The sequence below is a fragment of the Frigoribacterium sp. Leaf186 genome, assembly GCF_001423905.1.
GTDB lineage: Bacteria > Actinomycetota > Actinomycetes > Actinomycetales > Microbacteriaceae > Frigoribacterium.
This window is the reverse complement of sequence record NZ_LMPQ01000010.1, coordinates 845,332-957,572: the sequence shown is the minus strand read 5'-3', so window position 1 is coordinate 957,572 and position 112,241 is coordinate 845,332. Positions and strand designations below refer to the sequence as shown.

General features: G+C 72.6%; 104 protein-coding genes and 1 pseudogene (1 of these 105 running past the window's edge). 51 read left to right on the top strand and 54 right to left on the bottom strand.

Going from position 1 to position 112,241, the window contains the following annotated elements; translation table 11 throughout:
* Window positions 1-54, bottom strand: the beginning of a protein-coding gene (locus tag ASG05_RS16395) for a YtxH domain-containing protein (RefSeq protein ID WP_157490193.1). It extends 357 nt beyond the left edge of the window; only the first 54 of its 411 coding nucleotides appear in the window; it begins with the start codon at window positions 52-54; its stop codon lies off the left edge, out of view.
* 87 nt (window positions 55-141) lie between these two features.
* Window positions 142-1,530: a glycosyltransferase 87 family protein gene (locus ASG05_RS11250; protein ID WP_162240654.1), complete on the bottom strand. Its 1,389-nt coding sequence runs from the start codon at window positions 1,528-1,530 to the stop codon at window positions 142-144.
* 172 nt (window positions 1,531-1,702) lie between these two features.
* On the opposite strand from ASG05_RS11250, the gene ASG05_RS11245 reads away from it, so the two are divergent.
* Window positions 1,703-2,245, top strand: coding sequence for a MarR family transcriptional regulator (locus tag ASG05_RS11245; RefSeq protein WP_235491470.1), 543 nt, complete (start codon window positions 1,703-1,705; stop codon window positions 2,243-2,245).
* A 63-nt stretch (window positions 2,246-2,308) separates the two neighbouring features.
* Here ASG05_RS11245 and ASG05_RS11240 read toward each other — a convergent pair whose 3' ends face one another.
* From ASG05_RS11240 to ASG05_RS11215, 6 genes are read right to left on the bottom strand one after another with little or no spacing between them, the layout of a single operon-like run.
* Entirely contained in the window at window positions 2,309-3,283 is a 975-nt protein-coding gene (locus ASG05_RS11240) for a prenyltransferase (RefSeq protein ID WP_056260558.1), read from the bottom strand.
* Entirely contained in the window at window positions 3,280-3,711 is a 432-nt protein-coding gene (locus ASG05_RS11235; protein WP_082486657.1) for a hypothetical protein, read from the bottom strand. The genes ASG05_RS11240 and ASG05_RS11235 overlap by 4 nt, the downstream gene beginning before the upstream one ends.
* Window positions 3,708-4,097, bottom strand: coding sequence for a lycopene cyclase domain-containing protein (locus tag ASG05_RS11230; RefSeq protein WP_056260556.1), 390 nt, complete (start codon window positions 4,095-4,097; stop codon window positions 3,708-3,710). Before ASG05_RS11230 ends, ASG05_RS11235 begins: the two co-directional genes overlap by 4 nt.
* Window positions 4,097-5,800, bottom strand: a complete 1,704-nt coding sequence (gene crtI, locus ASG05_RS11225; RefSeq protein WP_082486656.1) for a phytoene desaturase family protein — start codon at window positions 5,798-5,800, stop codon at window positions 4,097-4,099. The genes ASG05_RS11230 and crtI overlap by 1 nt, the downstream gene beginning before the upstream one ends.
* Window positions 5,797-6,678: a phytoene/squalene synthase family protein gene (locus ASG05_RS11220; protein ID WP_056260553.1), complete on the bottom strand. Its 882-nt coding sequence runs from the start codon at window positions 6,676-6,678 to the stop codon at window positions 5,797-5,799. Before ASG05_RS11220 ends, crtI begins: the two co-directional genes overlap by 4 nt.
* Entirely contained in the window at window positions 6,675-7,745 is a 1,071-nt protein-coding gene (locus ASG05_RS11215; protein WP_082486655.1) for a polyprenyl synthetase family protein, read from the bottom strand. The genes ASG05_RS11220 and ASG05_RS11215 overlap by 4 nt, the downstream gene beginning before the upstream one ends.
* 75 nt (window positions 7,746-7,820) lie before the next feature.
* On the opposite strand from ASG05_RS11215, the gene idi reads away from it, so the two are divergent.
* On the top strand, window positions 7,821-8,336 hold the full coding sequence (idi, locus tag ASG05_RS11210) for an isopentenyl-diphosphate Delta-isomerase (RefSeq protein WP_056260913.1): 516 nt from the start codon (window positions 7,821-7,823) through the stop codon (window positions 8,334-8,336).
* A 131-nt stretch (window positions 8,337-8,467) separates the two neighbouring features.
* Window positions 8,468-8,665, top strand: coding sequence for a hypothetical protein (locus tag ASG05_RS11205; RefSeq protein ID WP_157490191.1), 198 nt, complete (start codon window positions 8,468-8,470; stop codon window positions 8,663-8,665).
* Between the two features lie 40 nt (window positions 8,666-8,705).
* On the opposite strand, the gene ASG05_RS11200 is transcribed toward ASG05_RS11205, so the two are convergent.
* Window positions 8,706-9,848 carry an acyl-CoA desaturase gene (locus ASG05_RS11200; protein ID WP_056260550.1) on the bottom strand — a complete coding sequence of 381 codons (1,143 nt, stop codon included), beginning with the start codon at window positions 9,846-9,848 and terminating at the stop codon, window positions 8,706-8,708.
* Window positions 9,849-10,005: 157 nt separating this feature from the next.
* Here ASG05_RS11200 and ASG05_RS11195 point away from each other — a divergent pair, with 157 nt between their 5' ends.
* Genes ASG05_RS11195 through ASG05_RS11185 form a run of 3 tightly spaced genes read left to right on the top strand, consistent with a single transcriptional unit; the run spans window position 10,006 to window position 11,664 of the window.
* The gene (locus ASG05_RS11195; RefSeq protein ID WP_056260547.1) at window positions 10,006-10,689 is read left to right on the top strand and encodes a hypothetical protein; all 684 of its coding nucleotides are present in this window, start codon (window positions 10,006-10,008) and stop codon (window positions 10,687-10,689) included.
* A 34-nt stretch (window positions 10,690-10,723) separates the two neighbouring features.
* Window positions 10,724-11,422 (top strand): DUF308 domain-containing protein, encoded by a 699-nt coding sequence (locus ASG05_RS11190; RefSeq protein WP_235491469.1) that lies wholly within the window; start codon window positions 10,724-10,726, stop codon window positions 11,420-11,422.
* Window positions 11,419-11,664: a hypothetical protein gene (locus ASG05_RS11185; protein WP_056260544.1), complete on the top strand. Its 246-nt coding sequence runs from the start codon at window positions 11,419-11,421 to the stop codon at window positions 11,662-11,664. Before ASG05_RS11190 ends, ASG05_RS11185 begins: the two co-directional genes overlap by 4 nt.
* Before the next feature lie 60 nt (window positions 11,665-11,724).
* Here ASG05_RS11185 and purB read toward each other — a convergent pair whose 3' ends face one another.
* The 3 genes from purB to ASG05_RS11170 are packed head-to-tail and all read right to left on the bottom strand — an operon-like array spanning window position 11,725 to window position 14,014.
* Complete coding sequence (gene purB, locus ASG05_RS11180) at window positions 11,725-13,107, bottom strand: adenylosuccinate lyase (protein WP_056260543.1); 1,383 nt, start codon at window positions 13,105-13,107, stop codon at window positions 11,725-11,727.
* Window positions 13,104-13,556, bottom strand: coding sequence for a low molecular weight protein-tyrosine-phosphatase (locus ASG05_RS11175; RefSeq protein ID WP_200936836.1), 453 nt, complete (start codon window positions 13,554-13,556; stop codon window positions 13,104-13,106). Before ASG05_RS11175 ends, purB begins: the two co-directional genes overlap by 4 nt.
* 50 nt (window positions 13,557-13,606) lie before the next feature.
* Entirely contained in the window at window positions 13,607-14,014 is a 408-nt protein-coding gene (locus ASG05_RS11170; protein WP_056260541.1) for a phage holin family protein, read from the bottom strand.
* A 107-nt stretch (window positions 14,015-14,121) separates the two neighbouring features.
* Between ASG05_RS11170 and ASG05_RS11165 the strand changes: the two genes are divergently transcribed.
* The 5 genes from ASG05_RS11165 (at window position 14,122) to ASG05_RS11145 (ending at window position 19,835) form a co-directional block, all read left to right on the top strand.
* Complete coding sequence (locus tag ASG05_RS11165) at window positions 14,122-15,192, top strand: histidinol-phosphate transaminase (RefSeq protein WP_082486654.1); 1,071 nt, start codon at window positions 14,122-14,124, stop codon at window positions 15,190-15,192.
* A gap of 30 nt (window positions 15,193-15,222) precedes the next feature.
* Entirely contained in the window at window positions 15,223-16,383 is a 1,161-nt protein-coding gene (locus ASG05_RS11160) for a thiamine pyrophosphate-dependent dehydrogenase E1 component subunit alpha (RefSeq protein ID WP_056260539.1), read from the top strand.
* Window positions 16,380-17,408, top strand: coding sequence for an alpha-ketoacid dehydrogenase subunit beta (locus tag ASG05_RS11155; protein WP_056260537.1), 1,029 nt, complete (start codon window positions 16,380-16,382; stop codon window positions 17,406-17,408). The genes ASG05_RS11160 and ASG05_RS11155 overlap by 4 nt, the downstream gene beginning before the upstream one ends.
* 10 nt (window positions 17,409-17,418) lie before the next feature.
* Window positions 17,419-18,945 (top strand): dihydrolipoamide acetyltransferase family protein, encoded by a 1,527-nt coding sequence (locus tag ASG05_RS11150; RefSeq protein ID WP_056260535.1) that lies wholly within the window; start codon window positions 17,419-17,421, stop codon window positions 18,943-18,945.
* Between the two features lie 158 nt (window positions 18,946-19,103).
* Complete coding sequence (locus ASG05_RS11145; RefSeq protein WP_056260532.1) at window positions 19,104-19,835, top strand: GntR family transcriptional regulator; 732 nt, start codon at window positions 19,104-19,106, stop codon at window positions 19,833-19,835.
* A 129-nt stretch (window positions 19,836-19,964) separates the two neighbouring features.
* Here the strand turns inward: ASG05_RS11145 and ASG05_RS11140 are convergent, their stop codons facing one another.
* Together ASG05_RS11140 and ASG05_RS11135 are read right to left on the bottom strand one after the other, a co-directional pair.
* Window positions 19,965-20,423 carry a PTS glucose transporter subunit IIA gene (locus ASG05_RS11140; protein WP_056260530.1) on the bottom strand — a complete coding sequence of 153 codons (459 nt, stop codon included), beginning with the start codon at window positions 20,421-20,423 and terminating at the stop codon, window positions 19,965-19,967.
* On the bottom strand, window positions 20,420-20,653 hold the full coding sequence (locus tag ASG05_RS11135; RefSeq protein ID WP_054145886.1) for a glucose PTS transporter subunit EIIB: 234 nt from the start codon (window positions 20,651-20,653) through the stop codon (window positions 20,420-20,422). The genes ASG05_RS11140 and ASG05_RS11135 overlap by 4 nt, the downstream gene beginning before the upstream one ends.
* 212 nt (window positions 20,654-20,865) lie before the next feature.
* Here ASG05_RS11135 and ASG05_RS11130 point away from each other — a divergent pair, with 212 nt between their 5' ends.
* From ASG05_RS11130 to ASG05_RS11085, 10 genes and pseudogenes are all read left to right on the top strand, one after another.
* Window positions 20,866-22,125 (top strand): PTS transporter subunit EIIC, encoded by a 1,260-nt coding sequence (locus ASG05_RS11130; RefSeq protein ID WP_056260528.1) that lies wholly within the window; start codon window positions 20,866-20,868, stop codon window positions 22,123-22,125.
* A gap of 190 nt (window positions 22,126-22,315) precedes the next feature.
* Window positions 22,316-23,332 carry a metal ABC transporter solute-binding protein, Zn/Mn family gene (locus tag ASG05_RS11125; RefSeq protein WP_056260906.1) on the top strand — a complete coding sequence of 339 codons (1,017 nt, stop codon included), beginning with the start codon at window positions 22,316-22,318 and terminating at the stop codon, window positions 23,330-23,332.
* Entirely contained in the window at window positions 23,329-24,210 is an 882-nt protein-coding gene (locus tag ASG05_RS11120) for a metal ABC transporter ATP-binding protein (protein ID WP_369814052.1), read from the top strand. The genes ASG05_RS11125 and ASG05_RS11120 overlap by 4 nt, the downstream gene beginning before the upstream one ends.
* Window positions 24,207-25,097 carry a metal ABC transporter permease gene (locus tag ASG05_RS11115; RefSeq protein WP_056260525.1) on the top strand — a complete coding sequence of 297 codons (891 nt, stop codon included), beginning with the start codon at window positions 24,207-24,209 and terminating at the stop codon, window positions 25,095-25,097. The genes ASG05_RS11120 and ASG05_RS11115 overlap by 4 nt, the downstream gene beginning before the upstream one ends.
* Before the next feature lie 90 nt (window positions 25,098-25,187).
* On the top strand, window positions 25,188-25,601 hold the full coding sequence (locus ASG05_RS11110) for a Fur family transcriptional regulator (protein ID WP_056260522.1): 414 nt from the start codon (window positions 25,188-25,190) through the stop codon (window positions 25,599-25,601).
* Between the two features lie 238 nt (window positions 25,602-25,839).
* Window positions 25,840-26,076: a 50S ribosomal protein L28 gene (rpmB, locus tag ASG05_RS11105; protein ID WP_043595945.1), complete on the top strand. Its 237-nt coding sequence runs from the start codon at window positions 25,840-25,842 to the stop codon at window positions 26,074-26,076.
* Window positions 26,076-26,243, top strand: coding sequence for a 50S ribosomal protein L33 (rpmG, locus tag ASG05_RS11100; protein WP_043595944.1), 168 nt, complete (start codon window positions 26,076-26,078; stop codon window positions 26,241-26,243). Before rpmB ends, rpmG begins: the two co-directional genes overlap by 1 nt.
* Before the next feature lie 2 nt (window positions 26,244-26,245).
* The gene (gene rpsN / locus ASG05_RS11095) at window positions 26,246-26,551 is read left to right on the top strand and encodes a 30S ribosomal protein S14 (protein ID WP_043595941.1); all 306 of its coding nucleotides are present in this window, start codon (window positions 26,246-26,248) and stop codon (window positions 26,549-26,551) included.
* 105 nt (window positions 26,552-26,656) lie between these two features.
* Window positions 26,657-26,930, top strand: a pseudogene (locus ASG05_RS15960) (HU family DNA-binding protein); the annotation flags it as partial.
* Window positions 26,931-27,081: 151 nt separating this feature from the next.
* Window positions 27,082-29,067 (top strand): cytochrome c oxidase assembly protein, encoded by a 1,986-nt coding sequence (locus tag ASG05_RS11085; RefSeq protein WP_056260518.1) that lies wholly within the window; start codon window positions 27,082-27,084, stop codon window positions 29,065-29,067.
* 140 nt (window positions 29,068-29,207) lie between these two features.
* On the opposite strand, the gene ASG05_RS11080 is transcribed toward ASG05_RS11085, so the two are convergent.
* A complete protein-coding gene (locus tag ASG05_RS11080; RefSeq protein ID WP_056260516.1) occupies window positions 29,208-30,242 on the bottom strand; it encodes an LLM class flavin-dependent oxidoreductase in 1,035 nt (344 codons plus the stop codon).
* A gap of 290 nt (window positions 30,243-30,532) precedes the next feature.
* Here ASG05_RS11080 and ASG05_RS17015 point away from each other — a divergent pair, with 290 nt between their 5' ends.
* Window positions 30,533-36,298 carry a GH92 family glycosyl hydrolase gene (locus ASG05_RS17015; protein WP_056260514.1) on the top strand — a complete coding sequence of 1,922 codons (5,766 nt, stop codon included), beginning with the start codon at window positions 30,533-30,535 and terminating at the stop codon, window positions 36,296-36,298.
* A gap of 192 nt (window positions 36,299-36,490) precedes the next feature.
* Here the strand turns inward: ASG05_RS17015 and ASG05_RS11070 are convergent, their stop codons facing one another.
* Complete coding sequence (locus ASG05_RS11070) at window positions 36,491-37,531, bottom strand: LacI family DNA-binding transcriptional regulator (RefSeq protein WP_200936808.1); 1,041 nt, start codon at window positions 37,529-37,531, stop codon at window positions 36,491-36,493.
* A gap of 239 nt (window positions 37,532-37,770) precedes the next feature.
* Window positions 37,771-38,397 (bottom strand): HD domain-containing protein, encoded by a 627-nt coding sequence (locus tag ASG05_RS11065; RefSeq protein WP_056260511.1) that lies wholly within the window; start codon window positions 38,395-38,397, stop codon window positions 37,771-37,773.
* A gap of 248 nt (window positions 38,398-38,645) precedes the next feature.
* On the opposite strand from ASG05_RS11065, the gene ASG05_RS11060 reads away from it, so the two are divergent.
* Window positions 38,646-39,653: a GlxA family transcriptional regulator gene (locus ASG05_RS11060; protein ID WP_056260509.1), complete on the top strand. Its 1,008-nt coding sequence runs from the start codon at window positions 38,646-38,648 to the stop codon at window positions 39,651-39,653.
* Between the two features lie 132 nt (window positions 39,654-39,785).
* On the opposite strand, the gene ASG05_RS11055 is transcribed toward ASG05_RS11060, so the two are convergent.
* Window positions 39,786-40,799, bottom strand: coding sequence for a hypothetical protein (locus tag ASG05_RS11055; protein WP_157490190.1), 1,014 nt, complete (start codon window positions 40,797-40,799; stop codon window positions 39,786-39,788).
* 102 nt (window positions 40,800-40,901) lie between these two features.
* Here ASG05_RS11055 and ASG05_RS11050 point away from each other — a divergent pair, with 102 nt between their 5' ends.
* Window positions 40,902-42,251 (top strand): ATP-dependent RecD-like DNA helicase, encoded by a 1,350-nt coding sequence (locus tag ASG05_RS11050; protein WP_200936806.1) that lies wholly within the window; start codon window positions 40,902-40,904, stop codon window positions 42,249-42,251.
* Here the strand turns inward: ASG05_RS11050 and ASG05_RS11045 are convergent.
* Together ASG05_RS11045 and ASG05_RS15950 are read right to left on the bottom strand one after the other, a co-directional pair.
* Window positions 42,248-42,892: a heme oxygenase (biliverdin-producing) gene (locus ASG05_RS11045; RefSeq protein ID WP_056260900.1), complete on the bottom strand. Its 645-nt coding sequence runs from the start codon at window positions 42,890-42,892 to the stop codon at window positions 42,248-42,250. The two genes, ASG05_RS11050 and ASG05_RS11045, sit on opposite strands and share 4 nt — an antisense overlap.
* A gap of 386 nt (window positions 42,893-43,278) precedes the next feature.
* Complete coding sequence (locus tag ASG05_RS15950; protein ID WP_157490189.1) at window positions 43,279-43,731, bottom strand: DUF4383 domain-containing protein; 453 nt, start codon at window positions 43,729-43,731, stop codon at window positions 43,279-43,281.
* Between the two features lie 37 nt (window positions 43,732-43,768).
* Between ASG05_RS15950 and ASG05_RS11035 the strand changes: the two genes are divergently transcribed.
* The gene (locus ASG05_RS11035; protein WP_369814051.1) at window positions 43,769-44,854 is read left to right on the top strand and encodes a diacylglycerol kinase family protein; all 1,086 of its coding nucleotides are present in this window, start codon (window positions 43,769-43,771) and stop codon (window positions 44,852-44,854) included.
* Between the two features lie 61 nt (window positions 44,855-44,915).
* On the opposite strand, the gene ASG05_RS11030 is transcribed toward ASG05_RS11035, so the two are convergent.
* Window positions 44,916-45,875: a helix-turn-helix domain-containing protein gene (locus tag ASG05_RS11030; RefSeq protein ID WP_056260502.1), complete on the bottom strand. Its 960-nt coding sequence runs from the start codon at window positions 45,873-45,875 to the stop codon at window positions 44,916-44,918.
* Between the two features lie 118 nt (window positions 45,876-45,993).
* Here ASG05_RS11030 and ASG05_RS11025 point away from each other — a divergent pair, with 118 nt between their 5' ends.
* Window positions 45,994-46,476: a glutathione peroxidase gene (locus ASG05_RS11025; RefSeq protein WP_056260500.1), complete on the top strand. Its 483-nt coding sequence runs from the start codon at window positions 45,994-45,996 to the stop codon at window positions 46,474-46,476.
* 17 nt (window positions 46,477-46,493) lie between these two features.
* On the opposite strand, the gene ASG05_RS11020 is transcribed toward ASG05_RS11025, so the two are convergent.
* Both ASG05_RS11020 and ASG05_RS11015 read right to left on the bottom strand, forming a co-directional pair.
* Complete coding sequence (locus ASG05_RS11020; protein WP_056260498.1) at window positions 46,494-47,972, bottom strand: signal peptidase I; 1,479 nt, start codon at window positions 47,970-47,972, stop codon at window positions 46,494-46,496.
* Window positions 47,973-48,093: 121 nt separating this feature from the next.
* Window positions 48,094-48,693 carry a hypothetical protein gene (locus ASG05_RS11015; RefSeq protein ID WP_056260891.1) on the bottom strand — a complete coding sequence of 200 codons (600 nt, stop codon included), beginning with the start codon at window positions 48,691-48,693 and terminating at the stop codon, window positions 48,094-48,096.
* A 287-nt stretch (window positions 48,694-48,980) separates the two neighbouring features.
* On the opposite strand from ASG05_RS11015, the gene ASG05_RS11010 reads away from it, so the two are divergent.
* A complete protein-coding gene (locus ASG05_RS11010; RefSeq protein WP_056260496.1) occupies window positions 48,981-49,595 on the top strand; it encodes a MarR family winged helix-turn-helix transcriptional regulator in 615 nt (204 codons plus the stop codon).
* Window positions 49,596-49,655: 60 nt separating this feature from the next.
* Here ASG05_RS11010 and ASG05_RS11005 read toward each other — a convergent pair whose 3' ends face one another.
* From ASG05_RS11005 to ASG05_RS16615, 3 genes are read right to left on the bottom strand one after another with little or no spacing between them, the layout of a single operon-like run.
* On the bottom strand, window positions 49,656-50,495 hold the full coding sequence (locus ASG05_RS11005; protein WP_235491468.1) for a hypothetical protein: 840 nt from the start codon (window positions 50,493-50,495) through the stop codon (window positions 49,656-49,658).
* 2 nt (window positions 50,496-50,497) lie between these two features.
* Window positions 50,498-51,613 carry a DNA adenine methylase gene (locus ASG05_RS11000; RefSeq protein ID WP_235491467.1) on the bottom strand — a complete coding sequence of 372 codons (1,116 nt, stop codon included), beginning with the start codon at window positions 51,611-51,613 and terminating at the stop codon, window positions 50,498-50,500.
* 19 nt (window positions 51,614-51,632) lie between these two features.
* Complete coding sequence (locus ASG05_RS16615; protein ID WP_162240653.1) at window positions 51,633-53,084, bottom strand: protein kinase; 1,452 nt, start codon at window positions 53,082-53,084, stop codon at window positions 51,633-51,635.
* 131 nt (window positions 53,085-53,215) lie between these two features.
* On the opposite strand from ASG05_RS16615, the gene ASG05_RS10990 reads away from it, so the two are divergent.
* Entirely contained in the window at window positions 53,216-53,926 is a 711-nt protein-coding gene (locus tag ASG05_RS10990; protein WP_157490187.1) for an NADPH-dependent F420 reductase, read from the top strand.
* 90 nt (window positions 53,927-54,016) lie between these two features.
* Here ASG05_RS10990 and ASG05_RS10985 read toward each other — a convergent pair whose 3' ends face one another.
* Entirely contained in the window at window positions 54,017-54,442 is a 426-nt protein-coding gene (locus tag ASG05_RS10985) for a DUF4307 domain-containing protein (RefSeq protein ID WP_056260492.1), read from the bottom strand.
* A gap of 169 nt (window positions 54,443-54,611) precedes the next feature.
* Window positions 54,612-54,782, bottom strand: a complete 171-nt coding sequence (locus tag ASG05_RS16390) for a hypothetical protein (RefSeq protein ID WP_157490186.1) — start codon at window positions 54,780-54,782, stop codon at window positions 54,612-54,614.
* A 346-nt stretch (window positions 54,783-55,128) separates the two neighbouring features.
* Here ASG05_RS16390 and ASG05_RS10980 point away from each other — a divergent pair, with 346 nt between their 5' ends.
* Window positions 55,129-55,929 carry a GDSL-type esterase/lipase family protein gene (locus tag ASG05_RS10980; RefSeq protein ID WP_056260490.1) on the top strand — a complete coding sequence of 267 codons (801 nt, stop codon included), beginning with the start codon at window positions 55,129-55,131 and terminating at the stop codon, window positions 55,927-55,929.
* 24 nt (window positions 55,930-55,953) lie between these two features.
* On the opposite strand, the gene ASG05_RS10975 is transcribed toward ASG05_RS10980, so the two are convergent.
* On the bottom strand, window positions 55,954-56,781 hold the full coding sequence (locus ASG05_RS10975; RefSeq protein WP_056260487.1) for a septum formation family protein: 828 nt from the start codon (window positions 56,779-56,781) through the stop codon (window positions 55,954-55,956).
* A gap of 180 nt (window positions 56,782-56,961) precedes the next feature.
* On the opposite strand from ASG05_RS10975, the gene ASG05_RS10970 reads away from it, so the two are divergent.
* From ASG05_RS10970 to ASG05_RS10950, 5 genes are all read left to right on the top strand, one after another.
* A complete protein-coding gene (locus ASG05_RS10970) occupies window positions 56,962-57,234 on the top strand; it encodes a hypothetical protein (protein ID WP_056260486.1) in 273 nt (90 codons plus the stop codon).
* A gap of 229 nt (window positions 57,235-57,463) precedes the next feature.
* Complete coding sequence (locus ASG05_RS10965) at window positions 57,464-58,945, top strand: hypothetical protein (RefSeq protein ID WP_056260484.1); 1,482 nt, start codon at window positions 57,464-57,466, stop codon at window positions 58,943-58,945.
* 242 nt (window positions 58,946-59,187) lie between these two features.
* Window positions 59,188-60,105: a sugar phosphate isomerase/epimerase gene (locus tag ASG05_RS10960; RefSeq protein ID WP_056260482.1), complete on the top strand. Its 918-nt coding sequence runs from the start codon at window positions 59,188-59,190 to the stop codon at window positions 60,103-60,105.
* Window positions 60,106-60,169: 64 nt separating this feature from the next.
* Window positions 60,170-61,174 carry an inositol 2-dehydrogenase gene (gene iolG, locus ASG05_RS10955; RefSeq protein ID WP_056260479.1) on the top strand — a complete coding sequence of 335 codons (1,005 nt, stop codon included), beginning with the start codon at window positions 60,170-60,172 and terminating at the stop codon, window positions 61,172-61,174.
* Window positions 61,175-61,181: 7 nt separating this feature from the next.
* Window positions 61,182-61,955 (top strand): TIM barrel protein, encoded by a 774-nt coding sequence (locus ASG05_RS10950; protein ID WP_056260478.1) that lies wholly within the window; start codon window positions 61,182-61,184, stop codon window positions 61,953-61,955.
* 90 nt (window positions 61,956-62,045) lie between these two features.
* On the opposite strand, the gene ASG05_RS10945 is transcribed toward ASG05_RS10950, so the two are convergent.
* Entirely contained in the window at window positions 62,046-63,230 is a 1,185-nt protein-coding gene (locus tag ASG05_RS10945; RefSeq protein ID WP_056260475.1) for a Gfo/Idh/MocA family protein, read from the bottom strand.
* 168 nt (window positions 63,231-63,398) lie between these two features.
* On the opposite strand from ASG05_RS10945, the gene ASG05_RS10940 reads away from it, so the two are divergent.
* The 4 genes from ASG05_RS10940 (at window position 63,399) to ASG05_RS10925 (ending at window position 67,206) form a co-directional block, all read left to right on the top strand.
* The gene (locus ASG05_RS10940) at window positions 63,399-64,367 is read left to right on the top strand and encodes a sugar ABC transporter substrate-binding protein (RefSeq protein ID WP_056260474.1); all 969 of its coding nucleotides are present in this window, start codon (window positions 63,399-63,401) and stop codon (window positions 64,365-64,367) included.
* Between the two features lie 67 nt (window positions 64,368-64,434).
* Window positions 64,435-65,478 (top strand): ABC transporter permease, encoded by a 1,044-nt coding sequence (locus ASG05_RS10935; protein WP_056260471.1) that lies wholly within the window; start codon window positions 64,435-64,437, stop codon window positions 65,476-65,478.
* Window positions 65,475-66,380: an ATP-binding cassette domain-containing protein gene (locus ASG05_RS10930; protein ID WP_082486648.1), complete on the top strand. Its 906-nt coding sequence runs from the start codon at window positions 65,475-65,477 to the stop codon at window positions 66,378-66,380. The genes ASG05_RS10935 and ASG05_RS10930 overlap by 4 nt, the downstream gene beginning before the upstream one ends.
* A 64-nt stretch (window positions 66,381-66,444) precedes the next feature.
* Window positions 66,445-67,206: a GntR family transcriptional regulator gene (locus tag ASG05_RS10925; RefSeq protein WP_056260469.1), complete on the top strand. Its 762-nt coding sequence runs from the start codon at window positions 66,445-66,447 to the stop codon at window positions 67,204-67,206.
* Window positions 67,207-67,278: 72 nt separating this feature from the next.
* Here ASG05_RS10925 and iolD read toward each other — a convergent pair whose 3' ends face one another.
* The 8 genes from iolD to ASG05_RS10885 all read right to left on the bottom strand — a co-directional run bounded on the left by iolD (window position 67,279) and on the right by ASG05_RS10885 (window position 78,014).
* The gene (gene iolD, locus ASG05_RS10920; RefSeq protein WP_056260467.1) at window positions 67,279-69,156 is read right to left on the bottom strand and encodes a 3D-(3,5/4)-trihydroxycyclohexane-1,2-dione acylhydrolase (decyclizing); all 1,878 of its coding nucleotides are present in this window, start codon (window positions 69,154-69,156) and stop codon (window positions 67,279-67,281) included.
* 127 nt (window positions 69,157-69,283) lie between these two features.
* On the bottom strand, window positions 69,284-70,186 hold the full coding sequence (iolB, locus tag ASG05_RS10915; RefSeq protein ID WP_056260465.1) for a 5-deoxy-glucuronate isomerase: 903 nt from the start codon (window positions 70,184-70,186) through the stop codon (window positions 69,284-69,286).
* A 41-nt stretch (window positions 70,187-70,227) separates the two neighbouring features.
* Entirely contained in the window at window positions 70,228-71,751 is a 1,524-nt protein-coding gene (locus ASG05_RS10910; RefSeq protein ID WP_056260463.1) for a CoA-acylating methylmalonate-semialdehyde dehydrogenase, read from the bottom strand.
* A 25-nt stretch (window positions 71,752-71,776) separates the two neighbouring features.
* Complete coding sequence (locus tag ASG05_RS10905) at window positions 71,777-72,691, bottom strand: hypothetical protein (RefSeq protein WP_056260461.1); 915 nt, start codon at window positions 72,689-72,691, stop codon at window positions 71,777-71,779.
* The gene (gene iolC, locus ASG05_RS10900) at window positions 72,678-73,661 is read right to left on the bottom strand and encodes a 5-dehydro-2-deoxygluconokinase (protein WP_056260460.1); all 984 of its coding nucleotides are present in this window, start codon (window positions 73,659-73,661) and stop codon (window positions 72,678-72,680) included. The genes ASG05_RS10905 and iolC overlap by 14 nt, the downstream gene beginning before the upstream one ends.
* Before the next feature lie 123 nt (window positions 73,662-73,784).
* Window positions 73,785-75,686 (bottom strand): ABC transporter ATP-binding protein, encoded by a 1,902-nt coding sequence (locus ASG05_RS10895; protein ID WP_056260458.1) that lies wholly within the window; start codon window positions 75,684-75,686, stop codon window positions 73,785-73,787.
* 39 nt (window positions 75,687-75,725) lie between these two features.
* Window positions 75,726-76,832, bottom strand: coding sequence for a VanZ family protein (locus ASG05_RS10890; protein ID WP_056260456.1), 1,107 nt, complete (start codon window positions 76,830-76,832; stop codon window positions 75,726-75,728).
* A 138-nt stretch (window positions 76,833-76,970) separates the two neighbouring features.
* Entirely contained in the window at window positions 76,971-78,014 is a 1,044-nt protein-coding gene (locus ASG05_RS10885; protein WP_056260454.1) for an NAD(P)-dependent alcohol dehydrogenase, read from the bottom strand.
* A gap of 177 nt (window positions 78,015-78,191) precedes the next feature.
* Here ASG05_RS10885 and ASG05_RS10880 point away from each other — a divergent pair, with 177 nt between their 5' ends.
* On the top strand, window positions 78,192-78,872 hold the full coding sequence (locus ASG05_RS10880) for a hypothetical protein (protein WP_082486726.1): 681 nt from the start codon (window positions 78,192-78,194) through the stop codon (window positions 78,870-78,872).
* 160 nt (window positions 78,873-79,032) lie between these two features.
* Window positions 79,033-80,157 (top strand): adenosine deaminase, encoded by a 1,125-nt coding sequence (locus ASG05_RS10875; protein WP_082486725.1) that lies wholly within the window; start codon window positions 79,033-79,035, stop codon window positions 80,155-80,157.
* Window positions 80,158-80,478: 321 nt separating this feature from the next.
* Here the strand turns inward: ASG05_RS10875 and ASG05_RS10870 are convergent, their stop codons facing one another.
* Entirely contained in the window at window positions 80,479-81,339 is an 861-nt protein-coding gene (locus ASG05_RS10870) for a M23 family metallopeptidase (RefSeq protein ID WP_056260450.1), read from the bottom strand.
* Between the two features lie 607 nt (window positions 81,340-81,946).
* Between ASG05_RS10870 and ASG05_RS10865 the strand changes: the two genes are divergently transcribed.
* The gene (locus tag ASG05_RS10865) at window positions 81,947-82,333 is read left to right on the top strand and encodes a PLD nuclease N-terminal domain-containing protein (protein WP_235491466.1); all 387 of its coding nucleotides are present in this window, start codon (window positions 81,947-81,949) and stop codon (window positions 82,331-82,333) included.
* A 169-nt stretch (window positions 82,334-82,502) separates the two neighbouring features.
* Here ASG05_RS10865 and ASG05_RS10860 read toward each other — a convergent pair whose 3' ends face one another.
* The 4 genes from ASG05_RS10860 to ASG05_RS10845 form a co-directional block, all read right to left on the bottom strand.
* A complete protein-coding gene (locus ASG05_RS10860; protein ID WP_056260448.1) occupies window positions 82,503-84,224 on the bottom strand; it encodes a glycoside hydrolase family 13 protein in 1,722 nt (573 codons plus the stop codon).
* Window positions 84,225-84,300: 76 nt separating this feature from the next.
* Window positions 84,301-85,227: a carbohydrate ABC transporter permease gene (locus tag ASG05_RS10855; RefSeq protein WP_056260447.1), complete on the bottom strand. Its 927-nt coding sequence runs from the start codon at window positions 85,225-85,227 to the stop codon at window positions 84,301-84,303.
* Window positions 85,227-86,168, bottom strand: coding sequence for a carbohydrate ABC transporter permease (locus tag ASG05_RS10850; RefSeq protein WP_056260877.1), 942 nt, complete (start codon window positions 86,166-86,168; stop codon window positions 85,227-85,229). The genes ASG05_RS10855 and ASG05_RS10850 overlap by 1 nt, the downstream gene beginning before the upstream one ends.
* Window positions 86,169-86,206: 38 nt before the next feature.
* The gene (locus ASG05_RS10845) at window positions 86,207-87,493 is read right to left on the bottom strand and encodes an ABC transporter substrate-binding protein (protein WP_235491465.1); all 1,287 of its coding nucleotides are present in this window, start codon (window positions 87,491-87,493) and stop codon (window positions 86,207-86,209) included.
* Between the two features lie 163 nt (window positions 87,494-87,656).
* On the opposite strand from ASG05_RS10845, the gene ASG05_RS10840 reads away from it, so the two are divergent.
* Entirely contained in the window at window positions 87,657-88,916 is a 1,260-nt protein-coding gene (locus tag ASG05_RS10840) for an ROK family protein (protein ID WP_056260445.1), read from the top strand.
* A gap of 191 nt (window positions 88,917-89,107) precedes the next feature.
* On the top strand, window positions 89,108-89,764 hold the full coding sequence (locus tag ASG05_RS10835; protein WP_056260444.1) for a galactosyltransferase-related protein: 657 nt from the start codon (window positions 89,108-89,110) through the stop codon (window positions 89,762-89,764).
* A 15-nt stretch (window positions 89,765-89,779) separates the two neighbouring features.
* On the opposite strand, the gene ASG05_RS10830 is transcribed toward ASG05_RS10835, so the two are convergent.
* Window positions 89,780-90,388, bottom strand: a complete 609-nt coding sequence (locus tag ASG05_RS10830) for a TetR/AcrR family transcriptional regulator (RefSeq protein WP_056260443.1) — start codon at window positions 90,386-90,388, stop codon at window positions 89,780-89,782.
* Between the two features lie 78 nt (window positions 90,389-90,466).
* Between ASG05_RS10830 and ASG05_RS10825 the strand changes: the two genes are divergently transcribed.
* Window positions 90,467-91,264, top strand: coding sequence for an SDR family NAD(P)-dependent oxidoreductase (locus ASG05_RS10825; RefSeq protein WP_056260442.1), 798 nt, complete (start codon window positions 90,467-90,469; stop codon window positions 91,262-91,264).
* 45 nt (window positions 91,265-91,309) lie between these two features.
* Here the strand turns inward: ASG05_RS10825 and ASG05_RS10820 are convergent, their stop codons facing one another.
* Both ASG05_RS10820 and ASG05_RS10815 read right to left on the bottom strand, forming a co-directional pair.
* Window positions 91,310-92,818, bottom strand: a complete 1,509-nt coding sequence (locus tag ASG05_RS10820) for a glycosyltransferase (RefSeq protein WP_056260873.1) — start codon at window positions 92,816-92,818, stop codon at window positions 91,310-91,312.
* Window positions 92,815-95,217 (bottom strand): glycosyltransferase, encoded by a 2,403-nt coding sequence (locus ASG05_RS10815; protein WP_056260441.1) that lies wholly within the window; start codon window positions 95,215-95,217, stop codon window positions 92,815-92,817. The genes ASG05_RS10820 and ASG05_RS10815 overlap by 4 nt, the downstream gene beginning before the upstream one ends.
* 370 nt (window positions 95,218-95,587) lie before the next feature.
* Here ASG05_RS10815 and ASG05_RS10810 point away from each other — a divergent pair, with 370 nt between their 5' ends.
* Window positions 95,588-96,808, top strand: coding sequence for a polysaccharide pyruvyl transferase family protein (locus ASG05_RS10810; protein ID WP_056260440.1), 1,221 nt, complete (start codon window positions 95,588-95,590; stop codon window positions 96,806-96,808).
* Window positions 96,809-97,230: 422 nt separating this feature from the next.
* Here the strand turns inward: ASG05_RS10810 and ASG05_RS10805 are convergent, their stop codons facing one another.
* The 4 genes from ASG05_RS10805 to ASG05_RS10790 all read right to left on the bottom strand — a co-directional run bounded on the left by ASG05_RS10805 (window position 97,231) and on the right by ASG05_RS10790 (window position 100,039).
* Complete coding sequence (locus ASG05_RS10805) at window positions 97,231-98,190, bottom strand: helix-turn-helix transcriptional regulator (RefSeq protein ID WP_082486644.1); 960 nt, start codon at window positions 98,188-98,190, stop codon at window positions 97,231-97,233.
* Window positions 98,191-98,275: 85 nt separating this feature from the next.
* Window positions 98,276-98,728 (bottom strand): hypothetical protein, encoded by a 453-nt coding sequence (locus ASG05_RS10800; protein ID WP_056260438.1) that lies wholly within the window; start codon window positions 98,726-98,728, stop codon window positions 98,276-98,278.
* Window positions 98,729-98,948: 220 nt separating this feature from the next.
* Window positions 98,949-99,503, bottom strand: coding sequence for a TetR/AcrR family transcriptional regulator (locus ASG05_RS10795; RefSeq protein WP_056260437.1), 555 nt, complete (start codon window positions 99,501-99,503; stop codon window positions 98,949-98,951).
* Between the two features lie 2 nt (window positions 99,504-99,505).
* Entirely contained in the window at window positions 99,506-100,039 is a 534-nt protein-coding gene (locus ASG05_RS10790; protein WP_056260870.1) for a sugar O-acetyltransferase, read from the bottom strand.
* 157 nt (window positions 100,040-100,196) lie between these two features.
* Between ASG05_RS10790 and ASG05_RS10785 the strand changes: the two genes are divergently transcribed.
* The 4 genes from ASG05_RS10785 to ASG05_RS10770 all read left to right on the top strand — a co-directional run bounded on the left by ASG05_RS10785 (window position 100,197) and on the right by ASG05_RS10770 (window position 105,795).
* A complete protein-coding gene (locus ASG05_RS10785; RefSeq protein WP_056260436.1) occupies window positions 100,197-101,414 on the top strand; it encodes an MFS transporter in 1,218 nt (405 codons plus the stop codon).
* A 16-nt stretch (window positions 101,415-101,430) separates the two neighbouring features.
* Window positions 101,431-102,810 carry an MFS transporter gene (locus ASG05_RS10780; protein WP_056260435.1) on the top strand — a complete coding sequence of 460 codons (1,380 nt, stop codon included), beginning with the start codon at window positions 101,431-101,433 and terminating at the stop codon, window positions 102,808-102,810.
* Window positions 102,811-102,930: 120 nt separating this feature from the next.
* A complete protein-coding gene (locus tag ASG05_RS10775; RefSeq protein WP_056260434.1) occupies window positions 102,931-103,404 on the top strand; it encodes a BLUF domain-containing protein in 474 nt (157 codons plus the stop codon).
* A gap of 78 nt (window positions 103,405-103,482) precedes the next feature.
* A complete protein-coding gene (locus ASG05_RS10770; RefSeq protein ID WP_056260433.1) occupies window positions 103,483-105,795 on the top strand; it encodes an alpha-galactosidase in 2,313 nt (770 codons plus the stop codon).
* 181 nt (window positions 105,796-105,976) lie between these two features.
* Here ASG05_RS10770 and ASG05_RS10765 read toward each other — a convergent pair whose 3' ends face one another.
* The gene (locus ASG05_RS10765; protein WP_056260432.1) at window positions 105,977-107,206 is read right to left on the bottom strand and encodes an ROK family transcriptional regulator; all 1,230 of its coding nucleotides are present in this window, start codon (window positions 107,204-107,206) and stop codon (window positions 105,977-105,979) included.
* Window positions 107,207-107,351: 145 nt separating this feature from the next.
* Here ASG05_RS10765 and ASG05_RS10760 point away from each other — a divergent pair, with 145 nt between their 5' ends.
* On the top strand, window positions 107,352-107,594 hold the full coding sequence (locus tag ASG05_RS10760) for a hypothetical protein (protein ID WP_157490185.1): 243 nt from the start codon (window positions 107,352-107,354) through the stop codon (window positions 107,592-107,594).
* A gap of 93 nt (window positions 107,595-107,687) precedes the next feature.
* Here the strand turns inward: ASG05_RS10760 and ASG05_RS10755 are convergent, their stop codons facing one another.
* From ASG05_RS10755 to ASG05_RS10745, 3 genes are all read right to left on the bottom strand, one after another.
* Entirely contained in the window at window positions 107,688-107,963 is a 276-nt protein-coding gene (locus ASG05_RS10755; protein ID WP_056260430.1) for a zinc-ribbon domain-containing protein, read from the bottom strand.
* Between the two features lie 437 nt (window positions 107,964-108,400).
* Window positions 108,401-110,848 carry a cation-translocating P-type ATPase gene (locus ASG05_RS10750; RefSeq protein WP_082486643.1) on the bottom strand — a complete coding sequence of 816 codons (2,448 nt, stop codon included), beginning with the start codon at window positions 110,846-110,848 and terminating at the stop codon, window positions 108,401-108,403.
* Window positions 110,845-111,072, bottom strand: coding sequence for a heavy-metal-associated domain-containing protein (locus ASG05_RS10745; protein ID WP_056260429.1), 228 nt, complete (start codon window positions 111,070-111,072; stop codon window positions 110,845-110,847). Before ASG05_RS10745 ends, ASG05_RS10750 begins: the two co-directional genes overlap by 4 nt.
* 174 nt (window positions 111,073-111,246) lie before the next feature.
* Between ASG05_RS10745 and ASG05_RS10740 the strand changes: the two genes are divergently transcribed.
* Entirely contained in the window at window positions 111,247-112,083 is an 837-nt protein-coding gene (locus ASG05_RS10740) for an alpha/beta fold hydrolase (RefSeq protein ID WP_056260428.1), read from the top strand.
* The last annotated feature ends 158 nt before the right edge of the window (window positions 112,084-112,241 follow it).

Sequence of the window (112,241 nt, the reverse complement as noted above, 5' to 3'; positions counted from 1 at the left end):
TCCGAGGACGTACCCGACGGCCGCTCCTGCGACGAAGAGGATCTTGCCTTTCATGAGTGCTCCTTGGTTCGTGGTGGCAGGTAGGCCTCCCACGGTGGCACGACCGGGCCCGCGCGGCCCAGATTGGGCCACCCCGCGGGGTCAGGAGGCGCGGGTCGCCACGACGGGGACGCGCACCTCGACCGCGCCCTCGCGCACCGTCGCCACCGCCAGCCGCACCAGGCGCACCGTGCACCAGCAGAACAGCGCCACGAGCAGGGCGTTGCGGGCGCCGAGGACGATCACGGCCACGGGGTTCAGCTCGATCAGGGGCCGGTAGAGGATCGGGAAGACCAGGGTCGTGAGCCCCGCGGCCCAGGCCGTCAGCACGGCCGGCGTGCGGAACGCCTCGGGCCGGGACGCGTACCCGACGGCGACGATCGGGACGATCCAGAGCAGGTACTGCGGCGAGCCCACTTTGTTGAAGACGACGAACGCGAGGGTGAGGGTCAGGGCGCCGAGCAGCACCGTGCCGAACTCGTCGCCGCGAGCGGGGGCCGGGGCGAGGCCGACGGTGGCGGTCGACCGAGCCGACCCGCGCCTCCTCGTGTCGCCCCACCGTGGGAGGCCGAAGGTGGCCACCGCAAGCACGCCGGCCAGCAGCACGAGCACGGCGAGCATGACCTGGGTGCTGTCGTTGATCATCCAGGTGTCGCCGGGGCCCATGACCTCGCGCGTGGCGAGCGCCACGTTCTGGTAGATCGAGGCGCCGGGCACGCGCAGCATGGCCATCCAGAGCCAGGGCGTCGCGAGGGTCGACTCGAGCTGCAGGGCCCTGCCCGACTGCATCGAGACGAAGCTCGTGATGTCGTCGACGCCGCGACCGAGCAGCACGCACGAGACCACGACCATCGTCACGAGCACGCCGGCCCGCAGGACGACGGCCCGGTGCCGCGACCCGACGACGACCGCGGCGATCACCGCCGCCGGCCAGACCTTGATCCAGGTCGCGGTGGCCAACAGCAGCCCGGCCACGCGCGGACGCGTCGACAACAGCATGAGGGCGGCGACGACCAGGGGAGCGCTGAAGCCCTCGAGCCGCAAGAACGCGACGGGGCTGAGCACGAGCGTCACGAGCAGCCACCACCACGCCGCCCGGTTGTCGACCGCACGACGGCCGCGGTCGGTCAACAGCCACAGCGCGACGGCGTCGAGGGCGGTCAGCAGCGTGAGCCAGACGAACTGGTAGTGCTGCTCGCCGAAGACGTTCGGCAGCACCACGGGCACGATGGCGCCGGCCGGGTAGACCCACGAGAAGTCGAGCACGGGCCAGACGCCCTCGTGCAGCGCCTCGGTCGCCCAGAGCCGGTACAGGGGCAGGTCTCCGCTCACGCCCCCGCCGATCATCAGGGGGGTCAGGGCGAGGAAGACCGCCGCGTGCACCGAGGCGAAGCCGTAGAGCAGGCCACGCGGGTGGGCCTGCACCCGCGCCCAGGTTCGGCGCAGCCGCGTCGGGAGGGGCGCAGGCGCGACGGCGCTCGAGGTGGTCACGCCACGAATGTAGGGCCGCGGCCTTTCTTTTGTCTTGACGGCAGGTGAATCCGACGGAAGATCCCTCTCGAGGCGGAGGCCGGGGCGGTGTACGGTGCCGACCATGGACCGACGACGTTCCGCAGACGGGGGCGAGGTCACCCCGCCGACCGATGACACGGGTGTGCCGTTCGTGGCAGACGAGCGAAGCGGGGCGCAGGCTGCCCGCGAGGCGCCCGGCGACCAGGGCGGCGTCGACCTCCGCGCCACCGACCTCGGCAGCGTCGACGACGATCTGGCTCTCGACCGGGGCCGGCCGATCGGCTTCTGGCTGAAGCTCGTCGACGGGCTCGTCGACCGACGGTTCGACGAGGTGCTCGACGAGCACGGCGTCACCCGTCGACAATGGCAGTTGCTCAACCTGCTCGAGCGCGGGCCGGCGACGCGGGCCACCCTCGACACGGCCGTCGCCCCCTTCCTCGAGCCGGCGTCGGGCGAGTCGAGCGCCGACCACCTGTCCGAGCTCGTCGAGAGCGGATGGGTGAGCCTCGCCACCGACGGCATCGGAGACGGGCGCTACGCCCTGACCGAGCGGGGCGGCCTCGCCCACCGCAAGCTGGTCGACGTCGTCGAGGGCATCCGCGACGAGGCCGTGCAGGGTGCCGAACCGGGCGCCTACGCGACCACCGTGAGGTTCCTCCGCACGGCGGCGCTCAACCTCGGCTGGCGGCCCTGACGCCCGGTGCCGCGTCCGGCGCCGGTGCGGCGTGCGGTGCCGGCGAGCCCGGGAGGCGCGGCGTCAGGCGCGCAGGAACACCCACCAGATCATGAGCATCGTCACGACGAACCCGCTGACGAAGTTCAGCGCCAAGAAGCGTCGCCACCCCCGGTTGACCTCTTCGGCCCGGTCGTCGGTGACGTTCCACCAGGGCGCGCAGCTGATCGCGTAGGGCAGGGTCAAGAGGGCCGCCAACGGGCCGGGCCACTCGGTGAAGGTCAGCAGCACGCCGGCCAGCAGGTAGGCGACGACCGACAGGCGGACGGTCGCCCGTGCGCCGATCTCGGTCGCGATCGACGAGATGCCGCCTTCTCGGTCGGCCAGGACGTCCTGCACGGCGCCGAACGCGTGGCTCGCGACGCCCCACAGGAAGAACGCGCCGAGCAGGGCCCACAGCTCGGGCGTGAACGACGCCCCCGCGAGCACGAGACCGTAGACGGCGGGGCTGACGAAGTGCGTGCTCGACGTGATCGAGTCGACGAAGGGACGCTCCTTGAAGCGCAGGCCGGGTGCCGAGTAGGCGATCACGGCGAAGACGCTGACGGCCAGCACCAGCCAGCTCAGCGGACTGCCGACCGCCACCAGGAACACCAGGAACGGCACGTTCGTGATCACGGCGGCGCGCAACGTCGTGCGGTGCAGGCTGCGGTCTAGCAACGCGCCCTCGACGCCGCCCTTGCGCGGGTTGTGCAGGTCGCTCTCGTAGTCGAACACGTCGTTGATGCCGTACATCGCGAGGTTGTAGGGGACCAAGAAGTAGAGGGCACCGACGACCAGCACGAGCCAGTCCACCGGGCCGAGGCCGGCATCGCCGCTCAGGATGACGGCGACCGAGCCCGTCGGGGTCACCTGAGCGGGGTCTTGGAACTGGGCGAGACCGTCGGTCGTCGTGGGCGCGAGCAACGAGGTCAACACGTACGCCGCCGCGAACGGGAACGCCGTGTTGATCCAGCTCAGGGGCCGGGACGAGACGAACAGGGCCTTGAGCGTGTTCACGAGCGCGCCTCCTTCGCCGTCTGCTTCGTCGGCGTCGACGCCGCCGGCGCGCGGGGCGCCTCGGGCGCGCGAGGTGTCTTCGGCCCGCCGAGCAGCACCCACACCGACGGCAGCAGCACGAGGGCGGCGACCGCGTAGGCGAAGTCCTCGAGCGGGGCGATGCCCACGAAGACGCCGCTGATGCGGGCGGCGTCGTAGCCGACCAGCCCGATGCCGATCATGACGTTGTCGAACACCGCGGTCATGACGAGCAGCACCCCGGTCGCGATGCCCGCGCCCAGCACGACCTCGCGACGCCGACGCGTCGTCGCCGCGGACGACGAGGAGGCGCGCGCGGCCCGGCCACGGACCGCCGCGGTCACCAGCGCCAGCACCCCGACCACGGCGACGATCGCGAGGAACACCGCGTTCACGGCCCAGTAGGTCACGATGCCGCCCCGTCCGTCGAGCGTGCCGCGGGCGGACCGCCGGCGACCGCCGGTGACGCCGCACGGCGGTCGAGCACGGCCACCGCGAGCATCCGGGCCGCGGCCAGCAGGTTCATCGTCAGGTAGCAGAGCAGCGTGAGGAAGAACACCTCTTCGAGCGGCAGCTCGGTCGCCACCAGCACACCGGTCATGAACGAGGTCTCGCCGCGGAAGAAGATGCCGAGGTCGATGCCGACGACGTCCCAGATGAGGAAGAACACGACGCCGACCAGCAGCGTCACCGCCGCCCGGGGCACGTCGCGCCAGAAGAACAAGTGGAACCTGCGGTCGAGCATCACCATGCCGAACAGCGAGACGAGCAGCGCCGCGAGGTAGACGAAGCCCATCAGCCGGCGGCGGGCTCGGGGAGCGGTTCGGTGCTCGTGTCGCCTCGGAGGTTCTTGAGCAGCACCTCGGCGCTGATCAGGCACATGGGCAGGCCGATGCCCGGGCGCACCGAGCCGCCGGCGTAGAACAGCGAGTCGACGCGCCTCGAGACGTTGCCCGTGCGGAACAGCGCGCTCTGGGCGAGGGTGTGGGCCGGCCCGAGCATGCTGCCGCTCCAGGCGTTGACGTCGTCGACGAAGTCGCGCGGGCCCCGGGTGCGTCGCACGACGATGCGGTCGGCGAGGTCGGGCACGTGCGCCCACTCGGCGATCTGGGCGATGACGCCGTCGGCGAGACGCTCGATCATCGGGTCGCCGTCACCGTCGACGTCGCCCGAGCCCAGGGACGGGTCGGCAGGCAGCGGCACGAGCACGAAGAGGTTCGTGTGACCGGCCGGGGCCGTCGACGGGTCGACCGTGCTGGGCTTGCAGACGTAGAGCGACGGCGGGTCGGGGATGCGCTTCTCGGCGCCGAAGATGCGCTCGAAGTTCTCGTGCCAGTCGCGGGCGAAGAGCAGCGTGTGGTGCTCGAGCTCGGGGATCTCGCCCTCGACGCCCAGGTACATGAGCAGGGCGCTCGGCCCGGGGTTCTTCGTCGACCAGTACTTCTCGTCGTAGGTGCGCAGCTCACGCGGCAGCAGCGTCGTCTCGGTGTGGTGCAGGTCGGCGGCGCTCACGACGAGGTCGGCGTCGGCCCGGTGGGTCGCCCCCTCGGCGTCGGTCCAGTCGACCCCGGTCGCCTCGGCCGTGGCCTTCGACCCGCGGGGCAGTGCCGCGCCCTCGGCGCCGAGCGGCTGCGTGACGACGGCGGTCACCGTGGCACCGGTGACGATCGTGACGCCCGCCTCGACGGCCACGTCGCGGATGGCCTCGATCACCGAGATCAGGCCGCCCCGGGGGTACAGCACGCCGTCGTCGAGGTCGAGGGTGCTCATCAGGTGGTACATGCTCGGGGTGTCGAACGGCGACGAGCCGAGGAACACCGCGGGGTAGCCGAGGATCTGCCGGAGGCGCGGGTCGGTCACCGTCCGCGAGGCGAACGAGTCGAGGTTCGTCAGCAGCAGGCGCGCGAGCTTGGGCATCCGGACGAGCACGTCGCCGCGCAGCAGGGGCGAGAGGCTGCCGAAGCTCGTGTAGAGGAATCTCCGCTTGGCGATCTCGTAGGTGTCGCGGGCCGAGCGCAGGTACCGACGCATGCGCTCGCCGCTGCCGGGCTCGACGCGGTCGAAGAGCTCGACGTTCTGCTCGAGGCCGCGCGGCACGTCGATCGGTGCGCTGGCCGCGGGGTCGCCCGGCGTCGGCTCGAACAGCACGCGGTAGCCCGGGTCGAGTTCGACGAGGTCGAGCCGCTCGGCGGCCGAGGTGCCCATGAGGCGGAAGAAGTGGTCGAACACCTCGGGCATCAGGTACCAGCTCGGCCCGAGGTCGAAGCGGAAGCCCTCGTGCGACCACGACCCGGCGCGGCCGCCGACCTCGTCGTTCTTCTCGAGCAGGGTGACCTCGTGGCCCTCTCGGGCCAGCAGGGCGGCGGACGCGAGACCGCTGATGCCGCCGCCGACCACGACGACGCGACGGCCGTGCCGCGTGACGCTGAGGCCGTGCGAGACGTCGGGCGCTCCCGTGGCGGCACCCGTCGCGCCGCGGTCGACCGACTCGCGGCTCATGAGCGGGCCTCGGGCAGGCGCGTCACGCGACCGGCGGCGGCACCGGCCGCGATGCGCACCTTGACGGGGTTCGGCACGCGCACGCGCGCCCGGACCAGCGAGGAGGCGGGGGTCGCCTCGAGGCGCCGGTTCAGCTCGGCGAACAGGCCGTGGGCCAGGGCCACCGCGCGACGCGAACTCGTCGGCAGCACGGGGATGATCTCGCCGCTCACGCGGAGGTCGTCGTCGATGTCTCGCACCAGTCTCGTCTTGGTCTGCTCGTCGAACGAGGTCACGTCGACCCCGGGGAAGTAACTGCGGCCGAGCTGCTCGAAGTCGGCCGCGAGGTCGCGGAGGAAGTTCACCTTCTGGAACGCCGCACCCAGCCGGCGGGCGCCCTCCTCGAGCTCGGCCACGGTGCTCGGGGGGAACGCGTGGCCGTGCAGGAACGCCTTGAGGCACATCAGGCCGACGACCTCGGCCGAGCCGTACACGTAGGCGTCGAACGAGGCCTGGTCGTGCTCGCGGGCACTGAGGTCGGCCCGCATCGAGGCGAAGAACGGGGCGGTCAGCTCGGCTCCGAACCCGGTCGCCCGGGCGGTGCGGGCGAAGGCGTGGACGACGAGGTTCGGGCTGAAGCCCTCGACCAGGGCCCGCTCGGTCTCGGCCTCGAACCCGTCGAGCAGCCGCCCGGCGGCCTCGACGCCGAGACCCGCCTCGGTCGCGGGCCCGTCGACGATCTCGTCGGCCACGCGCACGAGCGCGTAGACGTTCTCGACGTGCTGACGCACGTCGCCGCCCAGCAGGCGCGAGGCCAGCCCGAACGAGGTGGAGTAGCGGCGGATGACGCCGCCCGCGGTCGCGTCGGCGACGGAGTCGTAGAGCGACAGGCCGGTCATCGCACCCTCTCGAGGACGTCCTGCACGACCGGCGTCAGCGCGTCGCGCAGCGCCTCGGACACCTCGGGTCGCTCGAGCACGTCCAACGCCCGGCGGGCGTGCTGCTCGACGAGGCCCTCGGCGAAGGCCCGGGCGCCGCTGACCTCGAGCCGACCCCGCACGTGCTCGGCCTCGGCCTCGCTGAGGTCGGCCTTGCCGATGAAGGGCTGGATCGAGAACCACTCGTCGGTGGTGGCGGCGTGGGCGACGAGCACGGTGCGCTTGCCCTCGCGCAGGTCGCCCCGCGTGGTCTTGCCGGTGGCCTCTTCGGTGCCGAAGACCCCGAGCAGGTCGTCGACGACCTGGTAGGCGACCCCGACCTCGCGACCGAAGTCGCCGACGGCCGTGACGACCGCCTCGCCGGCACCGGCCAGCACCGCGCCGGCCTGCAGGGGCGCCTCGAACGAGTAGACGGCGGTCTTGGCGCGCTCCATGTCGAGGATCTCGTCGACCGTGGGCAGGTCGGCGGACAGCGAGAACTCGACGTCGACCAGCTCACCACCGGCGCTGACGAAGATCGCCTCGTCGAGCAGGTCGAGCAGCCGGGTGCGGACGTGGTCGGCGCACCCGATGCCGAGCAGCACGCGACTGGCGCCCGTGAGCGCCAGGTCGCCGGCGATGACGGCGGCCGACATGCCCCGGTGCTCGGCCGCGGGCGTCGGGATGCCGGCCGTCGTGGCGGTGTCGCGGTAGCTGCCCGAGACGTTCGGGATGCCGCGTCGCGAGAAGTCGCGGTCGATGACGTCGTCGTGGACGATCAGGGCGGTGTGCAGCAGTTCGAAGGCCGCACCGACCCGGGCGACGGCCTCGTCGTCGTCACCCCCGAGGGCGTCGTACGCCGTGAAGACCATGCGGGGCCGGAACCGCTTGCCCCCGGCGCTGTTGCGCTCGAGCACCGACCAGAGGTCGACGTACCGCCACCCCACCGACTCGGCGCGGCGCTTGGCCAGCGCGAAGAAGTCGTCGAGGACGGCGTCGACACGATCGTGTCTCGCCCGCGTGCCTGCGTGCAGGTGATCACCGTCCACCAGGGCAGACTACCTCTCATGACCCGAGAGACCCCGACGACCCGTCCCCAGCCGACCTCCGGGGGCGACGGCGGCATGCACGACGAGCTCGTCGTGCTGCTGGCCGACGACGGCACGCCCGTCGGAACGACCGCCAAGGCGACCGTGCACACGGCGACGACGCCGCTGCACCTGGCCTTCAGCTGCCACGTCACCGACGACCTCGGCCGCGTCCTCGTCACCCGTCGCGCCCTCTCGAAGAAGACCTGGCCCGGCGTCTGGACCAACTCGTTCTGCGGCCACCCCGCCCCCGGCGAGACGCCGGCCGAGGCCCTGATGCGCCGAGCCCACCAAGAGCTCGGCATGGAGGTCCGCGACGTCGAGGTGATCCTGCCGGAGTTCCGCTACCTCGCGACCGACGCGTCCGGAGTCGTCGAGAACGAGATCTGCCCCGTCTTCACGGCCCGTGCCGTGGGCCTGCCCGACCCGTCGCCCGACGAGGTCGCCGAGTGGGCCTGGGTCGAGCCCGACGAGCTGCGCGACGCCGTCGCGGCAGCCCCCTTCGCGTTCTCGCCCTGGTTGGGCTGGCAGCTGGCCGCCTGGCCCGCCTGAGGGTGACCGACCCTCGAACCTAGCCCTCGTCGGAAGGGCTGACAAGCCCCTCGCGTGCGCCCCCGACCGCTCGTATCGTGTCGGTCGAGGCACCGGGCGCGACGTCCGGCCGACGACTGCGGGAGGCGATCGTGGAGTCCCATTACGAGAGCGACGAGACGACGTCGCCCCTCGCCATCCATCCCTACCCGAAGCAGCAGTCCCGACCTGCCGGCGGCGACGACCGCCGGGCGGCGGACCAGGAGGCGCGGGCCACGTCCGTCGGCGTGCGTCCCGTCCGCTACGAGGACTTCTTCGAGGACGACGAAGGCGCGAGCCGGTCCGCCTGACCCGGCCCGCGCCTCCTGCGCTCGTCCCGCCGCGCGTCGCCTAGCGCGGGCGCAGCGCGTATGCCGCGGGGCAGTCGAACGGGTCGCGAGCCGAGAGGCCGACGCGGTTGAGGTAGCGGATGACGATCGCGTACGACTTGCCGATCGTGGCCTCGGTGTAGGGGATGCCGTGCTCGGCGCAGTGCGCCTTGACGAGGGCGCTGGCCGCCCGCAGGTTCGGGCGCGCCATGCTCGGGAAGAGGTGGTGCTCGATCTGGTAGTTGAGCCCGCCCATGAAGGCCGTCGAGTGACGCCCGACGATGTTGCGCGAGGTGAGCACCTGCTTGCTGAGGAAGTCGACCTTGGCCCCCTCGGGGATGATCGGCATGCCCTTGTGGTTGGGCGCGAACGACGACCCCATGTAGAGCCCGAAGACGGCCATCTGCACCCCGATGAACGCGAAGGCCATGCCCACCGGCAGGAACCAGAACACGACGCCGAAGTAGGCGACGAGACGCACGGCGATCAGCGTGATCTCGAGCGCGCGGCCCTCGACCTTCTCGCGACCGAGCAGCGTGCGGAACGACGTGACGTGGAGGTTGACGCCCTCGCCGAGCAGCAGGGGGAAGAAGAAGTACCCCTGACGGCGGGTGATGAAGCCGAGCACGCCGCGGGCCTTCGCCGCGTCCTCTTCGAGGAACGAGATCGTGTCGAACGCGATGTCGGGGTCTTTGCCCTTGGTGTTCGGGTTGGCGTGGTGACGGCTGTGCTTGGTCATCCACCACGCGTAGCTGATGCCGACGACGCCCGCCGCCAGCACGCGGCCGACCTTGTCGTTGCGCGTGCCCGACTCGAACACCTGGCGGTGCGAGGCCTCGTGGGTGAGGAACGCGAACTGCGTGAGGATGATGCCGAGCGCACCGGCGATCAGCAGCTGGAACCAGCTCGAGCCCAACAGGACGAACCCGGTGGCCGCGCCGCCGAGGCAGGCCACGAGGACGACGAAGACGGTGACGTAGAAGCCGGTCCGGCGCTTGAGCAGCCCGGCCTCGCGCACGGACTTGAGCAGGCTCGAGTAGGTGCTCGTCGGCTTGCCGACCTGGCCGGCGACGGTGGGACGGAACCCGGCCGGCGCGGCACCCGCGGGGGCGTGGACGATCAGGGGACGTGAGGTTCGAGGGGTCGTGGGGACGGTGGCGGTCATCGGGGCTCCCGCGGCTGGTCGACTTCTCAGCCGGGTGGAGGGACCGGAGGCGGCCCACAGATGCTGCGACGTTAACGGCGCGGGCTGGGAAGAGGTCGGGAGATCGCCTCGCCCGGCTGAGTTTGCCGGACCGACATGTCACACGTAACCTACGAGGGTGACAGCCAGCTTCGTCGAACGCCTGAGCGGGGTCGTGCACGACCTCGAGCAGGTGCCCTACCGCACGGGCGAGCGCAACGCCCGGCAGGGCTTCGGCCTGCGCGAGAGCGCGATCGAGGCCGCCGCGTCGGACGCCCCGCCCCGGTCGATCGAGATCACGGGGCTCGAGCTGGTGGTCGAGATCTGGCCCGACGCCAAGGACGGCCACGGGTCGTGGGTCACGGGCGGCACGGTGGTGGGCACCGGGCCCCGGCCGGCCTCCGTCGTCGCCGGCTACGTCGACCTGCTGTTCATGAGCACCGAGGGGGTGCGTCGCACGTACTACCGCCTGCTGACCGTCGACGACCCGGATCCCGACGTCGCGACGGTCCGACTCGTCGAGTGCGTGAAAGAGGTGGGCCACGACTGGCGGTCCACCTGGGCCGACGCGTCGACGGCCTACACGCGGGTGAGCAGGCTGCCGACGGGCGTGCTGATCGCGGCCGAGCTCGACACGGCCGAGGGGCTCGCCTTCACCCGGCGCGTGATGGACGGCGTGCTGACCGGGCTGGCGCTCGAGTCCGAGGGCGTGCTCCGCGTCTCGCCCTACGGCATGGCCCGCCAGCTCACGACGCTCTCGGGCCGTGGGTGGCCGTTGACCTTCGGCACCGCCCGCCGCCTGGCGTTCAGGAGCGCGCGGTAAACTCTGCGGGTCCCCCACCCGTGAAAGAGGTCTCGTGTCGCCTGCGCACCACGACTCCGGCGCGAACGCCCCCGTGGCGTCGACCGACCCCTCGATCCGAGGCGTCGACGCGTCATCGTCGGCGTACTGGCCCGTCCCCGTGCTGCGCGCCGTGCCCGCCCTCGCGGCCGCCGCGGCGATCACGTTCAACCCCGACCACTCGCCCCAGGTGGGCCTCGTCGCGTTCGGTTCGGCGGCCGTCGTCGGCGGGGTCGTCCTCGCCGTGGGGTCGGCCCTGCGCCTCGCCGACCGTTCCAGCCGCACGATCGCCGTCCTGCAGGGCGTCGTCGGCGCCGTCATCGGCGCCCTCTGCCTCGTCTTCTCGCACGGGCAGCTGCCCGTGCTCGTCGCCTTCGTCACGGCCTGGGCCGTCCTGACCGGCGTCCTCGAACTGCTCACCGGCCTGCGTCGACGCCGCCGCTCGCCGTTGGCTCGCGACTGGACGACCGTGGGCGTGCTGACGCTCGCCCTCGCCGTAGTCTTCCTGGTGGTCCCGCCCGACTACAGCCAGCAGCTCGGCGGCATCGAGCAGATCGAGGGCGAACTGACGTCCTCGACCGTGCTCGTCGGCATCCTGGGCGCGTACGGCGCCCTCGTCGGCGTGTTCCTCGTGATCGCCGGACTCTCGCTCAAATGGCAGACCGGGCACCCGTCCGCTGCCGACACCCCTGACGACAAGGCACGCACGTCATGACCCACCCCACCTGGCGCGATCGCTTCCGTCCCGCCGAGTTCCTCGGCCTGTCGGCGGTCTTCGCCGCCTTCGTCGGCCTCGTCGTGCTGATGACGACCCGCGACCTGCAACTCGCGCTGATCTTCGCCTGCGTCGGCTTCATCGTCGCGCTCGTCGTGATCGCGATGCTCGCCCTCGCCGCGAAGCCGAACGACGACGAGCGACACGAGATCGACGACGCCGACAAGCCCCGCGGTCACTGACGCGAGCGGTCCGGCACCTGAGCGGGCCGATCTCGCCGGCCGACCCGCGCCTCCTCGGCGTCAGGCCAGGCGGTCGACCAGCTGCGAGGCGATGCCCGTGTAGGTCGCCGGGGTCAGCGCCACGAGGCGCGCCTTGGCGTCGTCCGAGACGTCGAGGCCCTCGACGAACGCGACGAGCTCGGCCTGGCCGACGCGCTTGCCGCGGGTCAGCTCCTTGAGCATCGCGTACGGGTCCGAGATCGCCGACCGGCCGGCGACGACCTCGGCGCGCACCACGGTCTGGATCGCCTCGGCGAGGACCTCCCAGTTGGCGTCGAGGTCGGCCTCGAGAGCCACGGTGCCCACGGCGATCTCGCCGAGGCCGCGACGCAGGTTGTCGAGGGCGAGCATCGAGTGACCGAACGCGACGCCGATGTTGCGCTGGGCCGACGAGTCGGTCAGGTCGCGCTGCTGGCGGCTGGTGACGAGGGTCGAGGCGAGCGAGTCGAACAGCGCCGACGAGATCTCGAGGTTGGCCTCGGCGTTCTCGAAGCGGATCGGGTTGATCTTGTGGGGCATCGTCGACGACCCGGTCGCCCCGGCCTGCGGGATCTGGGTGAAGTAGCCCATCGAGATGTACGACCACACGTCGGTGGCGAGGTTGTGCAGGACGCGGTTCGCGTGCGAGACGCGCGAGTAGAGCTCGGCCTGCCAGTCGTGCGACTCGATCTGGGTCGTCAGCGGGTTGAAGGTCAGGCCGAGCGCGTCCTCGACGAACGACCGGGCCGTCTCGGGCCAGTCGAGCGCGGGGTCGGCGACGACGTGCGCCGAGAAGGTGCCGGTCGCGCCGCTGAACTTGCCGAGGAACTCGGTGCCGACGATCTGGGCACGGAGGCGCTGGAGGCGGTGGGCGAAGACGGCGAACTCCTTGCCGACGGTGGTCGGGGTCGCCGGCTGGCCGTGGGTGTGCGCGAGCATCGGGACGTCGCGGGCGTCGGTGGCCCACGTCGTCAGGGCGGCCAGGACGGCGTCGAAGGCCGGCAGCCAGACGTCGACGAGGGCCGCCCGGACGGTGACCGCGTACGAGAGGTTGTTGACGTCCTCGCTCGTGCAGGCGAAGTGGGTCAGCTCGGCGATGCCGTCGAGCCCGAGTTCGGCGAGGCGGGCCCGCACGAAGTACTCGACCGCCTTGACGTCGTGGCGCGTCGTCGCCTCGAAGCCGGCGAGCTCGTCGATCGCCGGCTGGCCGAAGTCGGTCACGACGGCCCGCAGCGCACGCTTCTGCTCGTCGTCGAGCGGGGTCGAGCCGAAGGCGCCCCGGTCGGTCTGGGCGATGAGCCACTCGACCTCGACGTGCACCCGCGCCCGGTTCAGCCCCGCCTCGCTGAGGTGGTCGCCGAGCGATCCGACCGACGTGCGGTAGCGGCCGTCGAGCGGGCTGAGGGGCTGAGGAGGCAACGTCATGACTGTCCCTTGCGGAGTGCGGGTTCGATCTGGCGGAAGAGGGCCGTGCAGGCGCGCTCGACCATGTCGAGCACCTCGTCGAAGAGTCCTGCGTCGGAGTAGTACGGGTCGGGGACGTCGAGACCGCCACCGGCCGGCGCCGCGTCGGGGGCGAAGGTGAGCAGCAGCTGCACCTTCGAACGGTCGGCGTCGTCGCCTGCCCAGGCCCGGAGGATGCGTTCTTGGCCGCGATCGAACGCCACCACGAGGTCGTAGCGGGCGAAGTCGTCGGCCTCGAACTGCTTCGCCCGGTGCCGCGAACCATCGTAGCCGCGACGCTCGAGGGCCTCGACGGTGCGCGGGTCCGCCCCCTCGCCGACGTGCCAGTCGCCCGTGCCCGCACTGGTGACCTCGACGCGGTCGCCGAGCCCGGCGTCGTCGGCGAGGGACCGCAACACGGTCTCGGCCATGGGCGAGCGACAGATGTTGCCCGTGCAGACGAAGCAGATGCGGAACCGGTTCACCGCTCCCGGTCACCCCGCCCGACGACGGGGCGGACGACGACGCCGATGGCCCAGGCGAAGACGGCGAGCACGACGGCGCCGAGCACGCCCCACCAGAAGCCGTCGACCGTCAGCCCGAAGCCGAACAGGCCCGAGATCCAGGCCACGATCAGCAGCAGCAGCCCGTTGACGACGAGCGCGATCAGTCCGAGCGTCAGGATGTACAAGGGGAACGCCACCACGCGGATCGCCGTGCCGACCACGCCGTTGACGACCCCGAACACGAAGGCGATCAGCAAGAAGGTCAGGATCGTCTCGACGGTCCCCCCGTCGCCGTACGGCGTCACCCTCACCCCCGACACGAGCAGCGTGGTGAGCCACAGGGCCACCGCGTTGATGAGCAGCCTGACGACGAATCGGGTCATGCCCCCATCATGCCGACCTCTCGTCCACAGGCGGTAGTGCGCGAGCGGATCCCCGAGGAGGCGCGGTGCCCTGACGCGACGCGGGCCCCGCCCCATAGGCTGGCCGCGTGACCACTCGTGTACGACTCCGCCCCGAGATCGCCGCCCTGCCGCCCTACCGGCAGGGCAAGCAGGCGTCGCCCGACGCCTTCAAGCTGTCGTCGAACGAGAACCCGTTCGAACCGTTGCCCTCGGTGGTCGAGGCCGTCCGCGGTGCCGTGTCGCTCAACCGCTACCCCGACGCCTCGGCGACCGCCCTGCGGACGGCCCTCGCCACGCGCTTCGGCGTCACCGTCGACGAGGTGCACGTCGGCGCGGGCTCGGTCTCGTTGCTCGCCCAGTTCGTGCTCGCCGCGGCCTCGGTCGGCGACGAGGTCGTCTACGCCTGGCGGTCGTTCGAGGCGTACCCGGGGCTCGTCACGGTGGCCGGCGCGACCAGCGTGCAGGTGCCGCTACGGGCCGACGGCGGTCACGACCTCGAGGCCATGGCCGCCGCGGTGACCGACCGCACCCGCGTCTTGATCGTCTGCTCGCCGAACAACCCGACGGGCACGACGGTGTCGACGGCCGAGTTCGAGACGTTCATGGCCGCCGTGCCCGACGACGTGCTCGTCCTGCTCGACGAGGCCTACGCCGAGTTCGTCACCGACAGCACGGCCGTCGACGGCGAGACGCTCACCGAGCTGCACCCGAACCTCGTCCTGCTGCGCACGTTCTCGAAGGCCTACGGGCTGGCCGCACTGCGCGTCGGGTACGCGATCGGCGCCTCCTACCTGCTCGACGCCGCCCGGTCGACGGCCATCCCGCTCGCGGTGACCGAGCAGGGCGCGGCCGCGGCGCTGGCGTCGCTCGAGCACGCCGACGAGCTGCTCGCCCGCGTCGACCGCATCGTGCTGCTGCGCGACCAGGTGCGCCGTGCCCTGCTCGACCAGGGCTGGTCGGTGCCCGAGGCGCAGGGCAACTTCGTCTGGCTCGCCACGGGCGAGCACACGGCGGCCGCCGCGCAGGTCTTCGCCGACCACGGGGTCGTCGTGCGACCGTTCGCGGGCGAGGGCGTGCGGGTCACGATCGGTGAACCGTCGTCGGTCGACAAGCTGCTGCACGCGGCCCAGCAGGTCGTCGACCTCACATCCCGGTGACGGCATATGCCGCGGAATAGATTGGACGCCATGTCCCCCTCCGAAGCGAACGACGCGCCCGCGCCCGTCCAGCTGTTGTCGCCGTCGGGCGAGGTGGTCGAGTCCGCCGCGGCAGACGAGTTCCGCCCGTTCGTCGACGCGCTCGGCGACGACGACCTCCGCACCCTGCACCGCGACATGGTGCTGACCCGACGGTTCGACCGCGAGGCCGCGGCGCTCGCCCGCCAGGGCCAGCTCGCCCTCTGGGTGCCCAGCCACGGCCAAGAGGGTGCGCAGGTGGGCCTCGCCCACGCCACCCGCCCCCAGGACCACCTCTTCCCGTCGTACCGCGAGCACGCCGTCGCCCTGTCGCGCGGCATCGACCCGGTCGACATCCTGCGCCTGCTGCGCGGGCACACGCACGGCGGCTGGAACCCCGCCGAGCACCAGAACTTCCACGTCTACACGCTGGTCATCGGTTCGCAGACTCTGCACGCGACCGGTTACGCGATGGGCCTCACCCTCGACGGCAAGAGCGGCACGGGCGACCCCGAGGTCGACGAGGCCGTCGTGACCTTCTTCGGCGACGGCGCCACGAGCCAGGGCGACGTCAGCGAGGCCCTCGTCTTCGCCGCGAGCTTCCAGACGCCCGAGCTGTTCTTCTTGCAGAACAACCAGTGGGCGATCAGCGTGCCCGTCTCACGCCAGTCGCGCACGCCGCTGGTCGCCCGGGCCGGCGGCTTCGGCATCCCCGGCACGCAGGTCGACGGCAACGACGTGCTCGCGAGCTACGCCGTCAGCCGACGCGACCTCGAGGCCGCCCGCGCCGGGGGCGGCCCCCGCTTCATCGAGGCGCTGACCTACCGCGTCGGCGCCCACACGTCGTCCGACGACCCGACCAAGTACCGCACCGACGACGAGCTGCAGTCGTGGATCGCACGCGACCCGATCACGCGGTTCGAGGCCTTCCTGCGCGGTCGGGGCGAGGGCGACGGCTTCTTCGCCGACCTCGAGGCCGAGGGCGACGACCTCGGGGCCGACGTGCGTCGACGCACCGTCACCCTGCCGAACCCCGACCCGGGCCTGATCTTCGACCACGTGTACTCCGAGCCGCACCCGCTGATGGTCGAGCAGAAGCAGTGGCTGGCGACCTACGAGCAGAGCTTCGGCAGCGCGGGCGACACCGTGACCACCGACGAGGGGGCATCATGACCGACACCGTCGAGTCCGCGACGAGCGCGGACGAACCGACCCGCGCCTCCGTGCAGACCATGCCGCTCGGCAAGGCGATCAACGCCGGCCTCCGCAAGGCGCTGGCCGACGACCCCCGCGTGCTGCTGATGGGTGAAGACATCGGCACGCTCGGTGGCGTCTTCCGCGTGACCGAGGGGCTGCAGGCCGAGTTCGGCGAGAAGCGCGTCATCGACACCCCGCTCGCCGAGTCGGGCATCGTCGGCACCGCCATCGGACTCGCCATGGGCGGGTTCCGCCCGGTCTGCGAGATCCAGTTCGACGGCTTCATCTACCCCGGCTTCGACCAGATCACCTCGCAGCTCGCGAAGCTGACGAACCGGCACGAGGGTGCCCTCACGATGCCCGTCGTGATCCGGGTGCCCTACGGCGGGCACATCGGCGCCGTCGAGCACCACCAGGAGAGCCCCGAGGCGTACTTCGCCCACACGGCGGGCCTGCGCGTCGTCAGCCCCAGCACGCCGCACGACGCGTACTGGATGATCCAAGAGGCCATCGCCTCGAACGACCCCGTGATGTTCTTCGAGCCCAAGAGCCGGTACTGGCCCAAGGGCGAGGTCGACCTGAGCGACCCGCAGGCCCCGCTGCACGCCAGCCGCGTCGTCCGCACGGGCACCGAGGTGACCCTGCTGGGTCACGGCGCCATGGTCAGCGTGCTGCTGCAGGCGGCCGAGATCGCGGCGGCCGAGGGCGTCTCGGCCGAGGTCGTCGACCTGCGGTCGCTCTCGCCCGTCGACTACGGGCCCATCCTCGAGTCGGTCCGCAAGACCGGTCGGCTCGTGGTCGCCCAAGAGGCACCGGGGTTCGTCAGCGTCGGCAGCGAGATCGCCGCGACCGTCGCCGAGAAGGCGTTCTACTCGCTCGAGGCGCCCGTGCTGCGCGTCAGCGGCTTCGACACTCCCTTCCCGCCCGCCAAGCTCGAGACGCAGTACCTGCCCGACGCCGACCGCGTGCTCGAGGCGGTCGACCGGGCCCTGGCCTACTAGGAGTCACGACATGACCAGCGAATTCACCCTGCCCGACGTCGGCGAGGGCCTGACCGAGGCCGAGATCGTCGAGTGGAAGGTCGCCCCGGGCGACAGCGTCGAGATCAACCAGGTGCTCGTCGAGATCGAGACGGCGAAGTCGCTCGTCGAGTTGCCGTCGCCCTACGCCGGCGTCGTCGAGAGCATCCTCGTCGAGCCCGGCACCACGGTCGACGTCGGCACCCCGATCATCCGCGTCGGCGACTCGTCGGCACCGGCCACGCCGTCGGGCCGTGCGGCCGAGTCCGAGTCGCTCGAGTCGGGCGGGCTCGCCCGCACGGCCCAGATCATCTCTCAGGGCGAAGAGGCCCTGTCGGCCCAGCGCGCCCGTCAGGTCGAACCCGCCGCCGCGGCACCGACCGCGGCGACCCCGGCTGCGACCCCTGCCCCGGCTCCGGCGCCGGCGCGTTCGGCCGACGCGGTCAGCGCCGACGGCGACACCGGCTCGGTCGCCCACGCCCCCGAGGCCCCGGCCGACTCGGGTTCGGGCGCCGTGCTCGTGGGCTACGGCGCCGCCGGCGGTCACGGCTCGACCCGTCGCCGCCGCCCCTCGCAGACCGAGGTCGACGCCCGCCAGCTGCGCGTCGCCGAGCAGGCCCGACGCCGCCCCACGACGTCGGTGCCCGCCGCCCAGGCCCTGCCGATCATCGCCAAGCCGCCGATCCGCAAGCTGGCCAAAGACCTCGAGGTCGACCTGGCCGTGGTGCAGCCGACCGGGCTCGCCGGCGAGGTCACGCGCGACGACGTCATCCGTCACGCCCAGCAGGCCAGCGTCTTCCGCAACATCGAGACGCCCGAGTGGGGAGAAGAGCGGGTCGAGCGCATCCCCGTCAAGGGTGTCCGCAAGGCCATCGCCGCGGCCATGACGTCGTCCGCCTTCACCGCGCCGCACGTCAGCCTCTTCGTCGACGTCGACGCCACGCGCACCATGGAGTTCGTCAAGCGCCTCAAGGCCTCGCCGCAGTTCGCGGGCGTCAAGGTCTCGCCCCTGCTGATCATGGCGAAGGCCATCATCTGGGCCGTGCGTCGCAACCCGATGGTCAACTCGGCCTGGACCGACCGCGAGATCCTCGTGCGCCACTTCGTCAACCTCGGCATCGCCGCGGCCACCCCGCGCGGCCTCATCGTGCCGAACGTCAAAGAGGCCCAGTCGATGAGCCTGCTCGAGCTGGCCCAGGCCCTCGAACAGCTGACGCTGACCGCCCGCGACGGCAAGACGACGCCGACCGACATGAAGGACGGCACGATCACCATCACGAACATCGGCGTCTTCGGCATGGACACCGGCACGCCCATCCTCAACCCGGGCGAGGTCGCGATCGTGGCCCTCGGCACGATCAAACCCAAGGCCTGGGTGGTCGACGGCGAGGTGCGATCGCGCATGGTGACGACGATCGGTGCGAGCTTCGACCACCGCGTGGTCGACGGCGACGTCGCCAGCCGGTTCGTGGCCGACGTGGCGAGCGTCCTCGAAGAGCCGGCGCTGCTGCTCGACTGACGCCGCGCCTCCTCGGCCTCTTCCTCGTTCCTGGGAAGTCCGAGGGGGTCGGGTGCCCACCGGGCTGCGAGGGCCCGGCGTGCACTAACGTCGGAGGCAGAACGACCGGTCATGACCAGACGGGACCACCCTCGGGCACGACCGACGAGGGGCCCGCCATGACCGACCACATCGTCGACGGAGCCGTGCCGAAGCACGAGCAGCTCCGCACCATCGTGCAGCGCCTCGCGGCCGAGGCGCAGCCCGGCTCGGCCATCGCGAGCGAGCGCCAGCTCATGCTCGAGTACGGCGTCAGCCGCATCACGGTGCGCGAGGCCGTGGGCCAGCTCGTCAACGAGGGCTGGTTGACGCGGGTGCGTGGCAAGGGCACCTTCGTGGCGCACCGGGTGGTGCAGTCCACGCTGCACCTCGCCTCGTTCACCGACGAGATGACGAAGCTCGGGCACGTGCCGAGCACCGTCGTGCTGGTCAAGGCCGAGACGACTCCCCCGCCCGAGACGGCCGCCGCCCTCGGGCTCGGGGTCGGGGCACCGGCGTTCCACGTCAAGCGCCTGCGGTTGGCCGACGGCGTGCCGGTCAGCATCGACGACGGCTGGTACCCGCCCGAGCTGCTGCCGGGCCTGCTCGACCGCGACCTCAGCCGGTCGCTGTACCGCACGCTCGACGGCGACTACGCCACGCCGATCACGCGGGCCACCCAGACGGTCAGCGCCGAGGGGGCCGACGCCGACGTCGCCACCCTGCTCGGCACGAGCGAGGGCGCCCCGGTGCTGTACTTCGACCGCGTCTCGTTCGCCGGCGACGTGCCGCTCGAGCACGCCAAGAGCTGGTACCGCTCGGACCGGTACCGCCTGCAGATGCAGGTCGCGTCGGGGACGTCACCGGTCTGACGCCCGGCCACGGTCGCACGGCACCGCGTGTCGTGCAACGCACCGCGTCGAGATCGGGTGTGGTGCACGACACGCGGTGCCGTGCCGCCGGGGTCGGGCCCCGTCGGGCCGGCCCAGGCGGTGTCGGCCTCAGAGGTCGAAGAGGGGTGCGCCCGACTCGACGGTCGTGCCGACGGCCCGCTGCGAGACGCTGTCGGGCGCGCTGTCGAGCACCACGACCGGGACGACCGCCGAATAGCCGGCATCGGCCACGACAGCCGGGTCGAAGCTGACGACCAGGTCGCCCGCGGCGACGGTGGCCCCCTCGGCCACCGCGAGCTCGAAGCCCGTGCCGCCGAGCTTGACCGTGTCGATGCCCACGTGCACGAGCACGCCCGTGCCGGACCCGTCGACCACGACGAACGCGTGCGGGTGCAGCTTCACGATCTCGCCCGCGATCGGCGAGGCGACGTGGACCAGGCCACCGGCAGGAGGCGCGCTGGGCTCGACAGCGACCCCCGCGCCCACGAGCTGCTCGGCGAACACGGCGTCGGGCACGTCGGCGAGCGCCGTCACCCGACCGGCGACGGGCGAGACGACCGTGGTCACGGCAGCAGGTCGTTGATGTCTTCGGCGAGCGAGTCGGCGATCGTGCCGACGATCACCTGGACGCTGCCGCCCGCGTGGACGACCGCCGTGGCGCCGGCCGCCTTGAGGGCGGCGTCGTCGACGAGCGAGATGTCGCGCACGTCGGTGCGGAGGCGCGTGATGCAGCCCTCGATCTCCTCGATGTTGTCGGCGCCGCCGAGTCCGTCGATCATGGCCTGTGCTTTCGACATGAGCTGTTCTCCTCCGTTGGTCGGTCGCTCGAGGCGACGAGGGTGTCGTCCCAGTTGACACCACCCGTCGGTCTGAGGAAACTACCACTCACTGGTCATGACCGGACAGGACCGCAGGCTCCGCATTCGACCCGACCCGCGCCTCCTGGTCCGCTCCGCCCGCACGACCCCACCCCCGCACCACGGCTGCTCACCGACGAGAGGACCACCTGATGACGACGACGACCGAGTCGGCCCCGACCAAGAAGAGGGGCTCGGCCGCGTTCGCGGTGCTGCAGCGCCTGGGGCGCAGCCTCATGCTGCCGATCGCGGTGCTGCCCGCCGCGGGCATCCTGCTGCGGCTCGGCCAGGCCGACCTGCTCGGCGCGATCCCGGGCTTCGAGACCGGCGCCTCGGTGATCGGCGCGGCCGGCAACGCGGTCTTCACCTGGCTGCCGCTGATCTTCGCGGTCGGCATCGCGATCGGCTGGGCCAAGAAGAGCGACGGCTCGACCGCCTTGGCGGCCGTCGTCGGCTACATGGTGATCGACGGGGTGTTCAAGGCGATGTCGCCGGTCGTGCTCGCGGGTCGCGAGACCGCGACGGGCGACCCCGAGCTGATCAACTACGGCGTGCTCGGCGGCATCGTGATGGGCATCTTGTCGGCGATGATCTGGCAGCGCTTCTACCGGACGAAGCTGCCCGACTTCCTCGGGTTCTTCTCGGGGCGTCGCCTCGTGCCGATCCTGACGGCCGTCACCGGCCTGGTCGTCGGCGTCGTCATGTCGTTCATCTACCCGCTGTTCAACAACGCGCTCGTCTGGATCGGCACGGCCGTCGCCTCGAACGACGTCGTCGGCGGCGGCGTCTACGGCGTCGCCAACCGGTTGCTGATCCCCACGGGCCTGCACCACATCTTGAACTCGGTCGTCTGGTTCTTGGTCGGCGACTACACCGGGGCCGACGGCAAGCTCTACCGCGGCGACCTGACCCGGTTCTTCCAGGGCGACCCGAGCGCCGGCGTGTTCATGACCGGGTTCTTCCCGATCTTCATGTTCGCCCTGCCGGCGGCCGCCCTCGCGATCTGGCGCCACGCCCGCCCCGAGAAGAAGAAGCTGATCGGCGGCATCATGCTGTCGACGGCCCTGACGGCCTTCCTCACCGGCATCACCGAGCCGCTCGAGTTCTCGTTCATGTTCGTCGCCTGGCCGCTCTACCTGATCCACGCGGTGCTGACCGGCACGTCGATGATGCTGGTGAACGCACTCGACATCCACACCGGGTTCACGTTCTCGGCGGGGTTGATCGACTACGTGTTGAACTTCAACATCTCGCAGAACTCGATCTGGTTGATCCCGATCGGGCTCGGCTACGCAGTCGTCTACTACTTCCTCTTCAGCTTCGTGATCAAGAAGTGGAACCTCAAGACGCCCGGTCGCGAGGACGACGACGCCGCAGGCGCCGAGTCGGTCGAGGCCGCCACGAAGGCCTAGCGACCACGAGACCCCGGGTCGTGACCGAGACCCCCGTGCGCGCACGGGGGTCTCGGCGCGTTCCGGGGGTCTCGGCGCGTTCCGGGGGTCTCGGGGCGTTCCGGAATCTCGAGGAGGCGAGGAGGCGCGCTCGGCCCACCCGCGCCTCCTCGTTTTGACAATCATTATCAGTAGCAATAGCGTGACGGGCATGAAGAAGCGCTCGCTGCCGACCCTGATCGTCCTGCCCGCCGCGGCGGCCCTCGTGCTGAGCGGGTGCGCCACGGGCGACGCCGGTGCGACCGGCAGCGGCTCGGACGGAGGCGCGATCGCCGTGGTCACGTCGACCAACGTCTACGGCGACATCGCTGAGACGGTCGGCGGCGACCTGGTCGACGTCACGAGCATCATCAGCGACCCCTCGCAAGACCCGCACTCGTACGAGGCCGACGCGCGCACGCAGCTGGCCGTCTCGAAGGCCGACGTCATCGTCGAGAACGGTGGCGGCTACGACCCGTTCGTCGACACGATGGTCGACGCGAGCGGCACCGACGCCGCCGTGATCAACGCGGTCGACGTCTCGGGGCTCGACCCCGAGGTCGGGCACGACGACCACGACCACGGCGACGAGGCCACCGACGCCGCGAGCGGCGAGGCCTCCGACGACGCGACGACGGACGACCACGCGGACCACGACCACGCGGCCTTCAACGAGCACGTCTTCTACAGCCTGCCGAGCATGGCGGCGCTCGCCACGGCCATGGCCGACGAGTTCGGCGCCGTCGACGCGGCGAACGCCGACACCTTCACCGCGAACGCCGAGGCCTTCGGCACGAAGATCGCCGACCTGGAGGCGCAGGCCGCGTCGATCGAGGCGGCCCACGGCGGCGAGTCGGTCGCGTACACCGAGCCCGTGCCCGGCTACCTGTTCGACGCGATGGGCCTGGTCAACGTGACCCCCGACGCGTTCTCCGAGGCGATCGAGGAGGGCGACGACGTCTCGCCCGCCGTGCTCAACGAGACCCTGAAGGCCTTCACCGACGGCCAGGTCGACCTGTTGGCCTACAACGAGCAGACCTCGAGCCCCGAGACCGAGCAGGTCGAGCAGGCCGCGACCGACGCGGGCACAGCGATCGTGCCGGTCACCGAGCTGCTGCCCGAGGGGGAAGACTACGTGTCATGGCAACAGAGCAACATCGACGCGATCTCGGAGGCGCTCGGCAAGTGACCGAGACCGCCAGCGCGACCTCCGTCGCCGCCGCCACCCGCGCCTCCTCGGCCGGTGACGGTGGCGACGCCGTGCTGCGCCTGCGCGACGCCGGCGTGACCTTCGGTCGACGGACGCTGTGGTCGGGGCTCGACCTCGACGTGCGGCCGGGCGAGTTCATCGCGGTGCTCGGGCCGAACGGCGCGGGCAAGACGACCATGCTGCGGACGATCCTGGGGCAGCAGCAGCTGACCGAGGGCAGCATCGAGTTCCTCGGGCGGCCGGTCGGTCGCGGCCACCGCCGCATCGGGTACGTGCCGCAGCAGCGGTTGATGGAGTCCGGCACGCCGTTGCGCGCCCGCGACATGATCGCCCTCGGCGTGACGGGCCACCGCTGGGGCCTGCGTCGCGAGTCCGCCGCCGAGCGGGCCCGCATCGACGCCCTGGTCGACGAGGTCGGCGCCACGCCGTTCGCGACCTCGCCCGTCGCGAGCCTCAGCGGCGGCGAACAGCAACGCACGCGCGTCGGCCAGGCCCTCGCGGCCGAGCCCGCCCTGCTGCTCTGCGACGAACCGCTCATCTCGCTCGACCTGCGCCACCAGCGCGAGGTCACGCGCCTGATCGACGAGCAGCGTCGCGCCCGCAACGCCGCGGTCGTGTTCGTCACGCACGACGTCAACCCCATCCTCGACGTCGTCGACCGGGTGCTCTACCTGGCCGGCGGCCGGTTCCGCATCGGCACGCCCGACGAGGTGCTGCGGGCCGACGTGCTCAGCGACCTCTACGGCACCCCGGTCGACGTGATCCGCACCATGGGCCGCGTCGTCATCGTCGGCAGCCACGACGGGCACGACCACCACGTCGACGAGCACCTCGACGACGAAGGGCTCGTCCGATGACGGACCTGTGGTCGCAGCTGTTCAGCTTCCAGGACTTCGGCGAACTGCTCGTGCTCGTCAAGAACAGCGTCATCGCGGGCGCCGTGCTCGGCCTGGTCGGGGGCCTGATCGGCCCGTTCGTCATCACGCGCAACATGCCCTTCGCCGTGCACGGCATCAGCGAGCTCTCGTTCGCCGGCGCCGCCGCGGCCCTGCTGCTCGGCGTCAACGTCGTCAGCGGCTCGCTCGTCGGCAGCCTCGTGGCCGCCCTGCTGATCGGGCTGCTCGGCACCCGTGCCCGTGAACGCAACTCGATCATCGCCGTGCTCATGCCGTTCGGGCTGGGCCTCGGCATCCTCTTCCTGGCGCTCTACCGGGGGCGCTCGGCGAACAAGTTCGGACTGCTGACCGGCCAGATCGTGTCGGTCGACAACCCGCAGCTCGGCTGGCTGATCGCCATATCGGCCGTGGTGATCGTCACGCTCGTCGTCATCTGGCGCCCGCTGACCTTCGCGAGCGTCGACCCCGACGTCGCCGCCGCCGCGGGTGTGCCCGTCCGCACCCTCGGCATCGTCTTCATGCTCGTGCTCGGGCTCTCGGTCGCCGTGTCGGTGCAGATCATCGGCGCGCTGCTCGTGCTCTCGCTGCTCGTGACGCCCGCGGCGGCCGCCCTGCGGCTGACGGTGAACCCGCGTCTCGTGCCGGTGCTCAGCGTGACGTTCGCCGTCGTGTCGGTCGTCGGCGGCATCCTGCTCGCCCTCGGCGGCGGCCTGCCGATCAGCCCGTACGTCACGACCATCTCGTTCGCGATCTGGCTGGTCTGCCGACTCGTGAGCTGGCGGCGGACAGCCGCCGCCGTGGGGCCACGCAGGGGCCCGCGGGTACCCTTGGCCTCGACCGGGGCCTGACGCACACCGGGGCCCGATGCACCGGGGCTCGACGCACCGGGGCCTGACGCACACTCCGGGGTCTGACAGACAGAGAGGCAGGACGACGTGGTGGTCCGACGCAACACGTGGCAACGCGAGGCCGTGCGAGAAGCACTCGGCACGAGCGAGGGGTTCGTCAGCGCCCAGGCGCTGCACGCCCACCTGCGCGACACCGGCATCGGCCTCGCCACGGTCTACCGCGCCCTGGCCGACCTAGCCGCCGACGGCTCAGCCGATTCGCTGCAGCAAGAGGGCGAGAGCCTGTACCGCGCCTGCACCCCGGGCACGCACCACCACCACCTCATCTGCCGCAACTGCGGCACCACGGTCGAGATCGAGGCCGACGAGGTCGAGACCTGGGCCCAGCACATCGCCGCGAAACACGGGTTCACCGCGGCCCAGCACATCGTCGACGTGTTCGGGCTCTGCCCCGCGTGCACGCTCGAGGCCCGCGCGGCGGCCGACGCCTCCGCGGCCGGCTGACCCGCGCCTCCTCGGCTCTGACCGGCCGACGGCCTCACGGCCTCCGACCAGGGAGGCGCGGGTTGCGGGGGCCCGGGCGTGTCGCGTAAGCTGTCTCTTTGGTTGGGCGCACTCTGCGCCCATGTGCACCGCCTCCCGGCAACACCGCGCGATCCGACGATCGTGCAGGGGGATCGGCGCGCCGACAAGTGACCTTGGGTGAGGGCTCCGGCCCTCACGGTACCTACGGAGGAAAACCATGGCAGCAACCTGCCAGGTGACCGGAGCCGTTCCCGGTTTCGGACACAACATCTCGCACTCGCACCGACGCACCAAGCGTCGTTTCGACCCGAACATCCAGAAGAAGACGTACTACGTGCCGTCGCTTCGTCGTAACGTGACGCTGCAGCTCAGCGCCAAGGGCATCAAGGTCATCGACGCCCGTGGCATCGAGTCGGTCGTCAAGGACCTGCTCGCTCGTGGGGAGAAGATCTAATGGCTCGTCAACAGGACGTCCGTCCCATCATCAAGCTCCGCTCGACGGCGGGCACCGGTTTCACGTACGTGACCAAGAAGAACCGTCGCAACAACCCCGACCGCCTCGTGCTGAAGAAGTACGACCCGGTCATCCGCAAGCACGTCGAATTCCGCGAGGAGCGCTAACCATGGCCAAGAAGAGCATGATCGCCAAGAACAACCAGCGCGCCGAGATCGTGGCCCGCTACGCCGAGAAGCGCCTCGAGCTGAAGAAGGCCCTGATCGACCCGAACGGTTCGGACGAGAGCCGCGAGGCCGCTCGCCTCGGCCTGCAGAAGCTGCCGCGCAACGCGTCGCCGGTCCGCCTCCGCAACCGCGACTCGGTCGACGGCCGCCCCCGCGGTCACCTCAAGGCCTACGGCATCAGCCGCGTGCGTTTCCGCGACATGGCCCACCGTGGCGAGTTGCCGGGCATCACGAAGTCTTCCTGGTAGGTTTCAACCGGTTCCACAGGGCCCTCGGCTCTCTGGTCTCGATCGCACAGGCATGGTGAACGCCGTGTCTCGTCACACCGAATGAAGTCCGAGGAGGACATTTACATGGCTGACAAGTCACTGAACCGTACCGAGCTCGTCGCAGCTGTCGCATCCGAGTCCGGCCAGAGCCAGGCCGCCGTCAGCGGCGTCGTCGACGCGTTCTTCTCCGTCGTCTCGAAGTCGGTCGCCGACGGCACGAAGGTCACCATTCCCGGGTGGATCGCCTTCGAGAAGACGCACCGCGCCGCTCGCACCGGCCGCAACCCGCAGACGGGTGAGGCCCTCGAGATCGCCGCCAGCGACAGCGTCAAGGTCAGCGTCGGCAGCAAGCTCAAGGNNNNGGGGCGTGACGACCACCGGTCGTCACGCCCCTTCTCTCGTGCCGCCCCGCCTCCACCCCACACCACCCGCGTGCGGATCACTCGACGTCGAGCGACGGCCCGGACCCCCGCCTGTTCACCAGGCGATCCGACTTACCCTGGTAGACGATGCCCAGACTCGCCCGCACCACGGCCCCCGCACTCCTCGTGCTCGTGGCGTTCGCGTCCCTCCTCGCCGCCCTGAAGTTCGGCGGGGCCGCCGACGCGCCCCTCGTCGTCGACCCGGGCGAGGTCGTGCGCTACGGCCTGCCCATGGCCAAGATGCTGGGCAACGTCGGGGCCGCCCTGACCATCGGCACGCTCTTCCTGACCTGCTTCGCCCTCAGCCGGCGCGAGTCGGAGTACGACCGAGCCATGGACGTCGCGGCCGCTGCGGCCGGCTTCTGGGCGGTCGCGTCGGCCGTCACCACGTTCTTCACCTTCCTCAGCGTCGCCAACGTCCCGGTCACCTTCGACGACCAGTTCGGGCGCACGCTCGCGTTCTTCCTGACGAACACCGAGCTCGGCATCGCCTGGCTCGTCACGACGCTCGTCGCGGCGACCGTCACGGTGCTCTGCTTCGTCGTCCGCAACATCTGGCTGGTCGTCGCCGTGACCGTGCTGGCCGCCGGCGGGCTGATCCCCATCGCCGAACAGGGCCACGCGGCCGGCACGAGCGGCCACGACGCCGCCGTCACCGACCTCGCCCTGCACCTCGTCGGCGCCTCGGTCTGGCTGGGCGGCCTGCTCGCCCTCGTGCTGCTGCGCGGACACCTGTCGACCGGTCGGCTGGCCGTCGTGCTCGCCCGCTACTCGAGCATCGCGATCGTCTGCTTCGTCGTCGTCGCGGTCTCGGGCATCGGCAGCGCCGCGATCCGCATCGGCGACTGGGCGGCCCTCACCACCGGCTACGGCGTGCTCGTGCTGGTCAAGACGTTCGCGCTGGTGGCACTCGGCCTGTTCGGCGTGCTGCAGCGACGCTGGCTCGTCGGCCGTCTCGCGACCCACCCCAAGGCCACCGCGAAGCCCTTCTGGTGGTTCGTCACCGCCGAGCTCGCGTTCATGGGCTTGGCGTCGGGCGTCGCGGCCGCACTGGCCCGCACGGCCACGCCGGTCGAGCAGGTCGCCGCCACCGACCTGGCCGACCCGACCCCCGCGGTCATCCTCACCGAAGAGGCGCTCCCGCCCGAGCTGACGCCGCTGCGCTACCTCACCGAGTGGAACGTCGACCTGCTCTGGGGCCTGCTCTGCGCCTTCGGCGTCTTCTTCTACCTGGCCGGCGTCGTGCGCCTGCACCGCCGTGGCGACCGGTGGCCGGTCGGTCGCACCGTCTCGTGGGTGGCCGGCCTCGCCGTGCTCTTCTACATCACCTGCGGCGCCCCGAACGTCTACGAGGAGTACCTCTTCAGCACCCACATGCTCGCGCACATGGCGCTCGGCATGCTCGTGCCGGTGCTGCTCGTGCCCGGTGCGCCGGTGACGCTCGCGCTGCGCACCATCAAGAAACGCACCGACGGCACGCGGGGCGGCCGCGAGTGGATCATGATCCTGGTGCACTCGCGCGCGGCGACCGTGGTCAGCAACCCGATCGTCTCGGCCGTGCTGTTCGCCGGTTCGCTCTGGGCGTTCTACTACACGCCGCTGTTCAGCTGGGCGACGACCACCCACGTCGGCCACTACTGGATGATCGTGCACTTCGTGATCACCGGCTACCTCTTCGTGCAGTCGATGATCGGCATCGACCCGGTCAAGGGTCGCCTGCCCTACCCGGCACGGCTCGTCGTGCTGCTCGCGACCATGGCGTTCCACGCGTTCTTCGGCCTGGGCATCATGACCGCCACCGGGCTCTTCCTCGCCGACTGGTACGGCGCGATGGGTCGCACCTGGGGCGCGACGCCGATGCAGGACCAGTACGTCGCGGGCGGCATCGCGTGGAGCGTCGGCGAGATCCCCACGATCATCATGGCCATCGCGGTCGCGATCATGTGGCAGCGCAGCGACGGCCGCGAGGCGGTCCGCAAGGACCGTCAGGCCGACCGCGACGACGACGCCGAGCTCAGGGCGTACAACGAGCAGCTCGAGGCGCTGTCGCACCAGCGCGAGCGCACCCGCTGACCCGAGCCGCGAGCCGCAAGCCGCGACACAGCAACGCACCGCGGTTCGTGCACGGCACCGCAACCAGTCGGGGTGCGGTGCACGAAACGCGGTGCGGTGGGGATGGGGTGTGACCCGGGGCCGAGGAGGCGCAGGTCGGGCTACGCGAGCATCTCGCGCACCAGCGGCACGACCCTCGTGCCGTACAGCTCGATGCTGCGCATCATGAGCTCGTGCGGCAGGCGGCCCATGCTGTACCGCATGTCGAAGCGCGTCGCGCCGAGCAGGCGCATGTTCTGCGCGATCTTCGTGGCGACGGTCTCGGGCGAGCCCACGTAGAGCGCACCGGTCGAGCTGGCGCTGGCCTCGTACTGCGCGCGGCTGTAGGGGGGCCAGCCGCGTTCGCGACCGAGCTGGTTCGTCTGCTCCTCTTGGTAGGGGAACAGCGCCTCCTTGGCCTCGTCGTCGGTCTCGGCGACGAAACCGGGCGAGTGCATCGCGATCGGCTGCGAGTCGTGGCCGAACTCGCCGAGCGCCCGGCGGTAGAGGTCGGCGTAGGGCGCGAACTGGGCGGGCTGGCCGCCGATGATCGCGAGGAACAGCGGGAACCCGTAGTGCGCGGCACGGATGACCGACTGCGGCGACCCGCCGACGCCGACCCAGGTGCGAATCGAGCCGCCCTCGGTCTTGGGGTAGACCTCTTGGGCGTCGAGGCCGGCGCGCACGGTGCCCGACCAGGTGGTCGGGCCCTCCTTCAGCAGCTCGGCGAAGAGCTGGATCTTCTCCTCGAAGAGCACCTCGTAGTCCTGCAGGTCGAGGCCGAAGAGCGGGAACGACTCCGTGAACGAGCCGCGGCCCAAGATGACCTCGGCACGACCGTTCGAGATCGCGTCGACCGTGGCGAAGCGCTGGAAGACCCGCACGGGGTCGTCCGAGCTGAGCACGGTGACGGCGGAGCCCAGGCGGATGGCCTTCGTGCGGGCGGCGATCGCGGCGAGCACGACCTCGGGGGCCGAGACGGCGAAGTCCTTGCGGTGGTGCTCGCCGACTCCGATGAAGTCGAGGCCGACCTGGTCGGCGAGGACGGCCTGGTCGACCAGGTTGCGGATGGCCTCGGCGTGCGTGACCGGTCCGCCGTCGACGCGGTCGGTGATGTCGCCGAAGGTGTCGAGGCCGAACTCGAGGGGGTGTGCCATGCGGGTGCTCTCCTGATTCATACGTTTGCATCATTCTACGCGATCGGAGCCGCGGGCGGGAGGGGCCCCTTGACCGGGGGGTGCCGGGTCGGATAGACAGGTCTCGCATGACAACGCTGTCATCGACGACACGCGTCGCTCGTCGTGCATCGCGAGTCGCCCCGACCGGGCGACCGCACCCGAGATCACGGGATCAACCCAGGAGAGTGACGATGGCGTCAGGTCGTGTCCAGGTCATCCGGCAGCGCGGGGGCGCACGCTGGGTCGAGCGAGCGAGACGAGCGGGGGTGATGACGACGGCGACGGCACTCGCCCTCACGGGCACGCTGGTCGGGGCCGGCCCCGCGAACGCCGCGGACGGCGGCGGCGGCGACACCCGCCGGGCGGTGGCCGCCGGCAGCGACTGGCGCACCAGCTTCGAGGCCGCCGACGCGCAGCCGCTGGCCAGCACCCCGTTCGGCGAGCCCGTCAACGTGACCGGGTCGACCGGCTTCGTGCCCGGCAGCCTGCTCGGTCACGTCACCGACGTCACGGCGAGCGCCGAGAACGCCCCCGGCGAGACCGCCGTCAACCTCTCGGACGGCAACCCCGCCAGCAAGTGGCTCGCCTTCGAGCGCACCGCCACCGTGACCTACCTGCTCGACTCGCCGCAGACCGCGGCGGCCTGGTCGCTGACCAGTGCGAACGACGCGCCCACGCGCGACCCGCGCGACGTGACCCTGCTCGGCTCGACCGACGGCGGCACGACCTGGACGACGGTCGACCAGCGCTCGGGCACCGCGTTCACCGGTCGCGGCACGACCGTCGACTTCGCCGTCCCCGCCCCGGCCGCCTACGACGCGTACCGGCTCGACATCACGGCCAACGGTGGTGCGGGGCTGACCCAGCTCGCCGACTGGACGCTGAACGACGGGACCGACGCCGCGCCTCCTGCCGGCCCGATGGTGACCGTCGTGGGCTCGGGGCCGGTCAGCGGCCCGAACATGAAGCCGGGCGCCGGCTTCAGCGGCACGAAGTCGCTCCGCTACGCCGGCGAGCACACGGCCGCCGGGCCCGCCTCGGCCAGCAACGTGCTGTTCGACGGCCTCGACCTGGCCATCGGTGAGACGAGCGAGTTCTCGTACAAGGTGTTCCCCGAGCTGGGCGGCGACCTGCAGTACCCGGCGACCTACGCCGCCGTCGACCTGGTGCTCTCGGACGGCACGCGCGTCAGCGCCGCCGACGGCGTCGTCGACGCCCACGGCGAGGGCGTCTCGGCCGCGGCCCAGGGGTCGTCGAAGATCCTCTACGCCGACCAGTGGAACTCGGTGCGCGTCCCCCTCGGCGACCTGGCGGGCAAGACCGTCGAATCTGTCGTGTTCACGTACGACAACGCCGGCGGCACCGCCGACACGCGATTCCAGGGCTGGATCGACGACCTCGACCTCGACCCGGCACCCGCGCGCGTGGACGGGTCGAGCCTGGTGAACCACGTCGACACGCGCCGCGGCACGAACTCGACGGGCAGCTTCAGCAGGGGCAACAACATCCCCGCGGCGACGGTGCCGAACGGCTTCAACTTCTGGACGCCGATGACGAACGCGTCGAGCCAGACCTGGCTCTACGACTACGCCCGCGGCAACGACGCGTCGAACCTGCCGACGCTGCAGGGCATCGGCGTCTCGCACGAGCCGAGCCCGTGGATGGGCGACCGCAACCAGCTCGCGATCCTGCCCTCGACGACGGCTGCCCAGGCCGGAGGCGCGGGCGCGCCGGACGCGACGCTCACCACCCGTGCCCTGTCGTTCGACCACGGCGACGAGATCGCCCGGCCCGACCTCTACGCCGTGCAGACCACCAGCGGCCTCGAGGCCGCCGTCACGCCGACCGACCACGGCGCCGTGATGCGCTTCGCGTTCCCCGAGACCGCCGGCACCGACCCGGCGAGCGCCGCCCGCACGGGCAGCGTCATCGTCGACCGGGTGGCCGGCACGTCCGGCCTGGTCGTCTCGGCCGACGGCACGGTCAGCGGCTGGGTCGAGGGCGGCTCCGGCCTGTCGACGGGCGCGACGCGCATGTTCGTCAGCGGCACGTTCGACCGCACGCCCACCTCGGTGGGCCTGCCCGCGGGCGACCGCGACGGCGCGCAGTACGCGTCGTTCGACGCCTCGGCGACCAGCGCCTCCGGAAGCCCTGCCGGCGTCGTCGAGCTGCGGCTCGCGACGTCGTTCATCTCGCTCGAGCAGGCGACCCGCAACCTCGACCTCGAGGTCACCGGGCGCAGCTTCGACGAGGTGCAGGCCGATGCCGCCCGCCAGTGGGACGAGCGCCTCGGCGTGATCACGGTCGAGGGCGCCCGTGACGACCAGCTCGCGACCCTGTACGGCAGCCTCTACCGGCTGAACATGTACCCGAACTCGCAGTTCGAGAACACCGGCACGGCCACGTCGCCCGACTACCGCTACGCCAGCCCCGTCGCCCCGGTGCAGGGCACCGCGACCGACACGACCACGAACGCGCAGGTGAAGAGCGGCAAGGTCTACGTCAACAACGGTTTCTGGGACACCTACCGCACCGTGTGGCCCGCCTACTCGATGCTCTACCCCGACGTCGCGAGCGACCTCATGGACGGCTTCGTGCAGATGTACCGCGACTCGGGCTGGATCGCGCGCTGGTCGAGCCCCGGCTACGCCGACCTGATGACGGGCACGAGCTCGGACGTCGCGTTCGCCGACGCCTACGTCAAGGGCGCGGTCGACGGTGGTCTCGCCCTCGAGGCGTACGACGCCGCGCTGAAGAACGCGTCGGTCCAGCCGACCGAGAGCGGCGTGGGGCGCAAGGGCCTCGACCAGTCGCTCTTCCTCGGCTACACGCCGGCCACGACGGGCGAGAGCGTGTCGTGGGGGCTCGAGGGCCACATCAACGACTTCGGGCTCGGGCAGATGGCGGCGAAGCTCGCCGACGACCCCGCCACCCCGGAGGCGCGGCGTGCGCAGCTGAAGGAGGAGTCGGCCTGGCTGCTCGACCGCGCCCACGAGTACGGGTCGCTGTTCGACCCGTCGATCGGCTTCTTCCAGGCCCGCAACGCCGACGGCAGCTTTCAGCAGGCCGCGGACGCCTACGACCCCGAGTCGTGGGGCGGTGCCTACACCGAGACGAACGGCTGGAACTTCGCCTTCCACGCGCCGTTCGACGTCGCCGGCCTCGCCGCGCTCTACGGCGGCTCGGACGGGCTCGACGCGAAGCTCGCCGAGTTCTACGCGACCCCCGAGGAGGCCGACAAGCCCGGCGGCTACGGCGGCGTGATCCACGAGATGGTGGAGGCGCGGGACGTGCGGATCGGTCAGCTCGGCATGAGCAACCAGGTCTCGCACCACATCCCGTACGTCTCGGCCGCCAACGGCGACCCGGCGACGACGCAGCGGGTGGTGCGCGAGATCACGCAGCGCCTGTTCGTCGGCAGCGACATCGGCCAGGGCTACCCCGGCGACGAGGACAACGGCGAGATGTCGTCGTGGTTCGTGTTCTCGGCGCTCGGCTTCTACCCGCTCGCCATGGGCACCGACTCGTACACGATCGGCTCGCCGCTCTTCGACGAGGCGACGCTGCACCTGGGGTCGGGCAAGACGTTCACCGTGCGCGCCGAGGGCAACTCGAACGACGCCGTCTACGTGCAGTCGGCCCGCCTGAACGGCGAGGCGATCGACACCGCCTCGCTGTCGCAGGAGACCGTCGCCGCCGGCGGGACGCTCGAGTTCACCATGGGGACGACCCCGAGCTCGTGGGCGACGACCGCCCCCGAGCCGGTCGACGTGCCCACGCCGCTGGTCGACGCCACGACGCCCGGCCAGGGCGTGCTGAGCTCGAGCGACGGCACCGTGCTCGACCGCCTGGTCGACGACTCGGCGGTCACGCCCGTGACGTTCGACCTGCCCGACGCCGCCGTCACCTGGCGGTCGGCCTCTGGGCCGGTCACGGTCTCGCGCTACACGCTGACGAACGGGCCGACGGGCTCGGCGGCACCCACCGGGTGGACGCTCGAGGGGTCGACCGACGGCACCACCTGGCTGCCGCTCGACGAGCGCGCCGCGCAGACCTTCCCGTCCGCGCTGCAGACCCGACCGTTCACCGTCACCGACCCGCGGCCCTTCAGCTGGTACCGGATCACGACGACCGGCACCACCGACGGCCGAGCGGCGACGCTGTCCGAGCTCGAGCTGATGGCCGACACCACGGCGACCGGCGGCGAGTTCACCCTCAACGGCAAGCCGGGGCTGGGCGTCGAGGCGGGGACCGCGTTCGCGGGCTCCGTGGCGACGGTGACCAGCGCCTCCTCGTCCGGGGCGACGGTGCCCGACGGGCTCGTGGCGACGGTCGACTGGCTCGACGGCCGGGGGCCGCAGGCGGCGACGCTCACAGCGACCGCGCTCGGCGGCTGGGACGTGACGGCACCCGCCACGACCTTCGACGCACCCGGCACCTACACGGCGATCGTCACCGCGACCGACGGCACCGACTCGGCCAGCACCACGGTCGACCTCGCCGTCACCCGCACCGCCCCGACCCTCGTGGGCGCGTTCGACAGCGTCTGCCTCGGCGAGCCGGGCCAGGCCGCGAACTGCGACTACCTGCAGAACGGGTTCTCGCGTCCGTCGCTGGCCGACGCCGGCTTCGTGCAGGGGACCGTGGTCGCCGTGCCCGGCACCGCGCTCGACTTCGACCTGCCGGCGATCCCGGCGGGCGAGCCCGACAACGCGACCGGCGCCGGCCAGGTGCTGCCCCTGCACCTCGGGGACGACGTCACCCAGCTGTCGGTGATCGGCACGGCGAACGAGCGGGCGCAACAGACCGTCGGCACGCTGACCTTCGACGACGGCAGCACCCAGCCGTTCCCGATCGAGTTCGGCGACTGGACGGCGGGCGTCACCACGCCGGCCTTCGGCAACATCGTCGTCGCGACCTCGCAGGGACGCACGAACGGGGCGAACGGCTCGGACGGCGCCATCGCGGGCATCTACGCCACGGCACCGGTCACGCTGCCCGCGGGCAAGACGGCCGTGTCGCTGACGCTGCCGGTGCAGACGGGCGACCCCCGGGCCGCCGGACGCATCCACGTGTTCGCGCTGGCGACGGACGGGACGCGACTCGCGCCTCCGGCCGACCTGGCGGTGACCGGCAGCTCGGCGGGGCTCTCGGGCACCGCGGGCACCGAGGTCTCGGGCGCGCTGGCCACGGTGACCGGCGGAGCGGACGGCGTCGACGCCGTGCCGACCGACGGCACCGTGACGGCCACCGTGAACTGGGGCGACGGCACGGCCGTCACCGCGGGCACGGTCACGGGCGGCGTCGTCTCGGGGGCACACGCCTACGCGCTGCCGGGCAGCTACACCGTCACGGTCACGGCCGACGACGGACGCTCGAGCGCGGCGGGCACGACGACCGTGACGGTCGCGGCGGTGCCGGTCGACCCGGGGCCCGGCACGCCGGGCGACCCGGGGACGCCTGGTGAGCCCGGCACGCCCGGTCAGCCCGGCACGCCTGGTCAGCCGGGCACGCCCGGTCAGCCGGGTACGCCCGGTGGGCCCGGCACCCCCGGTGAGCCCGGCACGTACGCGCCCTCGCTGCGGGTGCTGGCGCAGTCCGCGACGCGCGGAACCGTGGTGCCGGTCGACGGCGACGGGTTCGCGCCGAACGAGACGGTCGCGCTGACCCTGTTCAGCGACCCGATCGCGCTCCGCACGGTGACCGCCGACGCGGACGGCGTCCTCCGAGGGTCGTTCACCGTCCCGGCCGACGCGACGACGGGCGCCCACGAGGTCGAGGCCCTGGGAGGCACGTCGCAGGTGGCCGTGCGCGTCGCGTTCCGAGTCGTCGACCTGGCACCGGCCGACACGGGCGCCGCTCCGGTGCGACCCGGCTCGTACGACGGCAGCCTCGCCTACACGGGCGGCACCGCCGGGCAGCCGCTGGACGCGGGCGTGCTGGCCGGCATCCTGCTGGCCGCGGGCGCCCTGGCGCTCGGCATCGAAACGGCCCGACGTCGCCGCCGCTCGCTGCTCGGGGCGGACACCCTGTAGCGGCGGGGCGGCGCGCCGCCCGGCTCACGACGACGACCCTCGGCCCCGGCGGCCGGGGGTCGTCGGCGTGCGGGGGGGGTGGTCGTCTTGCGTGGCGCCGGTCGAGGGCCGTCGTCGGGCGAGGCGCCGGTCGAGGGCGGTCGTCGTGCGTGGCGCCGGTCGTGGGTCGTGGCAGGTCGTGGCGCAGGCGGCTCAGCGCCAGCCGACCCCCGGGCCGACCTCGCCCGAGCCCCGCGGCACCAGCGTCGTGGGGATGACGACCCGCCGGGCCGCCCGCTCCCGCCCGGGCCCGGTCGGTTCGAGGGCCAGGCGTGCGGCCTCGCGTCCCATCTCGAAGGGCTCGTGCGACACGACCGTGACGCCCAGCAGGTCCGCGAGCTCGAAGTCGTCGAACCCGACGAGGGCAGGAGGCGCGGCGAGGCCCCTCAGCGCCGAGAGCGCCCCGATCGTCACCCGGTTGTTGCTCGTGAAGACGGCGGTCGGCGGCTCGGGCAGCGAGAGCAGGTCGCGCATGCCGCTGCGGGCCGACGCGGCGTCGTGGCGGTCCTCGCGCACCCACTCGCGCCAGCCGGTGACGCCCGCGGCGTCGAGCGCCTCGCCGTACCCGGTCAACCGTTCGAGGTGTGTCGACAACCGCGAGTAGTCGCCCACGAAGCCGATGCGCCGGTGGCCGTGGGCCAGCAGGTGCTCGACGGCGGTCCGGGCGCCGGCCGCGCTGTCGAGCAGCACCGCGTCGGCCTGCAGGCCGACGGGCGGGCGGTCGACGAACACGACGCGCACGCCGCGCTCCTGCAGCACCGCCATGTCGACGTGGGAGGCGCGGGTCGACGCCACGACGAGCGCCCGCACCTGCCGCGACACCAGCTCGTCGACGAGCTCGCGCTCGCGCGCGCCGTCTTCGTCGGTGCTGGCGACCACGAGCTGCATGCCGTGGCCGCGGAGCTCCTGCTCGAGGCCGGACGCGATCGCCGCGTAGAACGGGTTGGCGAGATCGCCCGTCACGAAGCCGACGACCGTCGACCGGATGCCCCGTCGCAGCATGCTCGCCGGCCCGTTGAGGCGGAAGGCGAGCTCTTCGGCGGCGACCACCACGCGGCGACGCGTCTCGTCCGCGACGTGCGGCTCGCCGTTCAGCGCGCGGGAGGCGGTCTTGAGGCTGACGCCCGCCCGCGCCGCCACGTCGACGAGGGTCGCCGGAGGCCGCGCCCCGTCGACCACGTCCTCGCCCGCCACGGGCACAGTATGGCAGCGGCGCCTCGGGGGCCGCGGTGCAGCGCGGGTGCCGCACGGGTGCCCCGCAGGTGCCGCGCAGGCGCCGCCCGAGACGGGTCGCACCACCGTCGCGTCGTCGAACCACGCAGGAGGGTGGTTCGACGACGCGAGCGTGGTGCGACCCGAGGCACGCGCCCGGCGCGCGGGTCAGAGCCGGCGCGCGCTCGGAGCCCGCGCGCGGGTTGCAGCCGGCGCGCGGGTCAGAGCCGGTCGAGCGGGTTCGCCGCGATCCGGTCGCGCATGCCCGCGCGGATGGTCCGCGCGGCCTCCGACCCGGGCTTGCGATGGGCCTGCGTCGACATCAGCCCGCCGAACTCGACGCCGAAGCCGTCGCGAGGCACGCGGTCGACGAGGGCCGCGACGAGCCCGGCCGGCCAGTCGTCGACGCCCACCCCCGACACGTCGAGGCTCGTCGCCCGCTCGAGCAGGTGCCCTTCGACGTCGAGGGCCGCCGAGACCGCGGGCCAGGCGTGCCGCACGATCACGTCGACGAGCCTCTGCCCCATATCGGCCGACCAACCCGCCCCGGACGCGAAGACCCGCGCGACCTCCGCCCCGGCCCGCTCGAACGGCTCGGCATGGCTGTCGAACGGGCCCGCGAGTCCCACGTCGTGCAGCGCCGCCGCCACGAACAGCAGCTCGTGGTCGAACGTCAGCCCCTCGCGGCGTCCGAGGTCGACGGCGAGCGCCGCCGACCGCCGGCTGTGCGCCAGCAGGGCCGGGCTCGACACGACCGCGGCGGCCTCGAGGGCGCGTGAGGCGACCGGCGAAGGAGGCGCGAGCAACTCGTCGAGGACGGCGGCGGTCGGTCGGGGCGCGGTGCTCATGGCACGAACCCTACGGGTGGACAGCACCGGCCACGAGTGGCAGTCTGGCCACCACTCGTCGACATCCCGCCACGCTCGAAGCCCGCCACCCCCGCCCGTTCCAGCACACCGCCGTCCCGCCACCCCGCCACCCTCGCCCACACCGCCACACGCCACACCGCCACGAAGTGGACACGACGCCACGAGAAAACGTGGCGCTGTGTCCATCTCGTGGCGGCGTGCGGCTCGACCCATCCCCAGGAGACCCCGTGCCCCCGTTCCGCACCGTCGCCACGATCGTCGCCGACGGCGTCGCGCCGTTCGAGTTCGGGGTGCTCTGCGAGGTGTTCGGCCTCGACCGGACCGACGAGGGCGCGCCTCCGTTCGAGCACCGCATCGTGACCGAGCGACCGGGACTCGTGCGGACGAACCAGGGCTTCTCGATCACGGTCGACCTCGACCTGACCGCGGCGGCCGACGCCGACGTCGTGTGCGTGCCCGCCCTGTGGAACCGGACCGACCAGGCCGACGTGGTCTCACCGGCCGTGCGCGAGCTGCTCGTCGCCGCCGAGGCCCGGGGCGCGTGGTTGCTCAGCGTCTGCAGCGGCGCCTTCGTGCTGGCCGAGGCCGGACTGCTCGACGGCCGACGTGCCACGACGCACTGGCGGTACACGGACGCGCTGCAACGACAGCACCCGGCCGTCGACGTCGACCCCGACGTGCTCTTCGTCGAGGACCGTCGGGTCATCACGAGCGCGGGCACCGCGGCCGGCATCGACGCCTGCCTGCACCTGGTCCGCCGCGAGCACGGCGCCGCCGCGGCGAACGTCATCGCCCGCCGCATGGTCGTGCCGCCGCACCGCGACGGCGGTCAGAGCCAGTTCATCAAGGCCCCCCTGCCGGTCGAGGTCGACGACTCGCTCGCTCCGCTGACGGACTGGATGCTCGGGCACCTCCGCGACGACCTGAGCATCGAGGGGTTGGCGGCGAGGGCGCACATGTCGCCGCGCACGTTCGCCCGGCGGTTCAAGGCCGAGCTGGGGGCGACGCCCGGGTCGTGGCTGACCCGCCAGCGCCTCCTGCGGGCGCAAGAGCTGCTCGAGGCCACCGGGCTCGGCATCGACGCGGTCGCCGACGAGGTCGGCTTCGGCTCGGCGGCCGTCCTGCGACACCACTTCGCCCGCGTGCTCGGCACGACGCCCCGCGCCTACCGCGCGACGTTCGGCGGCGTGGACGACGTGCGCGACCTCGAACGGGTCGGTGCGGCCACGGCGTGAGCCGGTCGGTACGGCCACGGCGTGAACCGGAGGCCTCTCGACGGGCCGACCCGCGCCTCCGTCCGCCGGCCCGGGGGACGCGACCCGCGCCTCCTGCGCCTCCGCTCGGCCCGACGGGCCGCGGGCGTCGGCCTACTCGAAGGTCAGCTCGTCGGCCGAGCTGATGCGCATCAGGTAGGTGACGGTGAACGGGACGTCCTCGTCGATCGTGTAGCGCCGGCCGTCGAAGAGCGACTGGGCACCGACCACGAGGTGCGCTGTGCCGGCCACGCCGGGCACCTGCCACTGCCCCGACGGGCCGGGCACGATCGAGACCACGGGGTGCTCGGGGACGGTCCAGGTCGGGTCGTCGGTGACCCGGTCGTCGACCTGGCGACCGAAGGGGCACCCGGCCGGCAGCAGCACCTGCTGGGTGACGCACTGTTCGTCGAGCTGACGGTCGACCATGTCTTGCACGGCCTCGACGAACGCCTCGCGGGGCTGCACCTCGACCGACACCCCCGAGGTCGCGCCCACGCTGACGACGTCGGCCTCGACGGTCGGCGCCTCGAGGTACCGCGACGAGTGCCCGATCTCGAACCGCGACGGAGCGAGCACGGTGAACCGCGTCGCGACGTCGGGGGCGTCGGTCGTGACCTCGCGGCCGTCGACCGTGAACCGGGCGTCGTGCTGCGGGGTCACGTCGAGCGAGGCGGTCGGCGCCTGCACGAACCGCCACGCGTGGAACAGCCCGAACCGGGTGCCCGCGCGCTGCACGACGAACTGCGACTGCGCCGGCGACGCGGCGGTGGCCGCCGTGCCCTGCATCGAGTACGAGAGCGTGATCGCGTGGGTGTCGTCACCGAGGTCGACGTCGCCCGCCTCGGTCACGTCGTCGATGCCGCCGAGCGAGGGCACCTCGAGCAGCGAGTCCGCCAGCTGGTCGGTCGGCGTGACGCCCGCGAGGGTCAGCGCGCTCGACGTGTCGCCCCGGTCGACGGCCGCCACGTAGCCGCGGGCGAAACCGGCGGCGCTGTAGACGGTGGCGTTCAGGGCCACCACGGTGACCCAGAAACCGATCAGCACGAAGAGCAGCGCCCCGCCCCAGATGGCGACGAACGGCCAACCGAGCGACGGGCGCGTCCCCTCCCCCACAGACGACGACATGACGACAACAATAGGAGGCGCGGGTCACGGAGAGCCGAGCGTCGCCTCGGTCGCGGGTAGATTGGTGCCCTCCCCCACCCCCCTCGAAAGGTGCTCGTCGTCGTGAGCGTGGCCCTCTCCGCCGAACAGCAGGCGCTGTACGACGCGATCGAGAACACCCGCGAGCACATCTTCGTCACGGGCCGGGCGGGCACGGGCAAGTCGACGCTGCTGAACCACCTGTCGTGGAACACCTCGAAGCAGATCGTCATCTGCGCCCCCACCGGCGTCGCCGCGCTGAACGTCGGCGGCCAGACGATCCACTCGCTGTTCCGCCTCTCGGTCGGGCTGATCGCCGACCACGACATCGAGCAGAACGCCGAGCTGCGCAAGCTGCTGAACACCATCGACACCCTCGTCATCGACGAGGTCTCGATGGTCAACGCCGACCTGATGGACGCCATCGACCGGTCGTTGCGTCAGGCCCGCCAGCGCAAGCACGAGCCGTTCGGCGGCGTGCAGGTGGTGCTGTTCGGCGACCCGTACCAGCTGCCGCCGGTGCCGGGCGACGCCGAAGAACGCGAGTACTTCCGTGACAACTACCGGTCGATGTGGTTCTTCGACGCCAAGGTGTGGGCCGAGGCGAGCCTGCGCATCTACGAGCTCGCGTTCATCCACCGGCAGACCGAGGGCGACTTCAAAGAGATGCTGAACGCCGTGCGGCACGGTCGCGTCACGGCCGAGATCGCGGGTGCGCTGAACGCCGCCGGCGCCCGCCCGGTGCCGACCGACGGCGGGGCCATCACGCTCGCCACCCGCAACGACACCGTCAACCGCATCAACAAGGTCGAGCTCGACCGCCTGTCGGGCAAGGTGCTGACCGCGAAGGCCGAGGTCAGCGGCGAGTTCGGCGGGCGCGCCTACCCGGCCGACGAGGCTCTCGAGCTCAAGGTCGGGGCGCGGGTGATGTTTCTCCGCAACGACTCCGAGCAGCGCTGGGTGAACGGCACCACGGGCGTCGTGACCCGGGTGCGCGACACCGTCTTCGTCGAGGTCGACGACGAGGTGCACGAGGTGCAGCCCGTCGTGTGGGAGAAGTACAAGTACTCGTACTCGGCGACCACCAAACAGCTCAAGAAAGACGTCGTGGCCGAGTTCACGCAGTTCCCGCTGCGCCTCGCCTGGGCGGTCACGATCCACAAGTCGCAGGGCAAGACCTACGACCGGGCCATCGTCGACCTCGGCTCGCGGGTGTTCAGCGCCGGCCAGACCTACGTGGCGCTCAGCCGCATCACGTCGCTCGACGGCCTCTACCTGTCGCGCCCGTTGCGGCCGGCCGACATCATCGTCGACCTCGACGTGCGCCGGTTCATGAGCGAGGCCTCGCGCGTGCCCGCCATCCGGGCCGCCGCGGACGCCGGTGCGGGCGAAGGTGCGGGCGCTGCGGGCGACGACACGGCCGCTGCGAGCTAGGCGGCGGCCTTCGCGGCGGCGAGGTCGGCGAACAGCTCGGTGCTGAAGCGGTAGGCGGCGCAGACCTCGTCGAGCACGTGCTCCCGCTCGGCGGCGGACCAGGCGACGGCGTCGAGCTGTCGGCGGTAGGTCGTCTTGAACGACTTCGGCTCGGCGATCTCGGCGAACAGGAAGAACCCGACGCCGTTCGTGTCGAACCCGAACCGGCGCTGCAGGATGCTGCGGATCAGGTGCCCGCCCGACAGGTCGCCGAGGCACCGCGTGTAGTGGTGGGCGATGAACCCGCCGGCCCAGGTCGACGCCCGCTCGATGCGGTCGACGTAGGCGCGGGTCGTCGGCAGCGGGGCCACCCGCGCCCGCCAGTCGGCACCGAGCAAGAACGCCAGGTCGGCCTCGATGGCCGGCAGCCGGGTCAGCCCCGGGGCGAGGAACGGCGCCACGACCGCGTCACCCGACCAGCGCTCGGCGGCGTCCTCGAGCGCGGCGTAGACGAAGTAGTGCTGGGCGAGCAGCTGCACGTAGTCGTCGCGCGTGCCGCGGCCGATCAGCAGGTCGGTCATGAACGAGCAGCCGACGTCGGCCGGCACGCGTTCGGCCGTGCGCTCCCGCACCGCCTCGGAGAAGGGGATGACGACGCTCATGGTGCGCACCTCCTGGGTGGCCTCGGTTAGGTGACCCTAACCATAGCCACGGAGGCGCGGTGCCGGTAGCCCCCGGGGTCGATCCCGGCGGACGTGCAGGTGACCCGCACGACCCGGGCGGCTTGCCGGCAGCGCGGCACCCCGTCACCCGGCGCAGAACCCCTGCCTAGGCAAATTGCTGAGCGCCGCTCCACGGGGTGCACCACCCAACCTCGGCGAAGCACCCCGTCACCCGGCGCAGAACCCCTGCCTAGGCAAATCGCCGGCCGCCGCTTCGCGGGGTGCACCACCCAACCTCGGCGAAGCACCCCCTCATCCGGCGCAGAACCCCTGCCTAGGCAAATCGCCGACCGCCGCTTCGCGGGGTGTGAGCGCGCGGCGCGGGCTCAGCGGCGGCGGCGCTCGGCGCCCGCGGCCGTCGCGAGCAGCAGGAGGCCACCGACCAGGTGCGTGATGTTGTCGCCGAGGTTGAAGGCCAGGAAGTTCACGTCGGTGCCCTCGAGGAAGAACCCGGCGACGCCGAACACGACGAAGATCAGGCCGACCCACGTGTTGATGTAGCGGGCGCTCGCCCGCGACGACGCCCCGGCGATGATCAGGGCGGCACCGGCCAGCACCCAGACCACGACGAGCGCCGGGTTGAGGTTCCAGACGAACCAGAGCGACGCACCCTGGGTCGAGAAGAACGTGCCCATGTCTTCGACCAAGAACCCGATGGCGCCGAGCAGCAGGAAGACCGTGCCGACGAAGAGGCCGGCCCCGCGGTTGGGCGACTCGCGGATCGTCGGCTCGTAGGGGGCCGGGGTCGCGGTGGTCGTGGTGCCGTGGGTGCTGCTCATGGTGAGGGTGCCTCTCGTCAGGTCGTCAGCATCCAGTATGCCCGCCGCGCCCGGCGGCCTGCCCGCGCCCGACAACCTGCCCGCGCCCCGCGACCTGCCCGCGCCCGACGGCCCACCCGCGCCCGCACCCGCACCCGGCCAGCCGCCCGGACCCGGCCAGCCGCCCGCACCCGTCGCCCGCCCGGCTGGCATGATCGTCCCCATGACCCCGACGCCCCTCCGCCTGGTCGTGGCGGTCAACCCCGGTGCCTCCGCCGGTGGCCGGTCCGGCCGTGGGGGCAAGGTGATCGACGACCTGCGGGCTGCCGGCCACACGGTCGTCCCGCTCACCGAGACGAGCTACGACGACCTGGTCGCCGCCGCCCGCCGAGAGCTCGACCGCGAACGGCCCGACGCGCTCGTCGTGGTGGGCGGTGACGGCATGGTCAACCTCGGGGCGAACCTCGTCGCCGGGACGGACGTGCCGCTGGGCCTGGTGCCGACGGGCACCGGCAACGACACGGCCCGGTCGTTCGGGCTGCCCCACGACGACTCCGAGGCGGCCACGCGCCTCCTGGTCCGTTTGCTCGAGGGCGAGCCGACCACCATCGACGCGGGACGCGTGCTGCAGGCCGACGGTCGGGCGACCTGGTTCGCCTGCATGGTCTCGGCGGGCTTCGACGCGGTCGTCAACGAGCGGGCCAACCGCCTGAGCTGGCCGAAGGGGCGTCGACGGTACGACGTGGCCCTGGCGATCGAACTGGTGCGCCTGCCGAAGATCTCGTACCGGCTCGAGCTCGACGGTGTCGTCTCGACGGTCGAGGGCACCCTGATCTCGGTCGGCAACGGCCAGTCGCTCGGCGGGGGCATGAAGGTCACTCCCGACGCCGTGCTCGACGACGGCCTGCTCGACGTGCTCGTGGTCGAGCGCCTGACGAGGTGGCAGTTCGTCCGGCTGTTCCCGAGCGTCTTCCGCGGCACCCACCTGAGCCACCCGGCCGTCACGGTGCACCAGGTGCGCCGCGCCGTCATCGAGGCGGACGGCGTCGCGGCCTACGCCGACGGCGAGCGCGTGGGCCCCCTGCCGGTCACGGTCGAGGTCGTGCCCGGTGCGCTGCGCGTCTACGCCGCGCTCGGCCGCTGACACCGACCCGAGGAGGCGCGCCCGGCTGCTTGCGCGCCTCACGCCCCGGGCCCCGCCGCCCTCAGCCGCGGTGCAGCGTCTCGCGGGGGTACTCGCCGAACCGCTCGTGGTACGCGGCCGAGAACCGGCCGAGGTGGGCGAACGCCCAGTGCCGGGCCACGTCGGCGACCGTCGTCGAGTCCGGGGCGGCCTCGCGCAGGGCGTGGTGCACGCGCTCGAGCCGGATCTCGCGCAGGTAGGCCGTCGGCGTCGTGTCGAGGTGACGACTGAAGGCCTGTTGCAGACCTCGGGGGGTGAGCCCCGCCTCCTGCGCGATGTCGGAGGCCGTGATGGGCAGGTCCGCACTGGCGTGCATGTACTCGACGGCGAGCCGCAGGCTCGCGTTGCGCGGCGCGAGCAGGGCCGCGGGCATCGGGGTCGAGGTGTGCGCGAAGGTGTCGAGCAGGGCGCTCGCCGCGAGCCGGGCCATCTCGGTGCGCATCAGGTCGCTCGGCTCGCCCGACCCGAGGTACGTGCGGCCGATCAGGCGGACGGTCGCGTGCCAGGCCTGCACGGCCGCGGCCGAGACCGGGGCGGCGTGGTCGAAGCGGATCGAGCCGGGCATGATGCCGTGCCGCTCGGCCGCGACCTCGTCGACCACGGCCTTCGACAGGTGCAACAGGCTCTGGTTGACGTCCTCGGTGGTGAACTCGAACTCGCGCCCCTCGGGGAAGAGGATCGGACGCCCGACGGCGCCGGCCACCTCGTCGCGACCGTTGTCGACGGTCGAACGTCCGTCGAGCAACCAGTGCACGACGTGCTCCTCACCGGCTGCCGCCTGCCCCTCAACCCGGCCCATGAACATCGTCGAGCGGAGGGTCATCGCCCCGTCGCCCACGATCGTGTGACGGAACGCGAAGGGGGCCTCGGTGGGGGTCACGCGGAAGCCACGACCGTGGTACCCGGCGCTCAGGATCTCGACGGCTTCGTCGAGTTCGCGTCCGCGCGCGTCGAAGCGGATCTTGTCGTCCCGGGAAGCCATCTCGACGAATTGTTGCACGCGCTCCAAACCGTGCACCAGTCGGATGGCGGGGGGTTGACAGCATCTCGGTGACGTGTCTACGAGCGGGCTCGCAGCGCATCGGCCTACCGTCGGGCGCATGAGCCTCGACGACATCACCCTGACCACGATCCGCGGCGAGTCCACCACGTTCGGCGCCTACGCCGACAAGGTCGTGATGGTCGTCAACGTGGCGTCGCGCTGCGGCCTCGCGCCGCAGTACGAGAAGCTCGAGGCTCTGCAGAAGCAGTACGGCGACCAGGGCTTCACGGTGCTGGGCTTCCCCAGCAACCAGTTCTTCCAGGAGCTCTCGAGCGGCGAGGCCATCGAGGAGTACTGCTCGGCCACGTGGGGTGTGACCTTCCCGATGATGGAGAAGGTCAAGGTCAACGGTCGCGGCGAGCACCCGCTCTACACCGAGCTGAAGAAGGCGTCCGACGCCGACGGCAAGGCCGGCCGGGTCAAGTGGAACTTCGAGAAGTTCGTCGTCACCCCCGGCGGTGCCGTGCACCGCTTCCGCCCGACGACCCAGCCCGACGCCCCCGAGGTCGTCGCCGTCATCGAGGAGGCGCTGGCCGGCTGAGCGGACCGGTCACCCGGTCAGCGGCCCGCCCGGTAGTGGTTGGCGACCTGGGTGGCGGACAGGGCGACGGTGTTCCAGACCTGGGTGCTGTCGAGCGAACCGGCGAAGTAGTTGCTGGTGGGGGCCGAGGTCCAGCCCGAGAGCGGCAGCTGGCCGATGCGCCACCAGCCGTTGTAGGCCTGCGCGCTCTTGGTGGCCGTGTCGGTGGCGACGCTCTTGCCGTCGACGTACAGCGCCAGGCCGTTCGTGCTCGACAGCGTGGCCACGACGTGGTGCCAGGCGCCGTCGTTGTACGACAGCGGCGAGACGACCGTCTTGACGGCACTGGGGTAGACGCCGAACACGAGCTTCCCCGCGTTCGTCATGTACAGGTGGCGGTCGTAGTTGCCCGGGGCACCCGCCTGCGAGTTCGAGAAGCCGACGAGCTCGCCGCCGGTGGTCGTCTTCGTCTTCACCCAGGTCTCGATCGTGACGTTGTTCGAGCCCGTGAACGACGTCGGGGTCGTGACCTGGCCGCTGGTGCCGTCGAGGGTCAGGTACGGGCTGTCGTCGACGGCGCACGAGCCGGCCGCGAACGAGGCCCCGCCGACCAGGGTGCCCGGTCGCGCGTTGCCCGAGCTGTCGGCGGCCGTGGTGCCCGACGTCTCGCCGTAGGCAAAGGCGAAGCTCGGGGCGTCGGCGAAGGTCTCGGCGAGGCAGTCGTACGAGCCGGCCGTCAGCTTCGACGTCGGGTTGGCGACGTTGGCGGCGAACGCGGCGTGCGAGCCGCCCGAGACGACGAGGGTGAGCGCGAGACCGCCACCGATCGCTGCCAGGCCGAGCGCGCCTCCTGCGGTCTGCAGGCGACGGAGGCGCCGCTCGCGTCGGCGCTGCACGCGGCGGCCGGTCGAGGCGGTCGCCGTGGTCGACGCGGCGCGCTCGTCACGCAGCAGGTAGCGGTCGCCCCGGCTGAGCAGCACGACGAGGACGAGCAGGCCCCCGGTGACGAGCAGGTACCCGTACTGGTGGTTCGCCGCCCACACGACGGGGGTGCCGACGTACGGCACGCGGAGGAAGCCCACGCCGACCACGGCGCTGCGGTCGATCGGCGTCGAGTCGGCGCTCGGGTTGGCGTCGCCCTTGGTGACGATCTGCCCGGCCTGCCCGTTGTCGTGGTACCGGTGCAGGCGCAGGTGGCCGGCCTGGTCGGGGTCGTCGAAGAGCAGCACCTGGCCGCGGTGGACCTCGGACGCCACGACGGGCTTCGCGACGACGACGTCGCCCGGGTGGATGCGGGGCTCCATCGAGCCGGTCATCACGGTGGTCGGGCTCCAGCCGAGGGCGGCCGGGGCGGCGGCGTAGACCATGAGGCCGAGCAGCGAGTACAGCACGACCCGTGACGCGGTGCCGAGGGTCAGGCGCGTCCAGTCGAGCCACGAACGAGAGGCACCCGCCGGCACGGTGATCGAGGCCGTGGCCGCGGGGGTGGGCCGCAGCTTCAGGTCGATCGTGCTCATGGGTGCCTCTGCTCGGGTGTGGTGCGGGTGGAGCGGTGTCGGGCCGCCTGGTGCTGTGGTGCGGTGGTGCGGTGGTGCGGTGTCGCGGTGTCGCAGGGAGGCGTCAGCCGGCCGTGGGGCCTCAGCTGTTCTGGGCCTCCCAGGTGAGGCCGAGGCTCGCGGTGCCGCCCTGGGTCGTGTTGGGCGCCGAGTTCGAGACGGTGTAGCTGACCTGGTAGGTGCGGGTCTCGGACGCCGTGCCGGTGGGGGCCCAGGTGCCGACGCCGTTGGAGTAGTTGGTGTAGCTGTTGCCGAAGGCGGCCAGCGAACCGCTGTAGAGGCTCGAACCCGACGCGAGCGGGGTGAAGCCGGTGCACGAGCCGAAGCCGCCGCCGGTGCCCTGCACGACGCTCAGCGTGATGTTCGACGCCAGGTTGTTGGTCGTGGCGGCGCTCGTGCCGTAGAGCTTCACGGCCGAGGCGAGCGAGCCGGTGCTGGTGACGGCGATGCAGTTGGTGCCGGTCGAGCCGGGCTTGAGGTTGGTGGCCGTGAACAGCGCGGTGTTGCTGTCGTCGTCGGTCAGGGCGACGGTGCCGGCGGTCCAGTTGCTGGTCGGGTTGACCGTGGTGGACGAGAAGGCCGAGTACGACGCGGTCGAGACGACGATGCCCGAGGCGACGAGTGCGGCGGGGATGGCGATCCAGGCGGCGATGCGGGCGATGCGGGGGGTGGGACGGGACATGGCGTGCTCCAAGGGGCGAGAGGGGGGAAGAGGGTGTCGTGCGGGGATGTCTGGGGCCACTGCGGCGACGAGGTTCAGGGACTTCGCCGGTGAGAAGCTCACCACCCGGACCGTTCCGGATTCGAGTGATCGTTGTTCTCAAGTGGTACGGCAATCAAATTACTTGCGGCCCGAGAAGCTTGCAAGCCGAATCATGTCCCCAGTGGTGGGGGTGTCACGATCATCGAGATTCTTGTTGACTGAGGCGGTGCCACGGACGGCACACCCCACGTGTCACGGAGGACCCCTTGCTCATCGCCCCACCTGCGCTCGACGCCGACGTCGTCGACCTCGCACCCGTCTCGACCCCCCTGGTGTCGGCCGCCGTGGACCGCGAGTCGGAAGACGCCCTGGACGCCGCGCGCGCCTCCTCGTCCCCGGCCGGACGGGCCGACGGCGGCCTCGGCTTCGACGACCTGGCCCGCCTGCTCAACTCGTTCCGGTTGCTGATGCTGAACCACTCGCGCGTGCTCGACCACCAGGGCGACCTGTTCGGGCTCGGCGACACCGACATCCGGTTCCTCTTCTACGTGTCGGCGACGGGGGACTCCGTCACCCCGAAGCGGGCCGCCGACTACCTCGACCTCTCGTCGGGCGCGATGACCAACCTCGTCGACCGCCTCGTCGACGCCGGCTACCTCGACCGACGGCGCAACCCCGACGACCGTCGCAGCGTCATCGTCAGCCGCACCCCGCGCGGCGTCGAGGTCACGGGTGCCATCGCCGCCGTCTACGGGGCCGCCTTCGCCGAGGTCGTGCCCGCCTCGCAGCACCGCGTCCTCGCCGACACGCTGCTCGACCTCGGCCAGGCCTTCGACCGCCACGGGGTCGGCTCGCTCGAGGGCGCGCACGCCGCGGCCTGAGCCATCGCACCGTCCGGACGGGACGGGACGACGACAGCGGCGACGACGACGACGACCGACCTACGGGATCAGGCGTCGCAGCCGTGCGGCGTCGGCCAGGTCGGCCCGGAAGCGGTCGAGCGTCGAGAGCGTGTAGAGCCCGTCGATCTGCTGGTCGACCCAGAGCTGGTGGATGCGCTTGAGGTCGGCCTGCCGGCTCTTCCAGCCGATGCCGTCGATGACGGCCATGACGGTCTGGCGGGGCAGGCGGACGTCGGCCATCTCCTCGATCTCGCGGACGGCGTCGGTGAGCTTCGACCCCGTCGAGTCGAAGCCCTTCGCCGCGACGACGATCGCCGGTTCGTCGGCCGACGGGATCACCAGGTCGCAGGGAGCCGTGCGGTTCGCCCGCCCGGTGAAGCGCGTGCGCGTGCCGCAGGCGAGCCCGAGGTCGCGGGCGATGGCCTCGATCTCGTCCTCGAGCCGCCGACCCGACACCCCCGCCCTGATCGCCGAGGCACGCGTGCCGGCCCGCGCCGCGAGCAGGTCGCCGAAGTCGTACGTGCGGTGTCGCTGCGACGCGACCAGGCGCACGAGCTCGAACTCGTCGTCGAGGTGGGCGACGAGGTCGTCGGCCCGCCCGCGGGCGAGCGTCAGCCAGCTCGGGGTGTCGAAGGCGTGCCGTAGCGAGTTGCGCAGCTTCTCCTGCGACAGCCCCACGGCGAGACCGAGCGCCGGCACCCACGCCGGGTGCTGACGGGCCCACTCGGCGAGGTGGTCGCGGTCGACCACGGGCAGCTCGCCGAGGCTCGCCGCGGCCCGGGCGAGGTCGGTCGCCGCGGCCGAGGGCGCCGTCGGATCGACGTGGGCGGTCATGCGGCCGAGCGAGGCCACGTACTCGTCGAAGGTGGGGATCGCCACGGTCAGTCCCTCCCGACGAAGACGTACTCGGTGGCCGCCGTGCGGGTCGCCGCCCGGTGGGTGCCGAAGCTGTAGGTGTGGTCGACGACGCGCACCTCGACGTGCGGCTTGACGGTGCGCATCAGCTGCTCGATGCGCTCTCGGGTCGGCACGGCGTTCGACGAGTACGACAGCACGAGGGCCCCCGCGTCGGCGAACTGCTCGAAGGTGCGCACGAGCGCGTCGTCGACCGTGCGCGGGTAGGCGAACGGCGTGAAGAGCTTCGCGATCTTCTTCGTCTTGGTCTCGGTCATGATCGTCTGGCCCCGCCAGTAGACGGCCAGCCCCTGCAAGAAGTGGTAGCGCTTCATGTAGTCCGCGTCGTCGCGAGGAGGCGCATAAGGCGGATCGAGGTACACCAGGTCGGCGGGTGGTCGCCTCAGGTCGGCCACGTCGCCCTCGACGGCCTCGTGCGCGAGGCCGTCGTCGAACACGGTCGAGCCGTAGGCCCGGACCGCCGCCCGGAACTGCTCGGCCATGGTCAGCCGCAGGTCGCGGCGACCGTCGTCGTACCGCGAGCCCGTGAAGGTGAAGACGCCGCGCGGCTGCTTGCGGGCCGCGGCCAGCACCAGGCCGGCGATCGCCAGGTCGCGCTCGGCGCCGCCCAGGCGGTCGACGTGCGACCAGGCCGAGTCGAGGAAGGCCCGGTCGTCGGCCGAGAAGAAGACCCCGTCGAAGGTGCGCCGGACGAGGTCGCGGTCGTCGGCGGCCGGCCCGCAGATCTCGTCGACGAGGTCGTCCGACAACGTCGTCGACCCGTTGATGACGGAGGCGCGGGCGATGACCGCGGGGAACGCCAGGAAGTCGTTGCTCACGACCCGGCGACCCTGCGCCTTCATCAGGTACGAGACGACGCCCGACCCGCTGAAGGCGTCGATCGCGCTCGAGGGCCGAGCCGCGCCTCCCGGGCCCTCGGGGTCGCCGGTCGGCACGGGCGCGACGCTCGAGAAGACGTCGTGCAGCACGGGCAGCAGCGCGTACTTCGAGCCCATGTAGCGCAGGCGGGGGAAGGCCGCGACGCGGGCGGGCACGGCGGTGGTGGCCTCTCTCGCGGCGGAGGGCACGAGCTCGACGGTCACCGGGCAAGTCTGCCCCACCTCAGCCGTCGGTCGGGCTCCAGGCCTGGGTGTCGAGGTCGACCCGCGAGGCGTGCGGCACGTTGCCGGTCGTGGTGCCGGCGATGCGCAGGCTCTCTTGGCGCAGCTCGAGCTGGGCGACCACGAGGGCCGCGAGGTCGGTCAGGTTCGCGACCTGTTCGTCGCTGGCCGTGCCCGGCTCGCGGTCGATGACCGAGAGGGTGCCGATGGTGTGGCCGTCGCGGCGGGTGAGCGGGACGCTGACGTAGAACCGCATGCCGAGCGGCCCCGTGACCAGCGGGCTCGAGGCGACGCGACGGTCGGTCGCGGCGTCCTCGATCACGAGGGGCTCCGACGAGTGCACGGCCCCCTGCGAGAGGTCGATCTGGCGCGCGACGTCACCGACCGCGGGGTCGTAGTGCGTGGTGAACCAGGTGCGGTCGTCGTCGGTGACGGTCGCCAGGGCGATCGGTGCCGAGAAGAGGCGAGCCGCCATGGCCGTCACGCGGTCGAGGGCCTCGTTCGGCAGGGTGTCGAGCACCTCGCTGTGGTCGAACGGCTCGGTGTCGCCGCCGCGCGTCGAGCCGTCGCCGACGGAGAGGTCGCCCACGCCGTCACGGTAGTCGGTGGTCTCGGTGATCACGACGTCGCGCATCAGCGCGACCAGTTCGGCGCGGGTCGGACGCTCGGCCGGGTCGCGTCGGGTCATCGCCCCGAGCGCGTGACGCCAGTGCTCGGGCAGCGGGTCGGGCAGCACCGGGTCGCGCGACAGGCGCGCGACGGCCGACTCGACGAGCGACCCGGGGAACTCCCGTCGGCGGGTGAAGCACTGCAGCAGCACGAGGCCGAGGCTGTAGACGTCGCTCGGCGGGCCGACCTCGCCGCCCACGGCCTGCTCGGGGCTGAGGTAGGCGGCCGTGCCGGTCGTGACGCCCTCGGCGGTGAGCCGTTCGACGTCGTCGGTGAGGGCGATGCCGAAGTCGGCGAGCTTGGCCCGGGCCCGCGCGGCCCCGTGGTCGCCGTAGTCGACCAGCAGGATGTTCGACGGCTTGATGTCGCGGTGCACCACCGAGTGGCCGTGGATGTAGTCGAGCGCCTCGGCCATGTCGTAGCCGATCTCGGCGATGTGGCGCGGGGCGAGGGCGCCGTGCCGCAGGCGGTCCTCGAGGTTCAGCCCGGCGATCAGCGGCATCACCAGGAAGCGCTGCGGACCGTTCGGCCCGTGCTCGACGCCCGCGTCGAAGAGGCCGACCAGGCCGTGGTGCTCGAGGCTCGAGAGGACGCCGAGCTCGGCCTCCTGTCGGGCCGGGTCGACCATGGCGCTGTGGAAGACCTTGATCGCGACCGTGCGGTTGAGGCTCTCGTCGACGGCCTTGTAGACCGTCGCCATGCCACCACGACCCACGACGGACTGCAGGCGGTAGCGCTCGGCGAGCACGCGGTCGAGCGCGTCGTCCTGCTGTGGCGCGGCCATCGCCTCCCCCTCGTGACTGGTGTGGTGACCATCCTGTCGCATGAGAGGCGTCCCCGTGACGATCGCATCGATGACGATCCGGTCACGACCGCACCCCCCACGAGGCCCGGCCGGGCGATCGCCACCTTGTGATGCCCTGGGAGAACGTCGCCACCGGGAAGGGAGCGAGCCGACCGCCGGTTGGGTTGCACATGACAACGTACGGAATCATCGGAGCAGGCAACATCGGCAGCCAGGTCGCGCGGGCGGTCATCGCCCACGGCCACGACGTCGTGATCAGCAACTCGCGCGGGCCCGAGACCCTCGCCGACCTCGTGGCCGACCTCGGCCCGAAGGCCCGGGCGGCCACCGCCGCCGAGGCCGGTGCGGCCGGCGACGTGGTCGTCGTCACCGTCCCCCTCAAGAACCTCGACCAGGTGCCCGTCGAGCCGCTCGCCGGCAAGACCGTGATCGACACGAACAACTACTACTTCGAGCGCGACGGTCACATCCAGGCGCTCGACGAGGGCACCGACACGACCGCCGAGATGCTGCAGCGCCACCTGCCCACCAGCACGGTGGTCAAGGGCTTCAACCACATCGAGGCGAAGGACATCACGACCGACGTCGCCCCCGCCGGCACCGCCGACCGCCGGGCCCTGGCGACGTCGAGCGACTCCCCCGAGGCCGTCGCCCTGATGACCGACCTCTACGACGAGCTGGGCTTCGACACCGTCGACGTCAGCCCGCTGTCCGAGAGCTGGCGCGTGGAGCGCGACCGCCCGGCCTACGTCGTCCGCCAGACGAAGGACGAACTCGTCGCCAACCTCGCGAAGGCGAACCGGGTGCCGCAGGCCTCGTGACCCGGCCGGGCGGTGACGCCCGCTGACGAACGCGACCCGCGCCTCCTGCACAGGAGGCGCGGGTCGCGTCGTCCGCCCCGAAGGTGCGGTTCAGAGCACCCAGCAGCGGTAGGCGGAGCCGGTCACCGCCCGTTCGCTCGTCACGAGCGAGGTCGTGTAGGTCTGGGTGTGGGCGTCGACGGCGGGCAGGTCGACGACCTTCCAGCCGACGACGGCACGGTTCTCGTTGAGCGCCTGCACCGCGCAGCCGACGTCGGTGCCGCGGGCGACGTTGATCGTGTACTGCACGTCGACTGCGTCGTCACCGGCGACCGTGAACCCGTAGTGACTCACCTCGAGCTCGGCCGAGTCGCCGTCGAAGGCGACGAGCACGACCCACGCCGTCACCACGAGGGCGACGGCCGCTCCGGCGACGAGGGCGACCAGTCGCGACCGCCCGGCCCGACCGGGCCGTCGCCCGTACCGGTCGTCGAGGCGCGCGGCCGGGTCAACGCGGGCCGGATCGGTGGTCTGCATGCCGACCAGGTTAGGAGGCGCGGGCTCCAAGGAACATGGACGCGGGCCCCCGGCGCCACGGGCCTCGCGACGCCCCAGGGCGTTCGGGCCTAGGCCCCGTCGATCTCGAACAGCATCGACAGGTCGATGGGCTCGGTGGGAGCCAGCTCGAGGGAGGTCTGGTCGTCGTTCACAGGAAGAGCCCGTTGCTGAGGAAGAGGGCGGCGACGAGGCTGGCGCTCGCGCCCACGGCGGCCGTGGCGATGACGAAGAGGGTCGCCTGGCGCTCGGTCTCGCGGACCTCGGAGAAGGGGCTGCGGCTCTCGTCGGAGCGGCGACGCGACGGGGTGAGGAGTGTCATGGTGTGTCCGTTTCTCGGCAGCCCTGTGCTGTCTGCCGGTGTTGCTGGTCTCAGGGGACCGCGGCTCGGGAGCCGCGGTCCGCACCGCCCGTGAAGTCGGTACACACGAATGAAACCATGGGGTAGCTAGACCTTCTAACTACATCGGCGTGCAGTTCGCATTGCGGACAACGTGCGCGTCGCGGCCGTCCACGGCGCCTCCGACGGCCCGTCGATTAGCCGTTTTCCGATGCGTGCCCCACGATGGGGGCCTGTCCTCTTTTCGGGGGACCACCAGACTGGCTACGGTCTCAGGACGAGACCGTCAGGAGCCGCGCCTCCTGCACCGCACGGATTGCGAACACTCATGCCCCTGGTCGAACCCCCGACCCCCCGCCGACACGGCCGCCTGATCGCGGCGGTCGTCCGGGCCGCGAAGCCCCTCTTCCGCCTCCACCTCGCCCTCTACCGGCGCGAACTGGCGCGAGCGCCGTTCCCCCGCGACGCCCGCCGCACCGTCATCGAAGGCCCCGACCCCGTCCGGCTGCTCTTCGTCGGCAGCATCGCCGTCGAGGGCTTCGGCGTGCTCGACCACGACCTCACCTGTGCCAGCCAGACGGCCCGGCTCGTCGGCTCGTCCCGAGGTCGCGGCGTCACCTGGCGCGAGGTCTCGGCGCCCGTGCTGACGGCTGCCGAGGCCGCGCGCATCGACCTGCCCGACGAGCCGGCGGACGTCGCCGTGGTGCTGCTCGGCATCTGCGACGTGCTGCTGGCGACCGAGGGCGACTCGTGGGAGGCCGACCTGCGCCGCCTGGCCGACCGCGTGCGCGGGACCGCCGGCCCGGACTGCCGGATCGTCTACGTCGGCATCCCGCCGATGGCCGAGTTCCGACCCATCCCCCCGGTGGCGAAGCGACTGCTCACGACGCAGATCGAACGCCTCAACGCGCTGACGGCCCGGGTCGCGCTCACCCTGCCCGGGGCATCGTGGGTGCCGTTCCCCGAGTGGTGCTCCGAGGGGCTGTACCACCAGGAGCTGCTCTCGTGGTCGACCATGCACCGGCGTTGGGGGCAGGCCATCGCGCCGGCGGTCGTGTCGTCGCTCGGCCACGCCGAGACCGCCGACGAACGCTGCGGCAGCGACGCCGGCCCCGGCGTCCCGGCCTAGGCGCCCCGGCCTAGGCGCCCCGGCCTAGGCGCCCGAGCCCGCCAGGCTGCCGACGCGCGTGGTGCCGTACGTGTAGAGGTAGCAGACGACCGACCGCTCGCCGTCGTCCCAACCCTTCTCGGTGGGTGCGAGCACGCCGTAGTCGACCAGCGACTCGTCGTACGACGCCCCCACGTAGTCGGCGAAGGCGGCGTCGCACTGCGCGGAGGCCTCGTCGAAGACCTCGAGGCCACCGGGGAACTCCCCGCCGTCGAGCTCACCGACGAGGTACGCCTCCTCGTCGTGGGCCTCGTCGCACGAGGCCGTCTCGACGTCGCCCGTGCCCTCGCGACCGAGGTCGCCGACGGTGAAGCAGGTGCCGACGTCGAGACCGTCGACGCCGGTGACGCCCGAGAAGTCGAGGGGGTAGAGGTAGTCGCCGTAGACCGCGTCGGAGCCGAACCACGTGGTGGGGTCCTCGTCGCCGTACGTCGAGCCGTCGCCGTAGCCGGCCTCGTAACCGGCCACGCCGCCGGCGAGCGACAACCCGCCGAGCAGGCCGGCACCGCCACCCACGACGAGCGCGACGACGGCCGTGCCCACGATCCCGACGATCCACGGGGTCCTCGAGGGCTGCGGCGGCAAGGCCGGCAAGAACGCGGGAGGCGCGGCGTAGGGGTCGTGGGCGGCCCAGGCCTGGGTGGGCGCCGGCGTCGCGAACGGGTCGTGCGGCGAGACGCCCGGCTGCGGCTGGGGCCAGGCACCGGACGGCTGCTCCTGCGGCTGCGGCTGCTGGGATTGCGGCTGCGGCCAGGCACCGGTCGGCTGCTCCTGCGGCTGGTCGGGCACGCCCGGCTCGATCGGTGTGCTCACGGTCGTCCTCCTTCGTCGACCGGGCCGTCGGGTCGGCGGGTCACGCCGGATCATATCCAGCGCGGGGCGACCCGATCGACCCCCTGTCCGGGCAGACGATCGTGATCCGGTTGCCCACCCCGTCGGCCTGACCTACACTCGATTCGTTCGAACACACGTTCGAACGAGCAGGAGGACGACATGAGCACGCAGACCACCCATGAGCCCGTGGCGCTCTGGTTCGAGCGCGACCTGCCCGCGCGGCTGGTCTGGTCGTGCCGGCGGTGGCGCGTGACCGACACCCCGACCGAGCTGCGGGTCGAGCCGGCCGTCACGCCCGACTTCATCACGCACCCGCCGCGTCGGTTCGTCGGCTGGCGGTTCCAGGCCACCGACGACGACGGCACGACGCACATGTTCGAGGTCGTCCTCGGCGCCGACGGCGGCTGGGTGCTGGGCCGCGTCTACGACTGAGGGGCGGGGCCGCCCGCCCTGTCCTGCGAGCGCCGATCCTGACGAGCCCTCGAGATGATCTTTTCTCAGTCGACCGGATGACCTTTCGCAACGAGCAGGTAACGCCGCCACCACGGGGCCGAACGCGCTCGTACGGTGGGGTCATCGAACCCCACGACGTCACGGTCGTCGGGGCTCAGGGGCGGGCCGTCGGTTCGCACCACGACCGACTCGTACGAGGGGGAACACCATGAAGAGATCCGTGCTCACGGCACTGGTCCTGCCGTCCGCGATCGCTGTGATGCTGAGCGGGACGGCACTGTCGGCGCAGGCGGCGCCGGCCGCGCCGACCAGCGCGGCGGCGACGGCGACACCCGCCGAAGGAGGCGCGGACCAGGCATCGACGTCGGCTCCCGTCACCGACGAGGCACCTTCCCCGACCGAGGCCTCGTCGGCCCCGGTCGAGGCCGCGCCCGCCGACCCCGCTTCCCCGTCGACGCCTGCTCCCGCAGACGAGGCGACCCCGGCCGACGACGCCGCCGAGACCCCTGCCACGGACGACGCGCAGGCGCAGGCTCCCGGGCAGGACGAGGCCCCGGCGGGCCAGGCCGCCCCCGAGACGACGACCGGTGCGGACGACGTCGTCGGGATCGCCGCCGCGACCGAGCCCGGCACGGTGACGATCTCGGGCGACACCGAGGTCGGCGACCTGCAGACCGCCGTGACCGAGGGCTGGCCCGACGGCACGACGTTCACCTACCAGTGGACCCGCGACGGTTCGCTCGTCGAGGGCGCCGTCGCCGAGACGTACGTGCTCACGCGTGCCGACGCGGGTCACGTCGTCGAGGTCGCGGTCACGGGCACCGGCCCGGAGGCCGACGACGAGCCGACGACGGTCACGAGCGACCGCCGCGTCGCCGCCGGGGTGGCGCCGACGTTCACCTCGCAGCCGGGCACCGACCTCACCGTCGTGGCCGGACAGCCGTTCTCGTTCACGTGGACGGCCACCGGCGACCCCACGCCCGGCGTCTACATGACCGCCGCCCCGAGCACGCTGGTCGCGACCCTCCCCGCAGAGGCCACCGCCACCGAGGGTGCCGGGTTCCTGACGATCGCCGGGACGACCACTCAGGTCGGCCGGTATTCGTTCGGCGTCACGCCCCTCAACCCCGTCGGCATCGGCGAGCTCCTCGTCGTCGACCTCGAGGTCGTCCCGGCACCGGTCGCGGGCATCGCGGTGCTGACGACAGGGGAGTACGACGGAGACGGCGAGTACGGCACCGCCTCGTCCCTCGACGGAGACAGCACGACCCTCGTCGTCAGCGACGGCGAGACCGCCTCCGTCGGCGTCTACTTCGTCGACGAGTTCTTCAACCCCGTCTCGCCCGAGGGCTACCCCGCGCCGGCCGACTCCACCCTCGTGACGTCGAGCGGCCGAGGTGACGTGGTCGGCGCGTCGGAGTACGGAGCCCCGGCGGTCACCTTCCACGGCCCCGGTTCCCGCTCCCTGACCGTCACGCTCGCGGGCTACACGGCGGTCGTGCCCGTCGAGGTGAAGGCCACGGCAGCCGTCGTGCCGGCGGGCACCGACGCCAGGCCCGTCGCCGCGTCGGGCCACCTCGCCTACACCGGAGCCGACGGCACCGGAGTCCTGCTCACCCTGGCCGGCGGCCTGCTCTCGGTGGGTACGGCCCTGACCGTCGTCCGACTCCGTCGCCGCGTCCGGCTCTGACCACCTGACACCGAGCAACGACCGAGGGCCCGTCGTCCCCCCAGGGAGCGACGGGCCCTTCGTCGTCCCCGAGCCCTCCTCGCCCTCGGGGAAGGACGACCTCGCCTGCCGACGCGACCGGCTCGCCCACCGTTGCCGCGCCTCCGAGTTTGTGCCATTGTTAGGACAATTGCTCCTCACCTGGAAGTTGTACAGAGACGTATGAACCAGTCCATCGCCCGCACCCTTCGTCCGGCCCACCGATGAAGGCCTCCGTCGCCGGAGCCCCGGTCAGCTTCGGCGTCTTCGAACTCACCCCCGAGGGCGCGGACGTCGTCGGGCCCGACGAACTCGTCGACGTCCTGGCCGAGAGCGGCTACGCCGGCGTCGACCTCGGGCCCGTCGACTACCTCGGCCGGGGCGACGAGCTCCGCGCACGACTCGCCCGCTCGGGCCTCGAACTCGCCGGCGGGTGGATACAACTGCCGTTCTCGGATGACGAGGCCTTCGAGGCAGCGCTCCCCCAGCTGGACGCGACGCTGCGCCTCTTCGCCGAGGCCTGCGAGGACGGGCCCGCGCGGCTGCCGTTGCCGACCCTCGCCGACGATGGGTCCGACGCGCGCCGCGCCGGCCCGGGCCGCGGCGCCACCACCGACCCCCTGGACGAGCGCCGGTGGGCGACCCTCGCCACCAACGTCGAGCGCGCCGTCGGCGTGACGCGGGCAGCAGGCTTCGAACCGACCTTCCACCACCACGCGGGCACGTTCGTCGAGTCGCCCGACGAGATCGACCGGTTCCTCGGAGCGGTCGACGTCGGCCTGACCCTCGACACCGGGCACCTGGTGATCGGGGGCGGCGACCCCGTGCTCGCGATCGAGCGCTGGGGCGACCGCATCAACCACCTGCACCTCAAGGACGTCGACGTCGCCGAGCTCCGCCGGGTGCTGCGCGAGGGCGGCGGGATGCGCGAGGTCTGGTCCTCGGGCGCCTTCGTGGCCTTCGGGCAGGGCGACGTCGACCTCGACGCGGTCATGACCGCCGTCGACCGCCGGGACTACGACGGCTGGATCGTCGTCGAGCAGGACGTCTTGAACGGCCCGGACGCCGACCTCTCCGAGTTCCGCGCCGCGCGCGGCGCCGACCAACTCGTCAACCGCGACGCCCTGCGCGCATGGGCCTGACGCGCCTCCTCCCCCTCCCGCCCCTCGGGGCCCCACGACGCCCACGGGCAGCAAGGACGACGACGTGACCACTCCGCTCCGCTTCGGACTCATCGGCACCGGCCGCATCGGCCAGGTCCACGCCGCGAACATCGCGGCCGACCCCGAGGCCACCCTCGCCTGGGTCTGCGATCCCTTCGTCGAGGGCGCCGAGGCCGTCTCGGCACGTCACGGCGGCACCGTGACGACCGACGCCGCCGAGATGTTCGCATCGGGCGACGTCGACGCCGTCCTCATCGCCTCGCCCACCGCGACCCACGTGGACCTGCTCGGGGCAGCGCTCGACGCCGGAGTGCCCGCGCTCTGCGAGAAGCCGATCGACCTCGACATCGCGCGGGTCGACGCGCTGCTCCCCCGCGTGCAGTCCTCGGGCGTGCCGATCGCCCTGGGCTTCAACCGCCGCTTCGATCCCGCGTTCGCCGCCGCGCGTGCCCGGGTGGCCGCCGGCGAGATCGGCGAGCTCGAGCAGCTCTCGATCGTCAGCCGCGACCCGGCGGCCCCGCCCGCCGCCTACGTCGGGGTCTCGGGAGGCATCTTCCGCGACATGACCATCCACGACTTCGACATGGCCCGGTTCTTCCTTCCCGACATCGTCGAGGTGACGGCGACCGGCACGACCGTCTTCGACCCGGGTGCCCGCGAGCACGGCGACTACGACACCGCGATGGTGACTCTCCGGTCGTCCACCGGGGCCCTGGTCTCGATCACGAACTCCCGGCACAGCGCCGTGGGCTACGACCAGCGCCTCGAGGCGTTCGGCGCCGAGGGTTCGCTGCAGGTGTCGAACGCGCTCACCAGCCTCGTCAGCGTCTCCACCGCCTCCCGGGTCGAGGCGAAGCCGCCGTACCAGGACTTCTTCCTCGAGCGGTACGCCGCGGCCTACGTCGCCGAGCTGCGCGCGTTCATCGACCTGGCCCGGGGCGAGGAGTCCGCGAGCCCGACCTTCGCCGACGGTCGCGCGGCCCTCGTCCTCGCCGACGCCGCCGCCCGCTCGGCGGTCGAGCGCGTCTCCGTCGCCGTCGAGCTCTGAGCAGGCGATGACCTACCGGCTGGCGGCCTCGGCCGAGATGCTGTTCCGCGAGCTCCCCGTCGTCGACCGCGTCCGGCGCCTCCACGAGCTCGGCTTCGAGGTCGAGATCTGGGACTGGTCCACCAAGGACCTGCCCGCGCTCGCCGCCACCGGGGCGACGTTCTCGTCGATGACCGGCTACCTCGCGGGCGACCTGACGACGACCGACGGCATCGCCGAACTGCTGCGCACGGCCGAGCTCTCCCTCGCCGCCGCCGAGGTCGTCGACTCGCCGAGGCTCAACCTCCACGGCACCGGCCTCGACCCGGACGGCCTGCCGGTGCACCCCGGCGAAGCGGTGACGCCGGGCGATCGCGAACGCGCACTCGACACGCTCGCCCGCCTGGCTCGCCTCGGCGAGCGCCACGGCCGCGTCTTCACCCTCGAGAACCTCAACACCGCCGTGGACCACCCGGGCACGCCCTTCGCCCGGGCCGACGACACCCTCGCGCTCGTGAGCGCCGTCGACAACCCGGGCCTGCGCCTGAACCTCGACCTGTACCACGCGCAGATCGGCGAGGGGAACCTCGTCGAGCTGCTGCGGCGGGCGCTGCCCTGGGTCGGTGAGATCCAGGTCGCGGACGTGCCGGGGCGCTTCGAGCCGGGCACGGGCGAGATCCGGTACCCGGCGATCGCCGCCGAGCTGCGGACGCTCGGGTACGAGGGCGTCGTGGGCCTCGAGGCCTGGCCGTCCGTCGACTCCGACACGGCGCTCGAACGGTTCCGCGCCTCCTTCGCCTGACGCCGCCCGCGGCGCACCGGGCCCGAGGAGGCGCGGGTGCGGCCGCGGGGGCCGTCCTGCCCACCAGCCCGGTGCGGCAGGCACCGCGGCTCAGAGGTCGTACGTCGTGGACCCCTCGACGCGACCCACGGCCTCCCAGGCGCGTGCCCTGTCGCTGCGGACGGCCGCCTCGACGATCTCGGCGGCCGACCAGGCGTCGGCGGCGGACGGCGCCAGCTGGCGCCCCTCGAGCACCGACCGGAGGAACAGCTGTGCCTCGATGGTCTTGAGGTCGTCGAAGCCCATGCTCGTGCCGGCGCCCGGCTGGAACCGGGCGAAGTCGCCGAAACCGGGCTGGGCCATGACGGTGCGGTAGCCGCTCGTGTCGTCGGCGACCTGCAGCTCGTTCAGCCGCTGGAAGTCCCAGCGCAGCGAACCCTTCGTCCCGTAGACCTCGAGCGCGTACTCGGCGCGCGGCCCGATCGCCACGCGGCTCGACTCCAGAACGACGACGGCGCCCGAGTCGAACCGGCCGAGCACGGCCGCGTAGTCCTCGTTCTCGACCTCGCCGGTCTCTCCGCCCTCTGCGCCCTTGCTGAAGTGGCCGGCGGAGCCCGAGCCCGGCAGAGGACGCTCGCGGATGAACGTCTCGGTGAGCCCGGTCACGGACTCGATGCGCCCGACCACGAACTGGGCCAGGTCCGCCCCGTGCGACAGCAGGTCGCCCAGCACGCCCGAGCCGGCCCGCTCGCGCCGGAAGCGCCAGGTCAGGGCACCGAGGGGATCGGCCGAGTAGTCGGCCAGCAGGCTCACCCGCACGTTGGTCACCGTGCCGAGCGCGCCCGAGCGGACGAGTTCTCGGGCGCGGGCGACGGCCGGCGCGTGCCGGTAGTTGAAGCCGACCGAGGTGACGACGCCCGCGCCGGCGGCGGCGCGGGCGATCTCGGACGACTCGGCCGCCGACCGGCCCATCGGCTTCTCGATCCAGAAGGGCTTGCCCGCGGCGGCCGCGGCGATGGCCACCTCGTGGTGCAGGAAGTTCGGCGCGCAGATCGACACGACGTCGACCTCGGGGTCGGCGACCACCTCGCGGTAATCTCCGGTGGTGCGGCGGTAGCCGAGCACCGTCTCGGCGCTCCGTCGCGCGTCGGCATCCGTGTCGGCCGCGGACACCAGTTCCACGCGGACCGGCAGCTCGGGGTAGTGCTCCGCGACCGCGCGGTACGCCCGCGAGTGGAGCCGCCCCATCCATCCGAGCGAGACGAGACCCACTCCTACGCGATCCGGTGTCGACATGGTTCTCCTGACGTCGTCGGCGGGGCCCCGGTCGAGCGGGGTCGGAACGAGCCTAGCCGAATGACAGAATGTATTGACAATCATGCACCCCTCGCACATACTCGGACCCGACACCGACGTCACCCCGGACCGTCCTGCGCGACGAGCTCCGCACCGAAGGGACTTTCAATGAAGAAGCGATTCCTCGCCGGCCTCGGCCTCGCTGCAGCGACCGGGTTCCTGCTCGCCGGCTGCTCGGGAACGGGCCAGGAGACGGCCAGCCCGAACACCGGAGGCGGCGACCTCACGTTCGCCGTCGTCACCCACTCCGGCCCCGGCGACGCCTTCTGGGACCGCGTGAAGTCGGGGGCCGAGACGGCCGGAGCCGACTACGACGCCACCGTCACCTACAACGCCGACTCCGACCCCGCGAAGCAGTCGCAGCTCATCGACAACGCGGTGGCGCAGAAGGTCGACGGCATCGTCGTCTCGATGGCCAACCCCGACGGCGTCGAGGACAGCGTCAAGAAGGCCGTCGCCGCGGGCATCCCGGTCGTCACCATCAACTCGGGCATCGAGCGCTCCGCCGAGTTCGGCGCCCTGACCCACATCGGCCAGAGCGAGACCGTCGCCGGCGAGGCCGTCGGCACCAAGCTCGCCGACGCCGGCCTGACCAACGCGCTCTGCGTCATCCAGGAAGCCGGCAACGTCGGGCTCGAGGACCGCTGCTCCGCCGCCGCGAGCACCTTCGGCGGGACGATGACGAACCTCCAGGTCGACGGCACGAACGACGCCGACGTGAAGGCGACGATCAAGTCGAAGCTGCAGGCCGACCCGTCCATCGACGGGGTGCTCACCCTCGGCGGCCAGTACGCCATCGACGCGGTCGGCGCGGTCGAGGAGTCCGGCAGCTCGGCGAAGGTCGGCACCTTCGACCTGTCCGAGGACGTCGTGTCCGACGTCGAGAACGGCTCCATCCTGTTCGCCGTCGACCAGCAGCCCTACGTGCAGGGATTCCTCGGCGTCACGGCGCTCGAGCTGTACGTCACCAACGGCAACGTCATCGGCGGCGGCCAGCCGGTCTACTCCGGCCCTGCCTTCGTCACCAAGGACAACGCGGCCCAGGTCGCCGAGTTCGCCGCCAACGGCACGCGCTAGGCATCCCCGGGGGCCGGCGCGACACGCGGCAGCCGGCCCCCTCCCTTCCTCGAACCAGGAGTCACCGTTGACGACCACAGACATCGTGACGATCGCGACGAGGCCACGCCTCGAGCGTCGCCCCCTCCGCAAGATCCTCGCCCGGCCCGAGACGGGCGCCTTCGTCGCCGCGCTCGCGGTGCTCCTCTTCTTCTCGCTCTACACCCCCCAGTTCCTGAGCTTCGCCGGGGCCGGCGTCTGGCTCGAGTCGGCCTCGACCTTCGGCATCATGGCGGTCGCGGTGGCCGTGCTCATGATCGGCGGCGAGTTCGACCTCTCCGCCGGCGTCATGACCGGCTTCTCGGCGTTGATCGTGGGCATCCTCACGACGCACTACGGCCTCAGCATCTGGGTCGCGGTCGTCGTGTCGCTCGTCGTCTGCCTCGGCGTCGGTGCCGTCAACGGGGTCCTGGTCATGAAGACCGGCCTGCCGAGCTTCATCGTGACCCTGGGCACGTTCTTCGCCCTCGCCGGCATCGACCTCGCCGTCACCAAGATCATCACCGGCCAGGTCGCCATCCAGGGCATGACCAAGGTGCCCGCCTACGACTCGATCCAGCCGTTGTTCGGAGCGTCGCTGCAGATCGGCGGCGGCACCTTCTACGTCTCGGTCCTGTGGTGGTTCGTCGTCGCCGCGGTGGCCACCTGGATCTTGCTGCGCACCCGTGCCGGCAACTGGATCTTCGCCGTCGGCGGGGCCCTGAACTCGTCCCGCCAGGTCGGCGTCCCCGTCTTCAAGACGAAGGTCGGCCTGTTCATGGGCACGGCCGGTGCCGCCTGGTTGGTCGGCATGATCTCGCTCTTCCGCACCTCGACCGTCCAGGCCAACACCGGGGTGGGCCAGGAGTTCATCTACATCATCTGCGCCGTCGTCGGCGGCTGCCTCATGACGGGCGGCTACGGCTCCGCGATCGGCGCCGCCCTGGGCGCGCTGATCTACGGCATGGTCTTCCAGGGCATCACCTTCGCCCAGTGGGACACCAACTGGCTGCGGACCGTCCTCGGCGGCATGCTGCTCGCCGCGGTGCTGCTGAACAATTTCGTCAGGACACGAGCAGGAGGCGCGAGATGAGCACCGAGACCACCCCTAACCGCGCGGACGCGCGTCCCGCGGCGCCCCGTGCCGCCGTCGGCACCACGATCGTCGAGGTCCGCGACATCGGCAAGACCTACGGGGCCGTGAACGCCCTCTCCGGGGTCTCGACGACGGTCGCGGCCGGCCAGGTCACCTGCGTCCTCGGCGACAACGGTGCCGGCAAGTCCACCTTCATCAAGATGCTGGCCGGGGCACACACCCCGAGCGAGGGCGAGCTGTTGCTCGACGGCGAGCCCGTCACCTTCGCCTCGCCGAGGGCCGCCCTGAGTGCCGGGATCGCGACGGTCTACCAAGACCTGGCCGTCGTGCCGCTCATGCCCGTCTGGCGGAACTTCTTCCTCGGCTCCGAGATGACGACCGGGGCCGGTCCGTTCCGTCGCCTCGACGTCAAGGCGATGAAGCAGATCACCTTCGAAGAGCTCGCCCGCATGGGCATCGACCTCCGCGACGTCGACCAGCCGATCGGCACCCTGTCGGGAGGCGAGCGTCAGTGCGTCGCCATCGCCCGCGCCGTCTACTTCGGAGCCCGCGTGCTCATCCTCGACGAGCCGACGGCCGCCCTCGGCGTGAAGCAGTCCGGTGTCGTGCTCAAGTACATCGCGCGCTCCCGCGACGAGGGCCTCGGCGTCGTCTTCATCACGCACAACCCGCACCACGCGTACCCGGTGGGCGACCGGTTCCTGCTGCTCAACCGCGGCACGAGCCTCGGCAACTTCGAGAAGAGCGAGATCAGCCTGCCCGAGCTGACCGCGTTGATGGCCGGCGGCGCCGAGCTCGACTCCCTCGCGCACGAACTCGAGCGCGAGATGCCGGGCTCGCCCGTCGCGCGCGAGATGGCGGCCGACGCCTCCGAGACCGTGCCGGCGCGAGAGGGCTGAGGCCCGACTCCTGCCGATCCACCTCTGTGGAAAGATGGGGGACCACCGATCAAGAGCGGACACGATGCCTCAGGACGAGCAGCTGCTGCCTCCCGACTTCTTCCTCGGGCTCGATCGCTCCGGCCCGGTGCCGCTCTACTACCAGGTGTCGAACCTGCTCGAGAGCGCCATCCACGACGAGACGCTCCCGGCCGGTGCGCGCCTCGAGAACGAGGTGGCGCTCAGCGCCCGGCTGGGTCTGTCTCGCCCGACGATCCGGCGGGCCATCCAAGAACTCGTCGACAAGGGCCTGCTCGTGCGTCGGCGAGGCATCGGCACCCAGGTCGTCCACGGTCGCGTCACCCGCAATGTCGAGCTGACCAGTCTCTACGAGGACCTCGAACGCACGGGGCAGAAGCCCGAGACGCTGCTGCTCTCGTCGTCCGTCGAAGGCGCCGACGAGAAGACGGCGGAGTCCCTCGGCGTCGAGGTCGGCAGTCCCACCCTGCACCTCGTGCGCCTGCGCTCCGCCGACGGCGTGCCCCTGGCCGTCCTCGACAACGTCCTGCCCGAGCCGTTCGTCGACCTCGACATGGAATCCCTCGAGAGGCACGGGCTCTACCAGCTGCTGCGTGGCCGAGGGGTGACGATGCGGGTCGCGAAACAGCGCATCGGGGCACGCTCGGCCACCGCCTCCGAGGCGCGCCTGCTCGACCTGCCCAAGAGCGGGGCCGTCCTGACCATGGGGCGCACGGCCTTCGACAACTCCGGGCGGGCCGTCGAGCACGGCCAGCACTGCTACCGGCCCGACCTCTACTCGTTCGAGATCACGCTCGTCGAACGCTGACCTCGGGTCGCGAGTCGCGAGACGGGAGCCGCGAGCCGCGGCCCCTGTGCGACCGGGCCGCGGCCCGCGACGTCAGCCGAGCAGCGGGCGGCGTGCGACAGAGTGCGTGACGTACTCCTCGCGTGCCTGCTGCGTGCCGGGCAGTGTCGACGCCTCGGCGACCGGCACGTCCCACCAGCCCTCGCCGCCGGGTGCGTAGAGCAGGGGGTCGCTCTCGACGTGGATGAGCGTCGCGGTCTCGGACGCCTTCGCGGCCGCCACGGCCCTGCCCAGGTCGGCCACCGCCTCCGGACCTGCGGCGATCTCGACGGTTTCGACCCCGTAGCTGCGGGCGTTCGCCGCCAGGTCGACGGGCAGGATCGACCCGCTGCCGTCGCGATACCGCGTGCCGAAGCGCTCCGAGCCGACCGTCTCGGAGAGGTGCCCGATCGACGCGTAGCCGTGGTTCTGGATCAGCACGACGATGATCTTGATTCCCTCGGCGACCGCGGTCACGAGTTCGGTGTGCAGCATCAGGTACGAGCCGTCGCCGACCATGACGATCACGTCGCGGTCGGGCGCTGCACGGCGGACGCCGAGGCCGCCGGCGATCTCGTACCCCATGCACGAGAAGGCGTACTCGACGTGGTAGCCCAGGGCGTCGCGCACCCGCCAGAGCTTGTGCAGGTCGCCCGGCAGCGAGCCCGCCGCCTGCACGACGACGTCGCGGGGATCGGTGGCGGCCTGCACGGCGCCGATGATCTCGGCCTGACCCGGCCGCGCGAGCCCCGAGGGCTCGAAGGCGCGGTCGACGACCGCGTCCCATCCGGCCTTCTCGGCGGCCGCCCGCTCGACCCACCCGGCCGGCGCACGCCAGTCGGCGAGCTCGGTGCGCAGGGCGTCGAGGGCCTCGCGGGCGTCCGCGACGACGGGCAGCTGCGTGCCGTGCTTGTACGCGTCGAAGGCGGCGACGTTGACGTTCACGAAGCGCACGCCCTCCGCCTGGAACGCGGTCCGGCTCGCCGTGGTGAAGTCCGAGTAGCGCGTGCCGACGCCGATGACCACGTCGGCCTCGGCGGCGAGGCGGTTCGCCGCGGTGCTGCCGGTCGCGCCGACGGCACCGAGGTAGCCGGGCTGGTCCCACACCAGCGAGCCGCCACCCGCCTGGGTGGTGCCGACCGGGATGCCGGTCAGCTCGACGAGGGCGCGCAACGACTCCTCGGCGCCCGAGTACAACACCCCGCCGCCGGCCACGACGATGGGCGCCTTCGCGGCACGGATCGCGGCGACGGCGCGCTCGAGCGGACCGCGCTCGGGCACGGGCCGGCGCACGTGCCACTCCCGCGGCGCGAGGAACTCGACGGGCACGTCGAGGGCTTCGGCCTGCACGTCCTCGGGCAGGGCGATCGTGACCGCTCCCGTCTCGGCGGGGTCGGTCAGCACGCGCATCGCGGCGAGTGCGATCGAGAAGAGCTTCTCGGGGCGGTCGACCCGGTCGAAGAACCGCGACAGCGGCCGGAACGCGTCGGTGACCTGCACACTCGTGTCGTGCGGAAGCTCGAGCTGCTGCAGCACCGGGTCGGCGACGCGGGTCGCGAAGGTGTCGCTGGGCAGCAGCAGGGCGGGCAGCCGGTTCGCGGTCGCCAGCGCGGCACCGGTGAGCATGTTGGCCGCGCCCGGCCCCACGGAGGCGGTGCTCGCGAAGGTGCCGCGGCGTCGCCTCGTGCGCGCGTAGCCGACGGCCTGGTGCACCATCGCCTGCTCGTTCCGGGCCTGGTGGTACGGCATGAGGCCCGGCTGCTCGACCTCGAGCTGCTGCAGCGCCTGGCCGATGCCGGCCACGTTGCCGTGGCCGAAGATGCCGAACGTGCCGGCGACGGTGCGCTCGCGGTGGTCGCCGTCGACCGTCCACTGGTTCGCGAGGAACTCGATCAGCGCCTGCGCGACCGTCATCCGCCTGGTGGTGCCCATGTCATCGTGTCCTGTCGTCGGTGCGGCGTCGTCGCCGCGGGTGGTCGTCACGCTGAGGTCGTCGTGCGCGTGCTCGTCGTGTGGCTGGTCGTCGTGCGTGTTCGCGTGCTCGCCGTGTGGGCGGTCGTCAGGGCCGGCGCTCGTACGGGAGGCGCGGATCGACGTCCTGCCCCTCCCACGTCGCGCGGATCCACCCGTGGGCCGGATCGTCCGAGATGTGCCACACCCGCTCGGGGTCGGGCCCGGCCATGACGTTGAGGTAGTAGAGGTCGTAGCCGGGGGCCGCGACGCACGGGCCGTGCCAGCCGTGGGGCAGCAGGGCGACGTCGCCGGTGCGCACCTCGGCGAGCACGTCGATCTCGCCCGCCGGGGACGAGTAGGCGCGCACGAACCCGAACGGGTCGGCCTGCGGCGGGGCGTCGAGGCCCCTCTCGACCGCCGTCTCGAAGTAGTAGATCTCCTCGAGCCGGGACTCCTGCCCGGCCTGCAGCTCGTCGTGCTTGTGCGGCGGCCAGCTCGACCAGTTCTCGGCGGGCGTGACGACCTCGCAGACGATGAACCGGCCGGCGTCGAGCGCCTGGGGCGTGCCGAAGTTGTGCACCTGGCGGCTGGAGCGACCCGCCCCGCGCAGTTCGACGGGCACCTCGTCGCGCCGGACGTGCCTGCTCGGGTGCACCTCGTCGGTGGGTGCCTCGGCCACCGCCACCCGCCCCTCCCCCTCGATCGTCGCGGAGGCGCCGGTCGAGAGGTACAGGACGTCGCTCGGGCCGTCGAAGACCGAGGCCCGGCCCGTCAGGTGCGTGGTCTCGAGCGCACCCGAGACCCGGTGCTCGACCGTGAACGACCCCGACAGCGGCACGACGAGGCGCTCGATGCCGGCCGCGGCCAGCGAGAGCTCGCTGCCGGCCGCGAGTTCGGCGACCCGCAGCCCGGTGTGCTGCCATCCCTCGAGCTCGTCGTCGACGACGGACTCCCAGTCGCCGCGCCTCAGGGCTCCCTTCGGGAACACCCACTCGTTCTGCGTGGTCATGTCTCTCCTGCTCGTCGTGGGGCCGGTGGGCTCGGTGCGCCTCAGTTCTGCGGGAACCCGAGGTCGACGCCGCCGTGCGACGGGTCGAGCCACCGTGAGGTGATCGCCTTCTGCTGGGTGAAGAACCGGACGCCCTCGGCCCCGTGGGCCTTGGTGTCGCCGAAGAGCGAGTCCTTCCAGCCGCCGAACGAGAACGTCGCGACGGGCACCGGGATGGGCACGTTGATGCCGATCATGCCGACCTGCACCTCGTTCTGGAACCGCCGCGCCGCGCCTCCGTCGTTCGTGAAGATCGCCGTGCCGTTGCCGAACGCGCCGTCGTTGATCAGGGCGACGCCCTCGTCGTACGAGGCGACGCGGACGATCGAGAGGACGGGCCCGAAGATCTCTTCGGTGTAGGCCCGCGACGTGGTCGGCACCTTGTCGAGCAGGGTCGGTCCGAGCCAGAAGCCCGCGGCGTCGCCGTCGACCTCGATGCCGCGGCCGTCGATGACGACCTCGGCGCCGTCCTCGTCGGCGATCGCGATGTACGAGGCGACCTTGTCGCGGTGCTGCTCGGTGACGAGCGGGCCCATGTCGCAGCCGCGGCGGCCGTCGCCGATGCGCAGCGTGGCGGCGCGGTCCTTGATCTTGCCGATGAGCTCGTCCGCCACGGGCTCCACCGCGACGACGACGGAGATCGCCATGCAGCGCTCGCCGGCCGAGCCGAACCCGGCGTTGATCGCGGAGTCGGCGACGAGGTCGAGGTCGGCGTCGGGCAGCACCAGCATGTGGTTCTTGGCGCCGCCGAGGGCCTGCACGCGCTTGTGGTTCGCGGTGCCCGTCTCGGAGACGTACCGGGCGATCGGGGTGGAGCCGACGAACGAGACGGCGCGGACGGCCGGGTGCGTGAGCAGGCCGTCGACGGCCTGCTTGTCACCGTTGAGCACCGTGAAGACGCCGTCGGGCAGCCCGGCCTCGGCCCAGAGGGCGGCGAGCCAGAGGGCTGCCGAGGGGTCCTTCTCGGACGGCTTGAGGACGACCACGTTGCCGGCGGCGATGGCGATGGGGAAGAACCACATCGGCACCATCGCGGGGAAGTTGAAGGGCGAGATGATGCCGACGACCCCCAGCGGCTGCTTCGTCGAGTAGACGTCGACGCCGGTCGACACCTGCTCGGAGTACTCGCCCTTGAGGTGGTGCGCGAGGCCGGTCGCGAACTCGACGACCTCTTGACCGCGGGTGATCTCGCCGAGCGCGTCGGAGACGACCTTGCCGTGCTCGGACGTGATGATCTCGGCGAGCTCGCCCTTCTTGGCCTCGAGCAGCTCGCGGAACCGGAAGAGGATCTGCTGACGCTTCGCGAGCGAGAGGTCGCGCCAGGCGGGGAACGCGGCCTGCGCCGAAGCGATCGCCGCCTCGATCTCGGCGTCGTCGGCGAGAGCGACGTGCTTCGTCACGACTCCGAGCGCAGGGTCGTAGACGGGGGCCGTGCGGCCGGAGCTCGACGGCGACTCGCGACCGTCGATCCAGTGCGGCACGACGGGCAGGTCGGCGGCGTGGGGTTTCGTCGAGGTGTCAGACATGGTCCTGCTTCTCTTCTTCGAGGGATCAGCCGTGCACGAGCGCGGCGGCGGTGTCGACGGCGGCGACCACGTCGCCGTCGGCCGGGTACAGCAGCGTGCGGCCGACGACGAGGCCGCGGACGCCCGGGAGCGCGAGTGCGGCCTCCCACGAGCCGTAGGTCTCGTCGGGGCGGCCCGAGGGGTCGCCGCCGAGCAGCAGGGTCGGCAGCGTGGTCGACGCCATCACCCGCTCCATCTCGGGCACGACGGGGAGCTTGAGCCACGACCAGGCGGACGTGGAGCCGAGGCCCGCGGCGATCGCGACCGAGGTGACCACCGCCTCCGGCGTGAGGTCGTTCTGGACGACTCCGTCGACCCAGCGGCTGAGGAACGGTTCGAGCATGATCGGCACCCGGGCCGCCGCGGCGGCGTCGACCGCCCGCGCGGTCGACTCGAGGGTGGCCACGGTCGCGGCGTCACCGAGGTTGATCCGGATCAGCAGCTTCGCGAAGTCGATGCCCGACGCCACGATGCTCGGCACGTCGTAGCCGGTGAACCGGTCGTCCATCTCGAACGAGGCGCCCTTGAGGCCGCCGCGGTTCATCGACCCCACCACGACCTTGCCCTCGAGGGCACCCAGCAGGGCGAGGTCCTCGATGACGTCGGGCGTGCCGAGCACGCCGTCCACCCCGGGTCGCGAGAGGGCGGTGACCAGGCGGGTCAGCATCTCGTAGCGGTCGGCCATCGCGGCGGGGTCGTCGCGGACGCCGAGCGCCCCGCGGGCGGGGTGGTCGGCGGCGACGATGAAGAGGCGTCCGTCATCGGCGAGCAGCGGCCGGCGTGCACGGTCGCGCACCCGCGGCAGCACCGTCTGCGGGGCGAAGGTGCGCACGTGGCGGAGCGCCTCGAAGTCGAGCGAGAGGGCGGCGGGGGCGACCTCGGGGAGGTCAGGCGTCGACATGTGCGATGCTCCTCACGATCTCGGCGACCTCGGCGGTCGAGGGCATGGCGGTCGAGCACTCGCGGCGACCGGCGACGATCGCCCCGGCGACGTTGGCGAAGCGGAGGACGTCCCGGAGCGACCAGTCCTGCAGCAGGCCGTGGCACAGGGCGCCGCCGAAGCCGTCGCCGGCGCCGAGGCCGTTGACGACCTCGACGACGTGAGGGGGCACCTCGACCGTCTCGTCGCGGGTCTTGGCGAGCACGCCGCGCGGGCCCTGCTTCACGACGGCCAGGTCGAGACCTCGGTCGAGCAACGCGTCGGCGGCGCGGTGGGGGTCGGTCTCGCCGACGGCGATCTCGCACTCCTCACGGTTGCCGACGGCCACGCTGACGTGCTCGAGGGCGAGCGCCACCTCGCGCCGGGCCTCGTCGGGCGACGACCAGAACATCGGACGGTAGTCGAGGTCGAGGACGGTGAGCGGCGTCCGTCCGCGCGCCTCCCAGGCCGTGTGGTGGGCCGTCCGGCTCGGGTCCTCGGACAGGCCGGTGACGGTGGCCCAGAAGATGCGGGCGTCGGCGATCGCGTCGAGGTCGAGCTCGTCGGCGTGGACGACCATGTCGGGGGCCTTGGGCGCCCGGTAGAAGTAGAGGGGGAAGTCGTCGGGCGGGAAGATCTCGCAGAACGTGACCGGGGTGTTGAGGTCGGGCACCGTGCGGACGAACCGGGTCGAGACCCCCAGGCGCTCGAGCTCGCCCGACACGAACCGGCCGAAGGGGTCGTCCCCGGTGCGGGTGACGATCGCGGTGCGGAGGCCGTGGCGCGCGGCGGCGACGGTCACGTTCGCCGCGCTGCCGCCGAGGTACTTGCCGAACGTCTCGACGGCCTCGAGGCCGACGCCGTCCTGCAGCGGGTAGAGGTCGACTCCCGAACGTCCGATGGTGACGAGGTCGAGGGGAGCCGCCGTCGCGGAGGCAGTGGTGTCGGTCATACGTCGCTGTACAACTCTCTGGTCGTGTCGATCGGGCCCGCCCTGTCGCGACGCCCATGTGCTTACATATGAACATAGCGCACGGGTGACGAGAAGTCACGGCCGACCGACCGGCTGGCCGGGTCAGGGCGCGATCGGCGCCTCCTCGTCGGCCGCGACGTCCTTCTGCACGGCGAACTGGGTCCGGTGCAGTTCTTCGTACCGGCCGGCCGCGGCCAGCAGCTCGTCGTGCGTGCCGCGCTCCACGATCGACCCGTCCTCGACCACCAGGATCATGTCCGCGCTGCGGATGGTCGAGAGGCGGTGGGCGATCACCATCGCCGTCCGCCCGTCGAGCGCCTCGCTGAGCGCCGCCTGCACGGCGGCCTCGGACGTGGAGTCGAGCGCCGCCGTCGCCTCGTCGAGGATGACGACGCGCGGCTGGGCGAGCAGGAGGCGCGCGATGGTCATGCGTTGACGCTCGCCTCCCGAGAGCCGGTAGCCGCGCTCCCCCACCATCGTGTCGAGTTGGTCCGGCAGCGAGCGGATCAGGGGCTCGAGCCGCGCCCGGCGGACGGCGTCCCACACCTCGTCCTCCGACGCCTCGGGCCTGGCGAGGCGGAGGTTGCTGAGGATGGTCTCGTGGAACAGGTGGCCGTCCTGCGTGACCATGCCCAGGGTGTGGCGCATCGAGGCGAAGGTGACGTCGCGGACGTCCGCGCCGGCGAGGCGCACCGCACCGCTGTCGACGTCGTACAGGCGCGAGAGCAGCTGCGCGATGGTGGACTTGCCGGCACCGGACGTGCCCACGAGGGCGACGGTCTGCCCGGGCTCGATGCGGAACGACACGCCGTGCAGCACCTCGTCGCCGCCGCGGGTGTCGAGGGTCGAGACCTCTTCCAGGGAGGCGAGCGAGACCTTGTCGGCGGACGGGTACGCGAAGCGGACGTCGTCGAACTCGACGCTCACCGGGCCCTCGGGGACGGACGAGGCGGCCGGCTTCTCCTGGATGAGCGGCTCGAGGTCGAGCACCTCGAAGACGCGCTCGAAGCTGACCACCGCGCTCATGATCTCGACCCGGGCGCTCGCGAGGCCGGTCAGCGGCACGTAGAGGCGGGTGAGGAGCAGCGCCAGGGTGACGACTTCCCCGGTGTCGAGCTGACCGGCGAGCGCGAGGGCGCCGCCGAGCCCGTAGACGAGCGCCAGGGCGAGGGCCGAGACGAGCGTCAGCGCGGTGACGAAGACGAACTGCAGCAGCGCGCTGCGGACGCCGATGTCGCGGACGCGGGCGGCGCGGACGCGGAACTCCTCGGCCTCCTCGTCGGGGCGACCGAAGAGCTTGACGAGGGTGGCGCCGGGTGCCGAGAAGCGCTCGGTCATCTGCGTGCTCATCGCCGAGTTGTGGTCGGCGGCCTCACGGCGCAGCGCGGCGAGACGGCTTCCCATGCGTCGCGCCGGCACGAGGAAGACGGGCAGCATGACCACGGCGAGCACGGTCACGAGCCAGGACGTGCTGAGCATCACGATCAGGGTGAGGACGAGGGCCACGACGTTCGTGACCACGCCCGACAGCGTGCCGCTGAAGGCCTGCTGCGCACCGATCACGTCGTTGTTGAGGCGGCTCACGAGGGCGCCCGTCCGGGTGCGCGTGAAGAACGCGATCGGCATCTTCTGCACGTGGTCGAACACGGCGGTGCGGAGGTCGAGGATCACGCCCTCGCCGATCCGGGCCGAGTACCAGCGCGTCGCGAGCGAGACGCCGGCGTCGGCCACGGCCACGACGGCGATGAGCAGGGCGAGCCGGACGATCGCCCCGACCTCGCCCCGCGCGACGATGACGTCGACCACCCGGCCGGCCAGCACGGGCGTCGCCACGGCGAGGAAGGCCCCCACGATCGAGAGGCCGATGAAGACCACCAGCTTCGCCCGGTAGGGCACGGCGAACGTCATGATCCGCCGCACCGACTCGCGCGAGATGCCGTGCTTGCCGTCCCTGGCGGACGAGATCTTGTAGAGCGAGCTCCAGGCCGCGCCTTCCATGCTCATGGCGGTTCCTTCCGTGGGGGGCAGGCCCAACCTACGTCGTCACGGCTGCCTCTCGAGCCACGGGGCCCGGTCGCCTCCGGCCGACACGCGGTCGTCCTCGACGTCGAGTCGCAGCACGGCCAGGGCCAGGCCCCGCCGCCCACGGGTCGCCCGGACCGCGACGACCGACGTGACGGCCAGAGCGAAGGCCACGACGGGCAGGAACGGCCCGTCGAGTGCGATCAGGGTGGCCCAGCCGCCCGAGCCGAGGGCCCAGCGCACCACCCGCGCCAGGGCGCCCGGCGACGGCGTCGGCCGGAGGCGGACGACGTGTTCGCCCAGCGTCCGGCCGGAGGCCAGGACGACGACGAGCTGCAGCGCCGGCGCGACGAGACCACCGATCGTGACGAGGGCCGCCAGCGACGGGTCCTGGTCGTCGCGGTCGGCCAGAGCCCAGGCCAGCGAGGTGCCGACGGTCAGCGCGCTCGACAGCAGCCAGATGGCCAGCACGTCCGAGAACATGCCGACGAACCGCCGCGACGACGTCACCGGCCGGGGCTCGTCGGCGTCGACCGGGTCCCGCGATCCCGCCAGCAGGCCCACGAGGGGCGCGAGCACCGTGCCGACGACCGCCCCGGCCGTGTTGGCGAGGAGGTCGTCGACGTCGAAGAGGCGGTAGGCGCACGGGTAGAGGAACCAGTCGCCGGTCAGCTGCGTGAGCTCGACGAGCAGCGAGACGACGAACCCGGCGCCGAGACCGACGACGAGGCCCACGACGGGCCGCCGCCGGGCGACGGCGTGACGGGCGAGAGCGCCGAGCGGCACGAAGAGCACGACGTTCAGCAGCACCTGGGCCGCCGCGGGGTTCGTGAGCAACGACCGGGGACCACCGATGCCACCCTCGCGCACGACGTCCCGGACGAACGCGAGCGGCGTGAGCTGCACCGACGCCGGCGTCGCGCACATCGTCGAGACGTCGGGCAACGGCAGCAGCGTGTAGGTGACCAGGGCCAGGGCGTAGACCACCGTGCCGAACGCCACGAGGCTGCGGCGGAGGCCGAGCCGGCCGTGTCGGCGGTACTCGAGCGCCGTCCACGGCACGAGGGCCGCGACGGCCACCGCCGACCCGAGCACGAACGCCAGGACCCCCGGCACGACGCTTCCCATGCCGCGACGCTACCCGGGTCGGGGCCCGACGGCAGCCCGCGCACGGGACGAGGCCGGACGGCAGCCGGTGCACGGGACGGGGACCGCAGGAGGCGCGGTGCCGGGACGTCCGACACCGCGCCTCCTCGGGGTGGTCGGCTAGGGGACGATGACGGCCCGGCCGCGGACGGTGCCGGCGGCGAGCGCCTCGTAGGCCTTCGGCCCGTCGTCGAGCGAGTACCGCTGCGTGGCGACCTCGACCTGGCCGGCCCGCGCGAGGTCGAGGACCTCGATCAGCTCGCTGCGGCTGCCCCAGTAGGGGATGCGGACGGCGACGTCGAAGGCGACCGTGCCGAACCCGACCTCGACGGTGCCGCCGCCGATGCCGACGATGGTCACGTCGGCATCCGGTGCGGCGACCGCGACGGCCGTGGCCATCGTCGGCCCCGCACCGACGAAGTCGAAGACGGCCTGGACGCCGAGGCCTCCGGTGATCTCGCGGATCGCGTCGGCGGCGTGCTCGTCGCTGATGACGGTGTGGTGCGCGCCGACGTGCTTCGCCAGCTCGAGCTTCTCGTCGGTCACGTCGAGCGCGATGATCTGCGCTCCCGAGAGCGCCCGCAAGATCTGGATGCCCACGTGCCCGAGGCCTCCGGTGCCGATGACGACGGCGTAGGTGCCGGCCCCGAGCTTCGGCAGCGACGTCTTGATCGCGTGGTACGGCGTCAGGCCGGCGTCGGTGAGCGAGACGTTCTCGACCGGGTCGAGGTCGCCGAGCGGCACGAGGTGGCGGGGGTCGTCGACGATCATGTACTCGGCCATCGAGCCGGGCGCGCCGAGCCCGGGGGGCTTGATGCCCTCGGCGGCGGCGTTGACGCAGTAGTTCTCCTTGCCCTGGGCGCACTGGTGACAGCGACCGCAGCCCCACGGGCCGTAGACGGCGACGGCGTCGCCGACCTGCAGGTGCTCGACGCCCTCGCCGAGCTCGGCGACGACGCCGGCGCCCTCGTGCCCGAGCGTCAGCGGCAGCGGGTAGCCCTGCGCCGCGTAGTCCTCCGCGCTGAGGCTCATGACGTACTCGTCGCTGTGGCAGACGCCGGCGGCCGTGACCTTCAGCAGCACCTGCCCCGGGCCGGGCGACGGCTTCTCGATCTCGACGACTTCGGGGTGCTGACCGACGGTGGTGTACTGGAGTGCCTTCATGCGGCGCAGGCTACGCCGGGCGGCTGGAAGACGATCGACAGGTGTCGCATTACTCGGGCGGGCGGTGCGACGGACCCGCTCGGGCGGGGCGACGGCGGCGTCCGGTCTTTGCGACGGCGGCGCTCGGACGGCGCGACGGCGTCGTCGACGACGGTGGTCGGCCCTACGATCGTCGGCATGGCACACCTGCACCGGGCCGGCATGGACCCCAGCAAGATCGCACTGCTCGACGCCTGGGTCCCCACCCAGCCGTGGTTCGAGGGCCCGGCCCCGTCGTCGGGCGACGACGGGCTGCGGAACGTCGCCGCCTTCCGCTTCGACGACCCGGCGGGCGAGGTCGGCGTCGAGACGATCATCGTGGCCACCGCCGACGGCGTGCAGCTGCAGGTGCCCCTGACCTACCGCGCGGCTCCGCTCGCCGGTGCGGACGCCCACTTGGTCGGCACGACGCAGCACTCGGTGCTCGGCGAGCGCTGGGTCTACGACGGCACGGCCGACCCGGTCTGGGCCGCCGCGCTCGCGACGGCCGTGCTGACCGGCGGCACCCAGGCCGAGGCCTGGTTCGAGGTCGACGGCGTCCGCGAGGTGCGCGAGCCGAACTCGACCGTCGTCGGCAGCGGCAGCCCGGGCGCGTCCGTGCCCGACGTCGACCGCGTCACGGTCGACCAGGTCGAGGGCCGCACGGTCGTCACCGGCGCGGCGGTCCGCATCGTCGTCGCCCGCGTCCTCGGTCGGCACGACGCCGGCGCCCTCGCCTCGACCGGCGGCCACACGGGCGACCACGGCGTCGAGGTGCTCACCGGCACCTGGACGGGCCACGACCAGCCCGAGACCCTCGCGGTCGTGCTCACGGCCTGACGGCCGGCAGGAGGCGCGGTGCCGGTGCGCGGGAGGGACGGGTCTCGGGGTCGCGACCCGCGCCTCCTCGTCTCGTCCCCAGACGGTCGCCGGGTGTCGGGACGGTGAACGATCGTGCACGGGGCTTCGCCCGATGGCACGCTGCCGCTACGGTGGCCCGATGACGGCGACCGACACCACCCTGACGACCGGGTCCTCCGTGACCACCGCGCCCGGCACGCCCTTCTCAGGAGAGGCCTCCCCGGCCGTCCAGAGGCCGGAGGCGACCGCCACGGGCTCCGTGCTCGCGACGCCGCCGACGGCCGAGCTGCACCTGCACGTCGAGGGCACGCTCGAGCCCGAGCTGGTCTTCGCCCTCGCCGAACGCAACGACGTCGACCTGCCGTTCGCCTCGGTCGACGAGCTGCGTGCCGCGTACTCGTTCGGCTCGCTGCAAGAGTTCCTCGACCTGTACTACGCCTGCACGGCCGTGCTGCAGACCGAGCGGGACTTCCACGACCTCGCCTGGGCCTACCTCGAACGCGCCCACGCCCAGGGGTTGCGACACGTCGAGATGTTCTTCGACCCCCAGGCGCACACCTCGCGTGACGTCGACGTCGACGAGGTGATCGACGGACTCACCCGGGCGTTGGCGGAGGCCCGCGAGCGGTTCGGCATCACGGGCGGGCTCATCCTCTGCTTCTTGCGGCACCTGCCGGTGGGCGACGCGGCCGCGACCCTCGAGTCCGTCGCGCACCGCGCCTCCGACCTGGTCGGGGTCGGGCTCGACTCGTCCGAGGTGGGGTTCCCGCCGGCGGCGTTCGCCCGCGTCTTCGAGCGCGCCCGCGGGCTCGGCCTGCACGTCGTCGCCCACGCCGGCGAAGAGGGGCCGCCGTCGTACGTGACCGACGCCCTCGACCTGCTGCACGTCGAACGCGTCGACCACGGGGTGCGCAGCCTCGAGGACGACACCCTCGTCGCCCGCCTGGTCGCCGACCGGGTGCCGCTGACCGTGTGCCCGCTGTCGAACCTGCGCCTCGCGGTGGTGTCCGACCTCGCCGAGCACCCGCTGCCCCGCATGCTCGCGGCCGGGCTGCTCGTCACGGTCAACAGCGACGATCCCGCCTACTTCGGCGGCTACGTCGGCGACAACTACCAGGCACTGCGCGACGTGCTCGGGCTCGACGACGACGCGCTCGCCCTGCTCGCCGAGAACTCGGTCGAGGCGTCGTTCGCCGACGCGGGCCGCAAGGCCGAACTCGTCGCCGAGGTGCGGGCCTGGCGCGAGGCGCGGCGCGCGGCCTGAGGTGACGGGCTCGGGCTCGCGTGCGGGCTCGGGCTCGCGTGCGGGCACCGTCCCGGGCCACCCCGCCAACCGGCGCTCACCCCCTGCCTAGGCAAATCGCTGAACGCCGAACGCGAGGGTCCCGGCCCGACCCCCGCCCGCACAGCACCCACCACCCCACCAAGCGGCGCCCAACCCCTGCCTAGGCAAATCGCCCAGCGCCGAACGCGAGGGTCCCGGCCCGACCCCCGCCCGCACAGCACCCACCACCCCACCAATCGGCGCTCACCCCCTGCCTAGGCAAATCGCTGACCGCCGAACGCGAGGGTGCGGGCCCGACGACTAGAGCGTGCGGCCGGCGTTCGCGTCGAGCCAGGCCTTGGGGTCGACCTGCGTCGAGCCGCCGAGCAGCACCTCGAAGTGCAGGTGTTCACCGGTCGCGACGCCGCTGCGGCCGACCTTGCCGACCAGCTCGCCCACCGCGACCGTCTGGCCCGCGACGAGCGGGCTCGAGCCGACCTGCATGTGCGCGTACAGGGTGCTGACGCGTTGCCCGTCGATCACGTGGTCGATGACCGCGTACTGACCGAACTGGCCGTGCATGCCCGAGGTGCGCACGACGCCGGCGGCGACGGCTCCGATCGGGGTGCCCCCGCCCGGAGTCATGTCGAGGCCCTTGTGCATGCTCGAGCAGGCCGCGCACGGTGCCGTCCGCGGGCCGAAGCCCGAGCTCAGCACGACGGTGCCGGCGAAGGGCCACCGGATGTCGCCGGTGCCCGAGTTCACGATGGTGCCGGCACCCGAGGAGGCGCGGGGCGCGCTCGTCCCACGCGAGAGGGCCTGCGACGTGACGACCGGTTCGGGCTCGGGGGGCGGAGGTGGCGGAGGCGCGTCGGTCACCCCGAAGGCGTCCCGCTCGGACACGGTCAGCACGACGAGCGACGCCGCGAGCGTCTGGGTCGGCATCGGCGCGGCGCCCGCGGTCGGGATGTTCGACCCGCCCAGGTCGCTGGCCGACGCAGGAGTGAGGTTGGACGTGAAGAACAGCATCACGGCGAAGACTCCCAGCACGGGCAGGGTCGCGGCCCGGACCCGGGACGCGGCGGCGCGCAGACCCGAACGACGTGACGTGCCTTGCGATCCGCCGCGCGGCGTCGCGCCGGGGCTCGGGTGCCGGTCGCCGCCGACGTGGGCCCGACGCACCAGGGCCGGTACGGAAGCCCGCGGGCGCCGGGTCGCGGCCGACTCACGGCCGGGCGTCGCGGGTGCCGACGGCGCCGAGGCAGGTGCCGTCGAACCCGCTTTCGAACCATCAACCCGGTTGCTTTCGGGTTCATCGTTCGAAACGGGGTTCTTCGTGGCATCGGCGACTGGTGCGGGTGCAGGTGCGGCAGCAAGTGCTGCAGGGGCAGTGGCGGCGGCGCGCTCGCGGGCCAGGGCCTCGCGGCGCGTGAGAGGAGGCGCGGAGGCGACGGCAGGCGTCTCGCCGACGGGCGAGTTCGAGGGGTCGGTCATGAGCGCTTCCTGGGACGGATGGCGCTTCGACTCACGGTTCTCCTCGACGGGGCGGACCGACCGAGTCTACGATCCGAGCTGCCCGCTGACCAGGGGTGGAGGCGATCTTTCACGAACTGCACCCTTCGTGGTCGTCCGGCACCGCGCCTCCTGACCGGAGCAGCTCGCCGAGATGCGGGCGACGTTACGCACCGATCGGCGGGGCGGTCACACCCAGAACGCGGCACAGGCAGGAGGGACGCGACCCCACCTCGCGGGGGTTCCGCCGGCCGCCGGGCACCCCTACCCTCGGGCCGTGACCTTCGTGCTTGCCGCCCTGCCCTTGCTGCTGATCGTGGGGGCGCTGGTCGACATCGTCACCCGGCCGGAGGGCGACGTCCGCCACCTGCCCAAGGCCCTGTGGATCATGATCGTGCTGTTCCTGCCGCTGATCGGCAGCATCGTCTGGTTCGCCGCCGGCCGCGAGTACGGTCGGCGCGACGAGCAGGTCGGCCCCCGCGACCAGAGCCGCTACCACGAGGACGCGGCCCGCACGCTCGACCGCCGCGTGCGCACGACCGAGCAGCAGCTCGCCGACCTCGACCGCGAGGCCGAGCACTACGAGCGACTCGCCCGCCTCGCGAAGCTCGAGGCCGAGGTCGAGCAGCGCCGGGCGACGACCGGCGACGACATCCCCGCCTGACCGGCACCGCCCCTCCTGACCGCGCCTCGCGTCGCGCCTCGTGACCGCGAGAACACCGCCGGATGGACAAGACACCGCGGCAGAACGCGGTGCACCGTCCACTCGACGGTGTTCTCGGGTGCGGGTGCGGGTGCGGGTGCGGAGGCCGGTGCAGGGGCGCGTGCTGGCGTCAGGCGCGCAGCCAGGCGGCCGTCTCGCCCGGCAGCTGCCCGGCGTCCGAGAGCGGCCCGCTCGCGACGAGCACCTCGGCACCATCGGACACGGCCCCGCCCGACGCCGCACCGCCCAGCCCGAGCGCGGCCAGGTCGACCGGCTCCGTGCCGAACACGCACACCACGTGCCAGCCACCGGGGCGGACGAAGTGCAGCACGTCGTCGCGGCCGTCGACCGGCAGCCACTCGAGCGTCTCGTCGGTCTGCAGGTCGCGCCGGGCGGCGAGGGCCGCGCGGTACAGCGCGAGGGTCGACGCCGGGTCGGCGTCCTCCGCCTCGACCGAGTACTCGCCGAACCAGCTCGGCTGCGGCAGGTGGGCGTCGCCCGGGCCGAAGCCGAACGACGAGCCCTCGCAAGCCCAGGGCAGCGGCACGCGGCAGCCGTCACGGCCGATGTCGACGCCGGGGTTGCGGAAGAACGAGGGGTCCTGGCGCTCGTCGGCAGGGATGTCGGCGACCTCGGGCAGGCCGAGCTCCTCGCCCTGGTAGACGTAGGCCGAGCCGGGCAGGCCGAGCATGAACAGCGACGCCGCGCGGGCCCGGCGCAGGCCCGTCTCGACGTCGACCTCGGGCGAGGTGCCGCCCGACAGCAGCCACTCGGCCCCCTGCTTGACGTCGCGTCCGTCGAGCGCGGGCAGGCCGTAGCGGGTCGCGTGGCGCACGACGTCGTGGTTCGAGAACACCCACGTCGTCGACGAGCCCGACGCCTCGGCCGCGTCGAGGTTGTAGGTGATGATGTCGTGGAACTGCGTGGCGTCGAAGTCGGCCTCGAGCAGGTCGAAGTTGAACGCCTGCCCCAGACCCGAGGCGCTGGCGTACCGGGCGCGGCGCGACGGCTCGACCCAGGCCTCGGCCACGGCGATGCGCGGCGGGTCGTACTCGTCGAACACCTCGCGCCACGACGCGTAGATCTCGTGGACCTCGTCGCGGTCCCACAGGGGGTGGTCGCCGTCGGCCTTGGGCAGCGCGTCGAGCTCGGCCTTCGAGGGCAGCACCTCGGGCAGGCTCTTCGCCAACCCGTGGGCCACGTCGACGCGGAACCCGTCGACGCCGCGGTCCGACCAGAAGCGCAGCGTGGTCAGGAAGTCCTCGCGCACCTCGGGGTTGTCCCAGTCCCAGTCGGGCTGCTCGCTGGCGAACGAGTGGAGGTACCACTGGCCGTCGGCGACGCGCGTCCAGGCCGGACCGCCGAAGATCGACGTCCAGTCCGAGGGCGGCAGCTCGCCGCCGTCGCCGAGGCCGTCACGGAAGATGTAGCGCGCGCGGGCGGGCGATCCGGCCGGGGCGGCCAGCGCCTCCTGGAACCAGACGTGCCGATCCGACGAGTGGTTCGGCACGAGGTCGGCGATCACGCGGATGCCGGCCGCGTGCAGCGCGTCGATCATCTCGTCGAACTGGGCGAGCGTGCCGATCTTGGGGTCGACGTCGCGGTAGTCGTCGACGTCGTAGCCGCCGTCGGCGAGGGCCGACGGGTAGAAGGGGCTGAGCCAGACCGCGTCCACGCCGAGCTGCGTCAGGTAGGGCACCTTGGCGGTGATGCCCGGCAGGTCGCCGATGCCGTCGCCGTTCGAGTCGGCGAAGCTGCGGGGGTAGATCTGGTAGACCGCCGCCTGGCGCCACCAGGTCGGGTCGTCGGTCAGCAGCTCGGTCGAGGGTGCGGTGCGGAGCGTGTCGGTCATCGTGGAGCGGGGTCCTCTCGGGGGTGGTGGGTTGTCTCGAGGGTCGGGAGGCGCGGGTGGCGCCCCCCACGGACGCCTACTTGATGGCGCCCTGCGTCACGCCCGCCATCACCCAGCGCTGGGTGAACAGGTAGACGACGATCGCCGGGGCCATCGCCATCAGGTACGAGGCGAAGGCGACGTTGTAGTTGTTGCTGAACTGCGTCTGGAAGATCTGCTGCAGCACGGGCAGGGTCTGCAGCGACGGGTCGGCGGTGATCAGGGACGGCATCGCGAAGTCGTTCCACGACGCCAGGAAGGCGAAGATGCCGACCGTGGCGCTCATCGGTGCGAGCAACGGGAAGACCAGGCGCCAGAAGACCTGCCAGGTGGTGGCGCCGTCGAGCCGCGCGCTCTCTTCGAGCTCTTCGGGCAGCGACCGGAGGAACGCCGTGAACAACAGGATCGAGAACGACAGCTGGAACATGACGTGCAGCAGCGCGACGCCGACCGGGTTGTCGAGGCCGACGATGCCGGTCAGCTTGATCTGCGACAGCGCCACCACCGGGAACGGCAGGAACATCGCGGCGAGCAGGTAGAAGAACGAGAAGCGGAACAGCTTGCGGTCCCAGTTGCGCGAGATCGCGTACGACGCCATCGAGGCGAGCACGACCGTGCCGACCACGGTCGCGGCGGTGACGAGGGTCGAGATGCCGAACGCCCGGGGGAAGTCGGTCAGCTGCCAGGCGGCCGCGAAGTTCGAGAAGTCGACGGGCGCCGGCAGGCTGAACGCGTTGCCGTCGACGGCCTGCGCCGTCGTCTTGAGCGACATCGTGACCGTGACGTAGATCGGGATCAGCACGGTGATCGTGCCGAGTACGAGCAGCGCGGTGACGAGCCGGTTCGGTCGCTCCTGGCCGACGCGACCACGTCGACGACGGGGCGCGGCGTCGACGTCGCGACCCGCGCCTCCCGGGGTGGGGGCCGACGAGGCGGCCGGGGTGACGAGTGCGGTGTTCGCCATCAGACGGCCGCCTTTCCGCGCGTGATCCGGAGTTGGACGAACGCGATCGCGACGGCGATCACGAAGAAGATGGTCGCGTTGGCCATCTGGTAGGCGTAGTCGCCGCCGGTGAAGCCGGTGAAGATCGTCATCGCGATGCTGCGCGTCGACGTGCCGGGGCCGCCGTTCGTCAGGCCGACGATGATGTCGTACGAGTTCAAGAAGTTCTTGAAGCCGATGATCGTGTTGATCACGACGTAGCCCGCGACGAGCGGCAGCGTGATCGAGCGCAGTTGCTTCCAGCCCGAGGCGCCGTCGAGGCTGCTGGCCTCGTAGACCTCGCCCGGGATCGCCAGCAGGCCCGCGATGTAGATCAACAGCGTGCTCGGGATCGCCTGCCACGCGGTCACGACGACGATGCCGATCCAGGCGGTGTCGGCGTTCGCGAGGATGCTGTCCTGCAGGCCGGGGATGCCCAGCGAGGCGCCGAGGGCCGGCAGCGAGTTCGAGAACAAGAACTGGAAGACGAAGGCGATGATTATGCCCGAGATCACCATCGGGATCACGAACACCGCCCGCAGCGCCGTCTTGGCCTTGATCTGCGAGGTCAGGCCGATCGCCAGCAGCAGCGCGACGACGTTGACCGCGACCACCGTGACGAGCGCGAAGCCCATCGTGAAGCCGTACGAGCCGAGGATCGCCGGGTCGGTCGCCATCGCGAGGTAGTTCGTCACGCCGACCAGGTCGAACTCGCCGAAGCCGATCGAGTTCGTGAAGCTGTAGAACACGCCCATCACGGCCGGCAGGGTGATCGCCAGCGAGAACAGGACGAGGGTCGGCAGCAGGAAGAGGTAGAAGACCGGGTCGACGCGTCGACCGCGCCGCCGGGGGTTGCCGGCCGTGCTGCCGGTGAGCGAGGTGCGGGCGCCTCGCGCGACCGCGGGGGTGGTGGTCGTGGCCATCGGGTCTCCTTCGACTCGGCCGGTGGTCGGGATGGCGCTCATGCGCGGAGCGCCAGTCGGCGCCAGTCGGCGTCCATGGTGCGCAGGGTGCCCTCGGCGCTCGCGCCCGTGACGATGCCCTGCACGTAGTTCTCGGCGGGGATCGTCAACGGGATCGCCTTCGAGGCCCCCTGGTAGAAGCGCGCCTCGTCGTAGTAGCTCTGCATGCCGACGATGCGCTCGTCGGTCACCGCGGGGGCCGAGGTCGTGGTGCCGAACGCCAGGAAGTCGCGGTTGTAGGCGTCGTGGATCTCGGGCTGCATCAAGTACGTCAAGAACTCTCGGGCGGCCTCTTGCTTGCGCGACTGCTGGGGCACCCAGAGGGCCAGGTCGAGGTTGACCCGCACCTTGCGGTCGTCGGGGTCGTCGGTCATCGGCAGCGGGAACGTGCCGATCTTCGCCTCGGGGTTCGCCTTGGTGATCTCGCCGAGCGCCCACGGGCCCTGCATGAGCATCGCGGCCTCGCCCTGGGCCATCGCGAGGTTGCCGTCGCCGTAGCCGCGGCTGTTGCGGTTCGCGTTCGACAGCCCGGCGAGCTGCACCATGCGCTCGACGGGCTCGCGGAAGTCCTTCTCGAACGAGACCGACCCGCCCTCGCCGACGCTCGTGCCCTCGGCGTTCATCTTCTCGTAGAAGGCGGCGACGTCGAGCATGCCGCCGGTCGTGTAGTCGAACAGGCCCTGCGCGACCGTCCACGGCTCGCGGAAGGTGCTGTAGATCGGCGTGACGCCGGCCGCCGTGAAGGTGTCGCACGCGGCCAGGAACTCGTCCCACGTGGTGGGCACCTCGACCCCGAGGTCGGCGAAGATCTGCTGGTTGTAGATCACCGACGCCGCCGTGATCGAGTACGGCAACACGCTCGTGCGGCCGGGGTAGGTCGCGTACTGGTCGACCAGCTCTTGCACCTCGGGCCGGATGGTCGCCGCCTCGGGCAGGTCGCCGAGGTCGCTGAGCGCCCCGCGCTCCATGAAGCGCGCCATCTCGAGGTTGTAGGTGAAGGCCGCGACGTCGGGCGGGTTGCCCCGGACGAAGCCGGCCGAGATGCCCGAGGTCGAGTCGTGGATCACGCGGACCGCCGACTGCGACTCGTTGAACCGCGAGACCAGGTCGGAGAAGTAGGGGATCGCCTCGGGCTTGGTGGCGTAGAAGGTGATCTCGGTGCGGCCGCCACCCGAACCCGAGGGGGCGCAGCCGGCGAGCAGCAGGGCGGCACCGGCGGCACCGATGCCGCCGAGCAGGGTGCGTCGGCTGAGGCCGGCACCGGAGGGCAGTGGGGGTGTGGGCACGTCGTCGTCTCCCGGGGGTCGCGACCTCGGCGTCAGCGCCGCGGTCGAGTTGATCTGGTGTGTAGATTTAGACCCTAGATCAATTCGGGGCATGGCACCATGGGTCGTCGACGAAAAGATCCGCCGTGTCGCGAGACGCCGGCCACAGCACGAGGAGGCGCGGGTGGCGTTGAGCACCGGGGTGTCGTCGCCGAGCCTGCTGCGACGCATCAACGCGGCCGAGGTGCTGAGGCACGCCTGGTCGGTCGACGCCGTCACGGCCAGCGACCTGATCGCCCTGACCGGACTGACCCGCTCGACCGTCCTCGGCGTCTGCGACGACCTGATCGAGCGCGGCTGGATGGTCTCGCTCGCCGACGCCCGCTCGACCGGCGAGTACCGGAAGGGCCGACCGGCCCGCCGGTACGCCCTCGCTCGCTCGGCCGGTCACGTCGTCGGGGTCGACGCGGGCCAGCACCACCTCACGGCGGTCGTGGCGGACCTCCGCGGCCGGGTGGTGGCGCGCGTCGCGCGACGGATCGACCCCGGCGGCACGGCCGACGACCGCCGCCGCATCGTCTCGCGGCTCGTCGACGACGTCCTCGCCGAGGCCGGACTCGACGACGCGGACGTGTTGGCCGTCACCCTCGGGGTGCCCGCGCCGACCGATGCCGAGGGGCGCTCGCCGGTCGAGGTCGGTGCCGACTTCTGGGTGCTGATGAACCCCGACTACACGGGACTGTTCGCCGACCGCGGCTGGGCGGTCGTCGTCGAGAACGACGCGAACCTCGCCGCCGTGGCCGAGGCGGCTGCCGCGGCCGCGGGTTCCGGAGCGGGAGCCGGCGACGCCGCCCCGGCCTCGTTCGTGACCCTGCTGGCCGGCGAGCGCTTCGGCGCCGGGTTCGTGCTCGACGGAGCCCTCGTGCGGGGCAGCCGCGGTGCCGCGGGCGAGATGCGCCTCCTCGACCTGGTCGAGGGCGTCGGCTCGGCCGACGGCCTCGGGGCCGTGCTGCGCGACGCGGCCCGGGCGGCTCGCGAGCTGGGCACCGTGCCCGCGTCGTCGCCGCTGCGTGACATCCCGCTCGACGAGCTCGACGCCCCGGCCGTGCTCGCCGCCGCCGACGCCGGCGACGCCACCGCGCTGCGCCTCGTCGAACGCGCCGCCGAACGGTTCGGGCGCGTCTGCGCGATGCTCAGCGGCATGCTCGACGTCGACCGCATCGTCGTCGCCGGGGCCGTCGCCCCGTCGATCGGCCTGCTGCTCGAACGGACCACCCCGTGGCTCAGCCGGTTCACGCACCGGGCCGCGCCCGAGGTAGTGGCCTCGACGCTCGGCGACGCGGTCGTGACCACGGGCGCCGTCGAGCGGGCCCTGGCCCACGTGCGCGGCCACGCACTCGAGCTGACGTTGCGGGGGGCGGCGGACGCGAGCCGCGCCTCCTAGGGGCTCGGGCGAGCAGCCGGCCCGCGAGCGAGCGGCCGGCGCGCGAGGAGGCGGCCATGAACCCGGTTCCGAACCATGAACCCACGAGCGATCGGGTTCATGGCTCGAAACCGGGTTCATCGAGCGTCGGGGCAGGAGGCGCGGGCACAGGAGGCGCGGGGCCGCCGGGCGCGCGCCGCTAGGCTCGCGGGATGGTCACCGTCGTGCTCCCCTGGCGTCCGCAGCCGAGTCGGATCGCCGCGTTCGAGGTCGTCCGCGACTGGTACGCCGAGGCGCTGCCCGAGGCCGAGATCCGCACGATCGACTCGCCCGACCCGGTGTTCAACCTGGCGCAGTGCCGCAACCTCGGGGTCGCGTCCCTGGCCGACGACGAGATCGCCGTCATCGGAGACGCCGACACCCTGCCGCAGCGCGAGCCCCTGCTCGCGGCGATCGAGGCGGCCCGCACCAGCGGCCGGGTGCACCTGCCGTACACCGATTACCACTGGCTGGGTCGCGACGGCACCGCGCAGGCGGCCGCGGGCACGCCCCTCGAGCGGTGCGACTTCGAGCTCGTCCGCGGGGCCTGCTCGGGGGTCTACGTGACCCGCGCCTCCTCGTGGCGGGCGCACGGCGGTCAGGACGAACGGTTCCGGGGCTGGGGCTTCGAGGACGCCGCCTGGTACCTCGCCCACACCACCCTGCTCGGCGAGGCCCCGCGACGCCACGAGGGCATGGTCTTCGCCCTGCACCACCAGGCCGAGGTGCGCGAGGGACCGCAGTACGACGCCAACGCCGCGCTCATGCAGCGCTACCGAGACGCGTCGGTCGGCGTCGACGCGATGCGCGCGGTCGTCTTCGGGGGGTAGGGCGGCCGCCCCGCCTCAGTCGGTGCGCACGGTGTGCAGCGGCCCGAGCGCGTGGTCGAGCGCGGCCTCGAGCGGCCAACCCGCGCGCTCGGACTGGCTCAGCAGCAGTCCCCCCTGGATCGCCGCGATGATCGCCGTGGCGACGCGGACCGGGTCGGCGCCCTCGTCGACCGAACCCGCCTGCTGGAGCCGCCGGACGCCCGCCGCGAGCTGCGAGCGCCAGGCGTCCCAGCTCGACCTGATCATCGTCTCGAGCTCGGCGTCGAACGCCGCCGCCTGCGAGGCGAGCGTGCCGATCGGGCAGGCCCAGCGACCGAGGCTGATGTAGTACTCGACGAGCGCGGCGCGCCAGCGCTCCCACGACGCCCAGGTGCCGAGGTCGTGGATCTCGGGCTCCTGCGCCTCGAGCAGCTGCCGCCCCTCCCACAGGGCGACCTCGCGGACGAGTTCGGCCTTGCCACCGGGGAAGTAGTGGAACAGCTGGCTCTTGCTCGTCAACGTCGCGGCCCGCACGGTGTCGAGGGTGGTGCCGCCGACGCCCGACGCGAGGATCTGGCGGCCGGTCTCGTCGATGATGCGCTGACGAGTGAGGCGGCCCCGCTCGGTGATCTTGGTCTCTTCCACCCGTCGAGCCTAGACCCGGTGGACTCCGTGGTCCAGAATGAGTGGACTCGCGGGTCCACTCCATGCTACGAATGGACCATGCAGTCCAATCAAGAGATCCTCGACTCCCTTCCCACCGACACCCGCCTGGCCGGTCGCACCGCGATCGTCACCGGCTCGACCAGCGGCATCGGCGAGGCGATCGCCCACGTGCTCGCCGCGTCGGGTGCCACCGTCGTCGTCAGCGGACGCGACGCGACCCGCGCCCGACGGGTCGTCGACGCCGTCACGGCCCGCGGCGGCTCGGCGCTGGCCGTGCCCGCCGACCTCGCCGGCTCGTACGACGACCTCCGCGCGTTCGCCCGCGACGCCACCACCGCGCTCGACGGCCGGGTCGACGTGCTGGTCAACAACGCCGGCGTCTACCCGACGATGCCGACCGCCGCCCTGACCGACGACGACCTCGACGCGATCCTCCGGACGAACATCCGCGCGCCGCACGTCCTGGTGGGCGCACTCGCCCCGGCGATGGCCGAGCGCGGCTCGGGTGCCGTCGTGAACATCGGCTCGTGGATGTCCCGCGTCGGCGTCCCCTTCGGTGCCATGTACACGGCGTCGAAGGCCGCCCTCGAGCAGATGACCCGCACCTGGGCGGCCGAGTTCGGCCCGCACGGGGTCCGCGTCAACAGCGTGGCACCCGGCGCGACGTCGACGCCGGGCAACGCCGAGTCCGCCGCGGTGCTCGACCAGCTGACCGCCGTCACCCCGGCCGGGCGCCCCGTGCGACCCGTCGACGTCGCCTACGCCGTGCGCTACCTGGCGTCGGACGAGGCGGCCTTCGTGCACGGGACGCTGCTCGACGTCGACGGAGGCATCCTCGCGACCCGGTCGATGTAGCCGAGCCGCGCCTCCTGCCCTCGGGCCGGAGTCGGGCCGGGGCGGTCAGCCGGTCGCGGTGAGCGCCGCGTGGGCTCGTGCCCGCCCGGGCGCCTCGCGCAGCGACGACGCCAGCCCGGCCAGGCGCCCGGCCGCACCGGGGTCACGCGTCGACAGGTCGAGCACGTGCCTCAGCGCCTCCGCCAGCTCGTCGGCGGTCGCCGTGTTAGGGGCCAGAGCGACGCCGACGCCGGTGCGCTCGAGGGCCGCGGCCCCGGCGAACTGGTCGGTCGAGAACGGCAGGACGACCACGGGCACTCCCGCGGTCATCGCCTCGGTCACGCTGTTGTTGCCCCCGTGCGTGACGGCCGCGGCCGCCGCGTCGAGCAGGGTCACCTGCGGCAGGAACTCGCGGACGAGCCAGTCGGCCGGCACCTCGCCGAGGTCGGCGCGGGCCCCGGAACCGAGCGCGATCGCCGCCCGCACCCCGACCCTCCGCAGGGCCTCGGCCACGCGCCCGAGCACGTCGGACCGCACCGACAGGAAGCTGCCGAAGCTGACGTAGACGAACGGGGCGGCGTCGGCGTCGGCCAGCCAGGCGGCGACCTCGGCGTCGACGGGCTCGGCGCGGACGGCCGACCCGAGCCAGACGTGCGGCGGCAGCAGGGCGTCGCGGGCCGGGTCGGCGAGCTCGCCGGGGTAGTTGTAGAGCAGCAGGTCGCCGTGCTCGCCGAACGCGCTCGTCGACGGCGGCAGGTGTGGCGCGAGCTCGGCCAGGGCGGCGTTCCACTCGGCGGTGAACGAGGCGTCGACCCGTTCGCAGAGCTCGCGCAGGCCCGCGATGCCCGCCGGAGCGGGCCCGGCGTCGAACCGGGCATCGGTCGCGGACGGCACCGCCGACTGAACGTCGAACCGCCGAATGTGGCGGTGCGACGTCGATTCGGCGGTGCGACTCGAGTCGTCGGCGGGTCCGGCGGCGCCCGCCGCACCCGCACCCGCCCCGGCCCCGGCACCTGCCCCGGCACTCGCACCTGCACCCGCACCGGCCCCGCCGAACGCGGCGGGCCACTCGGGCGGGCAGCCGTAGACCTCGTCGCCCACGGGCAGCGCCGTCGGGTGGCCGAGCACGACGTCGGCGAACGGCACGCCGCCGGCCACGAGGGCGAGCCGGGCGCTGAAGGCGAGGTGGTCCACCACGATCTGGTCGGGCCGGACGGCGGCGACCACGTCGAGCACGGCGCGGGCCGTCGCGACCGGCTGCCACATGAGGTCGGTGAGGCGTTCGCGCGCCTGGTACGACAGCGTCTCGACCATGCCGAGGCGGGTGGCGTCGAAGAAGCCGCGCAGCGACGCGTCCTCGTCGGCGACCTGCTCCTCGGCACGGATCACCCCGGGGTTCGAGCCGCGCCCGAGCTGCAGGTGCACGCGCTCGAAGCCGAACGACTCGACGATCGCGGCGGTGGCCGGCCCGGTCGCGACGACGACGCGCTCACCGCGGTCGCGCCACTCGGTGGCCAGGGTCGCGAGCGGCAGCAGGTGCGAGGCGTAGTCGGGGCTGATGACGAGCAGGGTCATCGTGCGCTCACGCTCCACTCGCGCTGCTCGAGTTCGTCGTGGTGCACCGTGTCGTAGACGCCCGACAGCGACCGCGCCATGGCCTGGATCGTGAAGGACCGCTCGACGGTGTCGCGCGACCGAGCCGCGCGCGCCTCCGTGGTCTCGGCCGCGGCCGCGGTCAGGGCCTCGCCCATGGCCTGGCGCAGGGCGTCGACGTCCCAGGTGCGGGTGAGCCAGCCGGTGTCGCCCTGACGCACGTAGGTCGACGGACCGCCGCCCTGCGGTGCGACGACGAGCAGGCCGGAGCCCATGGCCTCGAGCAGGGCGATGCCGAACTCCTCCTTGAGGCTGCCGCAGACGTAGACGCCCCGCGGAGCCGCCAGCCCCGGCAGGCCGAACCGGGCCGCGGCGACCCAGCGGGCGACGGTGTCGTTGGGGCGGTGGCCGGGCAGCAACAGTCCGGAGGCGCGCTGCCGGCCCGCAGGGACGATCGCGTCGATCAGGTCGAGCTGTTCGCGCTCGTCGGCGCTGGGGTGTTCGAGGTCGCCGCCGATCAGCAGCAGGTTCGCGCGGTCGCGCAGCGGCACCCCGTGCGCGTCGGCCCCGTCGACACTGGCGTCGGCCTCCGCGGCGCCGGGCGCGCCGGCCGCGCCGCCGGCCCAGGCCTCGACGATCGTCGCCATGCCCTTCACCCGGTGCAGGCGGCCGACGCTGACGAGCAGCGGCAGGCCGCGGCGCTCGGGCGGCAGCGACTCGAGCAGGGCGCACAGCTCGGCGAGCGGCGGGGTCGCGGGGCGTCCGGCGGCGTGCTCGGCGGCCTCGGCGACCGAGCGGTCGACCACGTCGAGGTCGATGCCCTCTGGCACGATCGTGTGCCGCTCGGGGTGCGAGGTGACGTCGATGCCGACCAGCTCGCGCATGTCGCGCTCGAGCTCCGGCCGGGGGAAGAGCACGGTGTGCGAGGCGTTCGAGGCGAGCTGCTGCACGAGTCGCGTGCGGAACCAGAAGTGCTCGACCTCGTCGACGTCGCCGAAGGTCTCGCGGGTCAGGGCGCCCGACAGGTCGAGCGACTGGATGACGGCGTGCGGGTCGGGCGCGACCGTGAACACCACGGGGATGTCGAGCTCGCGCGCCACGTCGGCCGCCGCCAGGCTGCCCACGTCGGCCATCCGCAGGTGCAGCAGGTCGACCCCGCCCGCGGCCCGCAGCACCCGCCGGATGCCCCGGCGCGCGGCGACCCGCAGCGGCCAGGCGGTCGCCGACGAGACGGGGTCGCTGAGCAGCGGCACCCGCCCGTAGACGTGCCCGGAGGCGCGGGTCGCCAGGTCGTGCACGCTCGCCACCGCCGCGTCGGCCGAGCCGCGCGACAGGGTGACGACGCGGTCGACGCCCCGGGCGCCGGGTGCGTCCACCGCGCCTCCCGGGCTCAGGGCCGCGAGCGCGGCGAGGGCCTCGCGCGCGACGAAGGCGTCGGCGCCGGAGGCCGCCTGACCCGAGGAGGCGCCCGGCCCGTCGGACGCGGAGGGCGCCGCGGCCAGGGCGTCGCCGAGTCGCACGAGCAGCGTCGCGATGCCGCCGTTGTCCCCGCTGCCGGCGTGCGTGAGCCCGGCATCGATGTCGGCGTGCAGGAAGAGCTGCGCGATGGTGAGGCCCTCGCGACCGGCCGGGTCGGTGCCGTCGAGCTCGGGGTCGAGTCCGCGGTCGCGCCGGCGGTCGCCGTCGGGCACCTCGTCCGGGGCCGACAGGTCGATCGTCGAGAGGCGGGCCACGTCGCCGAGGTAGCCGTCGTGGCGAGCGAGCTCGCGGACGGCGGCCGCGACCCCGTGGTCCCCGCGACGTTGCCCCAGGGCGGAGACGGCGGCGACGCGGACGTGCTCGTCCTCACCGGCGTCGAGGGCGATCGTCAACAGGGGACGCGAGGCGATGCGGGCCCGCACGAGGCCGAGCGTCTCGACCAGGCGGTACCGCGCGCCGGGCTCGTGCACGCCGATCAGGGTGCCCTCGAGGGCGACGCCGACGACGGCCGGAGCGGACGACGACCACTGCTCGAGCGTGCGCTGCGCGACCATGCCCGTGAACCCGCCCGCGACGACGAGGCCGATCAGCCGGCCCACCGTGTCGTGGCGCGGCAGGCGCTGGCTGAGCGCCGACGCGGCGTGCTCGCGCAAGAAGGTGCGGTCGCTCGACAGCAGGTCGCTCAGCACGACGTCGGCCTGCTCGTCGAACACCTGGGCGAGGGCGTTCGTCGCGGCGATGGCGACGAGCTGGTCGTCGCTCTCGAGGGCGCCGCGCAGCACCCGGATCGTGCGGGCGCCCCCGGTGCGGGCCGCGTCGAGGGCGAGGTCGTCGGCGAGGCGCATCGAGTCGACCAGGCGGTCGGCCTCGTGGATCGCGTCGAGCGAGGTCTGGATGCCCATGACGGTGCCTCTCGGTGGTGCGGTGGGGTGCGGTGTGGTGCGGGGTGGCGGGTGTGACGGTGGTGGCGGGTGCGGCGCGCGGCGCACGGGGCGCGGGGCGGCCCGCGTGCCCCGGGCCTGGTGGAGCCTATCGCCGCCGGATGGCCTATCGGTGCGGGGTCGGTGCGGGGTCGGTCCGGGGTCGGTGCGGGGTCGGTTCGCGCGAAGACACCGCCGAGTGGACACGGCACCACGGCAGTGCGCGGTGCGGTGTCCGTTCGGCGGTGCGCTCGTCGGTGTCCTCGCCGGTGCGTTCGGCGCCGCGGGGGTCCGGTACCGTCGTGGGCGGCATCGATCCCGCTGCCGAGACCCGCAGCGAGAGGCCCCACCCGTGCGAATCGTCACCATCGGAGACGTCGGCGTGCTCGACGGCATGGTCCACGTCGGCGACGAGGCGATGTTCCACGAGGCGACCGTGCAGCTGCGCGCCCGTGGCGCCACGATCACCGGCGTCTCGTCGAACCCGGCCGAGACCGCCGAGCGCTACGGCATCGACGCCGTGCCCGCGATCGGGTTCCACCCCGCGACCACCGGTGGCCGACTCGGCCAGCGCGAGCGCCGGGCCCGCGTGCTGTCGGCGATCGACGGAGGCGCGGGTCACCTCCCCCAGGACGACCCGGCCTGGCAGCTGATCGAGGCCGTCCGGGAGGCCGACGGCGTCCTCGTCGCGGGCGGCGGCAACATGGCCTCGCTCTGGCCGATGCACGTCTACGAGCGCAACACCCTCGGGCTGATCGCCCGCCGTTTCGGCAGGCCGCTGGTGGTCAGCGGGCAGACCATCGGCCCCGTCCTCGACGGCGAGGACCGAGAGCTCGTCACCGAGCTGCTCGACGCCGCCGCCCTCGTCGGGCTGCGCGAGGGCGCGTCGCTCGAGCTGGTGCGCTCGCTCGGGGTCGACGCCGCCAAGACCGTCGGGACGGTGGACGACGCGAGCTTCCTCGCGGCCGACGCCGCGCCTCCTGCGCTCGGCTCGGCGGGGCCGGACGCGCCGTACCTCGCGGTCAGCCTGTCGGCGCACGTGGGCGACGCCGACCGCGGCGAGTTCGCGGCGGCCGTGGCCCGGCTGCTCGACCGGGTCGCGGGCGAGGCGGGGCTCGAGGTGGTGTTCCTCGCGCACTGGGCGTCGCTCGACCCGACCGAGGAGCGCGGCGACTCGCTGCTGCACCGGGCCGTCCTTGACCGGCTGACCGTGCCGGCGCGGGTCGAGCCGACGACCGACTCCCCCGCGGCGGCGCGCTTCGCCCGGGGCGCGGCCCTGCACCTGACCAGCCGCTACCACCCGGCCGTCTTCGCCGTCGCGGGCGGCGTGCCGACCGTCGGGCTCGCGGTCGACGACTACACGACGATCAAGCTGACCGGTGCGCTCGGCAACTTCGGCCAGTCGAGCGTCGTCTCGGCCGCGCAGCTGCTCTCGGGCGAGGCCGAGGAGGTCGCCCTGACCACGTGGGCCGGACGCGACGGCGTGCGGACGGCCTGGGCCGGGAGCCTCGACGAGACCCGGGCCGCGTCCTCCGCGTGGTGGGACCGCGTCGCCGCCGCCCTGCGCGCCTGACGCGACCCGCGCCTCCCGGGCCCGGCCCCGCACGGCACGCACGCCCCGGGTGACGGCACGCGCCCGCGGGTGACGTCACCGCGCCAGGACGTGGTCACAGCGCCAGGCCTCGTCGTGGTGCTGTGCCCACCTCCTGGTGTGGTGGGCGACGAGCTGGCCACACCCCGCCACGAAGTAAACACGCCGCCACGCGATGTCGTGGCGGCGTGTGTACCTCGTGGCGGGGCAGCCTGCGATGCGACGGAGCAGAGGAGGCGCGGCGCGGGTCGCCCTCGCAAGTCCCCGGCCCCGAGCCGCGGCGTGGGCAGCCGCCAGAACGAGTGCACCGCGCCAGCACGTGGTCACAGCGCCAGGCCTTGTCGTGGTGCTGTGCCCACCTCCTGGTGTGGTGGGCGACGCGCCGGGCCGGGCCCGGCCCCGGCTCAGTGCTGCAGGGTCGCGCTGGGGTACTCGCCGAACCGCTGGACGTACGAGGCCGTGAAGCGGCTCAGGTGCGTGAAGCCCCAGCGCTGGGCGACCGCGGCGATGGTGGCCTCGCCCGGGGCCAGCTCGAGCAGTTCGGCCCGCACGTGGTCGAGTCGGACCGTGCGCAGGTACTCGGTGGGCGTGACGCCGAGCTGCCGACTGAACGCCTGCTGCAGGCCGCGGGGCGTGAGGTGCACGATCTCGGCGACCTGCGTCATGTTGACCGGCAGGTGCGCGTGGGTGTGCAGGTACTCGACGGCTTCGCGCAGGCGGGCGTTGCGGGGCGCGAGCAGCGCGGGCGGCAGGTCGATCGAGCGGTGCGTGAACGTGTTGAGCAGGGCGATCGCCGACTGGCGGTTGAGCTCTGAGCGCAGCAGCTCGGTCGACTCGCCACCGAGGATGGTCTTCGCCGCGTTGGTGATCGTCGCCTGCCAGCGACGCAGGTCGCCCAGGTCGGGCACGGCGGTGTGGTCGAACTGCAGGGGCCCGGCGAGCGCGCCCTCGTGCTCGGCCGCGATGCGCTCGAGGTAGGCGGCGTCGAAGTGCACGAGGTTCTGGCGGTACTCGCGCACCTCGAACTCGAACGCCTTGCCGGTCGGGAACATCAGCGGGCGGCCGATCTCGAACGCGGCCTCCTCGGCCCCGACGTCGACGCGTCCCTCGCCCGCGGTGATCCACGCCACGACGTATTCGCGCTCGGGCTGGATCGCCCCGCGGATGTCGCCGAGGAACATCGACGAGCGCAGCGTCATCTCGGAGTCGCCGGCCGTCGTGTACCGGTAGGCGAAGGTCTCCTGCCGGGCGTCGGTGCGGAACCCGGCGCCGTTGTAGGTGTCCTCGAACAGAGCGCGCGCCTGGTCCAGGTCGCGGCCGCCCATCTCGGATCGCACCGGGGGCAGAGTCTGTTCGGGTTCCATCAGAGTGATCCTGCCATGCCGGGGACGGCGGAAGGACGCCCCGACCGGGCCGGACCCCCGAAGCGGGGGCGACGGGGCTCGGGGCTCACGCGACCGGCGGGGTCGTCGCCGGGCCGAAGGCCTTCGCGAACGCGGCTCGCAGCACGGCCTTGAAGCCCGAGGGCAGGCGCGTGCGGTGCAGCACGTCGGCCTCGACCACCAGCGCGAAGAAGGCCTCGCCCTCGACCAGCCACCACGACCGCACGGAGTCGGACGCGAAGACCGCCTCGCCGTCGGGCTCGTCGGGGCTCTCGACGATGACGCGGTCCTCGTAGAGGGCGACGGCACCGTGCTCGCCGTTGATCGAGGCCGAGCACTCGAAGATCAGGTCGGGGTCGAGCGGGGGCGCGAAGTCGCCGAAGAACAGGTCGGCCGCCGGCGTGCGGGCCGCGTCGCCGATCTGGCCGAAGTCGCTGGCGTCGTTGAAGTCGCCGAACGCGGCGTCGAGTTGTTCCGGCCGCCCGGGTACGCGGCGCGACTCGTCGCTCTCTGCGTCCACGGGGTACTCGACTCTCGTCCTGGTGCGGTGTGATCAGAAGCGTGCGGGGTGATCAGGACCGCCGTGCAGCTGCTGCACCTGTGCCATTAGACAGCCTAGCTACCGGCCGGTGCACCTCGAGGGCCCCTCAGTTCGGTTTGTGGCCATGCGGCCGCGAGGCACGCAGGAGGCGCGACCCGCGCCACCGGCGCCCGTCACCAGGAGGCGCGGGTCGCGTCCGTCAGGCGACGCGCGTGATGCGCTCGACGGCCTCGCGGGTCAGCTCCCGGCTCGGCGGCGAGGGGTCGAGGGCGCGGTGGATCGAGAGCCCCTCGATCAGCGCGTCGACCTGCCGGGCGGTGTCGGGGTCGAAGTGGCGCTCGAGCTCGACCCGGCTGCGTCGCATCCACTCGCGGGTGATCTCGCGGAACCGGGGCTCGCGGGCGGCCAACGTGTAGAGCTCGTAGCTGAGCACCTGGTCGCGGACCGCGGCAGGGCCGGTGAGGTCGTCGTGGACCAACGCGACCACCGCCTCCTTGGCCTCGTCGCGGCTGGTGGCGGCGCCGAGCCGCGCCTCGAACCGCACGATGATCGTCTCGGCGAAGCGCGAGAAGGCCTCGTGCAGCAACTCGTCCATGCCGTCGAAGTGGTACGTCATCGAGCCGAGCGGCACGTCGGCACGCGCCGCGATCTTGCGGTGCGAGGCGCCGGCCACGCCGACCTCGGCCACGACGTCGAGGGTCACGTCGATCAGGCGGTCGCGACGGTCGGGCTCGGTGCGTCGGGTGGTGCCCACGGCTAGAGGCTCCTCACCACTCGCGCCGGGTTGCCGACGGCGACGACGTTCGCCGGGACGTCCTTCGTCACCACCGCCCCGGCGCCGACGACGCTGTTGTCGCCGATGGTCACGCCGGGCAGCACGATGACGCCGCCGCCGAGCCAGACGTTGTCGCCGATGGTGATCGGCTTCGCGGCCTCGAGCTTGTCGCGGCGCGGCTGCGGCTCGACCGGGTGCGTCGGCGTCAGCAGCTGCACGTTCGGGCCGATCTGGCAGTCGGCCCCGATGGTGATCGGCGCGACGTCGAGCGCGGTCAGCCCGTAGTTGACGAAGGTGCCGGCCCCGATCGTGACGAAGCTGCCGTAGTCGACGTACACGGGCGCCCGGACGTGCGCCGTCTCGTGCAGGCTGCCGAACAGCTCGCGGGCGACGGCCTGTGCGGCGTCGACGTCGTCGGCGTACACCGCGGCGAAGCGGGCCTGCAGCGTGATCGCCCGTTGCTGCTGCACGGCGATGTCGGGATCGTCCGAGACGTACAGGTCACCCGCGAGCATGCGCTCGTGGTTGGTGCGCGGGTCGCCGGCGAAGTGGTCGGGGGTGGCCTCGACCTCCGGTGAGGCGGACGAGGAGGCGCGGGTCACGTCGGTCTGGTCGGCTGCGGTCATGCTCGACACCCTAGACGACGAGCGTACGAACGTACACACTGGACCCATGAGCACCCGCCCGCCGTTCAGCCCCGAGCTCGCCCGACGTCGGGCGGCGGTGTTCGTCTTCATGGCCGTCGTCGGCGTCTCGCTGGCCTCATGGGTCGTGCGGACCCCTGCCATCCGCGACCTGCTGCAGGCGTCGACCGGCCGGATGGGCCTGGTCATCTTCGGGCTCTCGGTCGGGTCGATGGGCGGCATCCTGTCGTCGGCGCCGATCGTGCGCCGCCACGGCGCCCACCGCGCGGTCGCGATCGGCGGCACCTCGCTGGTCGTCGGCGTCGCGCTCGTCGGCCTCGCGGCGTCGCTCTCGCTCACGCCCGGCGTCTTCGTCGGCCTGGCCCTGGTCGGGGCCGGCGTCGGGCTCGCCGAGATCGCCGTCAACATCGAGGGCGCCGCCATCGAGACCGCGTCCGGGCGGTCGGTGCTGCCCGTGCTGCACGGCTGCTTCAGCCTCGGCACGGTCGCGGGCGCCGGCCTCGGCATCCTGCTCACGGCGACGCACGTGCCCGTCCAGTGGCACCTGCTCGGGGTCGCCCTCGCGGGCGGAGCCGCCCTGGCCTGGGCGGTGCCGGTCGTGCCGCGCTCGACGGGACGCTCCGACGCGCTGGCCGAGCGCGCCTCCGGGGTGCGGGACCGCCTCGCCGGGTCGCTCGCGGTCTGGCGCGACCGCCGGCTCGTGCTGCTCGGCCTGATCGTGCTGGCGCTCGCCCTGGCCGAGGGCTCGGCCAACGACTGGCTGCCGCTGCTCTTCGTCGACGGGCACGGCGTCTCGCCGACGGCCGGCACGGTCGTCTTCACGGCGTTCGCGGCGGCGATGACGGTCGGGCGGTTCGCCGGCGAACCCCTGCTCGCCCGGTTCGGCCACGCGACCGTGCTGCGGGCGAGCGCCCTGGTCTCGGCGGTCGGCATCGCCCTCGTGGTGTTCGCCGACTCGGTGGTCGTCGCGGGCGTCGCCGTCGTGCTCTGGGGGCTGGGCGCCGCCCTGGGGTTCCCGGTGACCGTCTCGGCCGCGGCCGACGGCGACGACCCGACGTCGGCGGTCGGAGCGGTCGCGACGATGGCCTACGTGGCGTTCTTGGTCGGCCCGCCGTTGCTCGGCTTCGTCGGCGAGCAGGTGGGGCTGCGGAGCGCGATGATCGTCGTCCTGGTGGTCGTCGTGGGCGCCTCGCTCATCACGTCGGCGGCGCGGCCCCGCGCGCGGTCCTCGGCTGCCCGGCCTTAGTGTACGTTCGTACACCATGACGTCACCGACGACCTCTCCCGCCGCCCCGGCCCGCACCGTGCCGACGCGCGAGGACCGCCGAGCCCGACTCGGCGTCGCCCTGCTCTTCTTCACCAACGGCGCCCTGTTCGCGAACATCCTGCCGCGCTACCCCGCCATCAAGGACGGCCTCGACCTCTCGAACGCCGACTTCGGCCTCGCGGTCGCCGCGTTCCCCGTCGGCGCCCTCGTCGCAGGTCTCGGGGCCGGGTGGCTCATCCGCCGCTTCCGGTCGTCCCGCGTCGCCGTGATCGGCACCGTGATCACCGGCGTCGCCGTGCTGCTCGCCGGCCTCGCGCCCGTCGGCGGACTCCTCGCCGCGGGGTTCCTGCTCGCGGGGGCGATGGACGCCATCGTCGACGTCTCGCAGAACTCTCACGGGCTGCGGGTGCAATACCGCTACCGACGGTCGATCCTCAACTCGTTCCACGCGGTCTGGAGCATCGGCGCCGTCCTCGGCGGCCTCATGGGCGGCGCCGCGGCGGGCCTCGGCATCCCGGTCGTGTGGCACCTCGGGGCGTCGGCGGTCATCTTCGCGATCGTCGCGCTCGTGTCGTACCCGCTGCTGCTGGCCGGGCCCGAGCCGGCCGAGGGCGCGGCCGAGTCGACCGAGGGCACGGCCGACGGTACCGCTGCGTCCGCGTCCGTCGACGGGACCGTCGCACCGGGTGCCGACGTGACGGCGGGCGCCGGGCCGGGCGCCGCACCCGTGGCGAGCGGCCCCGGGGACGCGACCCGCGCCTCCTCGGCTCGAGGTGGTCGCCCGGTCTCGGTCGGGTTCGTCGCGAAGTGGGGAGTGCTGCTCGCGCTCGTCGTCATCGCGTCGTCGGGCGCGGTCGTCGAGGACGCGGGCAGCACCTGGGCGGCGCTCTACCTTGGCTCGCTCGGAGCCGGCGTGACCGTCGCCGCCCTCGGGTTCGTCTCGCTGCAGGGGGCCCAGTTCGTCGGGCGGCTGCTTGGCGACGGCATGGTCGACCGCTTCGGACAGAAGGCCGTCGCCCGGGCCGGAGGCGTGTTCGTCGCCGTGGGGATGGGCGTCGCCCTGGCGTTCCCGTCGGTGGTCGGCACGATCGTCGGCTTCGCGGCGGCGGGGTTCGGCGTCGCGACGTTGATCCCGGCAGCGATGCACGCGGCGGACAACCTGCCCGGGTTCCGTGCCGGGACGGGGCTGACGCTGGTCAGCTGGTTGCTGCGGCTCGGCTTCTTGGCGTCGCCGCCGATCGTCGGGTTCGTCGCCGACTCGGTCGGGCTGCGGTTCGGACTGCTGCTCGTGCCCGTGGTCGGGGTGGCCGTCGTGCTGCTCGCCGGGGTGCTCGAGGGGCGCCGGGCGCGCGGGTCGGCGCCGCGCGGCAGCTGACCCGGCACGGGTCGGAGCGACGTCGCACCGCCCGCGACCCGGGCACCCAGAACTGGGGAGGGCGCGGCGGCGGCCGGGCGGGCAGACTCGGTCGAGCCCAGAGCCCGAGGAGGCCCGTCCGTGCTGTCCACCGTGTACGTCAGCCGATCGTCGTACCCGTTCACCGACGACGATCTCGCGAACCTGCTGATGACCAGTCGCGCCAACAACGCCCGCCAGGGCATCACCGGCATGCTGCTGCACCGCGAGGGCCGCTTCATCCAGGTGCTCGAGGGGCCCGAGGAGGCGGTGCGAGCGCGCCTCGCGGTCATCGCGCGCGACCCCCGGCACACGGGTGTGAACACGATCGTCGACGAGCACGTCCCGGACCGGCTGTTCCCCGCGTGGACGATGGGCTACCGGGCCGTCACCGACGACCTCGCCTCGTCGATCCCGGGCTACGCCGACGTCTTCGACGCCGCCACGGCGGAGATGGTCGACGGCACGGGCGGCCTGTCGCCGTCGTCCGCCTACAAGGTGCGCACGCTGCTGCGCTGGTTCCGCGAGCAGCCGACCACGGTGACCGACGAGCTCTTCGCGCCCCGCGCCTCCTGACCCCGACGGGGTTGTGACGTCGGCTCGACGTCGGGGATACTTTCAGGACGAAAGTAAGTCTCGCCGTCTGGAGCCACCGTGTCGCACCCCCTCTCGTCGCCCGCCGTCGCACCCTCGGGCGCACCGGACGCGTTCGTCCACCTGAGCAGCGCGGGCGTCAGCCTGCTGCTCGACGTGACCGCCGGGCGGCTGCCCTCGGTCGTGCACTGGGGTGCCGCCCTCGGCCGGCCGGACGTCGACGACGTGCGGTCGCTCGCGGCCGCGGCCGTGCCGCCGTACGTCAACAACCTGATGGACGAACCCGTGCGCCTGGCGATCCTGCCCGAGCACCACGCGGGCTGGTCGGGCAAGCCGGGAGTCGGCGGCCACCGGTCCGACGGCGCCGACTGGTCGCCGCGGTTCACGGTCGACGCGTTCGACGTGACGGGCGGGGCCGAGACGACCCGCGCCTCCTCGGGCCCCGTGCTGATCGACGCGGGCGCCGCCCTCGTCACGGTCGGCGCGCACGACGAGGTCGCCGGGCTCGCCCTCGTGCTCGAGGTCGAGCTCACCGGGAGCGGGCTCGTCCGCATGCGGGCCGAGCTGACGAACGTGGCCGGCCGGGCGGGCAACGCGTCGGCCCGCACCGCGAGCTCGGCGGCCCACGCCGCGAGCGCGGCCGCCGACGTCTACACGGTGACCGACCTGCACCTGGCGCTGCCGGTGCCGCCGCGGGCGCGCGAGGTCCTCGACTTCGCCGGCCGCTGGGGCAGGGAGCGCACCCCGCAGCGTCGCGAGCTCGTCGTCGGCGTGCACGAGCGCGAGGGGCGGAAGGGCCGCACCGGCCCCGACGCCGCCACCGTGCTGAGCGTCGGCGTGCCGGGCTTCGGCTTCGGGGCGGGCTCTGGGGAGGTCTGGGGCCTGCACGTCGGCTTCAGCGGCGGCCACCGTCACTACGCCGAGCGGCTGTCGACCGGCACGCAGGTGCTCGGCGGCGGCGAACTGTTGCTGCCGGGCGAGGTGCGACTCGAGGTCGGCGGGTCGTACCGCAGCCCCTGGGTGTACGCCTCGTACGGCGACGGCCTCGACGACCAGGCCCGACGGTTCCACCGCTGGCTGCGGTCGCGCGAGCAGCACCCGACCCGCCCGCGCCCGACGACGATCAACGTGTGGGAGGCCGTCTACTTCGACCACGACCTGGCCCGCCTGCGCGACCTCGCCGACCGGGCCGCCGCCCTCGGCGTCGAACGGTACGTGCTCGACGACGGCTGGTTCCACGGCCGACGTGACGACCACGCCGGACTCGGCGACTGGGTGGTCGACGCCGACGTCTGGCCCGACGGCCTGGCTCCGCTGATCGACCACGTCACCGGCCTCGGCATGGAGTTCGGCCTCTGGTTCGAGCCCGAGATGGTGAACGAGGACAGCGACCTGGCCCGCGCCCACCCCGAGTGGATCCTGCAGACCGGCGACCGCCTGCCCCCGCGGTCGCGAGACCAGCAGGTGCTCGACCTCGGCAACCCCGAGGCGTTCGCGCACGTGCTCGGCCAGATGTCGGCGATCCTCACCGAGTACGACGTCGCCTACCTCAAGTGGGACCACAACCGCGACCTGGTCGACGCCGGCACCTGGCCGACCGGCGCCGCGGGCGTCCACGAGCAGACCCTGGCGGCCTACCGGCTGATGGACGAGCTCAAGGCGCGGTTCGCCGGCCTCGAGATCGAGGCGTGCTCGTCCGGCGGCGCCCGCGTCGACCTGGGCGTGCTCGAGCGGGCCGACCGGGTCTGGGTCAGCGACTGCATCGACCCGCTCGAGCGGCAGCAGATGAACCGGTGGACGATGCAGCTGCTGCCGCCCGAGCTGCTGGGCTCGCACGTCGCGTCGGGCGTCAGCCACATGACCGGCCGCTGGCACGAGCTGTCGTTCCGGGCGGGCACGGCCCTGTTCGGCCACCTCGGCATCGAGTGGGACCTCGCCCGGGCCACCGACGCCGAGAACCGCGACCTCGCCGAGTGGATCGCCCTCTACAAGCGGCACCGCCACCTGATGCACACGGGCGACGTCGTGCGGGTCGACGAGGCCGACCCGTCGTTGCTCACCTACGGCACGGTCGCGGCCGACGCGAGCGAGGCGCTGTTCTTCCTCGCGTACGTCGGACGCTCGGACGTCGCACCGCTCGGCCGCGTCCCCCTGCCCGGCCTCGACCCGTCACGGCGTTACCGGGTCGCCCCCGTGCTCGTCGGGTCGCCCGACCACGGCCTGACGCCGCCGCCGTGGTGGGGCGCGGCGGACGCGGACGGCTCGTACCCGGGCGTCGTGCTCGACGGGCGCGCCCTGGCCGTGGTCGGGCTGCAGGCACCTGCGTCGTTCCCCGACCGGGTGGTGCTGTTGCGGGTCACCGCCGAGGGGTGAGGGGTGCGGGGCGATGAACCCCGAACACGAAGACGAACCCCGATCGATCGGGGTTCGCCTTCGTGTTCGGGGTTCTCCGCGCGGCGAGCGCGGCGAGCGCGGCGGACGTGAGGCGCGGGGCCCGCAGGAGGCGCGGGTGGCGCTCCGAGGACGGCCGGCGCGGCGAGCGCGGCGGACGCTCTCAGCGACCGAGCGCGTGCATCTGGATCGCGACGGCAGCGGCGCCCCGGGCCCACTCGTCGAAGCGGAACCGCTGGACGACGAGTCGGGGTGCGGGCGTCGACTGGTGCGTGCTGCTCGCGATCGCGCGGTCGACCGCGGCGGCGGCGACCGTCGCGAGCCGCACTCCCTCACCCGACAGCAGGACCGCCTCGGGGTCGAGCACGTTGAGGACGCCGGCGATCAGCTGACCCAGGACGTCGGCGGCGGCGTCGACGACGACCCGCGCCTCCTGGTGCCCGTCGGCGGCGAGGTCGAGCAGGTCGTCGTAGCCGACCGAGCGGCCGAGGGCCCGAGCAGCGGCGGCTTCGACGGCGGACACCGTGACGAAGGCTCCGGCGCAGTCGTGGTGGCCGAGGTCGCAGGTGGGGGCGGGCGCGACGGACGGGACAGCTGCCGGCACGACGACGCGCTGGTGGCCGATGCTGCCCGCCGACGAGTGCGCCCCGCCCAGCACCTCGCCCGCGGCGACGAGGCCGAGGCCGACCCCGGCACCGATCGTGACGAGCGCGAACGAGCGCAGCCCGCGGCCCTCGCCGAACCAGAGCTCGGCCTGCGTGAGCGCGCGCACGTCGTTCTCGACCCAGGTCGGCAGGCCGGCCGCGGCGGTCACCCGTTCGGCGAGCGGCACGTCGTCCCAGCCGAGGAAGGGCGCGTGCCGGACCACGGCCCGGTCGACGACCTGCCCACCCACGGTGACCCCCAGCGCACGGATGCGGTCGTCCTGGTCGCGGGCACGGCTCACGACCCGGGCGATCTGGGCGACGACGGCGTCGGGTGACGGGGCGGGGAGGCGCTCGTCGCGTTCGGACAGCACCTCGCCCCGTTGGTCGGTGACGACGACGAAGAGGCGGTCGTGGGTCAGCTTGACGCCCACGAAGTGGTGCGCGTCGGGGTCTAGGTCGAGCGGGATCGCCGGCCGGCCCGAGCCCGAGGCGGCCCGGGAGGCACGCTCGACGAGCAGGCCGCTCTCGAGCAGGGGCTTGGTGATGCGCGTGAGGCTCGGGCCCGAGAGGCCGAGGCGCTCGGCGAGCTGCGTCCGGGGGCGGGGGCCGTGCACGAGGATCTCGAGCACCACGGCCTGCGCGCTGCCGGCGAGCGGGGCCCAGCCGTCGACTCCGGGGCGGGGGTGCGGGTCGGCCGCTCCGACGGCGGAGGGCCGTGCGGCGCCGGTGTCGCGGGAGTCCGTCACGCGACGATCCTATGCAGCCGACCCGCGCCTCCTGACTCCGGCCCCGCGGCCCGGTCGGCGGGTCGTCGCCGCCCCGCGGCGTACCCCGGCACCCGAAGTGGGGGACAACGAACCGCCACCCGATGGCCGAACATCAGGTGTGGCGATGCGGACGGGTGACGAGGCGCTGCCCCCGTGCACCCTCTGCTCGGCACCGACCCGGCGCGAGCCGAACCCGTTCTACGGCACGGCCCTCTCGGTGCACCGTCACGTGCTCGTCTGCACGGCGTGTGCGACCGTCGGCTTCGCTCCGGCTCCGGACGACGACACCCCCGAGGAGGCGCGGCGCCGGCCCTACCGCGTCGGCCTGCGTGCCCGCGTGGCCGGCTGGTATCGCGCGCTGCCCTGACCACCCCGACCGCACCACGCCACGACGTGGACACGGCACCACGACATGTCATGGCGCGGTGTCCACTTCGTGGCGCGGTACCCGGTCGCGGCCTCAGCCCTGCTGCTGCGGGCCGCCGCGGGTCGCCGCCGCGTGCTCGGCGTCGGCCTGGAACCGGCCCGCGGCCTCGGCGTCGAGCTCGGTGCCCGCCCCGCAGTAGGCGCAGGTGTAGACGTGCTTCGTCGAGTACGGGATCACCGGGATGAAGAACAGCGTGAACCATCGACGGTGCTTGACCAGGCGCTGCGCAGCCTCGTTGCCGCAGACCCGGCAGACGAAGAAGAGGACGCCGAGCAGGGCACTCGTGCCCTTGGTGCCGAAGATGATCATGCGCCTCACCCTAGGCGGGCCCGGTCGGCGGTCGTCCTCGGACATCCGCCTCCTCCTCTCGGTGTTCGCGCCGGCGGACACCGCGAGAGAGCCAGGGACCCACCCGTGACGTGGACGTTTGCACGTCGATCGTCATGGGATTACACTTCCGATCAGATGAAGCGGGATCTCTGTTGGGTCCCTGGTTCTCTTCACGGAGAGCACATCGAAGCCCGAGATCGGTTGGACGGTCTCGGGCTTCGCCATGCCCGGGGGCCGTTCCGGCGATGACGACACCCGACAACCATTTTACATATCGGTCGTCGATCCACGGGGATCGACTGGCGGCGAGTGGGTGTCGCACCGCGAGGTGAGCAACGCACCGCCGAACGAGGCGGTGCGACGTCCAGCCGGCGGTGCGACACGAGCCGCTTGCGCAGCGCGCCGCACGCAGCCGCTCAGCCGGCGCGGAACCTCCGCAGGCGCAGGCTGTTCGTCACGACGAACACCGACGACGCCGCCATCGCCGCGCCCGCCAGCACGGGGTTGAGCAGCCCGAGCATCGCCACCGGGATCGCCGCGACGTTGTACGCGAAGGCCCAGAACAGGTTGCCCTTGATGGTGCCGAGGGTCGCCCGCGACAGCCGGATCGCGTCGGCCACTCCGCCCAGCTCGCCGCTGACGACGGTGAGGTCGCCCGCCGCGATCGCCGCGTCCGTGCCGGTGCCCAGCGCGATGCCGAGGTCGGCCGTGGCGAGTGCGGCCGCGTCGTTGACGCCGTCGCCGACCATCGCGACGACGTGACCGTCCGCCTGCAACCGGGCCACCGCCTCCACCTTCTGCCGGGGGGTCGCGCGGGCGACGACGTCGGCGGCGTCGATGCCGACCTGCCGCGCGACGTGTCGGGCCGCGCCCTCGTTGTCGCCGGTCAGCAGCACCGGCGTCAGGCCGAGGCGGCGGAAGCGCTCGACGGCCTCGCGCGCACCCGGCTTGACGGTGTCGGCGACCGTGACGACTCCGCGCACGACGCCGTCCCAGGCGACGGCGACGGGGGTCGCCCCGGTCGCCTCGGCCGCGGCGAACGCCGCCTCGAGCTCAGGAGGCGCGGTGACCGACCACTCGTCGGCCAGCCACTCGGGGCGGCCCACCAGCACGAGCGTGCCGTCGACCAGGGCCTGCACGCCGGCACCGGCGTGCGCGGCGAACTGCTCGGCGGGTGGGACGCGGACGCCACGGCGGGCTGCCTCGGCCTCGACGGCGCGGGCGACGGGGTGCTCCGATCCGGACTCGACGGCGGCGGCCCGGGCCAGGACGTCGTCGGCACCGGCCTCGCCCTCGACCACCTCGCGCACGCCCATGCGCCCGGTCGTGACCGTGCCGGTCTTGTCGAGGACGATCGTGTCGACCGTCCGGGTGCGCTCGAGCACCTGCGGCCCGCGGATCACGATGCCGAGCTGCGAGCCGCGGCCCGTGCCGACCAGCAGGGCGGTCGGCGTCGCGAGCCCCAGCGCGCACGGGCAGGCGATGATCAGCGTGGCGACGGCGGCGGTGAACGCGGTCTGCAGCGACCCGGTGAAGAACCCGCCGGCCCCGCCCGCCGCACCGCCGGCGACCGATCCGCCGACCAGCCCGCCGAACGCCAGCCAGCCCACGAAGGTCAGCACGGCCAGCCCGATGACGACCGGCACGAACACGGCCGACACCCGGTCAGCCAGCCGTTGCACCTCGGCCTTGCCGCTCTGGGCCTCCTCGACGAGGCGGCCCAGGCGGGCGAGCTCGGTGTCGGCGCCGACGCGGGTGATCTCGACGAGCAGGCGCCCGCCGACGTTGAGCGTGGCCCCGACGACGCGGTCGCCCGGGCCGACCTCGACGGGCACGGACTCGCCGGTGAGCATGCTCAGGTCGACGGCCGAGGTGCCCTCGCGCACGAGGGCGTCGCTGGCGATCGACTCTCCGGGACGGACGACCACGAGGTCGCCGGGCACCAGGCTCGCGGTGGCGACCCGCGCCTCCTGACCGTCGCGCAGCACGGTGGCCTCCTTCGCGCCGAGCTCGAGCAGGGCGCGCAGGGCCTCGCCCGAGCGACGCTTGGCGCGGGCCTCGAGCCAGCGCCCGAGCAGGATGAACACCGTCACCGCCGCGGCGACCTCGAGGTAGATCTCGGTCGGGCCGCCGTGCGTCGCGACCAGGCTGAACGACATGTGCATGCCGGGTCGACCGGCGTCGCCGAAGAAGAGCGCCCAGAGCGACCAGGCGAATGCGGCGATCACGCCGACGCTGACGAGGGTGTCCATGGTGGCGGCACCGTGCCGCGCGTTCACGGCGGCGGCGCGGTGGAACGGCCAGGCGCCCCAGACGGCGACCGGCGCCGCCAGGGTCAGCGCGAGCCACTGCCAGTTCGTGAACTGCAGCGCCGGCACCATCGAGAGCACGACGACCGGCAGCGCCAGGGCGGCGCTGACCAGGGTGCGGTGCCGCAGCGCGTCGACCTCGGCGGCCCGGGCGTCGGGGGCGACGCCGTCCGCGCCGGACGCGCCGTCGGGCGAGGACGCAGGAGGCGCGGGCACGGTGGCCCCGTACCCCGCCGCGGCCACCGTGGCGATGAGCGCCGCGACGTCGGGCACCCCGGGGCCGCCGTCGCGTGCCTCGTCGGCCGCACCGGCCACGACCCGCACGTGGGCCTTCTCGGTGGCGTAGTTCACCGACGCCTCGACGCCGGGCAACTTGTTGAGCTTGCGCTCGATGCGGTTCGCGCAGGAGGCGCAGGTCATGCCGCTGATGTCGAGCTGCACGGCGCCCGGCTGCACGGCGTCCGGCTTCACGGCGTCGCGCTCGGCCGCGTCGAGCGGTGCGGTGGCCCGCGGGACGCTCCCGCCCGGCCGACCCGCGCCTCCTGCGGTGGTCATCGTGCGGACAGCTGGTAGCCGGCCTCTTCGACGGCGGCCCGCAGCTGGTCGTGCTCGACGGTGGCGTCGGCCGAGACCGAGACGGTCGACGCGCCTCCCGGGTTCAGGTCGACCTCGACCGAGTCGACGCCGTCGACCTCGGAGAGCTCTTCGGTGACGCTGGCGACGCAGTGCTCGCAGGTCATGCCGTCGACCTGCAGGGTGGTGATGGTGGAGTCGGTCATGCGCGGTCCTCTCGATCGGCCCTCAGGTTATACCCCCTAGGGGTATCACGGCCAGGGGCTCGGCCGGTTGTCCCCCACCTCCGAGAAGCCTCCGCGTCGAGGCGGCGCCCGGTGACGCGGACTACGAACAGAGGGGAGCCCGCCCACCCGGCGGGAGAGAGAAGGCACCCGACCATGACCGAGATCACCGCACACCACGGCCTCTTCAAGGACACGAACCTCCACGTCGACGACACCGGCGGCTCGGGCCGCACCGTCGTCCTCATCCACGGCTGGCCCCTGTCGGGCGAGTCCTGGAGCAAGCAGGTCCCCGCGTTCGTCGAGGCCGGCTACCGCGTCGTGACCTACGACCGCCGCGGTTTCGGACGCAGCGACAAGCCCAAGACCGGCTACGACTACGACCACCTCACCGAGGACCTGCACACCGTCCTCACCGAACTCGACCTGCAGGACGTCACGCTCGTCGGCTTCTCGATGGGTGGCGGCGAGGTCGCCCGTTACTTCAGCAAGTACGGCGCCGAGCGCCTGCACAGCGTCGTCTTCGCCTCGGCCGTGCCGCCGTACCTGATGAAGACCGACGACAACCCGGACGGCCCCCTCACCAAGGAGGCCGCCGCCGACATGACAGCCGGCCTGACCAAGGACGAGGACTCGTTCTACGACGAGTTCACGACCGGCTTCTTCTCGGTCGACGGTGTGCTCAAGGTGTCCGAGGCCGACCGCCAGGACGCCCTGCGCCTCGCCAAGCAGGCCTCGAAGCCCGCCGCCCTCGAGGCCATGGCCTCGTTCGCGAACACCGACTTCCGTGACGACCTGACCAAGGTCACCGTGCCGACGCTGGTCATCCACGGTGACGGCGACGCGACGGTTCCCTACGAGGGGTCGGGCGCCCGCACGCACGCCGCCGTCGCGGGCTCGGAGCTGCACGTCATCGAGGGCGCACCGCACGGTGCCAACGTCAGCGACGCCGAGGAGTTCAACCGCGTGGTGCTGGAGTTCCTGAAGAAGTAACACTCTTCGCGACGCGACCCCCAGGAGGCGCGGTGCCGGTCTCGAGGACCGGCACCGCGCCTCCCGCGCGTGCGGCCTGTGTGCCTCTTCCGCGTGGGCCCGGGGGCTGGCCCTCGTTCGGGGGTGAAGATCACGAGCGGGTAACGAACCGGGACTCG

What these genes read in the sequence shown, in the direction of transcription:
- ASG05_RS11065 (WP_056260511.1), bottom strand. Translation starts at nt 38,397, where the DNA reads ATGAGCACCGCGCCCCGACCGACCGCCGCCGTCCTCGACGAGTTGCTC.
- ASG05_RS17015 (WP_056260514.1), top strand. Translation starts at nt 30,533, where the DNA reads ATGACGACGGCGACGGCACTCGCCCTCACGGGCACGCTGGTCGGGGCC.
- ASG05_RS10815 (WP_056260441.1), bottom strand. Translation starts at nt 95,217, where the DNA reads ATGGGCATCCAGACCTCGCTCGACGCGATCCACGAGGCCGACCGCCTG.
- ASG05_RS10805 (WP_082486644.1), bottom strand. Translation starts at nt 98,190, where the DNA reads ATGGAACCCGAACAGACTCTGCCCCCGGTGCGATCCGAGATGGGCGGC.
- iolD (WP_056260467.1), bottom strand. Translation starts at nt 69,156, where the DNA reads ATGGGCACCACCAGGCGGATGACGGTCGCGCAGGCGCTGATCGAGTTC.
- ASG05_RS10790 (WP_056260870.1), bottom strand. Translation starts at nt 100,039, where the DNA reads ATGCTCGCGGGTGACCTGTACGTCTCGGACGATCCCGACATCGCCGTG.
- ASG05_RS16615 (WP_162240653.1), bottom strand. Translation starts at nt 53,084, where the DNA reads ATGGCCGCGCCACAGCAGGACGACGCGCTCGACCGCGTGCTCGCCGAG.
- ASG05_RS11125 (WP_056260906.1), top strand. Translation starts at nt 22,316, where the DNA reads ATGAAGAAGCGCTCGCTGCCGACCCTGATCGTCCTGCCCGCCGCGGCG.
- ASG05_RS10880 (WP_082486726.1), top strand. Translation starts at nt 78,192, where the DNA reads ATGGCACACCTGCACCGGGCCGGCATGGACCCCAGCAAGATCGCACTG.
- ASG05_RS10820 (WP_056260873.1), bottom strand. Translation starts at nt 92,818, where the DNA reads ATGACCCTGCTCGTCATCAGCCCCGACTACGCCTCGCACCTGCTGCCG.
- ASG05_RS11045 (WP_056260900.1), bottom strand. Translation starts at nt 42,892, where the DNA reads ATGAGCGTCGTCATCCCCTTCTCCGAGGCGGTGCGGGAGCGCACGGCC.
- iolC (WP_056260460.1), bottom strand. Translation starts at nt 73,661, where the DNA reads ATGACCGACACCACTGCCTCCGCGACGGCGGCTCCCCTCGACCTCGTC.
- ASG05_RS10895 (WP_056260458.1), bottom strand. Translation starts at nt 75,686, where the DNA reads ATGAGCATGGAAGGCGCGGCCTGGAGCTCGCTCTACAAGATCTCGTCC.
- ASG05_RS10980 (WP_056260490.1), top strand. Translation starts at nt 55,129, where the DNA reads ATGCCCCTGGTCGAACCCCCGACCCCCCGCCGACACGGCCGCCTGATC.
- ASG05_RS10910 (WP_056260463.1), bottom strand. Translation starts at nt 71,751, where the DNA reads ATGTCTGACACCTCGACGAAACCCCACGCCGCCGACCTGCCCGTCGTG.
- ASG05_RS11160 (WP_056260539.1), top strand. Translation starts at nt 15,223, where the DNA reads ATGTCCCCCTCCGAAGCGAACGACGCGCCCGCGCCCGTCCAGCTGTTG.
- ASG05_RS10750 (WP_082486643.1), bottom strand. Translation starts at nt 110,848, where the DNA reads ATGACCACCGCAGGAGGCGCGGGTCGGCCGGGCGGGAGCGTCCCGCGG.
- ASG05_RS10740 (WP_056260428.1), top strand. Translation starts at nt 111,247, where the DNA reads ATGACCGAGATCACCGCACACCACGGCCTCTTCAAGGACACGAACCTC.
- ASG05_RS10960 (WP_056260482.1), top strand. Translation starts at nt 59,188, where the DNA reads ATGAAGGCCTCCGTCGCCGGAGCCCCGGTCAGCTTCGGCGTCTTCGAA.
- ASG05_RS11135 (WP_054145886.1), bottom strand. Translation starts at nt 20,653, where the DNA reads ATGTCGAAAGCACAGGCCATGATCGACGGACTCGGCGGCGCCGACAAC.
- ASG05_RS10755 (WP_056260430.1), bottom strand. Translation starts at nt 107,963, where the DNA reads ATGATCATCTTCGGCACCAAGGGCACGAGTGCCCTGCTCGGCGTCCTC.
- ASG05_RS11175 (WP_200936836.1), bottom strand. Translation starts at nt 13,556, where the DNA reads ATGGCCGAGACCGTGTTGCGGTCCCTCGCCGACGACGCCGGGCTCGGC.
- ASG05_RS10745 (WP_056260429.1), bottom strand. Translation starts at nt 111,072, where the DNA reads ATGACCGACTCCACCATCACCACCCTGCAGGTCGACGGCATGACCTGC.
- ASG05_RS11025 (WP_056260500.1), top strand. Translation starts at nt 45,994, where the DNA reads ATGAGCCTCGACGACATCACCCTGACCACGATCCGCGGCGAGTCCACC.
- ASG05_RS10885 (WP_056260454.1), bottom strand. Translation starts at nt 78,014, where the DNA reads ATGAAGGCACTCCAGTACACCACCGTCGGTCAGCACCCCGAAGTCGTC.
- rpsN (WP_043595941.1), top strand. Translation starts at nt 26,246, where the DNA reads ATGGCCAAGAAGAGCATGATCGCCAAGAACAACCAGCGCGCCGAGATC.
- ASG05_RS10925 (WP_056260469.1), top strand. Translation starts at nt 66,445, where the DNA reads ATGCCTCAGGACGAGCAGCTGCTGCCTCCCGACTTCTTCCTCGGGCTC.
- rpmB (WP_043595945.1), top strand. Translation starts at nt 25,840, where the DNA reads ATGGCAGCAACCTGCCAGGTGACCGGAGCCGTTCCCGGTTTCGGACAC.
- ASG05_RS15950 (WP_157490189.1), bottom strand. Translation starts at nt 43,731, where the DNA reads ATGAGCAGCACCCACGGCACCACGACCACCGCGACCCCGGCCCCCTAC.
- ASG05_RS10970 (WP_056260486.1), top strand. Translation starts at nt 56,962, where the DNA reads ATGAGCACGCAGACCACCCATGAGCCCGTGGCGCTCTGGTTCGAGCGC.
- ASG05_RS10785 (WP_056260436.1), top strand. Translation starts at nt 100,197, where the DNA reads ATGAGCACCCGCCCGCCGTTCAGCCCCGAGCTCGCCCGACGTCGGGCG.
- ASG05_RS11020 (WP_056260498.1), bottom strand. Translation starts at nt 47,972, where the DNA reads ATGAGCACGATCGACCTGAAGCTGCGGCCCACCCCCGCGGCCACGGCC.
- ASG05_RS11115 (WP_056260525.1), top strand. Translation starts at nt 24,207, where the DNA reads ATGACGGACCTGTGGTCGCAGCTGTTCAGCTTCCAGGACTTCGGCGAA.
- ASG05_RS11055 (WP_157490190.1), bottom strand. Translation starts at nt 40,799, where the DNA reads ATGTCGTCGTCTGTGGGGGAGGGGACGCGCCCGTCGCTCGGTTGGCCG.
- ASG05_RS11230 (WP_056260556.1), bottom strand. Translation starts at nt 4,097, where the DNA reads ATGGGCTTCGTCTACCTCGCGGCGCTGCTCGTCTCGCTGTTCGGCATG.
- ASG05_RS10940 (WP_056260474.1), top strand. Translation starts at nt 63,399, where the DNA reads ATGAAGAAGCGATTCCTCGCCGGCCTCGGCCTCGCTGCAGCGACCGGG.
- ASG05_RS16390 (WP_157490186.1), bottom strand. Translation starts at nt 54,782, where the DNA reads ATGACACTCCTCACCCCGTCGCGTCGCCGCTCCGACGAGAGCCGCAGC.
- purB (WP_056260543.1), bottom strand. Translation starts at nt 13,107, where the DNA reads ATGACGTTGCCTCCTCAGCCCCTCAGCCCGCTCGACGGCCGCTACCGC.
- ASG05_RS11185 (WP_056260544.1), top strand. Translation starts at nt 11,419, where the DNA reads ATGACCCACCCCACCTGGCGCGATCGCTTCCGTCCCGCCGAGTTCCTC.
- ASG05_RS10850 (WP_056260877.1), bottom strand. Translation starts at nt 86,168, where the DNA reads ATGGCCACGACCACCACCCCCGCGGTCGCGCGAGGCGCCCGCACCTCG.
- idi (WP_056260913.1), top strand. Translation starts at nt 7,821, where the DNA reads ATGCACGACGAGCTCGTCGTGCTGCTGGCCGACGACGGCACGCCCGTC.
- ASG05_RS10890 (WP_056260456.1), bottom strand. Translation starts at nt 76,832, where the DNA reads ATGGGAAGCGTCGTGCCGGGGGTCCTGGCGTTCGTGCTCGGGTCGGCG.
- iolB (WP_056260465.1), bottom strand. Translation starts at nt 70,186, where the DNA reads ATGACCACGCAGAACGAGTGGGTGTTCCCGAAGGGAGCCCTGAGGCGC.
- crtI (WP_082486656.1), bottom strand. Translation starts at nt 5,800, where the DNA reads ATGAGCCGCGAGTCGGTCGACCGCGGCGCGACGGGTGCCGCCACGGGA.
- rpmG (WP_043595944.1), top strand. Translation starts at nt 26,076, where the DNA reads ATGGCTCGTCAACAGGACGTCCGTCCCATCATCAAGCTCCGCTCGACG.
- ASG05_RS10825 (WP_056260442.1), top strand. Translation starts at nt 90,467, where the DNA reads ATGCAGTCCAATCAAGAGATCCTCGACTCCCTTCCCACCGACACCCGC.
- ASG05_RS10760 (WP_157490185.1), top strand. Translation starts at nt 107,352, where the DNA reads ATGCGGACGGGTGACGAGGCGCTGCCCCCGTGCACCCTCTGCTCGGCA.
- ASG05_RS11035 (WP_369814051.1), top strand. Translation starts at nt 43,769, where the DNA reads ATGCCCGCCGCGCCCGGCGGCCTGCCCGCGCCCGACAACCTGCCCGCG.
- ASG05_RS10945 (WP_056260475.1), bottom strand. Translation starts at nt 63,230, where the DNA reads ATGTCGACACCGGATCGCGTAGGAGTGGGTCTCGTCTCGCTCGGATGG.
- ASG05_RS11030 (WP_056260502.1), bottom strand. Translation starts at nt 45,875, where the DNA reads ATGGCTTCCCGGGACGACAAGATCCGCTTCGACGCGCGCGGACGCGAA.
- ASG05_RS10860 (WP_056260448.1), bottom strand. Translation starts at nt 84,224, where the DNA reads ATGACCGACACGCTCCGCACCGCACCCTCGACCGAGCTGCTGACCGAC.
- ASG05_RS10905 (WP_056260461.1), bottom strand. Translation starts at nt 72,691, where the DNA reads ATGTCGACGCCTGACCTCCCCGAGGTCGCCCCCGCCGCCCTCTCGCTC.
- ASG05_RS10780 (WP_056260435.1), top strand. Translation starts at nt 101,431, where the DNA reads ATGACGTCACCGACGACCTCTCCCGCCGCCCCGGCCCGCACCGTGCCG.
- ASG05_RS10930 (WP_082486648.1), top strand. Translation starts at nt 65,475, where the DNA reads ATGAGCACCGAGACCACCCCTAACCGCGCGGACGCGCGTCCCGCGGCG.
- ASG05_RS11085 (WP_056260518.1), top strand. Translation starts at nt 27,082, where the DNA reads ATGCCCAGACTCGCCCGCACCACGGCCCCCGCACTCCTCGTGCTCGTG.
- ASG05_RS11080 (WP_056260516.1), bottom strand. Translation starts at nt 30,242, where the DNA reads ATGGCACACCCCCTCGAGTTCGGCCTCGACACCTTCGGCGACATCACC.
- ASG05_RS10965 (WP_056260484.1), top strand. Translation starts at nt 57,464, where the DNA reads ATGAAGAGATCCGTGCTCACGGCACTGGTCCTGCCGTCCGCGATCGCT.
- ASG05_RS10990 (WP_157490187.1), top strand. Translation starts at nt 53,216, where the DNA reads ATGCCCTGGGAGAACGTCGCCACCGGGAAGGGAGCGAGCCGACCGCCG.
- ASG05_RS11170 (WP_056260541.1), bottom strand. Translation starts at nt 14,014, where the DNA reads ATGACCCGATTCGTCGTCAGGCTGCTCATCAACGCGGTGGCCCTGTGG.
- ASG05_RS10950 (WP_056260478.1), top strand. Translation starts at nt 61,182, where the DNA reads ATGACCTACCGGCTGGCGGCCTCGGCCGAGATGCTGTTCCGCGAGCTC.
- ASG05_RS11155 (WP_056260537.1), top strand. Translation starts at nt 16,380, where the DNA reads ATGACCGACACCGTCGAGTCCGCGACGAGCGCGGACGAACCGACCCGC.
- ASG05_RS11150 (WP_056260535.1), top strand. Translation starts at nt 17,419, where the DNA reads ATGACCAGCGAATTCACCCTGCCCGACGTCGGCGAGGGCCTGACCGAG.
- ASG05_RS10875 (WP_082486725.1), top strand. Translation starts at nt 79,033, where the DNA reads ATGACGGCGACCGACACCACCCTGACGACCGGGTCCTCCGTGACCACC.
- ASG05_RS10855 (WP_056260447.1), bottom strand. Translation starts at nt 85,227, where the DNA reads ATGGCGAACACCGCACTCGTCACCCCGGCCGCCTCGTCGGCCCCCACC.
- ASG05_RS10835 (WP_056260444.1), top strand. Translation starts at nt 89,108, where the DNA reads ATGGTCACCGTCGTGCTCCCCTGGCGTCCGCAGCCGAGTCGGATCGCC.
- ASG05_RS11220 (WP_056260553.1), bottom strand. Translation starts at nt 6,678, where the DNA reads ATGACCGGCCTGTCGCTCTACGACTCCGTCGCCGACGCGACCGCGGGC.
- ASG05_RS10985 (WP_056260492.1), bottom strand. Translation starts at nt 54,442, where the DNA reads ATGCAGACCACCGATCCGGCCCGCGTTGACCCGGCCGCGCGCCTCGAC.
- ASG05_RS11130 (WP_056260528.1), top strand. Translation starts at nt 20,866, where the DNA reads ATGACGACGACGACCGAGTCGGCCCCGACCAAGAAGAGGGGCTCGGCC.
- ASG05_RS11200 (WP_056260550.1), bottom strand. Translation starts at nt 9,848, where the DNA reads ATGACCGCCACCGTCCCCACGACCCCTCGAACCTCACGTCCCCTGATC.
- ASG05_RS11015 (WP_056260891.1), bottom strand. Translation starts at nt 48,693, where the DNA reads ATGTCCCGTCCCACCCCCCGCATCGCCCGCATCGCCGCCTGGATCGCC.
- ASG05_RS11145 (WP_056260532.1), top strand. Translation starts at nt 19,104, where the DNA reads ATGACCGACCACATCGTCGACGGAGCCGTGCCGAAGCACGAGCAGCTC.